The organism is Photobacterium sp. S4TG1, assembly GCF_036040035.1.
In the GTDB taxonomy this organism is placed as follows: Bacteria; Pseudomonadota; Gammaproteobacteria; order Enterobacterales; family Vibrionaceae; genus Photobacterium.
The window spans coordinates 518,502-633,844 of sequence record NZ_JAYXUH010000001.1; the positions used below are offsets into that span (position 1 = coordinate 518,502).

Genomic DNA, 115,343 nt, shown 5'->3' on the forward strand with positions numbered 1-115,343 from the left:
TAAACCGCCGCCAAGAATTGCTATCCGTTGAATCTTATTAGGCTCAGCATCGGCACCTACTTCTTTTTTCATTGCCGTCGTGGCAAAGAAAATATCGCGTAATGCAGCAGACTCAGTAGTCATCACTAAATCAGCAAACACTTTCGCTTCTTGTTCAAGCCCTGCTTCAATCCCTTTTTCTAAGCCGTATTTTACGGTATCTAAAATCGCATCAATCGCGGGATAACACCCGCGGGCCTTTTGCTGCGCTTTTTTAGCCGCTTGATCAAATACCACACTACGGCCAAAGGCATTACCCGCCATTGCCCAATCTTGAAATGAATGGGTACGAATTGGCTTCGAGGTTAAAGCCACTTGTTCTGCGACCTGTAACAAAATAGTCTGTGGCACAACTTGATCAACCAACCCTTTTTTTAACGCTTGCTTTGCTCGTACCTGTTTCCCTGTGAGCATTAATTCTAAACCATTTGCCACACCAATGAGGCGTGGTAAACGTTGGGTTCCACCAGAGCCTGGTAATAAGCCTAATTGCACTTCAGGTAAACCTAAGCGAGTAATATCATCATCAGTACAAATTCGACTATGACAGGCTAATGCAAGCTCAAGTCCACCGCCCAAACATGGCCCATGAATAGCAGCAACAACATGAATGGGTAACTCCTCAAGGGCATTAAAGAGTTGCTGACCTTTATTTGCTAATGCCTCAGCCTCGGCTGGTGTTTCACAATTTGCCAACATGCGAATATCAGCACCCGCTATAAAGTTATTCGCTTTACCTGAATATACAACCAAACCTTTAAGTTCAGTATGAGTGTTTAATTCCGTTAAGACATCATTAACTTGTTCAACAAAGGCTGCTTGTAGGGTGTTCACTTTTTCATTGGCAACATCAATCTTAAGCCAGCCAATGCCATTATCGCCATAAGATAAACTAAATGCTGATTGGGTCATTATTCTGCCTCCAAAATCATTGCTGCACCAAGACCACCAGCAGCACACGCGGTGTTTAATGCAAAACCACCTCCTCGGCGTTGCAATTCATGTAACGTTTGCATGATCATTCTCGCCCCTGTTGCAGCAAAAGGATGACCATAAGCAATCGAACCGCCAAGAACATTGAATTTATCCATGTCTATATCGCCAATAGCGTTATCTCGCCCTAGTTTTTGTTGAGCAAACCGTTTAGAACCAAACATTTTCACATTAGCTAACGTTTGAGCAGCAAACGCTTCATGCATATCAATTAAGGTTAAATCCCCTAGGGTTAATCCTGCTCGTTCAAGGGCTAATGGACTGGCATAAGCGGGTCCCATCAACATATCTTCAGCAACATCGATGGCGGCAAAGGCATAAGACCGAATATACCCAAGTGGAGTTAATCCTAATTCTTTTACACGCCCTTCTCGCATTAATAAGATGGCTGCTGCACCGTCCGTTAATGGGGTTGAATTTGCCGCAGTAACACTGCCATGTAGACGATCAAACGCTGGGGTTAATTTTGCATATGCTGCTAATGTTGAATCTTGACGAATATTATTATCACGATCAATCCAATGCAGGTAAGGTGCTGAGAATGCAGTCATTACTTCAGCATTCAATAACCCATCTTGCCATGCTTTAGCCGCTAACGTATGAGAACGATGTGCAAAAGCATCTTGTTCTTCTCGACTGATCGCATGGCTTTTAGCCATTTGTTCTGCGGTCTGCCCCATACTCAAGCCTGTGGAATATTCAGCAATCGCTGGCGGTACTGGAATCAAATCTTTGACGCCTAAGGCACTGAGTAGTTTCAAGCGTGCTGGCATAGTTTTGGCTTTACTTAATGCTAATAACGTCGCAGCCATTTTTTTACTGACCCCAATAGGTAGCATTGAGGTTGAGTCAGCGCCGCCCGCAATACCGATATCGATCGAGCCGGCCATAATACTTTCCGTTACATTAACGGCAGCCTGAAAACTGGTCGCACAGGCTCGCGTGACACTATAGGCGTCAGTGTGAATATTCATTCCCGTACCCAGTACGATTTCACGCGCAATATTTGGTAATTCAGGGGTTTGCACAACTTGGCCAAACACAACTTGATCAATTAACTGTGGATCAAAGTCAGCCACTTGTAGCATTTCATTAACGGCTAACTTACCCAAATCTAGGGCGGATAAACGATCAAATACGGTTGATTGACGTGCGAATGGTGTCCGTAACCCGCTAACAATAGCAATACGTTCACCCTTACGTGTGGTGATATGTTGAAGACCCGTCATCGCAACTCCTTGTCACAATTATAATTAACCTCAATTGCGAGGTCAGACCACATAATTGTAACCACAAAGCAATCAAAAAAAAACATTTGTTTAAAAATGCTTCCTAAATGACGTTTTTGACGTAAAACACTTCGACTTTAAGATGGGTTGTAGTATAAAAAAGAACAATTACTCTGTGACTAAATACTCATAAAATATAAGTATTATTTTAAAGGGATAATGTCGCGGGGGGCTAAATTTAAGCAAAAAAAAACCACACCCTTAAGTATGGTTTGAATTCACGCAGAAAGCAATCAGCGTAATAAAATAATCAATTAACATAAAGCCAATTGCAAATCAGGAAAACCCCTGATAGGAGAAAGTAAAGTCAGCCTTCAAAAGGAAGTTGTCATCTTGCTCAACAGACGGTATTAACTATTATTAAGTTATTCAACTTAACCATAACCTCAACCATCAGATGACCCGACAACTATAACCTACCACTCAGAACAGAATTTGAACCAGATCAATTTTATTGCTATTTATACGATCTTATACACAAAAAGATAGTGCATCATTCAAAAAAGTTATCAGATGGCATCATTAATTGGTGCAATAACGCTAAACAGGCTCATCAATGATAAAAAAATTTTTTAGTAACAAAAAAGCTTCTGCTACGGTCTGTTTAAATATGGATAAACAAAAACGTTACGAAGCCCTTGTTAGAGCATGGCATCAAGATTTATATCGCTATGCTTATTGGTTATCTCATGATCCCCATATTGCTGAAGATTTAGTGCAAGAAACATGTCTACGCGCATGGAAATCATTAGATAATTTACAAGATGATAATGCTGCTAAAGCGTGGTTGATCACTATTTTACGCCGTGAAAATGCGCGTAGATTTGAACGTAAGCAATTCGACTTAGTCGATATTGATGATCACCATATTGCAGACACTAAACCCAGTGTCGAAATGGATGCTGACCAATATTTATTACATCGACTAATCATGAAGCTAGCCCCCGAATATCGAGAACCATTAATTTTACAAGTGATGGCTGGATTTAATGGCGATGAAATCGCGGGAATCTTAAACCTGAATCGCAATACTGTTATGACGCGACTTTTTCGTGCTCGTAACCAACTAAAAGAACAACTTGAAAAGAAAACGACTCAAAAGGGGAATCATCATGGATGATCTAGAATTTCGTCGCCGTTTACTGGCAGATCCTAATGATAATGACCCAGAACTGATTAAAACTAAAAATCAGTCCACCACTAATCGCCATTTTTCCAATGAATTACAACAATTAGATCAACAACTAAAACAAGCATTGCAAGTTGATATACCCGATAATCTGGCTGATAGGATCTTATTCCATCAATCAAGTCAGATACATCCCCCAAAACAGTCCCACTATAAACGCTATCTATCTTATGGGTTAGCCGCGTCTGTAATGTTTTTTGTCGGAGTTATGGTAGGGCAACAATATGGTTTTTCGCCACAGCATCCTACGCAGCAAGTCTTTACTCCAATATCAATGTCGAGTATCGCTTTACAACACGTTAATGCTGAAGCGCAATTTGTTGAGCATACTGATGAAGCAGTAACGTTACAGCAGGTTAATGCCAAACTTAAACCTTTTGGTACCAGTATGAATCAGCTACCCGGCCATATTTATTATCTCAATTATTGTGGTTTTGAAGGTAACCGTGCCTTGCACATGGTTGTAGGTACCGATAAAGGGAAAATGACGGTGTTTATCGTGCCACAAACAAGTACGCAGATGGCGACAGACAGTGACCATACCAATAAAAGTTTACTATTACCCCTACAAGATGCCAGCTTAATTGTTGTTGGGGACAAAGATCAAAAACTAATGCCAATTGCAGAAAAACTTAAATCTGAACTTTACTGGCAAATCTAACCTGTAACTTGTTCTACAGCAGTCTAAAATCGATATTAGCAATTAAATATCGATTTTAGACCGTAGCTTAATCTGCTTATTTTTAATGACATATAATCAAATGATCCAAAAATAACTCAAATGAACATGATAAAATATGTTTACCAGCCTAAACGACTGGTCAGCTTTGATACTGCTCTCCCCCCCCCTACAATCATCGCCAATCAGTCATACATAGACTGGACTAATAAATATAAAAATCATGATCAGGAATCATAAAAGCATGAACAAGAAGCAGATATTTACACGCTCAGTTATTACTGTAGCCATTGCCTTAGCATCGTCACAAACAATGGCTGCAGGCTTCCAATTGAATGCCCAATCAGCAACGGGTTTAGGTCGAGCATTCTCAGGTGACGGTGTTATTGCTGACAACGCATCAACCATGGCCAAAAACGCCGCTTCAATGGCTCTTTTTGACGCGCCAGCATTATCATTAGGTGTTATTGCAATCGACACTGATGTAAATGTTAAAAATACAACGTTTTTAGGCCAAAATGTTGATGACGCTGCAATTGGTGGTACTAGCTATGCACCGAACATCTACTACATTCAACCTATTAATGATAAATTTTCAGTAGGTGCTTCACTATATTCTAACTTTGGTACTAAAACTGAATTTAAAGACGGCTACGGTAAAGACCAAGCATTAGGTCCTATCTCTCCAGATTTATTTGGTGGCTTAACTGACGTTAAAAGCGTTAATTTAGGTTTAAGTGCTGCTTACCGTATTAACCAACATTTTAGTATTGGTGGTGGTTTAGACATTATTCATGGTAGCGGTAAACTGCAACGTGGTAATGCACAAGCTGCAAATATCGATGCTGATGGTCTTGCTCTAGGCTACAACCTTGGCGCTATTTATGAACTCAATCAAAATAACCGTTTTGGTTTGTCATACCGTTATAGCCCAACGCTAAAAGCGGAAGGTGATATTAGCTATAAAGGCCAAAATCTAAATAATGACAAGTTAATATTACCATTACCCGATATCGCAGAATTTTCAGGCTTTAATAAACTAAACGATAAATTTGCGGTTCATTACAGTATTCAATGGATCCGTTGGAGTGAGTTTGACAAGCTAGAAACATCTGGTGGAACGCTTATCAACCAATACAATTGGCAGGATGCTTGGCACTATTCAATCGGTGGTACTTACTACCTTAACAATGATTGGACACTACGTGCAGGTTACATGCACGACACCAGTGCTCAAGGTGATATTACTTCAATTTCAGTGCCTGATTCAGATCGTAACTGGTTATCAAGCGGCTTTAGTTACCATGTTGATAGCAAGTCAACTATCGACTTTGGTCTAACTTACCTGATTGGTGAAGATGTTGATGTTAAAGAAGCGAATGGCTTATTAAAAGCAACAACTCGTGCTGATGCATGGTTATACGGCCTACAATACAGCCGTTCGTTCTAATTTGAGCGTACAGTAATAATGCATTAATAAAAAAGAAGCCACCATAGCTTCTTTTTTTATATGCTAAATAACATTAAATCTGTCTTTTCCTCACAGTAACAGACCTAATAATACAAAATAACGCCCAAATAACCACCAATATAAAACACTGGATTAGTATGAGTTCTCGTACATGTGTACGCTCAAATATTAATAATCTGGTCTTTCCGCACAAAGCCTACCCGATAAAAAACCACAAAAACCACAGATTGCAGCATAATAGTTTTAATCATGCGGTTTTATAATATAGCTTTTAACGCGATTTATTGCTGCGAGTATCATCTGCGTCATTATTTCCATGAACAATTAATTTATCTAACATGAATAAAAATAAAATTACTTTAGCTCTAGCTATGACTGCTGCTATGGGTATCAGCAATCAAGCTGCTGCTGCTGGTTTTCAATTGGCAGAATATTCTGCAACAGGTCTAGGACGTGCATTTGCTGGTGAAGCAGCAATGGCTGATAATGCCAGCGCCCAGTTCCGTAACCCTGCAATGCTAACGTATTTAAAAGGCATCCAAATTTCTGCAGGTGCTATTTATGTAGATCCCAATATTGATATTGACGGTCGTCATACTCTATTTGGCCAAACAAGCACATCTGATTTTGCTAATGACGCTATCATTCCTAATTTTTATTTTTCTCGCCCATTAACGGATAAAGCAACAATTGGTATTGCGTTTGGTACTCACTTTGGCATGCGCACCGACCTTGGTACCGATTTCAAAGCTGCTATGTTTGGTAACCAAGCAGAAGTTCACACAGTAGAAATCAACCCTAACCTTGGTTACAAAATAAATGATCAATTAAGTGTTGGTGCAGGTGTGCGTTATGTGATGGCAAGTGGTCACTTTGGTGCTGCAAGCCCTATCACGCTACCGGGCATGATCAAAAAAGGTCAGCACCTTAAATACATGGAAGGTGAAGATAATGCATGGGGCTGGCAAGCAGGTACAGCATGGCAAATTAACGCAGATAACCGTATCGGCCTTAGCTACCAATCTGCTGTAAAATTAAACCTTGAAGGCCATGCAAATGGCGCTGCTTTTGATGGTTTGAAAAACGGCCGTTATGCTGGCACATTACCACTTGAGCTTCCAGCTTCAGCAGAGATCGCTAGCTTCCACCAGTTAAACGACCAATGGGCTGTTCATGCAAGTGTTAACTGGACCGATTGGAGCTCTTTTGAAAAACTAGAAGCCGATATTCCACAACTTGGTGGTAATCACCATATTAAAAATGAATACTGGAAAGATAACTATCGTTTCGCAATCGGTACCACTTACCAAGCAACGAATAAGCTAGTTCTACGTTCTGGTGTTGCTTATGATACATCAGCAGTTGATGAAGCAAACCGTACTCAAACTATCCCTGAAACTGACCGTACATGGTTAAGTATTGGTGCTGGTTATGCGTGGTCTGAAAACCTAACTTTAGATGCTGGCTTTACTTACATTTTTGCCAAAGAAGCGAAAATGCTTGAACAAGAAAAAGACATGTCAATATTAGGTAAATTTGAAGGACAAACATCTGGCCATATTTGGTTAGCTGGCGTACAGGCAAGTTACCGTTTCTAAGCCAATATGTATTAACAGTAACAAAAAGACCGCCCATTATGGCGGTCTTTTTTTATATTGATTAAGCAGTAAAATTAATCGTTATCGATTTCATCTAAATAGCTATCATCAAATGTTTCAGCTGCTGGTTGATCGCTGACTTTACCATCATTGGCAGTAAAGTTCTTATATTGAATATACGCATCACGCGTAAAAATATACGGATCCGGTGAGTTATTTAATATCGCTTCTTGATTAACTAACGCAGCGCGATCTTCCATACCTTCAAAGATCCACTTACCTAAGCCTTCCCAGAAGTTTAATAAGCTCAATGGCAGATATAGGTCATCAACAGAATCAGTAAAGCCTCTAAACGTAATTGGGCCATAAACAGGTAACATCAAGTAAGGCCCATTGCCAACACCGTAATAACCAAGGGTATCGCCAAACTCACGATCTTGAACTTTGTTAATATCCGCAGCTGATGCAATATCAATGAAACCGGCTAAACCAAAAACAGTATTAATCCAAAAGCGGTTAAAATGAGTTAGCGCTTCTTTACCATGCAACGTTAGTAAACTGTTTACCATGCCTGCTGGTTCATCAAGATTTGATAAAAAATTAGCAATACCAGTACGTGCAAATGACGGTGTGTAATTCACGTAGGCTAATGAAACAGGACGAGCAACATATGGATCTAAATAATTAAAGTTTAAATCCCACATCGCGCGGTTAAAGCCTTCAAATGGATCATATACTGCATCTGTCGCTGTATTATCACCATCGATATGATCAACAACATTAGTTGATACTGTTTGCTCGGTCGCTTTATCGGGTGATTGAGCACAGCCCACCATGCCGAGACTTAAAAGAATTATCAGTAATAGCTTTTTATTCAAAACATACACCTAATAAAAAACAGGCTGAACATCAATATTCAGCCTGCTTCATTCATTTTAGCAATTAATTACTTAATATTGCTTATTAATGACAAACGCAGTTTCTCCACCCAAGGGGGTCTGGCTACTTTGACCGTACCAATCCCCTTGTTTAGTCATTACGTTACCATCGCTATCAACACGTGCTTTAATGATCATCTCTGATAATGATGATAGCTGTCGTTGTGGAATCATGCTGTCTTTATCCGTTAACGTTATCGTTAATGGGAATGTAGTCGACAACGGTAATTTCACAGCAGCAATCGGCATTGGCGAGCCGTCAGCATCATGAACCGAAATAATAATCGTACCTTGCTTAGGTAACACGACGTTTTTGCCTAGCGCTATAGTAGCAGTAACTTGCTTATCTGTATCGATATTTTGCGTTTCTGTTGGCGCTGTTTTTGCTTCATCAATTGCAGTTGGATCTGGTGCAACTGTTGAGCCATCAGCACCATTAATACGCATTTTTGCACGTTCAATACTACGGGTTAACATTGGTGTACGTGAATCATTAGGCCCAATTAGGGTTTTCATCATCGTCCAATAATCAACAGCTTGTTGGTAATGTTTTTGCTCAAATGCATCAAATGCTAATAGTGATAGTGCTTGAACGTTTGTATGATCAGTCTTGATCACTTGACGTAAAAGTTGGCGCGCAAGCTCACTTTGACCAGGCTTACCACTTAACATTAATGTTTGTGCGTAACCTAAACGAATAGCGGTATCAACTGGGTTAAGATCATACGCACGTTTCATTGCCATTTCAGCCGTTGCACCATCACGATTAGCAATCGCAATACGACCTAACAATAACCATCCCATTGGATCATCACCGTCTTTGTGCAATTTAGTCCGTAACGCTAAAGTAAGATCCGACATATCTTGATCAGACAGTGGTTCATTAGCGGCGTTATCACCCATTAAACGTTGAGTAAGCTCGGGTAAGCGATTCACGGCTTGGTGCCATGCTTCCACTTTAGCACTGCTACCTACAGCACCATAAACACCATAACAAATACCCACAATTAAAATAAGGCCAGGTACAACCATTGCTGGACTAACATGCGTTGCTTGCTGCTTTTCAGTAACAGGCAAGTCATCAAGCAATGTTTGTTGTAAGTCAGACACCATATCTTGCTGACTATCGACTAAACCTTCTTGTGATTCTTCTTCAAGCTCATGAATACGATCTTTAAAGAAAGCTTTATTAAGCTCATCTCGGCTTGCTACATCGTCATATTCTTTACCGAAATACATCGGAATTACAAAGATGGCGATAGCAATTAAAACCAAAACAGCGGTTAAAATCCAAAACAGCGTCATTTATTTACCTTTGTCTGATTATTGGTAGCTTCAGTATCTTGCTGCGCCATTTCAGCCAACAACCCCTGCAAACGTTCCGACTCAACATCATCAAGTGGCTCATCTTTACTTAACTCAGTTTTTTTACGTGAGCGATAAACCAAGATGCTAAAACCAATCACAATAAAACCAATAGGACCGGCCCATAGGATCATTGTTGATGCAGTCACTGCGGGATCGTATGTCACGAAATTACCGTAGCGTGCAATCATATAATCAATGATTTGTTGATTGGTTTTGCCTTCTTTTAACAGCTCAAACGTCTTCATGCGCATATCTTCAGCTAAAGTCGCATTAGAATCGGCAATACTGTTATTTTGGCATTTAGGACAACGTAAAGTCTCTGTTAGCTCTTGAAACTGCTTCTCTTGTGCTGGATTTTTAAAATCGTACACATCAATCGCCGCCAATGCTGGCGCAACCATTGAGAACGTCAATCCCAGAGCAAACATCAAAGCAAAAAAGCGTTTCATTATGCTTTTGCCTCCGTTTGCGTGTTGTTACTTTTTGCCTCTGCTTGTAACTTCTTATAAAGAGGCTCAAGGGTCTTTTTCCAGTTTTCTGGATTAACATCCCCCACATGGCGGTAACGAATAATACCATTCGCATCAATTAAGAAGGTTTCAGGCGCACCATAGACACCAAGATCCATGCCTAACATGCCATTACCATCAAACAAAGAAATCATATAAGGATTACCTAGCTCTTTAAGCCAGTTAATCGCTTTAGGTCGCTGATCTTTGTAGTTTAAACCAATGATCTTTACATCTTGTTTTGCCAATACATTCAAATATTGGTGCTCAGCATAACAAGTAGGACACCACGTCGCCCACACGTTCAATAGCAGCGGTTGACCTTTAAAAATTGTTTGCTGATATTCTTTACCCGGCTCAAATAAATCTTCAAGCTTAAATGCAGGAACAGGTTTACCCACTAATACTGATTCAAGTTTTGTTGGATCATCACCTGCAGCGTTACGGCTTAGTTGGACCATAAACATCACAACTAACGCCAAAAACAATACTAAAGGAATAAATAATAGCTTCTTATTCATTAGTTAGCTTCGCCTCCGATTTTTGATCATTTGCAGCAATATTAGCAGGCTTACGGAAACGGTAACGCTTATCGCTGATTGCAAAAGCACCACCTAGTGCCATTAAGAACGCACCCATCCACATCCAATTAACAAATGGTTTGTAGTAAATACGTACAGCCCATGCGCCGTCATTACCTAAACGCTCACCCATTGCAACGTATAAATCACGGGTAAAACCGCTATCAATCGCCGCTTCAGTCATCATTGAACCAGCAACGGTGTAGTAACGTTTTTCAGCGTGTAATGTTGTAATATCAATACCACGACGACTAATTTCAAAGTCAGCCACATAACCATCATAGTTAGAGCCATCTGCATCACGTAAGCCAGCAAAATGGAAATCATAGCCTTTAACGTTGACTGATTGTCCTGGTGACAAACGTAAATCACGTTCAATACCGTAATTAGATACTAACGTCATACCTATAATAGCAACCGCTAAACCTAGATGACCTAACATCATTGCCCAGTGGCTACGTCCTAGTTTACTCAAACCTTCAAGGAAAGAATGACGGTGAGTTGCACGGCGGTAAATTTCAACAAGGTGAAGAACAATAATCCACACCGCCATCATCACACCAACAACAGCTAATGGCTCAACAACGCTAGCCGTTAAGTAAATAACTAAGAATGAGAATGGAACGGTAAATAGCGCACTCCATAACATTGGTTTAGCAATTGAAGCAAAGTTGTCACGCTTCCAACGAACCAGAGGACCGATACCCATTAAGAATGAGAACGGCACCATTAACCACGTAAATAGAGTATTAAAGAACGGTTCACCAATAGATACAGAACCTAAGCCTAATTGCTTATGAACTAATGGTAATAGTGTACCAATCAGTACCACTAATAATGCGGCAACTAATAGTAAGTTATTAGCTAACAAGAAGTTCTCACGAGAGAACAATGCATAGTTACCACGAGAACGAATTTGGCCGCCACGCAGTGCATAAAGTAGTAGTGAACCACCAATAACCACGACTAAGAAGCCAAGAATAAACATACCGCGTGATGGATCTGACGCAAATGCGTGTACAGAAACCAACACACCTGAACGAACTAAGAATGTGCCTAATAGGCTCAGTGAGAAAGCAGAAATAGCCAGTAATACTGTCCACGCTTTAAATGTGCCACGCTTTTCAGTTACTGATAATGAGTGCATTAGTGCCGTACCCGCAAGCCATGGCATTAATGATGCATTTTCAACTGGATCCCAGAACCACCAGCCGCCCCAGCCAAGTTCGTAGTAAGCCCACCATGAGCCTAGTGCGATACCTAAAGTTAGGAATGACCATGCTGCAATTGTCCACGGACGTGACCAGCGAGCCCAAGCCGTATCTAAACGACCTGTCATTAATGAGGCAATAGCAAATGAGAATGCAACAGAGAAACCAACATAACCCATGTACAACATTGGCGGATGAACAATTAAACCGGGATCTTGAAGCAATGGGTTTAAGTCACGACCTTGTACTGGAAAATCTGGCAATGTACGCAAAAATGGATTTGATGTGACAATGATAAACAGTAAGAAACCCACAGCTACCATACCCATAACGGAAAGTACACGCGCTACAGCCTCTAGAGGCATACCACGGCTAAATCGAGCAACAGCTGCTGCCCAACCCGCTTGGATTAGTACCCATAGCATCAATGAACCTTCATGGCCGCCCCATACTGCGGTTAAACGGTAATACCATGGCAGTAAACTGGTTGAGTTACTGGCAACATACGCTACCGTAAAATCATTGCTATAGAACGACCAGCTTAAAATACCAAACGACAATGCAAGCATGCCGAATACTCCGTAGGACAGTGGACGTGCCATACGCATCATTGCTTGGTTACCAACCGTGGCACCATACAATGGGTAAATGCTGGCCAGCACCGATAGCGCCAGTGCGGCTATAAGTGCGAATTGGCCTAATTCAGGGATCATTGATCACTTACCTTGTAGTTGTTCTTCAGTGTACTGAAGTCGTTTATGGTTTATCTTCATTGCATCTGCCACTTCTGGTGGCATATATTTTTCATCGTGCTTTGCAAGTACTTCACTTGCTTTAACTGTCGTAGGGTTAATTAACACGCCCTGCGCCACAATACCTTGTCCTTCACGGAACAGATCCGGTAAAATACCATCATAAATAACAGTAACTGATGGGCCGATATCAGCCACTTTGAACGTAATTCGTAATGATTTAGGATCACGTTTAACCGACCCTTTTACGACCATGCCGCCAATACGTAATCGCTGCCCAACCTCAGGCTTTGCGCCACCATCGGTCTTACCGTTAATTAATTCTGAAGGCGTATAGAATAGGTTCATGTTTTGGTTAAGCGCGTATAACACCAGTCCAACTGTAGCACCGAGTCCAAGCACTAACGCCAGTACAATCACTAAACGTTTTTGACGTCTTGGGGTCATAGAGTGTTCTCCAATTTTTGGGCTTCTTTAATGCGTTGCTCACGCGCCATTTTATTGTTTATTTCGCGTAACAAGCGTCGTTTAGTTGTTAAGCTCGAAAATAAAATCCATAACATAGATAGAAAAGAAATCGCGTAGGCACTCCAAACGTAGCCCGCATATCCACCCATCGCAAAAAAATCATTTATAGAATCAAAATACATAGCTATCTCACTTCACCAGTTTCTGTACCCAAGGGCGATGACTCTCACGTAGTAGAATTTCATTACGTAACCGCACCAGCGTAACAGCCGCAAAGAAACAACCAAAACCAAGTAACATCACCAACAATGGCCATAACATATCGTTTGACATTGAAGGTTTGCCAAATTTAGAAATCGTTGCACCTTGGTGTAAGGTGTTCCACCATTCAACTGAATAGTGAATAATTGGAATATTAATCACGCCTACAATCGACAAAATACCCGCGGCTTTTGCGGCTGTTTTGTGATCGTCAAATGCGTTATACAATGCAATAACACCAAGATATAAAAACAATAAAATCAGTTCAGAGGTTAAGCGAGCATCCCAAACCCACCAAGCACCCCACATCGGTTTGCCCCAAATAGCTCCGGTAATAAGAGCAATAAAGGTAAACACTGCGCCAATAGGAGCCATTGCAGCAGCAGCCATATCTGACATTCGAATTTGCCACACAAGACCAATGAAAGAAGAAATAGCCATTGTTACATAAATACTCATCGACCAAATTGCAGCGGGTACATGAATATAAATAATTCTAAAGCTATCACCTTGTTGATAATCGGCAGGAACAAATAATAGTCCCCACACAGATCCCACAAGAATAGAAATCAAAGCGATAATAGAAAACCAAGGCAACAACTTACCGCATAGACGATAGGTGTTTTCTGCTTTAGCGTAGGGATGTAGCCACTTCCACATAATGCTCTCAACTTATAATCAATAATAAATACGTCACTGAGAGCAACATCATCGCTCTCGCTTTCTTCACTGCGCTTCCCCTCTTTGAGGCCGCCACATTAAAGAAAAAATTCATTGGTTAATGGACACTGATCCTTAATGCTGCGGCAACAGCAAAAGGAGCTAAGGTCAATGAACCGACTAACATCGCGCCCATAATAGCTAACTGTCCATCATAAGCCATGCCGAGACTTGCTGCCTCAATCGCCGAGGTAGCGAATATAAGCACAGGTATATATAAAGGCAGTATGAGCAGGCTCAATAAAACACCACCTTTTCGTAATCCAACCGTTAACGCCATACCAATGGCGCCCAAAAAGCTCAATGTAGGCGTACCAATCAGCAACGTTAATAATACCGCGATCCAAGTATGTAAATTAAGTGATAATAGAATCGCTAATAACGGACTGATAAGAATCAACGGTAATCCTGTCAGCAACCAATGCGCAACCATTTTAGCAAACGCTGCTACCGATAGTGGCGTTGGCATGAGCAACATTTGCTCTAATGAACCATCTAAAAAATCATCACGGAACAAACGTTCCATCGATAGCAATGCCGCTAACAACGCAGCCACCCAAATAATACCTGGTGCTATACGCGCTAATAAATTAGGCTCAGGACCAATACCTAACGGAAACAACGTAATAACAATAATAAAAAACCACAGCGGGTTAAAAATATCCGCTTGTCGACGATAAGCGATTAACAACTCTCGACGAATAATTTGCATAAGGGTGTTAAGCATTATTGTTATTATCCTAGCTTAATTTTTCTTAAACGGTCACTGTCAACAAACATGTCTTGGTGAGTGGTTAACAACACCATTCCTCCGCGCTCTGCATGGGATAAAAATAGCGCTTCAAGCACTTTTACACCTTGCTTATCTATCGCTGTTAATGGCTCATCAAGTACCCATAATTTATGATTACTTAGCCATAATCGAGCCAATGCAACCCGACGTTGTTGGCCCGCAGAAAGTTGTCCTGCACTAATATCTTCACGGCCAGCTAAACCAACATGTGCCAGCGCCTGCCATAGTGCATCATCACCATTGACTTTAGGTGTTCCTTTGAGATCGGAGCCTTGTTCACAGGTATGCATTGCCTGAAAAAAAGCCAAGTTCTCAAAGGCCGTAAGCTCACGCTTTACGCCTGTTTGGTGACCTAAAAATAATAGTGCTTGGTGATAATCTTCGCGTGCGGTCGCAATATTTTCATTACACCACAACACCTCACCACTATCTGGATAGCCTAAACCTGCGATAATCCTTAATAAGGTTGTCTTACCGGCACCGTTTTGACCTTCAATTTGAACTAATTCACCACTTGAAATAGTGAAGTTTAATTCATCAAATAATACACGTTCATCACGAACACAGCTCAAACTTGCTACTGACAACATAAAATGATGTATCCTAGGTGCCACAAAATAGCCGCATAGTACCACAACGGCTAACAAATTGACTAAACTGCTCAGCTTCTTAATCGTTAACTAACGTAAGTAAATGTGAAATAAATGCAAATAAAAACATTACCCAACATGCCTACGTCTTTAGAAAAACTTTCGACAATTGAAACAGTTAACGAAGTATCTAAGCCTTCACATTTAGAATCGTCATCAATAATTGCTAACAACCACTCAAAATTTATATCTCAAGTGCCGCAATTATTATTATCTATGAATAGCTTGCAACGATTAGTTACAAATTTATTAGTTCCGTTAAACTTAGGTACAGTTAAGTCAACCCAATCAACGCCTCAATTACTACAACAGTTATTTAACCAATTATTATTGCCAAACAACCAAGCAACATTAATCACCTGGTTACGGCACAATACCGGTCATCAAACTTTAGCAACTTTATTACTACAACTGTCGCAGCCATCAAGCCTGCTAAATCAATGGTTAAGCCAACTGAGTCCTGAACAACAACAAGAGTTCAGCGCATTGTTGCGTCTTGCTGGTGAACAACGGGGGCCAGAAAGCCAACGCTCACCGGATAATAACAATATCCATCTGCAGTGGGTGCAAGACAACGGTCAAACGGTATTACTACAAATAAACAATCGTTCACATAAGAAAACAAATGTTGTTAAGAATAACAATAGTCAATGGACCGTCAAATTGAGTTTACCTATTGGTGCAATAGATATTATGAATGTTATTGCTTGCTGGCATCAACAACAGCTAAGTACATGCTTTGAATGCACCAATCAAACGTTATTACATCATATTGAACGAGTAACACCGTATTTAATTTCACGATTACAACAACTAGGTATAAATAGCACCCCTCCACAGTATAAATTAGCGATTACCCAACAACACAACTTGCCAGCTGTCGCATCAGGTCTCTCTATAAAAGTGTAATAACAAAAGGTATGATATGACAAACAAAACAACACCCAATGCTCAACAAGCTATTGCACTGCGTTATGACGGAGAACAAGCTCCTTATATTGCCGCTAAAGGTTACGATAAATTAGCACAACATATTATTGCGCAAGTAAAACAGCAAGGTGGGTTAATTCATCAAGATCCAGTACTCGCACAGTACCTTAATAGCTTTGATCTTAATGATCATATACCGCCAGAGTTGTATTTGATTATTGCTGAATTAATTGCATTTTCATGGTACCTAAACGGCAAAACCCCTCCGGGATGGGAAGGGTTTGAAAATATTGATATTACTGCATAGTTCAATATGTAGAACGAGCATTAACGTCGATAATGTTGCGGCATACTTTTTTGTAAGCTCAGCATCAATTCTGCTTCCGCTTTTGGTAAGTCGCATTCTTTCATTAGTTCGTTAACATCCGCCCCCAGTTCAACCATTTTGCTTGCACGACTGTATAGTCGTCCACCAGAGTCATTCATGGCGATCTCGTTTTGGCGTTCTTCAACCCTTTCCAACTGCTCAATCATATCAACCAATTTATTGCTCATACCAATACTGCCAGTACGTAATTCATTAAATTGTTTGGTTAAGCCTTCATGTTGTAAGCGGCCATTTTTTAATACTTTTTCAATAGCTGAAAATTTCACTTCTAATGCTTTTCGCGCTTGACGTTCACGGTTAATTAATACCGCAGCCGTTATCGCAATCACCACTGAAATCGCAACAGGTAACCATTGCTGAAGTATTATATCCATTACAAATATGCGACCTCATCCCACTCGTCTTCTGACAACAGTTTGTTTAAATCAACCAAAATCAATAATTGATCATCATGGTTGCTCACTCCTTGAATAAATTTGGCACTTTCTTCGGTACCGACACAAGGAGTACTATCAATTTCAGAATTACGCAGATAAACCACTTCTGCTACACTATCGACAAGAATACCAATCACTTGTGTTTCAGCTTCAATGATCACAATTCGAGTGCTATCAGAAATATCACCGAGTTGTAAACCAAAGCGAGCACGAGTATCAATAACGGTAACAACATTGCCACGTAAATTAATAATACCGATCACGTAATCTGGCGCACCAGGGACTGGCGCGATATCTGAGTAACGTAACACTTCTCGCACTTGCATAACATTAATGCCATAAGTTTCGTTTTCTAATTGAAAAGTCACCCATTGCAAGACGTGATCGTTAACGCCATCTTTCTGTATTTCCGTTATATTTACTTGGGACATAGTCTTTCCTCTTTAATGCCTCAACTCGCGCCACTATTAACATCTAAGCCTTTATTCAACATTTGAATTAATGCATCAACATGGATCAGAGCACACATTTTTTGTTTTACCATTCCCGCTAACCACGGCCGCTTACCCGCTTGTTCTCGCCAACGGAGATCAGTTGGCATCAAGGTTTGCGTACCATGTAATTTATCGCAGGCTAATCCCCACTGGCTGTTACCTAACATCACCATATAATGATAATTATCGCGATAATCATCATTCGTTAACTTATCAGCCATTACCCAACGCGCGGTATCAACCACATCAACATGGTATTGTGGTAACGGTGCTAAACCTAAATACCAAGCAGGACGACCGACAATATGGTTCAGTTCTCCAAGTTGGTAAATGGCACCTAACTCAGTTAATGCCACCGCAAACATCATGCCATTAACTTCAAAGAACAGCGCTTGGAATGACTGCTGCTGGCCAAGATGTTGCCATGTAACAACCGTTGGTTCTGGTTCTGGTTCTGGTTCTGGTTCTGGTTCTGCATTCATCACAATCACAGCTTGAGGTTCAACATCAACCTGCGTTGGTATTTGATCTAATAACTGTTGTAGTTGCTTTGTTGATACCGGTTCACAAAAGGCTGTCGGTTGAGTAGCAGACACAGGTTGTGGCTCGGCGTCTAACAACAAATCACCAAAATAATCGTCTAATGCCTGTTCACTGGTTAACGGTTTCTTATTCATCGTAGGCCAACCTTGTTAAATGACTCAGGAGGGTTTTATAAGCAAACACTCCACGACAGTTATGAGCATACAATGATGGTGGCATGTGTTTTATACTGGCATCACGAAACTTAGTATCAATAGGAATAGCAGACATCCACACTTGATCGGGGTAACGTGTTTTTAAGTCTTGTAACGTTTGCAATGATGCACGAGTACGTTTGTCATACATCGTCGGCACGATGGTGACATCAAATCCTGATGGCTTAGAACGCTGCATGATCTGCAAGGTACGCAACATTCTCTCTAAGCCTTTCATGGCTAGAAATTCTGTTTGTACTGGTATCAAAATTCGATCACTAGCAGCCAATGCATTGACCATCATCACCCCTAAAATTGGCGGACAGTCTATTAATACATAATCATAATCAGCCGCTACACTGTGTAAGGCTTTTTTTAAGACTAACCCCATGCCACTACGATTGCCCATTGAACGATCTAAAGTCGCTAATGACATATGGGCAGGAATAATATCTATATTTTTAAATGTGGTACTTAAAATCAACCCTCTGACACCATCACGCGTGATTTCAGGCAGTTGAAATAAATCAAACAAACTAGCGGGCACGTAATCCGCATCGAAATTTAAATATGTCGTCAATGAACCATGTGGATCGGTATCAACAACCAATACGCGTTGATTCTGTTCACTTAATAATCCAGCTAATGCTATGGTAGTGGTCGTTTTCCCTACTCCACCCTTTTGGTTTGCAATACTCCAAACAACCACCGTCAACTCCTCACGACAAACCCAATTCAATTAAAATACATTCAGCAATACGGTCGAGGGGAAGATCATGACTAGAAATGCCAGCTTTAGCAACCGCTTGTGGCATACCATATACTACACAGCTATCTTCATCTTGTGCCCAAACGGTCGAACCATTAGATTTTAACATTCGTGCACCTTCGCGTCCGTCAGCACCCATGCCCGTTAATACTATCGATAGCACTCGATCATTAAACACTTTTGCTGCTGATCCAAACGTCACATCAACACACGGTTTATAATTCATTCGGTCACCACCATCAATAATTCGTAACCGTGCTCCGACATTACGACCATCAACCATCATCTGCTGTCCGCCCGGCGCTAAATAAGCAACACCAGCACGTAGTATATCGCCATCTTGGGCTTCTTTTACTTCTATACGGCACAAGTTATTCAATCTAGCGGCAAAAGCGGCGGTAAATGTCACCGGCATATGTTGAACTAACACAATTGGATGCGGAAAATTAGCCGGTAATTGAGTCAATATTTTTTGTAAAGCAACTGGACCACCGGTAGAAGTACCAATAGCGACTAACTGATATTTTTTCCCTGATGCGCGAAAATGAAATGGCATTGATGACGTCATTAGCGAACTCGCTATTGCTGAACCAGTCAATGCACGTCCAACACTTGAAGTAGCAGTAGTGTTTGGTGTTGCCATCACCTTAGTTGCTGTGGCTGCGGTATGACGCACAGAAGGAATAGATACAGGCTTGGTTGTCGTGGCTACACTACTATTGCGGCGTAAATAAAACCGTTTCCCCGCTAATTCTGCTACACGTTTTTGTAATAAATCGACAGCATCATCACGGTTACGGGCAATATCTTCAAATTTTTTCGGTAAGAAATCTAATGCGCCAGCATCTAAGGCATCTAATGTTGCTTTAGCACCAGCTTGGGTTAAAGAAGAAAACATCAAAATAGGGGTTGGGACTATTTTCATTATTTCACGGACAGCCGTAATACCATCCATCACTGGCATTTCAATGTCCATCGTAATAACGTCAGGCTGCAACGCTTTAACTAACTCGCACGCTTCTTTGCCGTTAGTGGCATTACCTACAACAGTTAATCGAGGGTCTACATTAATAATTTCACTGACACGCCGACGAAAAAAACTTGAATCATCAACAACTAACACCTTTATTGCCATTTGTTTTCATTCCTTTACATAAACAATACCGCAAGCCTAAACACTGGCGGTTTACGGGGTATCATTGTTAATAATTAACGTCTTACATAATGATTTAATAAATTAGGCACATCTAAAATAAGCGCAATATGACCATCACTAGTAATAGTTGCCCCAGCCATTCCGGGAGTGCCTTTTAATAATTTATCTAATGGTTTAATCACGACTTCTTCTTGGCCAATCAAACTATCAACCACAAACCCAACCCGTTGGTGACCCGTTTGTACAATCACAACATGACCAAAACTATTATGCTGATTGTTTGTTGTTGATTTTTTTGACAACCAATCTTGTAAGTAAAATAATGGAATCGCTTTATCACGCACAATAATGGTTAATTGACCGTCAACGGTATGGGTTTTGGTCAAGTCTAAGTGAAAAATTTCATTCACATTTGCTAACGGCAAGGCAAAAGGTTGCTGAGCGACACCAACCATCAATGTTGGTAGAATCGCCAATGTTAACGGTACCTTAATGTCAATACGTGTCCCTTTTCCTAAGGTAGAATCAATCACGATTGAGCCATTAAGTTGGTTGATACTGGTTTTAACCACATCCATACCAACACCGCGCCCTGAAATATCTGAGATTTCTTTTTTGGTTGAAAAACCCGGTGCAAAAATCAGATTATAAGCATCATTATCACTCAAGCGTGAAGCTGCATCGTGATCCATCATGCCACGATCAATCGCGATTTGACGCAATCTATTGGCATCCATACCACTACCATCATCTGCAATAGTTAATCGAATATGATCCCCTTCTTGCGATGCCGATAATAGCACTTTACCAATGGGTGATTTACCCGCTAACTCTCGTTCTGCAGGCATTTCAATACCATGATCCACTGAGTTACGGACTAAGTGTACTAATGGGTCAGCAAGTGCTTCTACCAAGTTTTTATCAAGGTCAGTATCTTCACCCACCATCTCAAGTACTATTTCTTTATTAAGACTACGGGCTAAGTCACGCACCACACGCGGAAAACGACCAAAGACTTTCTTAATTGGCTGCATGCGGGTTTTCATTACCGCCCCTTGAAGATCCGCAGTCACAACATCTAGGGTTGATACCGCTTTTGACATTTCTTCATCGGTGGTATTTAAACCTAAGCTAACCAGTCGATTACGCACTAATACCAACTCACCCACCATATTCATAATGATATCAAGAGTAGAAGTATCAACACGTACCGTCGTATCTGCTGGAGGCTTAGGTTTTTCTTTCGTTACTGGTAATGGTGAACGATTTACAGCTTCACTCGCAATGGCTGATGCAGCTGACACGGGATGTTCAGTTACAGTATGCTCAGTTACTAAAACTTCAATAATCGGTGTACTGTCGACTGCTTTATTCGCGGCAGCGGCATGATCGACTTGAGGAGCACAACCAATACCATGTAATTCATCTAATAAGCTTTCAAACTCATCATCAGTCATTAAATCATCGCTAACAACGGCAAGGTTTTCATTTTCACTAGACGGCATGGGGGGCGTAACTGATGTGGTCGTCGAAATATCAACCGCAGCAAACGAACTGCCAGCACCGGGAGCATTGCCACTACCATGTAATTCATCTAATAAACGTTCAAACTCATCATCGGTAATATCATTACTTTCAACACTTGTAACAGTATTAGCGATAACAGCGGTTGATGACGACGATGGTGAATTACCTACACCATGCAATTCATCTAATAAGCGTTCAAATTCATCTTGAGTGATATCGTCAACAGAATTAGCCGCAATTGCACTTGTTGGTGTAGCAGCCGCAAGAGGTTGATGACTAACCAGCGCGGTTTCAGCCATTGTCTTTTCAACAATATCAACTGTTGCTTCAGCTGCTGCCGGCGGTAAACTATAATGATGCAACTGATCCAACAAAGTTTGATCAGCCTTACTTAACGGTTGATGCTCTTGTACCTGAGCAAACATCACATTAATACAATCTAACGCTTCTAAAATAACATCCATCAATTCTGATGTTACTTTGCGCTTTCCTGTACGTAGCAAATCAAAGACGTTTTCAGCACCATGACAAGCATCAACTAATTCAGTCAAAGATAAAAAACCAGCACCGCCTTTTACCGTATGGAAACCACGGAAGATAGCGTTTAATAATTCACTGTTATCTGGACTACGTTCAAGTTCAACCAATTGCTCAGACAATAATTCAAGGATCTCTCCGGCTTCAATCAGAAAGTCTTGTAGAATATCTTCATCTAAATTAAAACTCATAAATTCCCTCTAAAATCCAAGACTTGAAAGTAAATCATCAACATCATCTTGCGATGAAACCGTATCTTTACGTTGCTGAGGATTAATAATAGGTCCTTCTGCGGTAACACCAAGTGGCAGCGGTTCTACGTTAGAAGATGGCGCTTGCTCTATTCCAAATGCTTGCAGAATATCTAGCATTCGATCTTCAACTTCATGCACTAAAGAGATCACTCGTCGTATGACTTGCCCGGTAAGATCTTGAAAATCTTGAGCCATTAAAATATCAGTTAAATGCTCACGTAATAACGAACTATCTTGATCAACTTGGAGCAGTAACGCATTAATATCATGACAAAGCTGTTTAAAATCCGTTAATGCAATTTGCCCCACCATTAATCGCTGCCATTGTGGATGAAGACTATGCAGTGTTTGTTGTAATTGTTCAGCTATCGGCAGGGTTATTTCGACCGCATCCATAGTACGGTTAGCTGCCGCTTCTGTTTTATCAATTACATAAGATAAACTATCACGCGCATCAGGAATGTCAGTTTTTGCTAAATCATTCCAACGCGGATCAAGCCGAAAACTCACCAATGAATCATGCAATTGCCGAGTCATTTTTCCGACTTCCTCATACATAGGCGCATGATGACGTTCAACTAAAGTTTGCATGAGTGTATTGGCTTGTTGCTGCTGGTTTTGTTCAAGCAACACCACTAACTGCTGTGCTTGCTCCAATGAAATCATGGTTATATTTCCCTATGCCAAAACACAATCATTATTGTAATCGTTCAAAAATCTTCGCTAGTTTTTCTTTTAACGTCACTGCATTAAACGGTTTTACAATATAACCATTCACACCAGCTTGTGCGGCTTCAATGATTTGTTCACGCTTCGCTTCAGCAGTAATCATTAACACAGGTAAATGCTTTAATTGCTCATCCGCACGAATCTGACGTAGTAAATCAATACCTTGCATTCCTGGCATATTCCAATCCGTCACCACGAAATCAAAATCACCACGTTTTAATAACGGTAATGCCGTTAAACCATCATCCGCTTCTACCGTGTTATTAAACCCTAAATCACGCAGTAAATTTTTTACAATTCGACGCATTGTTGAAAAATCATCAACAATAAGAATTTTCATGTTTGTATTCAAAATAGCCTCCACAGCGAAACCTGTGTTGTTCTTAGTTATAAAATAATTGTGGTTTATGTTTTATTGAAATTAGGCGGCCCAAGCTTGTAATTTAGCCCGTAAGCGCTGCATCGCTTGGCTATGAATCTGACAAATACGCGATTCACTTACACCAATAACGGCGCCTATTTCTTTTAAATTCATTTCTTCATCGTAATAGAGCGATAACACCAAAGCTTCACGCTCTGGTAGGGTTTTGATCGCGGCAGCCAAACTATGGCGGAAACTATCATCAACGACATTTTGCAACGGCAGATTTTGATCAATATCATCTTCATTCACCATTGTGTCCTCACCACCAGCAAGATCAGCAATGCCAACAATACGTCCACAATTAACGTCATTTAACGCTTGATGGTATTGCTCTAGCGGCATGTCCAAAAACTGTGAAATTTCAATGTCAGTTGGATCACGTCCAAGGCTATGTTCTAGCTTGGCAATTGCATCACTAATACGCCGACTATGCTTATACACAGATCGCGGTACCCAATCACCACGTCGAATATCATCTAACATCGCACCACGAATACGAATTCCAGCAAAGGTTTCAAAACTCGCACCTTTAGTAGGATCGTAATTTTGCTGCGCTTCCAATAAACCAATCATGCCTGATTGAATTAAATCTTCGACCAAAACACTGGGTGGCAAACGCGCCATTAAGTGATGAGCTATTCGCTTAACCAGCGTCGAATAACGCTCAATAAACGCCTGTGGACTTTGTTGATAACTGCTATAAGCTAAGGTTTTATTCACGAATAGATGCCTCCATGGCTCGTGGTTTATGCACCAACAATCGTTCAACAAAAAATTCCAAATGCCCACCAGGATGATGTGGAAGTGGCCAGGTCATTGCTTTTGATGCTAATGAATTTAATGCTAATGCCGCCGGACTATGCGGAAAAGCTTCAACCACTATCTTTTGGCGCTTAACGGCTTGGCGAACATTATCATCAAGCGGAATACATGCCGCGAGTTCAAGATTGGCATCAAGAAAACGTTCAGTTACTCGAGTTAGCTTAATGAATAAATCCCGCCCTTCACGATAACTACGTACCATGTTAGCCACAATCTTAAAGCGTTGAATATCATACTCACGGCTCAAAATTTTCATTAATGCGTATGCATCTGTGATCGACGTTGGCTCATCACAGACCACAATAATAATGTCTTGAGCTGCACGCGCAAAGCTCAACACCATGTCTGAAATACCCGCCGCAGTATCAACCAAGAAAAAATCAAGATCATACTGTAAGTTGCTGAATGCACGAATCAATCCCGCATGTTGGGTCGGTGTTAATTCGGCCATATTCTGAGTACCAGACGCCGAAGGAATAATTTTTACGCCGTAAGGGCCTTCAATAATAATGTCTTCAAGTTCACATACACCAGCCAATACATGCGACAAATTGCGTCCCGCACGTAAACCAAGCATTACATCGACATTCGCCAATCCAAGATCGGCATCAAGTACCATGACACGCTTACCTTGGCGCGCCATTGAAATTGCCATATTAAGGGTGACATTGGTTTTACCCACGCCCCCTTTTCCACCTGTAATCGTAATGACTTTCGTCGACGTTAATTGGGTCATTCGACGTAAACCACTCGCTTGATCGTACATGATGTTCTCAGTCATAAAAATCGGCCGAAGTAGTATCTGAGCTATCACTAGACCAGAGATGAGATTGCTGTGACAGTTCTAGTTCTAACAACTCATTTGCGCGCGAAACGAGATAATTCCCGGTCGCTACTTTCAAGTCTTCAGGAACCCGTTGACCATCCGCTAAATAGGCAATCGGTAACGCATTTTGAATAGCGACACCGATGATTTCACCCAAACTCAACGATTCATCCAACTTGGTTAATACACAGCCCGATAATGGAATACGACGAAAATGTTCAAGTGTTTCTTGTAGTACTCGTCGTTGGGATGTCGCAGGCATCACTAAATAGCTGCGGATTTTAGCGCCGCTATTTTGCATTAAGGTATCTAATTGTTCTGACAAACGAATATCGCGTTGACCCATACCGGCGGTATCAAGCAGCACTAATCGACGATGACGCAACTGATGAAGTATATCGGCCAGTTCCTGCGCATCTTTAGCAACTCTTACAGGACATCCCATAATTCGGCCATAAGTGGCCAATTGTTCATGGGCGCCAATACGGTAATTATCGGTGGTCACTAACGCTATTTGTTGAGGACCAAACTCCATCGCAGCTCGTGCCGCTAATTTGGCAACCGTGGTTGTTTTTCCAACCCCTGTCGGGCCAAGTAATGCCACCACGCCACCATTTTCTAAAATACAGTCGTCCGTGGTCACTAATTGATCGGCTAATAAATCAAGTAAAGCGGGCCAGGCTTCATTGGTAGGCAAATCTTCCGGTATATAGCACGCTAATTGATCAGCTAATTGATCGGATAATCCCATCTTTTCAAGCCGTTTGATCATCATCGCCCGCATCGGTTCTTGGCGTTCAACTTCTTGCCACATTAACCCTGATAATTGATGTTCTAATAAACGTCGAATAGACACGATATCGGCTCGCATCGCATCTAATTCATCATCTTTTTTGATGTTTTTTGCTTCATAACGACTCGGATCTAAACGAGGTTTACGCGCGGTACTAACATAGTCATTACGCCCAACATTTGTCTCGTGTTCATAATGTTTTGATGATGGACGAACATAATTCCCCACATTGAGATCTTGTGCCGAATCATCATAACGACGAGCCTGTTTCGACTGAGATAACGACCGTTGTCTGTCGGTGCTAGCGTGTTGACGCTGTTGTTCATGACTCTCGCTGTGGTAATAATGCTGTCGAGCTTGATCGCGACTTAACTCATTAGTGCTATTTAGCGCTGATTGTTGCTGATGCTGGGTTTGATGTTTAGATTGGCGTTGTAACAAGGCAGTTAATGAATCCACTGAGGCCATATTATCGCTCCCCTCTGTTGCTGCGGCATAATTTTGCAGTACGCTGGCAAACTGCTTTGAAACAGAAGGCGTTACATTAACTTTATCATCCGCCAGTTTTCGCCTTGCTTGGCCTAAACCTTGTTCTAATTCATCACGTACGGCATGGTTTGTTTTTGCAACTGGTTGGCTTGTTTCTGCATCAACTGCAGCCACTATCTCAACCCCACCCGAGACTTTTTTATTTGACATAATCACCGCATCAGGGCCAAGTTCTTCTTTGACTTCGCTAAGTGCGGTTCTCATATCCTTGGCAAAAAATCGTTTAATTTTCAAACTTAGTTCCCTATCAGCAAGTGCTTAAATTAGTGTTCACTTTCAACATTATTAATGACCTACCGCATTAACAATTCGAATTTGCTTTTCATCGGGCACTTCTTGATAAGAAAGTACTCTCAAGGTCGGAATGGTATTTTTGACAAATTTTGCCAAGGTAGAACGTAAAACACCGGAAGTTAATAACACCGCAGGTTCACCTTTTAATTCTTGCTGTTGTGTTGCTTCTGTTAGTGAACGTTGTAAACGCTCGGCTAATCCAGGCTCAATACCCGATGACTCGCCCCCAGCAGACTGCATCGTTTGATGCAATATCTGTTCCAACTCAGGGACTAAAGTAATGACGGGTAATTCTGCTTCTATTCCATTGATTTCCTGACAAATTAAGCGTTTTAATCCAATACGTGCAGCGGCGGTTAAAATGTCAGGATCTTGACTCTTACTGGAGTACTCAGATAGGGTTTGAACAATGGTTCGAATATCTCGTAGTGGAATCGCTTCATTAAGTAAGTTTTGCATTACCTTCACTACCGCCCCTAATGGCAATTGATCAGGCACGAAACCATCCACTAATTTCGGTGTTGATTGCCCTAACATTTCAAGTAAGTTTTGTACTTCTTCATGGCCCAGTAATTGAGCAGCATGGTTAGTGAGTAATTGACTTAAATGGGTCGCCAGCACAGTGGCAGAATCCACCACGGTGTAACCTAACGCTTGTGCATGTTCACGTTGAGAAACTTGAATCCACACCGCTTCTAAACCAAAAGCAGGATCGAGCGTACGTTCACCATCAATATTGCCAAACACTTGGCCGGGATTTATGGCTAAATCCATGTTGGGATGAATATTAGCTTCGCCACAGGTAACACCCATCAGGCTGATACGGTAGCTATTAGGAGGGAGTTCCAAATTGTCACGAATATGGACAGGAGGCACGAGAAAACCAAAATCTTGAGATAACTTTTTACGCACGCCTTTAACGCGCTCTAACAACTCACCACCTTGGTCTTTATCTACCATTGAAATAAGTCGATAACCCACCTCAAGACCAATGGTATCTACGGGTTGCACATCATCCCATGACAATTCTTTCATTGGCTGCGCTGGCGCCATCGCATGTGTTGGTGGCTCTTTTTCAACTAATGCTGCTATTTTATCTTTCTTATAACGCCAATAAGCTGCACCACCAATAATGGCAGCTAACAGTAAAAACGGCACATGGGGCATGCCTGGAACAATCCCCATTACAAATAAAATAACCCCAGTAATAATCAAGGCTTGAGGGTTATTAAACATCTGAAAATACATCTGCTGGCCCATATCCTCGTCAGTATTTTGACGAGTAACCAACATCGCGGCACCAATAGACAACAACAACGATGGAATCTGTGCGACTAAGCCATCACCAATGGTGAGTAGACTATAAATCTCCATCGCTTCCATAAAGCCTAAGCCGTATTGCGTCATACCAATGATCAAGCCACCAATAATATTGATAAACAAAATCAAAATACCAGCGATTGCATCCCCTTTAACAAACTTAGATGCACCGTCCATCGAACCATAAAAATCCGCTTCTTTGGTCACTTCAAAACGACGCGTTCGTGCTTGCTCTTGATCAATAAGACCCGCATTTAAATCCGCATCAATCGCCATTTGTTTACCGGGTAACGCATCTAGCGTAAAGCGAGCACTAACTTCTGAAATACGCCCAGCACCTTTGGTAACAACCATGAAATTGATGATCATAAGGATAAGGAATACCACCAAACCCACAGCATAGTTACCGCCAATCACTACCGAGCCAAAGGCATCAATGACCTGTCCTGCCGCATCAGAACCTTCATGACCATGCAATAACACCACCCGTGTTGAAGCTACGTTAAGGGCTAAACGTAATAAGGTGGCAATAAGTAATACGGTAGGAAAAGCGGCGAAATCGAGAGGACGACGGGTGTAAACAGTCACTAACAACACCACTAATGACAACGCAATATTAAAGGTAAACGTCATATCCAATAATAATGGTGGCATTGGCAGAATAATCATCGCCAAGGTGGCTAACACCATCACTGGTGCACCAATAGCGGGCATATTCTGTAAACGCGCTAACGGTAAGCGCGAAGCAAAAGGAATTGAAAGCTTCATTCTATTGTCATCAAATCACGATTATTTACATAAAAGTGAGGTTATGACTCTAGATAGAACCATAAACCATCACGAAGATTTATGGTTAAGCAATTATCATGCCGCATAATTATGCCATTATTTTGACAGTAAAATTATACTGTTAGCGGCCATTGTTATTTTATTAATGCTGTAGCTCTGGTGGAATCTCTGTTGCTGCTGCCGATAAAGTAGGCTTTTGTCCTTTACCACGTCGATAAGCTTTTAATTGAAAAACGTAAGCAAGCACTTGCGCAACCGCAACAAACAACCCATCAGGCACTTGTTGTTCTAATTCAGTGGTATAGTAAATCGCACGTGCTAATGGTGCGGCAGGAACAATATCAATATTGTGTTTATTGGCAATTTCACGAATTTTAAGGGCTAAGTGATCCCCCCCTTTGGCAATCACTATTGGCGCGGCATCTAATTGAGGATCATAACGTAATGCCACAGAAAAGTGTTCAGGGTTAGTGATCACAACATCTGCCTGAGGAACATCCGCCATCATACGGCGTTGTGCCATTTCGCGCTGTAGCATACGAATACGACCTTTAACTTCCGGTTTTCCCTCTGAGTCTTTATATTCGTCTTTAATTTCTTGCTTGGTCATTTTTAATTGATCGCTAAAATGCCAAATCTGATAAGGCACATCAATGGCGACCACGATCAACAACGAACAACAGATCAGCAATACAAAATTCAATAGGATATCTAAAGCATGAAAATAATTAGCTGGAAAGGTTTCGATACTGAGCTGAAAAAAATCATTTAAACTTGAATAAATTAAATATCCGGCCACACTGGCAACTAACCCAACCTTGAGTATCGATTTAATTAATTCAACCCAACTTTGGCTGCCAAACATACGTTTTAGGCCACTCATTGGGTTCATTTTTGAAAATTTTGGCATTGCAGCTTCAGAAGAAAAACGGATGCCACCGAGCCCTGCTGCTCCAATTAAGGCGGCAGTAAATAAAAATACTAAAATAATAACCAGTGGTAAAAACACCTGCCATATCGCCGTAGAAATTACCGAAAATAGTAAGTGAACATCAAATGCTTCTTCACGACTGAGAGTAAACATTCGACTCATGACCTTGGCTAATGCGGTTCCTAACCCCTCACCAAACCACATTAAACCCACTGCACCGGAAACCAATACAGCTACGGAGGCTAATTCTCTTGAGCGCGGTACTTGACCTTTTTCTCGCGCCTGCTCGCGTTTTCGCGCGGTGGCGTCTTCGGTACGTTCTTGACCGTCAGCATCCGACATTGTGATTCGTCCATGGTGAATTAAAAAAGTGAATATAAGAAAGATAAGCAGCGCAATAAGCCGTTATAAAACGGAATTTACGGTTAACAATCTAGCCGAACTAAACGACAAACTTGATCGAGCCCTGTTTGCCAAATAGCCTCATATTGCGGCACGATCCCCAGCACAATAAACCAACTGATCGCAAGCCCAAGTAACAACGCAAATGAAAAGCCTAATGAGAAAATATTTAACTGTGGCGCAGCACGGGTCATCACACCAAATGAAAGGTTAACGGTTAATAGTGCAATAACACCAGCCAGCGCCATATCAACCCCAGCTTTAAATATATGTCCAAACCACCCAGCTAATTGGTGATAGTCAGCAGCAACTAACATACTGCTTCCTACGGGTAAGGTAGTAAAACTCAACACCACCACATTAAGCATCGTCAAATGACCGTCAGTGGCTAAGAACAATAATATCGCCAGAAACATATAAAATTGTCCCAATACGGGGGTATTTTGACCATTCGCAGGATCCACCATTGAGGCAAAACCTAAGCTTGATTGCATGCCTAAAATTTGTCCTAACAACACAAAAGTCTGCGTAATAAACTGAGTCACTAACCCCATCGCCACTCCAATAATGATTTGTTGGGTAGTGACAATAAAACCCGCCAGAGAAAGTAACTCAATATCAGTCGGCACTTTAGGTAGCATTGGCATCACAGTAAAAGTGATTGCTAATGCAAGGTATAGTCGAATTTTAGGTGACACAAAACGTGCCCCAAAAAAGGTCATTGCCATCATCATTGAAGAGATACGAGTAAATGGCCAAAAATAATTGGCAATCCACTCTAATAACACGCTGGAGGTATAGTGCATAAACGGTGGTTACTCACGAGATAAACATAGCATCGTGCTGCTATTAGTACAGTAGTTGTGGTATCTGATCGATAATACGAAAGAAGTAATCCATTAACATTCGCGTCATCATATGACCAAAGAACATCAGCGCTAATAACGTCACCACTAAACGTGGTAAAAAACTCAATGTTTGTTCGTTAATCGAGGTTGCCGCTTGAAATACCGCGACCACCAAACCAATTAATAAGCCAGGAATAACAATTGCACACACCATGATCAATACCATGTACAACGCTTCTTGAAAAATGCCGACAAACGCTTCCGGAGTCATCGTCTATTTATCCTTATCTTTCACAGGCTTTATAAGGTGCCAAAACTGGCGGCTAACGTAGACAGAATTAAATTCCAACCATCCACCAATACAAATAACATCAACTTAAACGGTAATGACACAATCATCGGTGATAGCATCATCATACCCATCGCCATTAATACTGACGCCACCACTAAATCAATAATTAAGAACGGTAAAAACAGCATAAATCCAATCTGAAACGCAGTCTTAAGCTCAGAGGTAATAAATGCGGGCACTAATACCGTTATAGGAACCGTTTGTGGGTCCGTCGCAGTAGAGCCTGAAATATTGACAAAGGTTTCCAAATCTTTAACTCGCGTTTGCTTTAACATAAACTGTCGCATCGGTGCTTCAGCTTTAGTCAATGCTTGCTTGGCGCTGATTTGTTCATTGATATAAGGCTGCACTGCATCGGTATTAATTTTATCAATAACAGGTGACATCACAAAGAAAGTCAAAAACATCGCGATACCAATAATCACCTGATTTGATGGTGTTTGTTGTAAACCCATCGCTTGACGCAAAATCGACATTACCACCACAATACGGGTAAATGATGTCATTAAAATCACCACCGCAGGCAAAAAGCCTAATGCGGTCATTAACGCTAAGATTTGCAAGGTGATGGAGTAATCTTCACTACCATCAGGGTTCATGGTGACGGATAACGCAGGAATACCACCATGCCCAGTTCCCGCCATTAAATGTGAAGCACCACTTTCCGCCGTCATTGCCGCTTGAGTAACACTCTCGGTCGCCCAAGCAGGAGTTGTGATGATCCAACTGCCGCTCAACAACAATAATAAGACTATTTTGATATACATTTTGGGGTTATTTTTTATCATTGGTGGTCATCAATCGGCTCAGCTGAGATGCAAAATCGTTGGCTGGCACATCTTCCATGATTAAAGGTTGTTCAAGCTTACTCAGCAACGAGATATTATGCTGCGTGATACCAACTAACAGCTGTTCATCACCCACTTGAATCAGCGCAATTCGCTCTCGTTGCCCAAGTGTTAACTGCTTTACAATCGTGAGTCGTTGATCACTACTGTGCACGCCCACTAAACGCATTTTTTTTAGCATCCACGCCAAAAACAGAATAATAACAATCACCAACACCAATGACGCTAAGGTTGTGGCTAGATTAAGATCGGGGGCTTGCCCTAAAGTCACTGACTGATCCATCGTCAACTCTTAACGTAATTTTTTAATGCGTTCAGTTTGGCTAATCACGTCGGTTAAACGAATACCAAATTTATCATTGACCACCACCACTTCACCGTGAGCAATCAAAGTGCCATTAACCATCACATCCAGTGATTCGCCAGCAATACGATCAAGCTCAACCACGGAGCCTTGGTTAAGTTGCAGCAAGTTACGAATACTGATTTGCGTACGGCCAACTTCCATTGAAATCGTCACCGGAATATCCATGATAGTATCAAGCTTACGGCGCTCATCATCAGAGATCGGGGCGGTATCATCAGTTAACTCTTCTAATGGTGCCGGCTGAACATTATCTTGTTGCTCTGCTAATGCTGCAGCCCAATCATCTGCCATTTGTTGATCATTTTGAGACATTATTATTCCTGTTAATTATGAGTGCGTTTCATCGTTACTGTTCATCTCTAATAATGTAGAGCTTAATAATTCACGATCTAAAAAAGCCAAATCCGTTTTCACCATGTCTGGACGTTTTAATTTATCGGTAATCTTAAGCGCGACATTATCGCCACTACGCCCCATTTTGGCGCGGTAGGTTGGTAAATCTTCAACAAAAATCGTGGCGGATTCTGGCATGATGATCGGAATAACATCGCCAGTTTGTAATTCCATTAAGTCACGTAATGAGATATCAATATCCAATAACTTAGCGCGCAGATTCACAGGTACATCCATGATTTCATCACGTAGTGCATGACTCCAACGAACATCGGTGTCCATCTTGTCACTTTGCACACCCGCATCGAGCAATTCTCGAATAGGTTCAACCATTGAATACGGCATCACCACATGAAAATCACCGCCACCACCATCAATCTCAATATGAAATGAGCTCACCACAATCACTTCTGTCGGACTGACAATATTGGCCATAGTCGGGTTAACTTCTGAGTCAATATATTCAAACTCAACCGACATCACTGGCGACCATGCTTCACGGTAATCTTCAAACACCAATTTCAACAGCATCTGTACAATACGTCGTTCCGTTGGAGTAAATTCACGCCCTTCAATTTTGGCGTGAAAACGACCATCACCACCAAAGAAATTTTCAACCAAAATAAACACTAATCGTGCTTCCATGGTGATCAATGCGGTTCCTTTTAATGGCCTAAAACGCACCATATTTAAACTCGTAGGAACATAAAGCGTATTTTGATACTCACCAAACTTGATCATTTGGACGCCATTGATCGACACTTCGGCGGTTTTACGCAGCATATTAAATAAGCTGATTCGCATATGACGGGCAAAACGCTCATTGATCAATTCAAGGGTCGGCATTCGACCACGAACGATTCGATCTTGCGAAGAAAAATCAAAGGCCGTTATGCCTGAACCTTGATCACCATCATTTGCATCATCATCAGGCTCATCAACACCATGCAATAGTGCATCAATTTCATCTTGGGTTAATAAATCACTCACAGCGCACCTATTGCATCACAAAGCCAGTAAATAACACCCGTTCAACCACAGGCATATTCGTCATCTTATTCATCGTTGCTTGTACAGTCGTCAATGCTTGTTGACGTAACTGTTCACGTCCTTGAGGTTGACGTAATTGCTCAACTGTCGCGACAGCAAATGTTTGTAACAATACACTTTCAACTAATGGCACATGTTTTTTAGCCAACGCTTCATTTTGTTCACCTCGCACCATTAGTTGTACTTTTATTTGCACCACACGATCACGTTCTTTGCCACTCACATTAAAAATAAAAGGTTCAGGTAACACGATATAATAAGCTGACATTTTCAATGGCGGCTGAGTCGATATTGATCCAACTTCTGTCGCTTTAGCTTCCGCTGATGGCGTGGTAAAAAACCAAATTCCACCACCAATCACAACGCTCACAAGTAAAATAACCAAGCCAATAACCATTGTTTTTTTTCTATTTCCAGCCATCAGCATTTACCCTTGCTCGCTATTTATTGCGGTCTTTATTACTACATGACGTTGCTGCATGTTTTCCCTTATTGATAAAACGTTTGCCACAACTATGACCAAAAACGCTAAGCGTAATAATCGACTTGGTCTTTCTTTTCAGTGACAAACATACTGATGGGTAGCTCACCTTGATCGTTTTCTGCTACAAGTGATCTATCCTCGTTCATTGTACGCAAAGCGGATGACTGCCTAGAGTGTGACTGAGAATGCGCTGAACCATTATGGTTATGACCCGTAAATTGGTGGCTATTCTCTTGTTGTACCGAGCTTTGTGTAAGTTGTAATCCTTGCTGTTGTAACATTTCACGTAAGCGCGGCATGGCATGTTCAACAATATCGCGAGCTTGATGATTATTCACCGTAAATTGCACTGAAGCCTGATCTTGATTAATGCTCAATTTAATCTGAAGTTTGCCCAATTCGGGTGGATCTAACCGAATATCGACATATTTTAGATTCTTTGCCATCATCATATTGATCCGTTCATGAACCTCTTCGCCAGCCTTTTCATGAGTAAGAACTAATGGCGATTGCATGGCACTGGTTATTGGTGGCGATTCAGGTTTTAATATTGGTGCTGCTGATACTGTTGTTAATCCCGCTAACGGTTGAACCAATGAGTCAGCTTGAGAATGGTTATTTACTCCTTGTTGAGGTCGATTATCGTCCACCAACAAAGAAGTACCATCAAACACGGCAGGGTTAATTAGCGTGTCAGTGCTAGATGTTGACGCAGATAAAGAGCGATGAGAGGCTGGTAGTGGCGAATTATTGACACTAGCATCAGAAATAAGCTCGACATCACTCTTTGCGCCAGATTTTTGTCCATTATTATTTGCTGTCGCTTTTGCCGTCAGAGCCTCAGCCGTAGCTGGCATAATAAACGCTGCACTTCCATCGGTGGTTTTAGTGGCTGTTTGAGCTGCTACCAATTCATTTTGAGTCAGTACAGTATCTGTTGTTGGCATGACGGCTGATGGCAAGCTTTTGCCGCTCGCATCAACAGTCTCGATGTGTGCTTTATCAACTGAATTAAGCTGCTGGTTAGATTGTGTGAGTTGCTGTAAAAAGACATTGCCTGCAGCCATTAATTCTGTGGCGTCATCAATGACTCTCTCGCCATCATCAGCACTCATTGGTGATTTATCAATTACGTTATCGGCAATGATTGAATCTGGGGTTAATATTTCACTTTCATCATCAATCACGTCAGTTGTAGCAATTATGGCTGTTTCGCTATCAATACTCATCGGTTCAGCACTCATCACTGCTTGATCAGAAAGTAATGTGGATTCGCCATCAACCACCGCTAACGGAGGCATTTCATCAAGCGCTTGCTGGTATTGCTCTAAAAACTGACCGTCATCAAATGGCGTCGTGTCAGGTGTTGAACTGGAAACGGAACTGCCCGTCACCGATTTTGGCGTTTGCGCAGATGACACATTAAATAGATTCATAGTAACTCTTTTAATACGTGTCGCTACAGACGACAAATAAATGAATAACTGTTTGATTAAAGCGTCAAAAAAACGTTTTATTCAAAACTAATGTTCTATCCTAATGCAAAAAGTAAACCAGTTTTTAGTTCTAGCGTTGTTGGCGACGTGCAAATTGTAACGTTACAAATTCATCCATCATTTTTTGTTCTTGTTTATTCAAAAAAAGCTGCCGCTCACGCTGTTTTTTTTCCAATAACCATTCAATACCGCGCTTTTTTTGCTGCATGGCTTGCCAGTGCTGACGGCATTGCTCAATTTGATTAGCAAAATAACCACCTGCCTGTTTTTGTTTTTCTAACGTAGTATCTAACTGGGTTAAGAATTTTTGTAAATGGCTATATTGGCTTGCAGTTAGTCCTTGCTGCCCTCGCTCAGAAAGCTGGCGACAATAATCTAATCGGTACTGTTCGATTTGAGCTAATTGCTGTAAATAATTTTGTTGTTCAAGTTGCGCTTGATTGAGGGCGAGGCTGGCTTGATGTTCTTGCTGCTGTGCTTGCTCGATTAATAATTCAAATGTTCTCAATGGCATACTATAACGACCTTGTCTTCAATTACCCTGTTGTCGAGTCCATTAGCCACCTAACGTAGATCGCAACATATTGACGCACATTTCATACGGCACCGCTTCTTTCATTTCTTGCTGTAAATAACCGTCTAATTTCGGTTTAAAACTAAAAGCTTGATCAATTGTTGCATCAGTTCCCGGTTTATAAGCACCAATAGCAACCAAGTCTTGATTTTTACGGCAAATAGATAAAATTTGGCGCACCGCTTTAGACATCAGCATATGTTCATCACTGACAATGGCTGGCATAACACGGCTAACGGAACGTTCAACATCAATGGCAGGATAATGCCCCGCATCCGCCATTTCACGCGATAACACAATATGACCATCGAGGATCGCACGTGATGCATCGGCAATCGGATCTTGCAGATCATCACCTTCACTTAATACCGTGAAAAAAGCGGTGATCGAACCTTGATTTTCGTTACCATTACCTGCCCGTTCCACCAGCGCAGGTAATTTAGCAAACACCGATGGTGGATAACCTTTGGTTGCCGGTGGTTCACCAACAGATAATGCAATTTCACGTTGCGCCTGAGCAAAACGGGTCAATGAATCCATCAGCAGTAATACATCAAACCCTTGATCGCGAAAATACTCAGCGATCGTAAGTGATGTTTGACAGCCTTTTAAGCGCATTAATGGCGAAGCATCGGCTGGCGCAGCTATCACAACAGCTCGCTCTCGGCCTTCTTTACCTAAAATTTCATCAATAAATTCTTTTACTTCTCGACCACGCTCACCAATAAGTCCCACCACTACAATTTGCGCACTGGTGCCACGAGTCATCATGCCTAACGTGACCGATTTACCAACACCAGAACCGGCAAAGAGGCCAATTCGCTGTCCTTTTCCGACCGTTAATAAGCCATTGATGGCTTTAATACCAACATCTAACGGCTCTTTAATCGGTTTACGTGATAAGGGATTTATTGGTACCGAAGTAAACGCTGCTCGTTGCTCTGTAAAAATAGGCCCTAAACCATCAAGCGGATTACCAATACCATCAATAACACGCCCAAGTAATTCAGGCCCAACCGGAATGCCACTGTTATGCAAAATAGGGGTGACTTTAGCACCTGGCATCACCCCTGATAATTGCTCACTTGGCATTAAAAAAAGCGTTTCTCCGGCAAAACCCACCACTTCAGCGTCTAGTTCACCAGTGAGGGTTTCTACTTTACAAACACTGCCAACAGGGGCGCGGCAGCCTATCGCCTCAAGGGTTAACCCAACGACACGATCTAAACGCCCAGAAGCCACAGGTTTACAGGCAGTATTCGCAGTTTGGTAGCGATTTAGGCGTTGTGCGAGGGTCATAGTACTGGCTCTTGCAAGTGACTATTGAGTTCATTAAAGGTGGTCAGTGAATGCAAAATTCGATCATCAATTAAATAATCAACACTTGAACTACCACACTCCAACTGTAAATCTCCCCGTTGTAAGCTCGGCTCTGCAATCAATGACCATTGACGTTGTTGTAAATCCGCCTCATCAAAACTGGCATGAACCAAGGCAACATCATCTGGATGTAAATGCATTTTGATCGCTCGCTCGGCTATCGGTAATGTGGCCACCACTTCACGCAGAGTATTAAGTAAAACTTGAGGATTGGTTTTCACTTCAACGCGAATCAATGCCTTGGTTAAACCATTAACCAATAACAATAATTGTTGTTCAACTTCGGTGTCGACTTTAGCAATAGGATCGGCAAATTTATCCATCACCGCCGTTAATAATGCCACTTGTTGATCAATTTGAGCTTGAGCTTGTTCTAGCCCTTGCTGTAAGCCTTGTGCCAGCCCTTCAGCATGGCCTGCTGTAACACCTTCAGCATGGCCTTGAGAAAAACCTTCGCTATGCCCAGCTTGACGCCCTTGCTCAACCCCTTCGTCATAAGCAGATTGCTGCATGGCTTCAAGTTCTGCCGCGGTTAATGGTGGCGGCGCTGGCTCAGGTTGGGTTAATTGCTGTTGCTGTAATTGTTGTTGCTCAAGATAATATTGATGATCATAATTAAGCGCATTTTCAGGTTCATGATCACTGTCATGGCTGTAATCAGGGTATGCCCAGCGCTCAAGCTCTTGCGCTTGATGTTCTGACACGCGCATAAAACCACGACGACGTTCATCACTCATGGCAAAACCTTTTCCTTCAACTTACATTGAACCTGCGCGTTACTATTATAAAAATTCATCAGTGCCACCATTGCCAGTTAGCACTAATTCACCCAAATCAGATAAACGACGCGCAATAGATAAAATTTCTTTCTGAGCCGCTTCAACATCAGCCACACGAATAGGCCCCATGGCTTCTAAATCTTCTTGTAGCATTTCACCCGCACGTTTAGACATATTGCGATAGAACTTATCTCGCAACATATCATCCGCTCCTTTAAGGGCTTTTTGTAATAGTTCTTGCGGCACATCTCGCAATAGAATTTGAACGCCACGATCATCAACTTCAATCAGATTATCAAACACAAACATCAAATCTTGAATTTGAGTCGCTGTTTCTTCATCGTTTTCACGAATTTGATCCATCAACAACCCTTCAACATTATTATCGAGATAGTTCATGATTTCTGCTGCTGCTTTTAAGCCACCAATTTTGGCAGCTTGTGCGCCCGCTTGACCCGCAAACTGTTTCTCCATAATGTCATTTAATTCATGCAGTGCCGCAGGTTGAACTTCTTCCAAATTAGCAATACGCATCATCAAATCTAACCGCACGCGTTCAGGAAATTGCGATAAAATTTCAGCGGATTGTTCAGGCTCTAAATAAGACAACACGATAGTTTGAATCTGTGGGTGCTCATTTAAAATAATGCTGGCAACTTGGCGCGGATCCATCCATTTTAAAGAATCAAGTCCACGCGAGCCGCTACCCATTAGAATCTGATCAACCAAGTTATTGGCTTTATCTTCACCTAATGCGGCCACCAATGCATTACGAACAAAATCTTCGCTCCCCATGCCAATACTGGTGTATTTTTGAATTTCTTCTAAAAATGAACGATGCACACTTGAGACTTTATCTTGGTTTAAGTTCTTCATGCTTGCCATCGAGCCACCAACTCGCTGCACCTGTTTTGGGTCAAGGTGACGAATAATACTGGCAGCATCTTGTTCATTAAGACTCAATAATAAAATCGCTGCTTTATCAGTGCCATTAAGACTTTTAATATCAAATTTATTATCAATTGGTGCTACATCATTAGCCATCTTCATTCATCCAGCTTTTCACAACTTGAGCCGCAAGATCCGGTTCATTAGCAACCAACGCTCGCACTGCTTTCAGTAAATCTTCATCTTTATGTAAATTAGGTAGATCTAAACTACTGCTGCTTAATTCAAAACTTTCATTTGGATCTAAATCGCCACCAATTAAGCTAGTACCATCACTGTTGCTATTGTGGGTTAGTATTGGTAATCCATTTTCATCAAGGGGTGTACCATTAGCGGCTTGATTGGGGTATAGCAACTTGTTCATTGCTGGACGCACTAGAACAACAATCACCACAATAATCACCAACGCTGCCGCTAACCATCGAATCCAACTATTGAAATTAGGATTTTCCCAAATGGGTGCATCAGCCAATAACAACTCTTCAGGCAGAGCAAATGGTACTGATAGCACTTCAAGTAAATCACCACGCGCCTCTGAAAAGCCAATTCCCCCCATTAATAAACGGCGAATTTTGACAATCTCAGCTTCTGATACAGGTACGCGAGTGATCTCTCCCGTTTTAGGATCGACAATCGATTTATAATCAATCGCAACCGACACTGTTTGTCGATCAATAACGCCAGTTTGCGCCCGTTTATGGCTTATCGTTGTATCTAACTCATAGTTACGGGTAGATTCACGGTGTATACGACCAGAACCGCTACTTGAACCCGCTTGCATGTCTTTAATATTTTCAGGAATAGAACTACTTGCTGGCGGTTGATTACTCAATGCACCAGGAATACCCGCCACGACTTGACCGCCGTTACTATCTTCACGCGTAAATTCACTTCGAGTAGCCGCCGTGGCAGGATCATAACGCTTACGGGTTTCTTCTAGTGCAGAGAAATCCATCGCAATATCAACTTGTGAGGTGTAATTACCTAGCCCTAACACAGGCATTAAAATAGCATCTATTTTTTCACGTAGGGCTTGTTCTTGTTTACGCTCTAATTCGTATTCTTTACGTTTCGCTGTCGAGGAGGGATCTTCGGTACCGGAACTTAATAAACGCCCATGTTGATCGGTTACAGTCACACGAGTTGGACGTAATCCAGGTACTGCCGTTGCTACCATATCGACTATCGAATCAACCTCTTGCTGCCCCAATGCACCACCCGATGCTAAAGTCAGAAAAACGGTTGCGGTAGCATCTTGATTATGACGAACAAACACACTTTGTTTTGGCATTGCAAGTAACACTTGCGCCTTACGTACTTGACTAATTTGTTCGATAGCACGCGCTAATTGACGCTCACGACTTAATTTTAAGCGCTCATTTTCAAGTCGTTGCGAAACACCAAACCCCATATCTTTTAATAAAATATCATCGCCTTCAGCAGTACGACTGTTTAAACCACTGCGGGTTAAATCTAATTTTATACTGCTGTATTTATCAGCAGGTACTCGAATAGTATTGCCATCAAGTTGGTAATCAATTTTCTTTTGATCAAAGTGATCTAAAATAGGAATCAATTCTTCAGTTTCATAACTACCCAATGGTCGCATTTCTGGTTCTTTTATCCACACCACGACCATGACAATTAGCGCGACACAAATCGCAACCGAGAGCACTAAAATCACCTGCCGTAGCAGATCAAGATTGCCTAAAATACTGTCAGTGCGCGATGCTTTCTTTTCAGCAAGATCGGGATCTTGAGCAGCATCACGTAATATCGGTGAAGTATTATTATTTGCAACCGTAACAGGTTGATTAACAATTTGATCTGACACTATTTATTTCTCACACATATAGCAAATGATGCGCTATCACATCGACGGATAACCACGATATTTATACCGGCATATTCATTAATTCTTTATAGGCTTGCACCATTTTATTACGCACTTGCACCGTCGCTTCAAACGCCACACTGGATTTATTACGAGCAATCATCACATCAGATAACGACACACTGCGATCACCTTGATCAAATCGAGTAGCTAAATCACTTGATTGGCCTTGAAGTGTATTCACCGACTTAATGGCATCGTTGAGTAAATTGCCAAAATCAGCACTGACTTGTTGTCCTGTTGCAGGACGAATACTATTTTGAGCATCTAAACGCATTGCCTGCATTTCAGCCGCTAATCCATTAACTTTCATCGCAAAATCTCACTGTGTTTATCGCTACTAAAAAAGGGTTGTTATATCTATAACTCATCGATTATGCGGGGAGTTCTATACCTGCATCGCGCATTTTGGCTAATTTATAGCGTAATGTACGTGGACTAATACCCAGTTTATCGGCCATATCTTTTCGATTACCTTGGCAAGCAACTAAAGTATCTAAAATAATATTAAATTCTTGGCCGCGTAATTCATGCCCTAAACTTTCCGCAACTGTGGATGATATTGAGTCAATTGTCGTTGTGGTCGACGGTGATATTTCGCAATCAGGCGCGGTAGAAGGTGTGACCAACTGTAGCCAATCCAGTCCTTCAACCAAAATATGTTGCTCAGTTATCATAAGGTTATCGTGAATGATTAACGCGCGTTGAATCACGTTATCAAGTTCACGTACATTTCCGGGCCATGTATATTGTAATAATTTGTTGATCGCACATTGCGCAATCGTTGGAATCGCCATTCCTTGCTGACACGCATGACGTTGTAAAAATAACTCCGCTAACGGCACAATATCGCCTTTACGTTCAGCTAATGCGGGCCACGTCATTGGAAAAACATTTAACCGGTAGTACAAATCTTCACGAAAACGTCCCTTCGCAACATAATTTTTTAAATCACGATTACTGGTCGCAATAATTCGCACATCCAATTTAATGCTTTTACGCCCACCTAAACGTTCAACTTCACGTTCTTGCAATACCCGTAATAATTTAGCTTGCAAGTTAACGTCCATTTCACTGATTTCATCCAGTAAAATCGTACCAGCTTGAGCTTGTTCAAACTTACCTGGGCAGGCTTGTATTGCTCCAGTAAAAGCTCCTTTTTCATAGCCAAATAGCATCGCTTCCAGCATATTTTCAGGAATAGCGGCACAGTTAATCGCAATAAAAGGTCCATCACGACGTAAAGAATGGTCGTGAATATAACGTGACAACACTTCTTTACCCGACCCACTAGGGCCTAATACCATTACGTTAGCATCGGTTTTAGCGACTTTTTCTGCCATTGCCAATAAATGCAAACTTTTAGGATCAGCCACCACAGTATTGGTAAGATTGCGTTTAATCGGAGCATAACGCTCAACCATATTTAACAAAACTTGCGGGGCAAATGGTTTAGCCATGTAATCGAGCGCCCCCTCTTTCATTGCTGCAACAGCATCTTCGATATTGGCGTAAGCGGTCATTAATAACACTGGCATTTTGGGCCATTGCAATTTAATACTGCGCAATAAAGCTAAGCCATCCATGCCTGTCATTTGCACATCAGAAACCACAATATCAACCGATTCAGATTTCAATAGCACTAATGCATGTTCTGCACTTTCCGCTTCTAGCCACTGATAACCCGCTAATGCAAGCGTATCGACTAACGCTTCACGCAAACCTTCGTCATCTTCTACGACTAATACTCGCGTTTGACTCATGCTTCACTCTCCATAGTTAACCCAAACCATTATGCTACTTGAACTGAGGTGACTAACGGTAACTGCAAGGTAAAGGTGGCTCCTTGCCCCAGTTGTGAATCTAATATCAAACTACCGTCATGGGCTGATACCACCATCTGTACCACAGCCAGTCCTAATCCGGTGCCTTGTTTACGGGTAGTAAAAAAAGGTTCTAATACTTTTTGATGATACTCGGCCGCAATTCCAGGGCCGTTATCTGTCACACTGAGTAATAACATTTGATGTTGTTGTTGGCAGCACACGGCAACTCGACAACCTTTGCCTGCCATTTGAATAGCATTGGTGATCAAATTACCCACCGCGCTTGCTAAAGCGCTTTCATTACCCATGATTCGCAATGTTTCATCATCACAATCAATACTAAAGTCAACATCATGACTGAGAACTTGGGCTTCTATGATTGCTTCTAAACTGTTGAGTAAACTTTCAATAGTAAATTCACTCACCACTTTATTGTCGCCACCTTTGGCAAATAACAGCATATCGTTGACGTGTTTTTCTAAATCATATAATCGATCTACCAGCTTGGTTTGAAAGCGGGCTCTAGTGGTTGGGGTTAACCCTGATGCAGCTAAATTAGCAGCATATAACAACGCACTGGCGAGCGGAGTACGCACCTGATGTGCTAATGATGCCACCATCCGTCCTAACGACGACAACCGTTGCATTTCACTTAAACGTGACTGTAATTGTCGTGTTTCAGTTAAATCAGTGATCACAATTAACTGCCCAGCCGCTGACGCTGATATCGCGAGTTTCACCTTACGGCCACTACGCAAAGAAACCTCATGCCCATCATCATCTTGGGGCGCAAAACTACGCTGGATTATCTCTCCCCAACGTTGACCGATTAATGGCTCACCAAGTAACCGTAAAGCCTCTTGATTAGCTTCACTTATCACGCCCTTTTCATCCAATAAAATGACAGCAACAGGCATCACTTGTAATACTTGTTGATAACGCTCAACTTGTTGGTTTAACGCTAATAATGTTATGGATGAGTCACTCATGATTAATCTGCAACAAACGATGATAGTCATAGCATGCAAACAGCATGCCACTATTAATCACTATTTATCAGTAACTTATTGTAAAGTCATACTATTTACTAATGTCATATTTATGACACTAATGACACTTTTATGATGCTGCGTGCTTTTTTTAGCTTATAAGGGCATATTTATTATTAACAACACCTCAATAACTATTGCTAAGAGTGATATTAGATAGGGATTGATTGAACAATTATGTTTAAAACAACATAAAAAAAGTCACCGCCAAATTAATGACGGTGACTTTTTTATATTATTTTTTATATTAAAAGAGAGTCTGGGTAAATTAACTGTCTTTTGATAATCCATATTTACGCATTTTTTCAACCAAGGTTGTACGGCGCATACCTAGCATATCAGCAGCACGAGCAACAACACCAGATTGTGCATCTAATGCTTGGCGAATCATTTCGACTTCGAGTTCAGCCAGCATCTCTTTAAGGTTTAATCCTTCTGGCGGTAAGTCATTACCTAATGGCGTAATGTCAGGTTCTTCAACAGCAAACATATCCGCTAACGCTTGTTGTTCTTGTTCTTCAATAGACATCATGCTGCTTTCAGGCACAAAATCAGGTAACTGGCTATAACGGTATTTTATCGGTAAATGATTAACATCAACCATTTCACCAGGATAAAGAATCGTTAATCGTTCCACCAAATTCGCCAATTCACGAATATTTCCCGGCCAATCATGCAACATTAATGATGCAATCGCACGTGGTGTAAAGTGGATCCGTTTAGCACCTTCTGCTTCCATACGGGTAAGCAGCTCTTGTAATAATAACGGAATATCTTCAATTCGATCACGTAATGCAGGCATATCGATTGGAAATACATTTAAGCGGTAATATAAATCTTCACGGAACAATCTCTCGGCAATCATTTTATCCAGATCACGATGGGTTGCCGCAACAATACGTACATTCGCTTTAATGGTTTGAGTGCCACCAACACGCTCAAAGCTACGCTCTTGTAAGACACGTAATAACTTCACTTGCATCGACATTGGCATATCACCAATCTCGTCTAAAAATAAAGTACCACCTTCAGCCAATTCAAATCGGCCTTTACGGGTTGAAATTGCGCCGGTAAACGCCCCTTTTTCATGACCAAATAATTCACTTTCAAGTAAATCAGCGGGAATAGCACCACAATTAACAGGTACAAACGGACCTTTGCCTCGTTCAGAATGGTAATGCACATTACGCGCAACCACTTCTTTTCCAGTACCAGACTCCCCTAAAATCAACACACTCGCATCACAAGCCGCGACTTGTTCAACTAAACGACGAATATCACTAATGGCTTCACTGCGACCAACCATGCTTCTAAATAGCATGTTTTTACGACCTAAAGATGGTACTTGGTGAGTACGCTTACCTAAATATTCTTGGCAATGACGAAAGGCGTCGGCGAGTTGGTTGTAGTGCAGAGGAAATTTAAGATCACCAATATAATTGGGTAATTCAGCTAATAACTCATGATGATTCGTCAATGCAACCACAGGAATTTGCGGATACACTCTCAACATCTCAATAATGCTAGTAAGTTTTTTAGTATTGGTTATTGTTCCTAACAGGCAAACACCCCATGGCTGTTCCCATAATGACACGGTCAAATCTTGTGATGACAGCGCGTTATGATGCTCACCCATAAAGTTGAGGATGACACCTAAATCATGACGTTGCTGTGGGTCGTCATCAATAACAAGCGTATTTACTAAACCGTGCATAGATGGATATTGCCTTTATAAGAGTACACCCTGACGGTATATTCAATGTAGCGAATAGAACAACAATCAAGAAGAGAGTGACTACATTGTAATTAATGTGCACCATAAGGCAAGATTTGACATATAAAAGCTGTGACACCAATACAAATAACAATGTATTTGATCAGGTTTTATGCCAATTTCAGACTAAAAACACCAAAAAAAATGGTTATCGGTAACACTAACTACGGTTACCGACCCCAAAAAACAGCTAGTTTGTTTCAGTAAGGTGGTGATATTCTGCTGGAATTTGATCCCAAGCTGACTTTATCTCACGTAGCATACCAATCACATCATCAATAGGCTGAGTTATATTTTCAGCATTGGCTCGGGAAATCTCGCTTCCCATGAAATCATAAAGTGCATCAAGGTTTTTAGCGATATCACCACCATCTTCCATTGATAAACAATCACGCAAACTTAGTACAATATCTAATGCTTTGGTTAAACGTTCACATTTAACCGCAATATTACCTTGTTCCATCGCCGCTTTGCCCTGAATAAGGCGTTCTATCGCCCCAGCGTATAACATTTGAATGATACGGTGCGGTGAGGCGCTGGCGAGTTGTGCATTCACTGAAACTTGCTTATATGCCTGAAGAGAACCACGCATGTTGTTATCCTTTGTTTAGTTGCGAGACATTATCAATAAACATTGGGTTTAGAGGCTATTGTCCGTGTTGTTGAATATTGCTGTAGAGCGATAATGATTTTTGGCTTTTTTTCGATCGTACCAATTGCATACCTATACGATCTTTATGCTGTTGTAATAACGCTTTCATAGCCTGAGTACGAGCAACAACGTCATCAAATACTGCCCGTGATAAATCTGCTTGTTTAAGCACAACGTCCACTTGCTGATGACGCAAAGCGACTAAGTTTTCAAGTTGCTGCGGAAAATCATCAGGGTAATCTTCCGCCAGTAATAATTGTTCGATTTGGTGTTCTAATTGGGTTAGTTGCTCTAACATTATAAGTGGCCGCATTAATATCCTTAATCAAACGACATCATCAAACTCATCATACTACTGAGTTGATTATTCATCTTCCCGATGGCTTCATCCATCGCTAAAAACTGTTTATAAGTACGATCTTCATAAGCGACCATACGTTTATTAAGCTCTGTCATATCATCGTCTAATGATTTTTGGCGCTCTTTTAACGTGTCTTCTTTAACAGACAATGAACCATCGGTTTTATCAGTAAAACTGTCTAACAGCTTATCGGCTTTAGCTAGAAAGCCCGTATCTTCTTGAGCAAAAAATTGGCCGATAACCGCAAAATTTTCGCTGATGATGTCATCAAGCTTATCGCTGTCTTCTTCAAGCTCTAACGTGCCATCACGCTGAATCGAAATCCCAAAATCAGACATTTGATACAGCTTGCCATTAATATCAATCGGCTCATTGAGTAAGTTACGCATTTGGGTGCTCACTGAACGCGTTAAGCTATCACCGTTCAATGCCCCTGCACGATTGGGATCATCTGGTTCTTTATCAGCATCAAATCCGGTTAACTTATCAATGGTACCCATTAAGCTGTTATAACTATCAACAAACGATTTCAGTGAATCTTTAGTGCTTTTCTCATCACTTTCAATGGTGATTTTTACCGATTTAACATCGATATCATCGGTTTCAGGATTACTTGAGCCTGAAGTACCAGTGAGCTTTTTAAGATCTAACGTCACCCCTTCAATCACATCTTCAAAGGTATTATTACTGCTGCTAACGGTAGTGAAGTTATCGATCATGATTTTGGCATCTTGCGCTGCCTGCATCTCATCAACTTTACTGTCCACCATGCCGTCTTTATAAGCAAGTGATGCTAATTGCCCCGTCATGGCAGAGGTATCAATCTCAATGGTATTTTTCTCACCAGTTTCTTTGGTTGAAAATACAATTTTTGAACCGCCTTCTTCCCCAGTATTGATTAAGGTTGCGGTAACACCGGGGTTATCTTCAGCATTATTAATCGCATCAACCACTGACGATAAATCATCATTGTCTTCACCGATATTTAAGGTCATCGATTTATCACCGACCTTAATTACCATTTCACCGCTACCAAGAGAGGCTTCAGGATCAGCGCTAAATAGTTCTTTACCCATCAATTTATGTGACTGTGCCATTTGCTGAATGTTAATGTTATACACCCCGCTTTTGGCTTTAGCGGTGGCTTTTATCGATAAATAATCACTGTTATCAGACGTGGCTTTTTGACCATTAAAGGCTTCATCTTTGCCAAACTTTTCTAGCATTGATTGCATTGCGCTGACAGATGATTTGACCTGACCATAAGCACTCAGGGAAACATTAACTTGCTTTTGCTGATTGGTGATTCGATCCGATTTTGGTTTACGTTCAGCGGCAACTAATTGCTGCGTCATGCCTGCAATATCTAGCCCAGATGCCATTCCGGCAGCACTTAACCCCATAGTTATGTCCTCTACACTGTTTTACTGATAGAGCCCAGAGCATGCTTGGCTAAATTTTTGTTTAACTCTAGCAATTCTTGTGCCGGAACTTGGCGAATCACATCACCAGTTTTATTATCAACAATGGTGGCAATCTGCTTGCCTGTTTCCTCATCTTGGTGGAAACGTAAACTGCGGTTACATTGTTGTAATACTTGTTCAATCTGCTTAATGCGTTCTTGCTCTGCAATAGGATCAGGCGTAAATGAATTAAGCGGATTGTCATCAAGAGAGGGATTAACATCATTAACATCCGTTAACGCGTTAATCAGAGGCAATGGCTTGCCGCTAGGTTGTAACTCGCTATAAGTTGGATCAGATTTAGACTGATTGGCAGTATTGACCGTCGCAGAAGTCGTACTATTTAGTGATGTTGGTAGCGCGGTATATTGTCCTGTTGCAGCAGCAGTAGAAGTGATCGCCATAGCCAGTTCCTTGAGCATATTTGTTAGCGATTAAAATACAATAATGCCCTGCTGATAGAATCAACAGGGCAAGACTTTAATAACGGATTAGCCTAGTAGACTAAGTGCCGCTTGTGGAATTTGTTTTGCTTGCGCAAGGATAGAAGTACCCGCTTGTTGCAGGATCTGACCTTTAGTCATGTTGATAGTTTCAGAGGCGAAATCAACATCTTTGATACGGCTGTTTGACGCATTAACGTTTTCGTTGATGTTCGCCAAGTTGCTCATGGTGTGAGTCATACGATTTTGGAAGGCACCGATTTCCGCGCGCTTTGAGTCGACTTGCTCCATTGCTGAATCAAGTACGTCAATCGCGTTTTGAGCACCTTCTTGAGTTGATAGATCTAGGCTTGCTACTGATTCTGTTGTAGTCTCTATACCTATATCCATTGCTCTAGTCATTTCGGTACCATCAAGTAATTTAGTTGAATACTTAATTGATTCAATATCACTATCGAGTTTCATTTCAGAAAAGTTTAATGTAAATGATGTTTCAGTTTCAGCCATTTTACCTTCAGTAGTGACTGTCGATGCTGATGTTTTCTCCGAACCACCAACTAATTCTTGATTAGTACCAGTTCCATTTACACCAGCAAGTGAAATCTTTGTCTCAGTACTTGAACCATTAATATTTGCTGACATTACAACCTCAGAACCGTCAGCAGAACTTAATGAAAATCCAGTATTATCCTCTGCTGTGGCTGTTATGTTTGTATTGCCATCAGCAATCAATGCATCATTTATTGCTGCCATTAATGTATCTTTATCTTTAAGTGCTGCACTATTTAAAGTCACTTCAGTACCTGCGATATCAAGTGAAATAGTTTCTGCTTCTTTTCCCCCAATAGCTTTTGATATAACCTCTGTTGTTGTAACTGCTGCTGCAGTGCCAGAATCCACAGCAATAGAGGCTGCAGCTGCGCCGGATTTTTCATCTAAACTACTTTTAATCGCAACATCTTTACCATCAGCACGAGATATATCAAATGCCTTACCACCAACAGCTGTTGTAAATTCGACATTACTAAAACCAGTCAATTTCTTTGCTAATTCTGTTTCATCAGCAATATCTGCTGCTGTTAATGTAATAGATTTCATGTCAGTGCCATCACCATCAAGACTATCATCAATCTCAAATGTTACTTCACCATCACCAGTAATATTAAGACCACTGACTGCAGCATCAGTCTTAACAGCATCTTGAACACCTAACCCAGTAACAGCTGTTTTTCCAGCAGTTGCTGCGGTAATTTCACGTTCAGTAGCATCAACACCTATATTACTTACACCATCAATGTTATTGAGTTTACTTTTAAGTTCATCAGCCGTCATATCTTTGGTGATAGCAATATCATGATTCGTACCATTAATCCCTAATGAAAATGCACCATCACCGGTTGATGTGCCACCTTGTAATTCAACCGCAGCAGGGCCAGCATTTAGATTTTTATAGTCACGACCAATAGCGTGAGCTGATACATCCATCAAACCTAGGCTTTGCGTTTCATTTGAGTTAGCACCAATTTGGAATGATTTCTCACCAAATGAACCATCAAGTAGGTTCTGACCACCAAAACTGGTGGTATCAGCGATACGGTTCATTTCACTTTGCAGTTCACCCATCTCTTTCTGCATTGCGTCACGGTCTTTGTCTGAGTTTGAACCGTTAGCAGATTGAAGAGCTAGTTCACGCATACGCTCCATGATGGTGGTTGATTCTGACATCGCACCTTCAGCCGTTTGTGCCATTGACACGCCATCGTTAGCGTTACGCATTGCAACGTTTAGACCATTACTTTGGTTGGTCAAACGGTTTGAAATTTGCATACCGGCAGCATCGTCTTTAGCAGAGTTAATACGCAGACCAGATGATAGTTTTTGCATGCTGTCGGCAACGCTGCTGCTTGCACTGTTTAGGTTACGCTGGGCAGTCATTGCTGTTACGTTAGTATTAATTGTAATAGCCATAAAGGTGACACTCCTTGATATGATCTTTCCCAGACGTGGTGCCGGGTTAAAAAGAGATTTAATTAACTTAGTGCTAAAGTTAACGGCACCTTTTGGCGAAGCTTTAGGATTATTTTTAGGTTTTTGTATATGAATTTAACAATTGATAAATAGGGGGAATAGTTAACAAGTAGCAAGTGCCAAACCCCACCCCGTCATTCCCTACAGTGAGGTTACGAACGAGATAGGGAATCTACTCCCCACGCGTTGTAGAGTCATTGGAGTTGTCATGATTAAATTCACTAACGTCTGTTAGGCTCAAGCACGCGTTGAGTAGATCACGGATAGCCTCGTCCCTCGACTTCCGAGATGACGCATAATGGGCTACGTGAGTGCCAAGCCCCATCCCGTCATTCCCTACAGTGAGGTTACGAACGAGATAGGGAATCTACACCCCACGCGTTGTAGAGTCATTAGGGTTGTACTGATTGAATTCACGGGCGTCTGTTAGGCTCAAGTACGCGTTGAGTAGATCACGGATAGCCTCGTCCCTCGACTTCCGAGATGACGCATAATGGCTACGTGAGTGCCAAGCCCCATTATTGCCGACAGTAAGGCTCAAGCACGCGTTGAGTAGATCACGGATAGCCTCGTCCCTCGACTTCCGAGATGACGCATAATGGGCTGCCACGGACTCTTTGTTCTGCTCTTCCTCGAAACTCACCCCTGCTCTTACCTATATTCTGCTCTTCCTCGCCCCTAGCAAACTCGTCCCTGCTCTTACCTCTCTCCCCTAAAACCCTAAATATAATTAAACAATGACAATTGCTTGGTTTGCCCAAACGCTTGTTGCGAGGCTTGCAGCGCCATCATTTGTTGGTTCATATCCATGATTGCTTTGCTGTAATCAAGATCTTCTAAGCCACTTTGGGCTTGATTTAGGGTTAACTCAAAATCAAGATGTTGTTCTAACTGGCGATCAACCTGCTGCATAATGGTGCCGACTTCTGAGCGCTGTTGGTTCATATGCACAAAACCACTATCGAGATCATCAATCACTCGTTGTAAATTCGCTTCCGCCGCAGGCGACGAGGTTGGACGCTCTGCGTTATCAATCGCACTCTGAATCGAATCAAAAATATTGATCGTTTGGGCTGGCTCTAAGCTAATATTATCGCCACTGCTGATATCACCAAATTTTAAATTCAGGGTGGCGCTATCGGCAGCTGCAGGATCTTTATACACAATGCCTTGTTCTGAATCATAAGCTTGATTTGCAGCGACAACTTTACCTCCAACGGTTAAGTTATATTGCATCTCTTTGGTTGCTGTGCCATCTGCCGCTGCGATATCAACTTCATTGAAACTCACTTCAATAGCTTCAGCTGAACTAAAATCACTGGTAGTGGCAGCAAGGAGATGCAGTTTAGAACCATCGGTTAAGCCACCAGCACCATCGCTAAATACAGGTCGAAAATCACCGTAACTATTAGGTATATCAGTAAATAGCTGATCGCCGGGTAAACTGGTTTTTACGTTTACTGATTTATCTATTTGAGCATAACGCGACTGGCTATCACCATGATAATCCATGCTGCCATCAGTGGCTTCCATAAACGGCTTAGTATCCGATTGATTGCCCGCAAACACATAGTTACCGGCTTCATCACGGCTATTGGCTAGTTCAAGTAAGCCATCACGCAAGCTAATTAATTCATCTTTAAATGCAGTGCGGTCATCACTTGCCATCGCACCATTAATCATACCAAGTACTTTTTGCTTGGTTGCGCCAAGGTTATCTTCAACGCCAGCTATCGCGGTTTCCATGGTTTGCAGACGATTATTTGCAAGAGTGATGGCACTATTATATTGATCGATTTGAGTTAACTGCTGGCGGTAGTTTTGAATCGTTACCGATGACACCGGATCATCTCCTGCAGTTTCGACCCGTTTGCCGCTAGATAGTTGGCCGTTAGTTTGATTCAGTTCGCCTTGCTTACGCATTAAGTTGGAGGTCAGATTTTGGTACTGACTGGCGGTTGAGACGCGATTGATCATGACAACTCCTCGTTATACTGCGCGCATTAAGGTATCAAAGGTTTCTTTCGCCACCGACATAATTCGTGATGACGCCATATATGATTGCTGAAACTTCATTAAATTAGCGGCCTCTTCATCAAGGTTAACCCCTGATAAATTCGACACTCGCTCTGAGGCTGAATCAAAATCAAGCTGATTCACTTCAGTTAATTTATCGGCATTTTTTTTAAGCATGCCAATATCTGTGGCTAAACCTTCAAATAAATCAATCACACTTGATTTACCGTCAGCCATGGTCTTTTGATGTTGGACTTGCTGCATCGCTAAGAAATTACCGTTACCACCTTGAGCATTTTGAGTGCCAAGCTCAATCTCAAAGCTATCGTTAGCTTGTGCCCCAGCAGATAAGCTCATAACGGGAGTTGACGAAGTAGCGCCTGTTTTAAAAGCAATGGTGGCGCCATTTTCAGCTGAATATTTTTTATCTGCTAATTCAACATTGGTATTGGTTTTTAAATCGGTAACGGTAACTTGATCGCCCGCGGCATTTAACTGTAATTGATAGCGCCCAGCTGCATTATCAGGCACAACAGTCGCTTTGGTAATAGTTGCTGAGCCAAGATTGGATTCAGCGGCAATCGCGGTTAACTGACGATGACCCGCCAGCCCACGTGGATCTGTCATAGCAAGAGAGATATCCGCCGCACCACGACGTAAAGGTTGAATAATGGTGGTTTCAGTTTCTCCAGCCATTAACGTAGGTGGTTTATTAATAGTGATTTCTAAGCCATCAACCTTCGCTTCAAATTTACCTTTTGCATTGGCTGTTAAGGCCGTTTTATTACCTTGTTGATCAATCAGTGTATGACTGGTTGCATCACTGATTAATTGATAATCACCGATTTTAAGTTGATTAATATCATCAATTTTAACGCTAATATCACTGCTACTACCAAAGGGTTTAAGTGCGCGTTGCGACATCGCATTCGGACTATTAATGTCATTGAACAACGCTTGTCCTTGCTGACCATTAAGATCAACACCTTGTTGTTGAAGATCATTCATTTGCGCCCCAAAGCCAAGCGTCATTTGTCCGAGTTGATCCAAACTCTTATCAATAACATCATCACGCACAGTCAACATTGCACCTAAGCTGCCACCAATGGTGTCACTTTTAATCGGTTTACTATTATTGCCATTAATTAACGCGATTTGTTTATTGGCAATATCCGGATCGCCATCGACTAATTTAAGTTGTGAAGCACTTACACCTGACACCAAGGTATCACCACTACCAATGATAACTGTATTGGCTAAACTGCCTTTATCTGCCAACACGGTCACTTGCGTATATTGGGCTAATTCATTAATCAGAGTACGTTGTTGATCAAACAGATCATTACTGCCATCGCTGCTAGATTGTTGCTGCAAACTGGTATTGACCGCGGCAAGTTCTCGCCCTAACGCATTAACACGATCTAAAGAGACACTCAATTGTTGATTAACATCAGTACGAATATTGGTTAGTGTTTCATGGGAATTATTTAAGTTAACCACCGCTTGATTAGCATGTTCTAGTACCGTTTGACGACTACCCAGATCATTAGGATTATCGGCTAAAGAGCGCACTGAATGATAAAAATCGTTCATACTGTTAACGCTATTAACGGCACTTTTAGAGGTAAAATCATCCAACATTGCTAAATGCTGTTGTTTAACATTAGCTTCTTCTAGTTGAGTGGTGGAAAGCGTCAGTTCGCGAGCAGCAAATTGATCATAAGCACGACTGACATTATCAATATAAGCACCAGTACCATAGTAACTATTACCATTCCATTGTGCATCATCGGCTTTTTGTTCAACAACTTGGCGGCTATATCCTGGCGTGTTGACGTTGGTAATATTATGACTTGCCACATCCAATTGTTTTTGAGATGTGCGTAAGCCACTCACCCCAATTTGCATCAAATCTAACGCCATCGCCTGTTTGCTCCCCACTAAAATTCAAACCATTATCGGCAACAATCGTGCGATAACGCTACAGCCAACAAGCAAGATCTGAACCACTTTTAAATAAATTCTATCTTTAACGTTATTGTTTAAATAAATACTGTTAATTGGTATTTATTTACTTATACTTTTGCCGTTGCTGCCGATATAGATAAAACACCATCAAAAACAATGGCAAAACAGCCTTCAAAATAAAGGATATCGTTAATGAATATTTTACTTTCAGGACTAATTGGTTACGCAATAAAAGAAGTGGTGGTACCATTAATCACTGATAGCGACGATGATAAGCAAGATAAAAAACCAGTGTCTGATAAGGAAGTGGAAGGAGCGTTATTTGAAAGTAACGATCTGATCAAGATGGTATCAAGTCTAATTGATATTGTGGTGTGATATTTTTATTACGGTATTAACGATTCATTCTGCTATTGTTATCCCCTTTGATTACCATTCCTAATCACAATAACCACGTATCACAATAAGCTCTGCACTTTTTTCATGACAGCTAACACCTTATTGCTGTAATTCGGATCAGTGGCATACCCAGCCTGATGAATTTCACGAATAAATTGCTGCGGCTGGTTACTGTGCGTTAATGCTTTTGAATAACGCGGGTTGTGCTGTAAGAAATTAACAAAATCATCAAAGCTATGTTGGTAAGAATCATAAGATCGAAACGCCGCTTGCTCTTGTACGGCAATACCATCATGAAATTCTAATGTCTTAGTGGCAACTTTTTGCCCCTGCCAACGCGGATCAGCTTTAATATTAAATAAATTATTGCTTGAACCCAGAGCATTATTAATCACCTTCTTTCCCCACCCAGTTTCTAATGCTGCTTGTGCTATCAATAATGACGGATCAGTACCTAGCGCACGTGCTGCACGCTGAGCATAAGGCTTCATATAACTCACAAATGCTTCTGCAGAGGCAAAACTTGTCGGTTCAGTTGGTTTTAGTGGTAACTCTGTGGTTATCGTTGGCTTTGTTTTAGCGACAACCGTGGTCATTGTTGTTGAGTGTGACTGCTGCTTATCTGATGGATTCAGCTTACTGGCAGATGACTCTGCTAATGGCAACGCAATCGCATCAGTATTAATTGGACGAATTAAGAACGGCTGCGGCTGTTGTTGTGGATATAAATCGGTTGTTGGTTGATGCTGGCTATTATCTTGCAGCTCGCCTCCTAGCTGTTTAACAATCATATCTGCCAGCCCAAGACTACCAGTGGTACTTAACTGTGATGACATTTGCTCATCATGCATTTGTTGATAAAATTTACCGTTATTACTGCTCATTAAATCAGATTCAAATGCACTATTGGCTTCACGCATCGATTTAAATAACATCTGCGTAAAAATAGATTCAAATTGAACAGCAGCTTCACGTAAAGAGCCTTTTTTATCCTCGCCAATACCTGCCCGTAGGCGATCAAGGCTACTTAAATCATGAATAAAACCGGGCTCTATTTGTTTCATTACGGCTCTCTTAAATATCAGATAATAATTAGCTGGCCTTCAATGGCACCAGCTTGTTTTAATGCTTGTAAAATGGCCATCAAATCTGATGGTGCCGCGCCAACTTGATTGACCGCTCGCACTAATTCATCCAATGTCACTCCGGGTTCAAACTTGAACATGTGTGCATCTGATTCATTAACCGTAATCTGAGAATTAGGCACCACAACCGTATCGCCACCAGCAAAGGCATTAGGTTGGCTCACTTGTGGATTCTCTTTAATTGATACCGTCATACCACCATGGGTAATTGCCGCTGGACGTAATTTGACATGTTGTCCGATAACAATGGTGCCAGTACGTGAATTAACAATGATTTTGGCGGAGCCTTCAGCAGGATCAAATTCTAAATTTTCCACGGTCGATAAGAACGCAACGCGCTGACTAACATCACGTGGAGCACGCACGCGAATCGAAGTCGCATCGACCGCTGACGCCATTTGTGGTCCTAAAAATTGATTAATCGAATCGGACATTCGTTGTGCAGTGGTAAAATCAGACTCATATAAATTAAAAGTTAAATAATCACCACGGCCAAAGGGGTTTGAAACTTCTTGCTCAACCATTGCACCATTCGTGATTCGACCAACAGTAGGCGTATTACCAACAACTTTAGAACCGTCTGCGCCCTCGGCACTAAAACCGCCCACCACTAAACTGCCTTGTGCAATCGCATAGATTTTACCGTCAAGGCCTTTTAGAAACGTTTGTAGCAATGTACCACCACGTAAACTTTTCGCTGAACCAATCGAAGACACGGTAATATCAATGGTCTGCCCTTGTTTAGTAAACGCAGGTAAAGTGGCATTCACCGCAACTGCCGCGACATTTTTGGTTTTAGGTTTAGTACCTACAGGTAATTGAATCCCAAAATTTTGCAACATCGCATTAAAAGTTTGCTCAGTAAAAGGGGTGGTTTCGCCAGTTCCAGGTAAACCCACCACTAAGCCATAACCGACCAATTGGTTACTCCGTACGCCAGCAACTGCTGCAACATCTTTAATGCGTGCTGCCTGTACTGTCGAAGCAAATAAAGTGACAGCCAGTAAACATATTGTCGAAATTTTCAAACAACTCTCCGAGACAAGTTAAACGATAAATCAACCAACCTTATGCAAAGGCGAGATGAATAATGAGATTAAAAAGTTCTATTAAAAAGCAACATTAAAAAAGCGGGATAACCAATTTTGCTGCTGAACATCTTGGCGATCGCCAGTACCTGAATATTGAATTCGCGCATTAGAAATACGGGTTGAAGCAATAGTGTTATCTTGGTCTATATCATCCGGACGAATATTGCCGCTTACACGAATATATTCTTCGCCAGTATTGAGCATTAGCCATTTCTCACCGCGAATGACTAAATTTCCGTTGCTCAACACATCAATAACTTCAACAGAAATAGAGCCTTTAATACTGTTACTTTGATCTGCCGATGTGGATCCTTCAAAGGTATTATTATTTGCCATTGCATAAGACAGGGTGTAATCATGCAGAGTGACAGGTTTACCTCCTAACTCTATCGGTTTCATGTGAAGATCGGTTTTCTTATCAAGATCTGAACTGGCATTTTTCTTCGCGGTGGTTTTTTCTTCAAGCAAAATTGTCACAATATCACCGATACCACGCGGCTTAGTGTCATCATACAAATCTTGCGCTTGATCTTGATTAAATAGCGATCCAGTTGCAGTAGCATAATGTTCGGGCTTAGCTTGAGGTCGAACGGGATTCCACGCTGGATCGTTCATTTGAGCATCATCTCGCGCACGTAAGCGTTCAATCAAACTCTTAGATTCAGGTTGCTTACCTTCAACGGCATCAATATTAGTAGTGGCTTTTTCAATATCACTGCCTACTTTATCTGGCGTTGACATACAACCGCTTAAACCACAAACAAGTGCAATCAGTAGCCAGCGTCCATGTTTATTTGAATGTACTTTCACGGCAGTTTCCTAGCGAATAAACTTATAGTTGCTGATTAACGTAACTCAACATTTGATCAACGGTTGAAATCACTTTTGAGTTCATTTCGTAAACCCGTTGCGCTTCAATCATATTCACTAGCTCTTCAGTCACATTGACATTAGATGTTTCAAGCATTGATTGACGAATAGAGCCAAAACCTTCTAAACCTGGTGTACCTTCTTGAGGATCACCACTGGCCCCTGTAGGTAAAAATAAATTCTGTCCAATCGGCTCTAGTCCTGCGGGATTAATAAAATCAGTGGTGGTTAATTGCCCTAGCACTTCATTTTCTTGTTGATCACGAATACGCGCCGAGACTTCACCATCCGTACCGACCGTGATACCCACCGCATTATCAGGCACCACAATTTCAGGCTGAACTGGGTAACCACTACCACTAGTGACTAAAATACCTTGATCGTTAATCGTAAATTGACCATTACGGGTATAGCCAATATTGCCATCAGGCAGTAAGACTTGGAAAAAACCATCGCCTTCGATCATCATATCCATGGCATTATTGGTGGTTTGCGTATTACCTTGAGTAAACACTTTTTGAGTCGCAACTACTTTTGAACCAGCACCCAACATTAAGCCACTTGGCGATGTCGTATCTTGGGTTGATTTACCGCCGGGCTGATTAATATTTTGATAAAAAAGATCTTCAAAAACCGCGCGACTTTTCTTAAAACCTATGGTTGATGCGTTAGCTAAGTTATTAGAAATAGTTGAAATATTGGTTTGTTGGGCATCTAAACCCGTTTTACTGACCCACAATGCTGGATGCATGATAATCGTCCTTTAGTTATTAGCTGATACGCATCAGAGAAGAAGATGATTTATCCATTTCTTCAGCGGTTTTCATTAACTTCACTTGCATTTCAAAGTGACGCTGTAAATCGATCATATTGGTCATTTCAGCTACCGCATTGACATTACTGCCTTCAAGCATGCCTTTGGCTAAACTGACGCTAGCATCAGCATCTAACGGCTCACGATTACCAATCATCTTAAAGAGACCATCTGTATCTTTAAACAGACTGCGATTTTCAGGTTTGACTAACTTAATACGATCAACCGTTACCATCACATCTGATGGTGCTCCCTTAGGGATTACTGAGACCGTACCATCTTGACTAATCTCAATTTTATTAATCGGTAGAGGAATGAAAATAGGGCTATCGTTGCGTCCAAGAACAAGCTGACCATTGCTATTTTGTAGCATGCCCATTTGATCAACGTTGAGATGGCCTGCACGGGTATACCCTTCCTGGCCACCCGCATCTTGAACCGTCAACCATCCATCACCTTGTACGGCAACATCAAGATCGCGACCAGTATTGATCATCGAACCTTGAGCAAAATCATTACCAGTACGCTCAGCCATAGCAAACACACGGCTCGGCACTCCCTCACCAAAAGCCTGCATACTACGCGCTTGCTGTAAATCAGCACGAAACCCCGTCGTACTAACGTTAGCAAGGTTATTAGCATGGACTCGCATGCCTTGCATATCTTGTTTTGCCCCGCTCATAGCGAGAAACAGCGCCCGATCCATTTTTTTGACACTCCTCTGTGCATTAGCCGATTTAAAGCAAAAATTACGCCAAGATGTGAATAAAGAATAACGAGTGCTAAGAATTGAGAACTAAAGAAATAAAAACGCCACCGATAACGGTGGCGTCGAGCGATTAATAATAATTAACGCATTTAAAATTAACGGATCTGAAGAATATTTTGTTGCAGCTGGTTATTAACATCCAATGCCCGTGAACTGGCTTGAAAGTTACGCTGGGCACTGATCAAATCCACCAGCTCTTGAGTCATATCAATGTTTGATTGCTCTAATGTGCCACTTTTTATAGCGCCAAATGAACCTTGAGATGCATCCCCCCATACTACTTCACCTGACTCTTGGGTAGCATTCCACAGCGAACCACCCAGTTGCGTAAGCCCTTGCTCATTAGCAACTCGTGCCATCGCTACACGGCCTACAACTAAATCTTTACCGTTTGAGTAAGATGCCATGATATTGCCATCAGGATCGATATCGACTTTAGATAAATACCCCGTCGTCGCACCATCAATATCTTGAAATTTACGCACTTCAAATGCAGAAGCATACTGGGTTGGCTCATCATAGTTCATAGTTAACGCTTGAGTTGCATCAGCGCCACCAACATCAATAAGTGCATTAGCAAAAGATTCTAATTGTATTTTTATCGGTGATGATGATGCATAAATAGGGTTACCATCAACATTTGCACTATCAACCAATAACACGCCTTTTTGGGATGCATTAGACACTAAAAAAGAGGCATCTTTTGCAGTTTGGATTGCTGCTCTTTTAGTTTCAGTGGTTGACTTAGGATCATCAAATATAATTTGCATGGCCTTAATTGCAGAATCAGCAGCAGCAACCGTCTTATCTATTTCATCTTTTATCACCACAGAATTAGGATATTTAGCCACATCCAATTGACTTAAACTACTAGAAACCTGATGACTTGCTGTATTTACTTTTAGATGCGCTTGATTCATAAGAGCACTAGAATTTTCATCCACTTTTACAGCAGCAACCGTTTCTGCAGCACTATCAACACTGATTTTTAATGCTGAATCCGTTGCTGTATATAATTGACCATTTGAATCAAACTTCATAACATAACCGATATGCTCTCGATTAATGCCATTCACACTATACGACTTGCCCTTCTCTTCATATCCTTCAGGTAAAGATCCTACTTCAGGATTAATTGGTGACTCTACACCACTATTATTTGTAATTGTTTGAAAAACACCCCATTCATTTTCATGCTTATTGGTACCCGCTGCCGCTTCTGGGTTATATTTTGCCACATAATAAGTTGTCATTTTATATGGCTTACCCAATGAGTCATAAACAGTTGAAGATGTAGAACGGCTAAATGAATCAGGATTTTTAAAATCAAAGGGTTGCGCTTTGGGTGCAGTTTCTTTATTAGGCAAATTCAGTGATATTTTAATTGTTCCTGATTTTGTTGGCTGTCCAAAAACATCATCAATTTTCAATGATTTCGCTTCATAAGAAGCTACAGTGTTTGAATCTTGGTTAACAGGATAGCCGAGTAAAAACTTTCCTTCCGCATTAACTAATTCATTTTCGTTATTTAATTGAAACGCACCATTACGGGTTAAATTACTATTTGACGCTTCATTTTTATTATTTGCCACCGCAAAAAAACCCGCACCAGATACCCGTAAATCTAACGGGTTATTGGTATAAATGCTTGAACCTTCATGGAACTGTTGTGCCACGGTTGAAGTTTGCACACCGCCACCCGTCGTGGTTTTAGCGTTTGAGAAGATGGAATTAGAATACACATCCCCAAACTCTGCTCGTGACTCTTTAAAACCAAAGGTATTGGCGTTAGCAATGTTATTACTGGTGGTATTTAAATCCTTTTGCGCAGCACCCAAGCCACTTAATGCGATATTCATGCTCATCGTAAATTATCCTTGTTGTGTACTAAGTGGTGCCGCAGATTGGGCGCTTTTACCAATTTGTAAAACTTCAGCCAAGTTGACCGGTTTGGTCACTCCTGCCAGATTTAACATTACTTTGCCGTCATTATTGCCCAATAAAACACTGTTAACGTTAGCGTGGGTTAACACTTCAAATTGCTGGCTTTCGCCGCCAACAGTTCCCGAAACCGAAAAATTATACTTACCTTGTGGCATCACATTGCCAGCATCATCTTTGCCATCCCATGTAAACGGGTGTTCCCCTGTAGATTTTGCACCTAGAGTAACGGTTTTTACTAATACGCCTTGCTCATTTTCAACCCGCAGAATAGCGTTATCGACCCCTTGTTGCAGCCGAACCATGCCAGCCATTTCACCATCATGGTTTTTAAGTGCAGTGGCACTTGGAATAAGCACATCTTGCCCAACCAACGATGAAGCTTGTAAGGCTTGGTTTGATGTCATAGCACTATTGAGTGAGCCAAATTGCTCATTCATTTTATTGATACCATCAACGGTAGCAAAAGACGCCATTTGCGCGATCATTTGATCGTTACCCACTGGCTTAAACGGATCTTGCTGTGCTAACTGTTTAGTTAACAAAGATAAAAAATCATCTTGTTTTAATTGATTAGTGCCCGTTGTTGGTTGTTCCTGAGCAATTTTCTTATCTTGCATACCTTTTAACTGGTCAAGATAAGAAAGAGATTGCCCTGCACCGTTAATGGTTGTCATAACACAAATTCCTTAGCTTATTTGCCCATTTGCAAGGTTTTCATCAACATTTGCTTACTAGCATCTGCTACTTGAACATTATTTTGATAAGAGCGTGATGCGGAAATCATATTCGCCATTTCTTCCATCACATTGACATTAGGTTTGTAAATATAACCAGCGCTGTTCGCTAATGGATGCTCTGGATTATATTCCGCACTTAATGGCTCATTACTCTCTACGATCCCTTGTAGTTGTACGGGTACGCTAGCATCGCCTTGATAAGCACTATCAAGCGCTGCTGCAAAAATAGGATAACGTGCTTTATAGGTTTCTTGCGCTGAACTACTGACACTGTTGGCATTGGCTAAGTTACTTGAGGTGGTATTAAGTCGAACTGATTCAGCACTCATGGCAGAACCGGTCACATTGAAGATATTAAATAAACTCATCCATTATTCCCCTTTCAATGCCTTGGTTAGATTCTTAAATTTAGATCCTAAAAAATCGAGAGATGCTTGATATTCAATACTGTTTTGCATAAATAAATTTTGTTCTAATTGCGCATCAACAGTATTGCCATCACCAGTATCAGGCTGAGTTGGTACTCGATAAAGTTGTTCGCCACTGGCGGCAGGAGAGGCAGTAATATGCCGCCCATTAGTACGGCTAAGGCCAACGTTTGCCCCTGCGGTTGCCGATTGCAGGACGCGACTAAAGTCGATATCTTTTGCCTTAAAGCCGGGAGTATTAACATTAGCAAGGTTACTCGCTAACGTTTCTGCTCGTGTTGCACGAGCGCCAACGGTATATTGATGAATACCTAATGCTTTATCAAAAGAAATCGACATGCTTTGCCTCTACGGTGTTATTTACTGTCACAGTGACAACAGCAGTAAAGCAAAGACAATGCCAAGATGGAAAGAGAAAGAGGAAAAAATAGGAATAGCAGGAATAGCAGGAATAGCAGGAATAGCAGGAATAGCAGGAATAGCAGGAATAGCAGGAATAGCATACAAGGTCTGGTTCAGGGGTTCGAATCCTAAAATCCTCGCCCCTAAATTACCTGCTGTTGTTATTATTTCAATTTATAAATAATACCGGGATTACAACGTACCATTTCAAACCGATCGCAGAGTCCGGTTAATGATTCAGAAGCACCCAGAAATAAGTAACCACCAGGGTTTAAACTGGCCGCTAATTGATTCAGCACTTTGACTTTGGTTGCTGGTGAAAAGTAAATTAGCACATTCCGACAAAATATTACGTCAAATTTACCCAGTAGAACGTAGCTGTCTTTTAAATTTTGAGTGCGAAAATTAACCAATTGTTTTACGCGTTGATTAACTTGCATACCACCACTGATATGCGATTCAAAAAATAATCTTCGGCGCTCAACAGATAAACCACGACTTAGCGCAAGATTGTCGTAAACCCCTTCACGACACATATCAAGCATGGTTTGTGAAATATCTGTCGCCGTGATCTGAATACTCGGTAATAGCCCCGGCCGTTTTACTTGTTGCTCTAAAATAGTCATCGCCATTGAATACGGCTCTTGACCTGATGAACTTGCTGCTGACCATATTTTTAATGGCCTTCTATTCGCTGCAAGTTCAGGCAAAATTTTATCGGCTAAAACAGTGAATGGATAACTATCACGAAACCATAGTGTTTCATTTGTTGTCATTGCATCTATCACTGCAACCCGTAATTCTCGATTACGCCCTTTTAGTGCGCCTTGCAATAGATCAGACAAAGACAGTAACCCAAAACGTTTAATAAGAGGACTTAAACGACTTCGCACTAAATATTGCTTACTGTCCCCCAAAACAATGCCACACTGCGTCTCAAGAAAATGACAAAAGTCATAATAATCTTGATCATTAACCGTTAATGTTGTCATCAATTACTCTTTCTTATTTTTGTCGTTTACTGCACGTCGTATATCTTTATGATTAAGAGCCCATGCTAACAGCTGTCACTGTGGTCATGGCATCTTTTACTGCACGCCCTAGCTCATCAGGATTAAATTTAGGAATAAATGCATTAGCACCTACACGCTCAACCATTGCCTGATTAAATACACCACTCAATGATGTGTGTAAAATAACATGCAGATCTTTTAACGCGGGATCGTTACGAATCGCAGCCGTTAATGTATAACCATCCATTTCAGGCATTTCAATATCAGATATCACTAATGCTAATTGCTGATAAATACTGGCCTTTTGAGCCATTGTTTGCAGTGTTCTAAAGGCTTCTTTACCGTCTTTCACACAAATACAATCACAACCGATAGATTCAATTGCTCGTTGTACTTGCTTGCGTGCCACCATTGAATCATCAGCCACGAGCACCGTTTTAACTGTCGGTGTTATTAGACTAATTTCATCAAGTAATTCATTTGATAATCGAGTATCAACGGGTGAGATCTGATCAAGGATCTTTTCTACATCTAGAATTTCTACCAGTTCATCATCAATTTCAGTGACAGCGGTAAGATAATTATTTCGTCCTGCACCTTTAGGGGGCGGTAAAATCGCTTCCCAATTTATATTCACAATTCGCTCAACGGCTGACACTAAAAAGCCCTGCACCGAACGGTTAAATTCAGAAATAATAATAAAACAATTGCTGATATCTTCAACAGGTCGCCCCCCTGTAGCCAAACTCATATCTATCACTGAAATTGTTTGACCTCGAATATAAGCAATACCTTTAACAAACGGATGTAAATTCGGCATTGATGTTAACTTAGGGCACTGTAAAACTTCTTTAACTTTAAAGACATTAATCCCATATCGTTGACGACGATTAAGTCGAAAAGTAAGTAGTTCTAATCGATTTTGTCCAACCAACTGCGTACGTTGATTGACGGAATCTAAAATGCCAGACATGTGAAAGGGTTCCCTGTCTAAAAATATTAACAACACCAATACAAGCAATTTTTCTAATAATTACTTATGATAAGCCGCTTAATGATCGAATAACTAACACCGACAGAGAGCATACCGCCGTGATCACTCATCGATATTTAAACTTTATTGGCATTATTATCGGCAGTTTATTGCTGAACTTTAGTATTAATGTTAGTGCGATGCCGATCTCACAACAAAGTCTGATTCAACAAACGGCAGCAGATATTGTAAAGCGTTCATTAACACCATCTGATTTTGGTAATGTCAATATCACCGCAGCAACATTAGATTCTCGACTACAGTTTTCAACCTGCTCCAGTCCCCTAGTGGCAACTATACCGGGTAAACAAAATTTGTCTGGTAATGTGACCGTCCTCGTTCGCTGTAATAGTGAAAATTGGCAGTTGTATGTACCGGTTAATGTTCAACAAACACTGCCACAAGTCATTGCTACCACGCACCTTGGTCGCGGCGCTTTACTTAGTCACGCTAACGTAAAAATTGCGATGGTAGAAAGTCGTTTTCAACGTGGAGTCAGTTTTAATGATCCTCAGCAACTAATTGGTTCAAAAGTAAAACGAACGATAAAGGTAGGCGACGTTATTCAAGCAAATGATATCTGCTTAGTGTGTCGTAATGACAGTATTTTAATTCGTGCAGGTCAAACAGGGTTAGCTATTGTTACCACAGGAAAAGCATTATCTGATGGGGCTATTGGTGATGAGATTCGCGTGCAAAATAGTAAATCAAAACGGATCATTGACGGAGTCATTACTGCCGTTGGTGAAGTATCGGTAAAATATTAATAACGATATATAATAGGCTGATCCAAATCAAAACAATGAGCCATAATATTTTGGTGTTAGTAAACAAAAAAAGCTAAAGTTTATAGTCTATACGTCGATAATTAACTATAACTCTATTGGCATCGACAGGTACTAAATTATGACAAACATTGATCATCTGCGTGGTGGACAACCACTAAATACACCCCGTGCGGTTAACCATACTAAAACGGCTACCACCAATACGCCCTCAACAACAATGGTAGAACCACAGCATGACGCGGTATCGTTAAGTTCTCAAGGTAAAGCTGTTGGTCAAATTCATCAACAATTAGCAGCAGAAACCAGTTTTGATGCAGCAAAAGTAGCTGAAATTAAACAAGCGATTGCAAATGGTAGCTATACAATTGATGCCGATAAACTCGCCAATAATATGATCAAATTTGAAGATGAACTTAATAGTCTTTAAATGCCAATGTTGTTTAAAACTGATGTTATTAAAAGGCTAATATTATTGCGTATTCACTGTAAGGATCTTGGTTATGAAACACACTATTGAGCAATTGCTTGAGCTTCAACACACGGCTTTGGTCTCTCTTGCTGAATTACTCAATCAAGAGAAAACAGCTATTGCTCATCGACGGGCGTTAGAAATAGAGCAATTTGCCAAAGAAAAACTAGCGCTGATCAATAGTATTCAACAACATGATTATCTCATTGCTCATCATTCACAACGACAACAATTACAAGATGATGCATTACTCCGTCAGCATGTTGAAGAAATTCAACAACTCGTGACACTATGCAAACAGCGTAATGACATCAATGGCGAAGTATTACAACGGACTCAATTAAGTTTTCATAAACTCAATAACCTATTTCAACAAAGCCGAGGTCGCCACCAGATGACCTATAATTGTGACGGTAAGGCGCAAAATGTTCGCTCATTAGGCACTAACCTTAAAGCCTAATAATTAAAACATCACTTGTTGATTATTCGGTACATGAAACACTTCACCATGTTGCTTCATACGTTCCATTAAGCCTAAATTTAATTCCATTTCAGTAACATAGCTATCACCAACAGGATAGCTACGAATAACTTTAGCTCCTCGAATGATACCATCTACAGCGCCATTCGTATTTTCAGGACCTAATTGTTGATTTGATAACGAGGTTGTCGCTGAGATTCGTAATCCATAAATTTGCTCTGACAATTCACGGTACGCATCCACTTTTGATGCACGCATTGCCCGTAAACTTTTTTCTTCTTGAGTACGCCCATTTTGCTCGCTAATCGACGCATAACCCACCGCAAAAACTCTCTCATTACTGTGGGTTAAATCAGGGTTACTACCACTGTTTGAAGCAGAGCACCCCGATATTAAGATTAATAACACCATTATTAGCCATTTAATCATCACTGTTATCCTTAAGGTCGAAGCACAATATTATTAGTAGTAGGCTGTTGTTGTTCCGTACGAATAATGACACCATTACGAATCTGAATTTTATTCATAAAATCCAAATCTCGTCCTATACGCTCTGCGGGTAAAAAGCCCTGCGCCGTCGCAATAACAACATGAGATCGCATTCCAATGATTCTCGCATTTACAAGAACACCACCGCTTTGACGTAACATGGTCCCTGTTAACACATAATCAACCGGTTGTTGCGCTGATAATTCTTGCCAATTACGGCTAATACTGAAATCACCATTACGCGTGACTTTAATCACACCCGTTGATTTGTAGTCAACGACTGTAAATCCTCGTTGCTGCATCTGAAACATAAAGTTTTCACTAACCACATTACCTAACCAATTAGTGACCCCCATATCTTGCAGATCAACAAACGACGTCACAGCCAAAGGCGTACTTGCAGTTAGATATTGATTGGACTCAATAAGTTGATTTGTGAGTCCTTCAACAAAATAATCGACCGTATGACGAGGCGTCGTTGTTAACGAATACCCTGCTGAAGAAAATTGCTCTTTACCGTTATAAACTTGGGGTCCAGCACAAGCTGTTAGTAGCAGCGCACACACCACCAGTATAATTTTGTTCATTGTTGGCCACTCTTGCTACGTGTGATAAGGAATATATCGTTCACGAATACAATTTCTTTAATGAGAAACACCAATTGGGAACACTCTTTGCATTCCTTTGTGGTTATGTCCCGATTAAAGCAAAAAACATACCTAAACTGGCCTTTTATGAATAAAAAATTATTACTCTGTTTGAGTGCGTTATGGCTATTCGTATCACACTCAAGTCACGCCCAATGGGTACAGGTGACAGGTGAAGCGACCATTCTAGAAAGTAAAGCAACGGCACGAGTCAATGCCTTAGAGAATGCAGTCTTTCAAGCAATGACATTTACAGGCGGTGAAATTGCGAGCCTACCAATGCTCAAAACCTACTTGCAAGAAGATCGGCAACAATACCGTTTTAGCGGTAATGAAATTCGACATATTAGCGTACTAGAGCAGAAAGATACTGGCGGCAAAATGTATGTTACGGCCAGAATAGATATTTACCCATCGGCAAAAAGTTGCCACAGGGTGCAATATAAGAAAGGATTATTACTAGGAAGGTTTTCACTCGCGGAACCGCAACAAGCGGCTATGGGAAGTATTTATCAGTTAGGGGATGATTTTTCAAAAGTCTTACAAAAAAGCATTCAACAACGTTCGCAAAGTTTTTTGGTGACGGGCGTTACTCAAGTGCCATTTAGTGCAAATCATGCCGATGCAATGATGATGCTAGCTGAAGACAATGATGCACAATATTTAGTCAGTGGTGAGATCACGGATATTTCCGCAACTGTTGATGATCACTTATTACAACCCAACACCATTAATCGTCAATTTGCACTAACACTTGATATTATGGATGGCAAAACAGGTGAGATAATCTACCAAAATAACTATCGTGATATTGGCTTATGGCCCTTTGCACGCACAAGTTATGTTGATACAAAAACAGCACGCTTTTGGGTATCCCCCTATGGACAAAGTATTCAACGTGTTACTCAAAATATGATGTTAGATATTGAGAGTGCACTTTCCTGCCGTGCTAGCCTCCCTGAAATAATTAATATTCATCAAGGTATCGCTCAAATTAATGTGGGCCGTGTACATGGGGTTCACAATGGCGATCAACTTAAATTATGGCATAGCGCGGGATTCATCGATCAAAAAGGAATTCCACGTAATCGCATGGTTGAAACAGCAATTACACTGACCGTTAATCGTGTCTATGAGAAATCAGCGGAGCTTAGTGTTAATCAGCCACAACTGGCTTCTAGCATTCAACCTGGTGATTTACTGACCAAGCAGTTGAATCAATAACACTATTTTCTTAAACTCTGCTAATTTTCGCGTATACTGTGCGAATGCTTCCTTAGCTCAGATGGATAGAGCGTCCCCCTCCTAAGGGGAAGGCCGCTGGTTCGACTCCAGCAGGGAGCGCCATATTAAAAAAAGCCAACCTATCGGTTGGCTTTTTTACATTCATACTATCCCCACTATTTAATTAATATCACTATAACTGTGATTGATTACTATAAAATAAAATTAAGCTATTAAAAATCAGCAGTAACATCATTATATTAATGTTAACTTGAAGCATAATCTTCTATTATTTGAACGTTGTTTTTTATTGTTTTTTATTTATACTACCTATAATTTATAAATATTTTTTTATACATTTATTGAGAACCTTTTTATGAAATTTAAATTAGCATCATTTATTATATCTGCCACACTTTTAATTCCAGCAACTGCAATGGCTAACACACCGGTTCAACTTTCTTTACCAGGCGTAAACCTACCTGCTGGTAATGTTTCTGGCGCTCGTTTAAACGTACTTTACGGACAAACAAGCCAAGTTGAAGGTGTTAACTTTTCACTATTAGGCTTATCGACTATTGATAACTTTACGGGTCTTAACTTTGGTTTAGCCTTTGGTGTTAACCATACCACCTCGAGCATGACAGGTTTAGAATTCGGTTTAGCTAACTGGAACGAAGGTAGTGCGACAGGTGCTGACTTTGGTTTAGTTAACTATACCGCTAGCAATTTCACAGGTGCTCAATTTGGTACCTTTAACTATGCGGGTTCTCTTAATGGCCTACAGTTTGGTTTTGTTAACGCAACAGATCATATCAATAAGGGTGTACAAATTGGCTTAATTAACTACGATAAGTCAGGCACTTTTGTAAGTAAAAACCTTCCAATTTTCCCAATTATTAATGCGCGTTTTTAAATATAACTAAACGCAAAAAACCTCGTCAGATAACCGACGAGGTTTTGAATTTGGTGGAGCTAAACGGGATCGAACCGATGACCTCTTCGCTGCCAGCGAAGCGCTCTCCCAGCTGAGCTATAGCCCCAATATAATGTTTATAGTATTGATATTTTTAATAAATGTCACGACTATAAAACAAAAAATGTGATCTACTTTGCGCTAGTTATAAAAAAGCGAAAACATCAGCGATGCTTCCGCTTGTCTTTATAAAAACAAATATTTAAGCGTTAGCTTCACGCTCTGCGATATAATCTAATGCCATCTTAATACGTGTAACAACACGCTCTTTACCAATCAATTGCATTACCGCATCAACTGATGGTGATTGGCCTTGACCAGTTACTGCAACACGCAGAGGCATACCTACTTTACCCATGCCTAACTCAAGCTCTTCACAAACTTGTGTTGTTACAGCATGTAGATTTTCAGTTGTCCATTCACCTAATGCTTCAACTTTAGCAAGTGCTAGTGCCAATGCATCTTTAGCAACTGGACGTAAGTGCTTCTTAGCCGCACCCGCTTCAAACTCACTGAAGTCTTGGTAGAAATAGCGTGATTGCTCTGCTAGTTCAATCAAAGTATGACAACGCTCACCCACTAACGTGATAACGTCAGTAATAGCAGGGCCATTTTCAATGGAAATTTGTTTTTGATCTAAATGCCATTGTAGGTATTTAGCAACATATTCAGGTGCTGCTGTTTTAATGTAATGGTTGTTTAGCCATAACAATTTATCAGTATTGAATGCTGATGCTGACTTGCTTACAGACTCAAGCGTAAAGCAATCAATCATCTCTTGTAGTGAGAAGATTTCTTGGTCACCATGCGACCAACCTAAACGAACTAAGTAGTTTAGTAGAGCATGCGGTAGGAAACCGTCATCACGGTATTGCATTACACCAACAGCGCCATGACGCTTAGATAATTTAGCGCCATCATCACCGAGGATCATTGCACAGTGCGCAAACTCAGGCACTGGTGCACCTAATGCTTCATAGATGTTGATTTGACGTGGCGTGTTGTTGATGTGATCTTCACCACGAACAACTTGAGTAATGCCCATATCCCAGTCATCAATAACAACACAGAAATTATATGTTGGGCTACCGTCTGTACGACGAATAATTAAATCATCTAGCTCGCTGTTAGCAATCTCAATATGACCACGGATCTTATCATCAAAGATCACTGTGCCTTCTTTTGGATTACGGAAACGAATACAGAAAGGTGAGTCAGCTGTTGCTGCTGCATTTGCTGCAACAATTTTTGGGTGATTAGCATCATAGCGCGGTTTTACACCGTCAGCCATTTGCTGCTCACGAATTTCATCAAGTAATTCTTTTGGGCAGTAACACTTATATGCTTTGTCTTCTGCAAGTAGTTGATCAACTACTTCGTTATAACGATCAAAACGCTTAGTCTGGTAGTAAGGACCTTCATCCCAATTTAATTCTAACCACTCCATGCCTTCCATGATCGCATCAATCGCTTCTTGCGTTGAACGCTCAAGATCTGTGTCTTCGATACGTAATACGAATTCACCGCCCATGTGTTTAGCAAATAGCCATGAATACAATGCTGTACGCGCACCACCAACGTGCAAAAAGCCTGTTGGGCTTGGTGCAAAGCGAGTTTTAACCGTCATTGAGATTACCTTATGAATGATGGATGGCACAGTAAAAGCTACTGTGCTGAATCTATTGGTAGGTATTTTAGCACTGTAACCAAGATCTACAATCTTTGATCTGTTTCACAAGACAAAATTCAATTTGATAATTATGACGTTATTACTACTGAACACTTCAAATTTTAAAAGTAAGACAGCTAAAAATAAAAAAGCATGATCATGCAACGATGAAGTACTTATTGACGTCATTACGAATGAAAATATGGCTAATACTTTATTCAATATAAAAATTAATTACTTTAACTTGCGAAATTACAATACCTAAACCAGACTGGAAGTGTAAATTTGCTAGCAACCTCTCAAAAAAAGGAACTAAATATGAAAAAACTTTTAGGACTTTGCGCTGGTGCACTTTTGATTATGCCGTTTACTTTGCAAGCAGAAGGTTATTCAAACAGTGGGAGTAGTGCGACAGGGCCAAGTGTTGAATGTCACTTACCTGATGGAACTAAAGATTATATGCCCGTAGTATTCTGTCAGCATAACAATGGCACGTATCACCTTTGATATGATTGAGGTAAAGCGTCAAATTATACTCAAAGACGCTTTATCTCATTAATATAACTTATAAATGTTTTAATCCCCAAGACATGAACTGTTGCTTTTCTTCTGGGCTTAAAGATGTAAAAGCATTTTTCAAAAATACCATTTTCGCTTCTGGCGATGGCTTCACATCTGAAGGCGTGAACACTGCTTTAGTCTGCAACTGCGGTTCAGGTGACACTTGAGTTACAGCAGCAATACCACCTAATTTATTGTAATTAGCAACTTCTCTTTCATAGTCACGGAAGTTCTGTAATCCATTATTATCTAATTGCTTTAATTCAAACGCAACATCCTCACCATTACTGTTTTTTAATTTTATCTGTGGTGATTTATCAAATGATTTAGCTTGATCTAATGTTCTAATATTAGGGTAACTTAGCGTAAGAACTGAATCTTGACTTTCAAATTTAATTAATAGCGGTATTGAGTTAAATTTTTTCTTAGCGGCATCTTCTAAAACAATTTTACCCATCTGGAATAAAATCTGATTTTCACCGTTTGGTAAAATAATATTATTAGTACCTTGAATAAAAGACCAACCTTCCGCTTTCCCATTAACAACAACGGCATTCATTTCTTTCGCTGATTGTAATTTAACATCAGCATAAATATTGCTAGAAAACAGCGATACTAGCGGTAACAAGCAACAAATTATCTTTTTTTTCATACAAAGTACCCTGCTTATATTTAAATAAAAGAACGAGCATTTGCTCGTTCTTTATAAGACTAATAATTAATAATTGATTATTAGAAGTAGTATTCAACACCCACAGAGTATTCCATGAACTCTGGATTTGCATTATCTACACGATTACTTTCGCCGTCACCACGTTCAACGTGACGAACACGAGTGTAAACAACTGCTGATGGATCAATGAAGTACATTACTTGACCAGAAATTACAGAGTCATCAGTATGTGCGATTTTTTGACCGCCATCTTCTAACTTATCATTCGCTGCGTAACCGATTTTGAATTGGTAATCAGATACATTGTACATAACACCAACGGTGTATGAATTTTGGCTTTGATCATCATCACCAGCGACTTGAGCTTCAGCTTCCATCATCTTATATTGAGCAAAGAAGCCAAGACCGTTCTCAAAGTTACCTTGAGCACCCACTAAGTAAGTGTCGTTTTTCCAGTCACTAGTATTATTATGCTCGTAAGCACCTTGTAAAGTAAGGCCACCAAAAGTGTAGTGTGCAGCAGCGCCAGCCCAGTTGCTATCTGATTCAGCAACTTTATCACCACGACCGAATGCTAAGTCAACACTGAAACCGCCCCAAGTAGGAGAGTCCCAACGAACTGTGTCAGATTGACGATCTTGGTATGGTGCACCAGCGATACCGTAACCCCAGTCGTAAACATCACCTAGGCCAGGGTTTGATCCAGGCCAGTCAATGATTTCATAAATTGGTGTTAGCACACGACCAATACGGATTTTACCCCAAGAATCGCCCTCAAAACCAACGAAAGTATCACGAACACCTAGTTTACCATCTGCGCCAGGTGCAGCACTGCTACCACCAACATAACCAGATTCAATCTGCCAAATAAATGTTGGTCCTTTAGCTAAATCTTTACTACCACGGAAACCAATACGTGATTCGTTATTTAATTTCCAGTTGCTATCTTCCTGCCAAAGCTTTTTACCCGCTTCATTGTAATCACGAGTTAAGGCTTGCATCGCAATAACACCGTATACTTCATACGAAAATGATTCTTTTAATTTTTCGATAGATACAGCATCTGCATCTGCAGCAAAAGCAGAGCCAGACATAACTAGTGATGATACTGCTAGTGCAAGTAAAGATTTTTTAATTTCCATGGAATAACTCCTAAAAGATATTAGCTGTTTACTTGCCCCTGAAAGGTTGGCCGCCGAAGGTGGCAAGTAAATCTCCTATATGTCAGCCGAATCAATTCGACCAATGCATATTATTTCGTTTTAAATTGAACTTTTAACTTACTTCGGCATTAAGACTACTTTCGCGGCGCAAAACATCAATAAGAACTTACTTTTTAATATTGAAAATATGATTGAGTGCAAACTTTTGACGCTATCGTGATCAATGTCATATGTTTATATCACCATTCAAAACCAAAAAAATAAAACAATAAAAACAACAAGTTAAATAAAGATAAACCTATTATTGTGAACAGTGTCGTATTTTATAAATACAATGATTAATAATATACAAAACAACACTTTCATTGTTGCTTATATAAAACATTGGTTATGTCCACCATTAAATAAACGCTAAAAATTAAGTCTTTCATCAATAATAATTACTGATTTATACCCAAAAAAAAGCCCCACAAGGTGGGGCCTCAGTCTCAAATATTGTTCTTTTTATGCGTTATTGATTAAATCGACTAGCTGTTGTTCATCCCAAATTTCAATATTTAACTCTTGAGCTTTGGTTAATTTAGAGCCAGCGGCTTCACCTGCAACTAATAAATCAGTCTTTTTAGAAACACTGCCCGTCACTTTCGCCCCTAATGCTTGTAATGCCGCTTTAGCATCACCACGGGTTAATTGTGATAATGATCCTGTTAGCACAACGACTTTACCCTCTAGCGGTAATTCAACACCCGCTTGTGGCTTTTCAATTACAGGCCAATGAATGCCTTGTGCTAATAACTCTTCAATAACAGCAGTGTTATGCGGTTCACGGAAGAAATTGAACAAATGAGCGGCAACCACTTCACCGACATCAGGTACTTTTATTAACTGATCTTTAGACGCCAGACTGATCGCCTCTAATGTTTCAAAATAATTAGCAACATTAGCAGCGGTTGCTTCACCCACTTCACGAATCCCTAATGAATAAATAAACCGTGCGAGGGTTGTTTGCTTAGACGCAGATAAAGCATCAACTAATTTTTGCGCAGATTTAGGCCCCATACGTTCAAGTACCGTTACCTCACCAGCACTAAACTTAAACAAGTCAGCAGGCGTCATCACCATCTCGCGATCAACCAATTGCTCAATGACTTTTTCACCACAGCCATCAACATCTAATGCTTTTCGTGAAACAAAATGCTTTAGTGCTTCTTTACGTTGCGCTTGGCAAAATAAGCCACCAGAACAACGCGCTACAGCCTCCCCTTCAACCCGTTCAACTTTAGATTGGCACACAGGGCATTGTGTTGGAAAGACTATCTCAACAGCATCAGCAGGACGACGAGATTCAACCACAGCGGCTATTTGAGGAATAACATCACCAGCACGACGAATGATCACCGTATCACCAATCATAACGCCTAAACGTGACACTTCATCAGCATTATGCAGTGTCGCATTACTGACCGTAACACCACCAACAAATACCGGTTCTAATTTTGCTACTGGTGTAATTGCACCGGTACGTCCCACTTGAAATTCAACATTATTTAAAATGGTCATTTCTTCTTGGGCTGGAAACTTATAAGCAATCGCCCAACGTGGTGCACGAGCAACAAATCCTAACTGCAACTGCAGATCTAATTGATCAACCTTGATCACGACACCATCAATTTCATACCCTAAGGATTGACGTTTATCACCGATCATTTGATGATATTCAATCACCGCCTCAATGCTATCAACCATGCTAATTTCTGGGCACATGGGTAGACCCCATGCTTTAAGCTGGCATAGACGCTGATATTGAGTGTCTGCTAATTCACGTCCCTCAACGACTCCTACCGCATAAGCATAAAAACTAAGTGGACGCGTTGCTGTAATTTTAGGATCAAGCTGACGTAAACTTCCGGCAGCAGCATTACGTGGGTTAGCGAAAGTTTTAAGGCCTTTTTTAAGCGCATTTGCATTCAGCTCATCAAAGCCTTTCTTTGGCATAAAGACTTCACCGCGCACTTCCAAACGCTGTGGCCAATCATCACCGCGTAAACGTAGTGGGATTGCACCAATCGTACGTACATTATGAGTAATATTTTCACCCGTTGTACCGTCCCCCCGTGTTGCTGCTTGCACAAGAATGCCATTCTCATACAGTAAACTTACCGCTAATCCATCCAACTTAGGTTCACAGCAGTAATGAATACTGCTGTTATCACGTAATCGATCTTGAAGACGTTTTTGAAAGTCACGTAAATCATCATCATTAAACGCATTACCTAATGATAACATTGGAATTTCATGGGTTACTTGAGTGAAACCGTCTAGGGCACTGCCACCAACACGTTGGCTTGGTGAGTCAGGTGTTACCCACTGTGGGTGTTCGGCTTCTATCGCCAATAACTGTTGCATTAGACGATCATATTCAGCATCCGGTATCTCAGGGTTATCTTCAACGTAATAACGATGGCCATGATAATCTAATTGTTGTTTTAAGCTGGCAAGTTGTTGCTGAAGGTCGGTGCTCATTTCAATTCCTACCTGAAGAAAATGTTGATTAATGACTCGGATTACAAAACAGTAAATCATTATGGTTATATCAGTAGATACAATAAAATTCAGGCCCCCGAAGGAGCCTGAATTTTCATCAATAATAATAGTTTATCAATTTAGCATTGATTATATTTTACTGATTTTTCTCGATATGCTGCAATACGATTTGGTGTGATCATCACACGATCTTGATCCATCACATCCGCATTAAGTTGGTCGGCAATTTGCTGCGCTGTTTGCAACATCATATTGAAGTTACTTGACGCTTTACCATGACACGGCAACATTAAGAAAAAACCAATCCCGGGAGTTTCAAAATGTTGATAATTCGTTTCAGGAAATGTGCCAGGATTAAGCAAGTTAGTCACTGAGAAAATAACAGGTTCAGTGCCAGCTAAATCAGCATGACGATGGAAAACTGAATTCTCACCAAAGATTAATCCATTACGCTCTAAACAAGCAAATAATGATGGACCACGTAGCACTTTCCCCTTACGAGCATGTACACAAACAGATAAATAACTTGGTGGTAGAGGTTCAGGCTCAGGTAAAACTTCAGGCTCAACAATAGTTTCAGGCTCTGAAATAACCTCAGGTTCAGGTACTACAGCGGTAACAACTTCCGCTTTGATTTCATCTTCATCTACTGGTGTAAAAATAGGAGTTGGAGCAATCGTTACATCTTCTGTAATTGTTGGCTTAACATCCGTAACTTCAGTTGCAACGCTTGGTTGAGCTGCAACGCTTGGTTGAGGCGCAACGCTTGGTTGAGGCGCAGCGCTTGGCTGAGCTGCAACGCTTGGTTGAGGCGCAACGCTTGGTTGAGGCGCAACGCTTGGCTGAGCTGCAACACTTGGTTGAGGCGCAACACTTGGTTGAGGCGCAACACTTGGTTGAGGCGCAACGCTTGGCTGAGCTGCAACACTTGGTTGAGGCGCAACACTTGGTTGAGGCGCAACACTTGGCTGAGGCGCAACACTTGGCTGAGGCGCAACACTTGGCTGAGGCGCAGCACTTGGCTGAGGCGCAGCACTTGGCTGAGGCGCAACACTTGGCTGAGGCGCAACACTTGGTTGAGGCGCAACACTTGGCTGAGGCGCAACACTTGGCTGAGGCGCAACACTTGGCTGAGGCGCAACACTTGGCTGAGGCGCAACACTTGGCTGAGGCGCAACACTTGGTTGAGCTGGTGAACCAATGTGCATTTGTGGCTCAATACGCTCATTTGAAACGACTTTTGCTGGTGTAATTGTGCTTTGAGGCGCAGTTTCACCTAATAATGGATCATGTTGAGGTCGTTCACCAAAACTAAAACCGGGTTCTTTACGTTTTGACACTGGTTTTGTTGTCGTTGTTATAGTGTCTACTTGGTTTGATTTAGTCTCAGTCACTTCCGGCGCAGTATTCACAACACGGACGTCACTAACACTCTCTTGTGCAATATCTTGACTATCAAGATTTGCTTCATCTATTTTACTTAGTGGTTTCTCACCAAATTTAGCTGGTTTTTCTTTTCTACTTGTCCATAGACCATGAAAAAGAAGCGCTGCGATTGCTAACGCACCAACAATAATAAGAACCAGACGCAATTCCTGCATATGAATACTCTAAATTAACTCGTTGTCCCTTTACGGGGTTAATAATAGAAAAAAATCTACTAGGAAACTTAATATCTAGTTAGAATTTCTCACCGAATGACTTACTGTACCAAAACTCACTTGACAATGAGAACATGAATATCGAGATTCCATCAAGGATAGTGTCAGCTTGACGTTTTTTGTACAAATTTACATCATTTTTGTATTATGACTCATCCTTTTTATTTTGTTGTTAAAGTAGTGACAACAATTTTGTGGTTTGATTCCATCCTACCGCTACCGTTAACATTGATAAAGAAACCTAAACAAATGAACAGTAAAACACTAAAAAATGCTTGTTCAGGAGAAAGAAATGCCACAGCAGCATAATATACAACCAACAACCAGCGGTGCTGGTTATTTTTTTCAAGGCCTAAAACTCGCCTCACAACCAGGAACGCGACGTTTTGTTCTTATTCCTTTATTGATCAATATTGTATTACTTGGTAGTGCTTTTGCCACTTTATTAGATCATCTTAGTGGTTGGATTAACCATTGGCTAAGCTACTTACCAAGTTGGCTTGATTGGCTTTCTTATATTTTATGGCCATTACTGGCGATTGCAGCTCTGGTAACTTTCTCATACTTCTTTAGTACGATTGCAAACTGGATTGCAGCACCATTTAATGGATTATTAGCTGAATATCTTGAGGCCAAACTAACCGGGCAAACCCCTCCCGATGATAATTTAAAAGCATTAATAAAAGATCTCCCTCGCACCATGGGTCGAGAATGGATCAAGCTTAAATATTATCTGCCTAAAGCGATTGGATTACTTATTTTAATGTGGATTCCAGCCATCGGCCAGACAGTCGCACCGGTGTTATGGTTCTTATTTAATGCTTGGATGATGACTATCCAATATGTTGATTATCCATTTGATAACCATAAAGTACCATTCCCTGAGATGCGCGATGCTCTTAAACAAAAAAGAGGTCAAGCATTAAGTTTTGGCGCTGTCGTTATGCTATTAACCATGGTGCCTATCATTAACTTATTTGTAATGCCAATTGCCGTATGTGGTGCAACCGCTATGTGGGTTGATCATTACCGCACACAATTTAAACGCTATTAATCTAAATTTATCGCTAAATAAAGGTCAATCACTATTGTTGCATTGACCTTATTTGCTTTTACTTTCAATAAAAAAATGTCACTTAAGCGACAAAAAACCATCATCATTTACAAGCTAGACACTCAGTACAGTATTCACTGTCACATAATAACAATAAGATATAACCATTAATTACTTTGCAAATATTGAGACAGGTATATGCTTGATCTATTCAACATTGAGTTTAATTTGTCACGAAGGAACGAAGTATGAGCAAAATATACGAAGATAATTCTCTCACTATTGGTAACACTCCGCTGGTACGTCTGAATCGTGTCAGTAATGGTAAGGTGCTCGCAAAAATTGAAGCACGAAATCCTAGCTTTAGTGTTAAATGCCGCATCGGTGCCAATATGGTATGGGAAGCAGAGAAAAATGGCTTATTAAAAGAAGGGGTTGAACTGGTAGAACCCACTAGCGGTAATACTGGTGTTGCACTCGCTTTTGTGGCAGCAGCTCGTGGCTATAAGCTTACCTTAACCATGCCTGAAAGCATGAGCCTTGAGCGTCGAAAATTATTAAAAGCCCTTGGTGCAACATTGATTCTCACTGAAGCAGCAAAAGGCATGAAAGGAGCAATTGATAAAGCAGAAGAAATTGTCAATTCAAATCCAAGTAAATATCTATTGTTACAGCAATTTAATAACCCAGCGAACCCTGCTATTCATGAAAAAACTACTGGCCCTGAAATTTGGGATGCCACCGATGGTGAAGTTGATGTTTTCGTCTCTGGTGTTGGTACTGGGGGCACAATTACAGGCGTAAGCCGTTACATCAAACAACAACAAGGCAAAGCGATTACTGTTGTTGCTGTTGAGCCATCAGAGTCGCCAGTAATGACTCAAACCGTCAATGGCGATACGGTTCAACCAGCCCCTCATAAAATTCAAGGTATCGGTGCGGGCTTTATTCCTGGCAACCTTGATTTAACCTTAATTGATGAAATTGAGCAGGTCAGCTCACAAGATGCTATTGATATGGCGCGCCGCTTAATGGATGAAGAAGGTATTCTGGCTGGAATTTCATCAGGAGCCGCTGTTGTCGCGGCAAATAATATTGCTGCTCGACCTGAATTTGCAAATAAAAATATTGTTGTTATTTTACCCAGCTCAGGCGAGCGCTACTTATCTACAGCACTTTTTGCGGATCTGTTCACAGAAAAAGAAACCCAACAGTGATCACACTTTGTGATGTTATATAGGTATATCCACACTCAAAAAGGCCCTTTGCGGGCTTTTTTGTTGCATTTTATTCTTAGCTTTACTATAAAGCTGATGCGCTTTATTTTTAGCATCAAAATAAAAGGACAATTATTAGTCAATTTTGATTAATACCAAAAAAAGTTTTTCATAAAACTTTGACTTGGATTAAAGCTAAGACGGCATGTTATTAGGTAGTTTATACTACTTACATAATGTGTTGAGACTATAATCACAGCGGTTATAGCTTATAAAGCAAACTATTAATATAACAACTATATCTAAATCGGGGTGAAATATGTATCAGAAGCAAGTTGAAATTACTGCACCAAACGGCCTACACACTCGTCCAGCGGCACAGTTCGTTAAAGACGCAAAATCATTTGAAGCTGACATCACAGTAACTTCAAACGGTAAGAGTGCAAGTGCTAAGAGCTTATTTAAACTTCAAACTCTTGGCCTAGTTAAAGGTGCAGTTATTACTATCGCAGCTGAAGGTGCACAAGCTCAAGAAGCAGTAGATAAGCTAGTAACTCTTACAGAGCTACACGACGGCGCTGAAATCGCAATGTTCCGCGAAATCTAAGCTAAGTTTGTATACAAACGAGTTTCCAGTTTTTAGTTAATTTAAAGGTAAGGCTATGATTTCAGGTATCCTGGCGTCTCCTGGTATTGCTTTCGGTAAAGCATTGCTATTGCAAGAAGAAGAGATTGTTCTAAACAAAACTCCAATCGCTGCAGACCAGATCGATAACGAAATTCAACGTTTCTTCGACGCTCGAAAAAAATCTTCTGAGCAACTTGAAGTTATCAAAGAAAAAGCACGTGTCACCTTTGGTGAAGAGAAAGAAGCCATCTTTGAAGGTCACATCATGTTGCTTGAAGATGAGGAGCTAGAAGAAGAGATCATAGCCCTTATTAAAGATAAGCATTCAGCGGATTACGCGATTTATTCTATCATTGAAGAACAAGCGCAAACCCTTGAATCACTTGATGACGAATACTTAAAAGAACGTGCAAGCGATATCCGTGATATCGGCAGCCGTTTTATTAAAAACGCATTAGGTATTAATGTTATTAATTTAAGTGCTATTAATGAGCAGGTGATTTTGGTTGCTAACGACCTAACACCTTCAGAAACAGCACAAATTAATCTAGAGTTCGTTCTTGGTTTCATTACTGATATTGGTGGTCGTACTTCACACACTTCTATCATGGCACGTTCACTAGAAATCCCTGCAATTGTAGGCACAAATAACATTACATCTTTAGTTAAGAACGGCGATATGTTAGTTCTTGATGCAATCAATAACCAGATTGTTATCAACCCAACTGATGATGAACTAAACAAATTTAAAGCTATCCGTGATGCTAATAAAGCAGAGCAAGAAGAACTAGCTAAGCTAAAAGATCTTCCTGCTATTACACTTGATGGCAAGCAAGTTGAAGTATGCGGTAACATTGGTACAGTTAAAGATTGTGCTGGCGTTAACCGTAATGGCGGTGAAGGCGTTGGTCTATACCGTACTGAATTCTTGTTCATGGACCGTGATTCTTTACCTACAGAAGAAGAACAGTACCAAGCATATAAAGAAGTTGCAGAAGCAATGCATGGCGAGCCAGTGATTATCCGTACTATGGATATCGGTGGTGATAAAGATCTACCTTACTTAGATCTTCCTAAAGAAATGAACCCATTCTTGGGTTGGCGTGCAATTCGTATCAGCCTAGATCGTCGTGAAATACTTCGTGACCAATTCCGTGCTATTCTGCGTGCGTCAGCACACGGTAAAGTACGTATCATGTTCCCGATGATTATTTCGGTTGAAGAAGTACGTACATTAAAAGCAGCTATCGAAGAATTTAAGGTTGAATTAACTGCTGAAGGTTTAGCGTTTGACACTAACATCGAGATCGGTGTTATGGTTGAAACACCAGCAGCCGCAGCGATTGCACACCACTTAGCGAAAGAAGTTTCTTTCTTTAGTATTGGTACCAACGATTTAACCCAGTATACTCTAGCAGTTGACCGTGGTAATGAGCTTATCTCTCATCTCTACAATCCACTATCGCCTGCTGTACTTACTGTGATCAAGCAAGTTATTGATGCTTCTCACGTTGAAGGTAAGTGGACAGGTATGTGTGGTGAACTTGCTGGCGACGAACGTGCAACTCTACTTCTACTAGGTATGGGTCTGGACGAGTTCAGCATGAGTGCTATTTCTATCCCTCGCGTTAAGAAAGTTATCCGTAATGCTAACTTTGCTGACGTTAAAGCAATGGCAGAGTATGCATTAACTCTTCCTACAGCAGCAGAGATTGAAGAGCACGTAGAAAAATTCATCGCAGAAAAGACCATCTGCTAATAAAATATAGCTGCAGATAAAATAACAACGCTTAGGAGCAACGATATGGGCCTGTTTGACAAATTAAAGAAAATGGTTTCTGACGACAGCAGTGAAGCTAGTGTAATTGAAATTATCGCACCACTTTCTGGCGAAATCGTTAACATCGAAGATGTGCCTGATGTAGTATTTGCTGAAAAAATTGTTGGTGATGGTATTGCTATCAAACCAACTGGCAACAAAATGGTTGCACCAGTAAACGGTACTATCGGTAAGATTTTTGAAACTAACCACGCTTTCTCTATTGAGTCTGACGATGGCATCGAACTTTTTGTTCACTTCGGTATTGATACTGTTGAACTTAAAGGCGAAGGTTTTACTCGCATCGCTGAAGAAGGCCAATCTGTTAAAGTTGGCGACACTATCATCGAATTCGATCTTGCACTTCTAGAAGAGAAAGCTAAGTCAACATTGACGCCAGTTGTTATCTCTAACATGGACGAGATCAAAGAGCTAATCAAGCTATCTGGTGCAGTAAACGTTGGTGAAACACCAGTACTACGCATCAAGAAATAAGATAGTTACTATCTTAATAAAAAACGCAGCTTTCTAGCTGCGTTTTTTTTATCTATTATAAACCTATCTTTGCTTATAAAAGCGCACTAGACCACCTCTATGGCACTTTTCCTATTGTTCTTGAATACAGACATCTAAAATCATTGAGCCGCTCATAGGTAATCCTACTCATTAATTGAAGACCTTTAAAAGTATTACATTCCCTATCACCCTCATGGGTATCCATTATTGAAAATAACGTAAGAGATCATTCAGTAAAGTCAGATACTTATTGTAATTAGTATAAAACTACAGCCATTATTGTAGACTATTTATAAGCAGCCATAAAAAAACGCCACTATAAAATAGTCGCGTTTCTTATATATAATCGTAACTCATATTTAATTGATGGCTTATGCGGTCATCACCTCAACTTGTAATTTAACATGCTCACAATTGGGTTCGCCAGATTCAAACAGCATTGGCATATTTAATCCCGTCGATAATGTTTGCGCTAAAATAGTTCGCCACCCACCATCATCTAATCGTTCTTGTACTTGTAATGCAATGCTAACGCTTTCCGCCGAAACATCGAGTAATTGCGCACTGCCGACCACTTCACGATATGAATGATGATTATCTTCACTTAACCCTTCAAAGAAAATGGTTTCTTCGCCAGGTAATAAAGACAATGATGTATTTACCATCTGTCGTAAGCGACAAGCACTGTGTATTTCAAAACTCACATCTAACAACCAATCAGCCATAGCTAATGGGCTCAGTAATGAACTAAGAAATAATTGTCCCTTACCCATTGTTAACTTTTCCATTGCGATTACCTCTCTACAAGCTAATACGCAAACACATCTCTTACTCGTGAACTTCGAACTAGATACAATCCTAGCCAAACAGTTAATAACAAGGTTGATGCACGAACCCAAGAGAATGCACCTTGACTCAACACGAGATGATATATTTGCAAAGCAAAATCGATACTGTATGCAGCTATTAATAATTTTTGTCCATGCTGCCACAGATAATGTACAACTTTATTATTGCTATTACGCTGACCCGATAACCACATTAATAATAAGGCAGGACTTCCAAACACCATGCCTATATAAAGTGTTTCTCGAAGAGGATAAATCAACTCAAGCAGTTGTCCGCCTTGGGTTCGACTCACCCCCGCCATGATAAAAATCACCAATGCTTTCGCATTAAAAATCAGCGCTAGCCATAGCATCTTATTTAATTTTAACTGCCCATGATCATCATAAGCATTGATAGGATAAAGCAAACAACTTCCCTCTTACCTGTTCAACTCAATACGCATCAATTAAGATAACATCAATACACTATGGCTTAATTTCGACTCTAATCGATCACTGCGTATTAAGTACTATCGAAGCGTTATTTTTGTGGAATACCGCACTTTTCATTTATGTATATTGCCGTGCAAGTCACGTTTTTTGATCTAAAACCAACAAAATAAGGTTATTTATCAACCAATACCTATGGCTAATAAAGACTACTAAATTCTTTTTAATCATAAAGTTACAATATGAATATAATATTAACACCGCGTTCATCTAAAACTGGAATTTTCATACAAAAAGCCGTAAATATATAAATTTCAACATATATAACAACAACCATACATACAGCACTACTGCTGCTAAAATAAAGTAATCAGATATAATCACCCTTATAACCATTTATCAATAAGGTCACTAGTGCGTATGACGACCATGAAAAAAAATACAGCGCCTTCTGCAGAAACACAAATAGAAGCATTACGCGTTGCTAAAGCCACGCAAAAAGAAGGCCAAACAAAAGAGCAAACTAAACTTATCGCACAAGGAATTCAAAAAGGGATAGAGCAATATAAAAAGCAACAGAAAGCCAAAGCCAGAGAGCGCGATAAATTAAAGAAGAAAACTCAGCAAGTCAAAAATACTCAACCTAATACAACCACCGATACGCCATTATTAGCACCACACATTATCTATAAGCAACATTGGCTACCGTGGGGGCTTGTCATTGCCTCTTGGATTGGTTTTGGTATTTATCTAATATCTGCCAGTACACTATGATGAGAAAAAATATGAAAATTATTGGTTTCATAACGGCAATTGGTGGGTTAATCAGTGGTTGTGCCGATCCCCAAACAACGCCATGGCAACGTCAAATAGACATGCCTTGCGATAATAAATCTCATTGTGTATCGACACTTGAGCAACGTGAAAAATTTAAGCTTGCGCCTTTTACACTTACAGCCCAAGGTGTTCAACGTTGGTCTGATATTATTGCTGTCGCCCAAACGTTACCAGGGGCAAAGTTGATTGAGCATGATGGTAATTATTTTCATATTGAAGTTACCAGTGCTGTATTTGGGTTTGTCGATGACTTTGAAGTAAAGCAACACGCACAACAACTGCATGTAAGATCTATCTCTCGCAGTGGTTATTCTGATTTTGGCGTCAACCGTAAACGGGCACAACAATTTAGAACCCGATTAATCGAACAACAATTAATTCATGACACATCAACCACCAGCAATTAACAAATAACCACTAATTTACATCCAATAATTCGATATAAAAACAAAAAGCCATGATAACCCAAGTAGTTACTTGAATTATCATGGCTTCATTATTGCGTTGTTAACGCTATTTAATTTACTTTTTTGTCTTTACCTAGCGACAACAGCCACACACTTACAGCAGCAACCGCCACAAAACCAGACAGAATAATCACCGGCATTGCCGCATAACCCAACACATGCCAAATTACCGATTCTAGCGTACTCATTGTTTCTCCTTTGGTTTATTGCCACCCAGCTACATCTTTCATATCTGGTAACTTATGGGCAATCCCCTTATGACAATCAACACAGGTTTTATCGCCGGATGCTAATGCAGTCGAATGTTGTTTGGCACTACGAGGTGCTTGCTCGGAAAAGTCCATATAATTGAACTGATGGCAATTACGGCATTCTTGAGAATCATTATTTTTCATACGCTGCCATTCTCGTTCAGCTAAATGACCACGACGAGCATTAAATTTTTCAGGCGTATCAATCGTTCCCATCATATGGGCGACGATTTCTTTTGAAGCTTGTACCTTACGCACAATTTTATCCGTCCAATTATGCGGCACATGGCAGTCTGAACAAATCGCTCTTACCCCTGAACGGTTGGAAAAGTGTATCGTTTCTTGAATCTCTTTTACGATTGGCGCATGACATCCAGCACAGAATTCTTCTGAGTTGGTTTTTTCCATGACGGTATTAAACCCGCCCCAGAACAATAATCCCCCCATAAATCCCATAAAGAGAACAAGTCCAACAGCAACTTTACTGGGTGTTTTTAGTCGTAACCAAAATGTTTTTAACAACTTCATAGATCAACCTTTTACTATTCAGTCACGATTAACGTAATGCACTTACACGTTTAAAATCATTTTCAACTAATGGCTTAGCATCGGCTTGAGGCACATGACATTGCAGACAAAAATAACGACTAGGTGACACATCAGACAACACTTGACCTTGTTGTGGTGACACATAATGAGTCACACTGATCTTGGTTGCCCCCATCTCTTTGGAATTTTTCCAACTGTGGCATGCAAGACATTTATTGGCGTTAAGTGACACTTCATAGTGACGAATGGTATGTGGGATTAATGGTGGCTGATAAATATAATCACTGTCTATTACCCCTTGATCTTTTGGATAATGTTTCATCATATCAGCAGAACGCGTCGCTTCAATTTCAGCCTGACCACGCAATGATTCCAGACCGCCAATACCACCAGGATTATCTAATTTCGCCGCCGCCGCAATATTTGCCGTTGTGGTTGCGGTTTCAGCTGCAGTCGTGACTTTATTATCATCACTATGTGCAATACCAGTTAGCATCAGTCCTGCAACTAATACTGTAAAAATTAATTTCTTCATGCTGTTCTCCGTTTCGGTACATATTCTAGTTACAGCAAACGACACCCCTCGTTCGCTGAATTAATTGATTAGATCTTGGTGATCTTGATAGGACATTTCTTAAAATCTGTCTGTTTCGACAATGGATCAGTTGCATCCAAGATCAATTTATTAACTAAAATATTGGCATCAAAAAACGGTAAAAATACCAAGCCTACAGGAGGACGGTTACGGCCTCGCGTTTCCACTCTACATCGCACTTCACCACGACGAGAAGATAGCAACACTTCATCACCACGACGAAGATTACGGGCTTTAGCATCTTGAGGATTGATATAACACAATGCATCTGGCACTGCTTTATATAGTTCTGGTACACGACGTGTCATGGTACCTGTGTGCCAATGCTCTAACACACGTCCAGTACATAGCCACATATCATAATCTTGATCAGGCACTTCCGGTGGTGCTTCATAGGGTGCTGAAATGATTAATGCCTTACCATCAGGTTTACCATAAAAGTCCCAACCTGAGCCTTTTTTAGCATAGGGATCAGATCCTTCTTTAAAACGCCATTGGGTTTCTTTGCCATCCACGACAGGCCAACGTAAGCCACGAACTTTATGATAAGTATCATAAGGTGCTAAATCATGCCCATGACCACGGCCAAAACTTGCATACTCTTCAAAGAGCCCTTTTTGAACGTAATAACCTTGTGCTTGAGCATCATCATTCAATGGTTGCGCTTCGGTTAATGGGAACTTATCAACGTGACCGTTAAGAAATAAAATATCGTACATCGTTTTACCGCGATACTGAGGCATCTTATTCAGTAATGCTTCATCCCACACTTCTTCAACCTTAAACCGCTTTGAAAATTCCATGATCTGCCATAAATCAGACTTAGCATCACCAGGCGCTTTAACTTGTTGATACCAAGCTTGAGTACGACGCTCTGCATTACCATAAGCGCCTTCTTTTTCAACCCACATTGCCGTTGGTAGAATCAGATCAGACGCTTGAGCGGTAACTGTTGGATAAGGGTCAGAACACACGATAAAGTTATCTGGATTACGGTAACCCGGTAAACGTTCTTCATTAATATTAGGACCTGCTTGCATGTTGTTATTACACATCACCCAATACGCGTTTAATTTACCGTCATTCAGCATTCGATCTTGCTGCACGGCGTGGTAACCCGGTTTGGGTGGAATCGTACCTTCAGGCAACTTCCAAATATTTTCAGCAATAGCACGGTGCTTAGGATTAGCAACCAGTAAATCAGCAGGTAAACGGTGAGCAAACGTACCGACTTCACGTGCAGTACCACATGCTGAAGGCTGACCGGTTAATGAAAATGGACTATTACCCGGCGTTGAAATTTTACCGGTTAATAAATGCAAGTTATAAACCAAACTTTGCATCCATACACCACGAGTATGTTGGTTCATTCCCATGGTCCATAAAGACATTACTTTGAGTTTAGGATCGGCATAATATTTAGCTAACTCAACCAGTTTTTCAGGTTCAACACCTGACATTTGTGACGCTTTTTCAAGAGTATATTCCGCAACTGACGCTTTATATTCATCAAATGTCATTGGGAATAGTTCACCTGAATTAGGATTTTCAGCCTGCTTTTGTAATGGATTATCATCACGTAAACCGTAGCCAATATCGGTTTGAGCACGTTTGAAATGAGTATGTTTATTAACAAAATCCCAATTCACAGCATCATTTTCAATAATGTAATTAGCAATATAGTTGGCAATAGCTAAATCAGTTTGCGGATGGAAAATCATGCCATTATCGGCTAGCTCAAACGAGCGGTGCTCATAAGTCGATAACACATTTACTTTTACATGGGAATGACTCAAACGACGATCAGTCATTCGTGTCCATAATACAGGGTGCATTTCAGCCATATTTGAACCCCAAAGTACAAACACATCTGCATGCTCTAAATCATCGTAACACCCCATTGGCTCATCAATACCAAAGGTACGAATAAAACCAACAACCGCAGATGCCATACAGTGACGGGCATTGGGATCTATATTGTTTGAACGAAAGCCTGCTTTCATCATTTTAGAAGCCGCATAGCCTTCCATAACAGTCCATTGACCAGAGCCAAACATACCAACACCTGTAGGACCTTGCTTTTTCAATGCTGCTTTCCACTTCTCAGCCATCACATCAAACGCGTGATCCCATGAGACAGGCGTAAACTCACCTTCTTTATGGTACTCACCATCTTTCATGCGTAACAATGGTGTTTGTAAACGATCTTTACCGTACATTATTTTCGATAAGAAATAGCCTTTAATACAATTAAGACCTTTGTTTACAGGCGCTTTTGGATCACCTTGAGTGGCAACGACTCGTCCATTTTGAGTTCCGACTAAAACTGAACAACCTGTACCACAAAAACGACAAGGCGCTTTATCCCATTTAATCTTCGTTTCATCAGAACTAACAATTAAATTCGTCGCTGATGCTGGCAACGAAATACCCGCTACCGCAGCAGCTGATGCTGCAGCATTTGCCTTCACAAATGCTCTTCTTGTCATTTTCATAGCTTACCCTCAGCTTGTGTATCGTAGTGCTCAATATGGTGATAGACCAAAAAAGTAATTAACACATGGTCTAAATTATTAATTTTATCAATTGCATCAGTTACGTAGCCTTGGTTCTCTGTCTCAAGTACTACGATAATTTTACCTTCTTCACTTGTCGCAGGAATTTCTGTGTTCGGTATAGCTAAAATCTGTTGGCTAATCGTTGCTAAATATTGTGGCTTAACGTGAACGATAAGGCTTGAGGTATGCACTTCATTTAATGTCATGTTTACTCTCTATGATTCTTTAAATTTAAGGCGTTATCATTTCAATCGCAGCCACAGGACAACTACTAATACATGCACCACATCCACTGCAATCAACCTGACTAATCTCTGGTTGAGCAACCTTCGCCACTTGTAAAGAAAAGCTGATAGCTTGTGTCTCACATTGATCGCCACAACTTCGGCATTCAACATTATTAAGCGCGATACACGATGAATTAATCGACGCCACTTGCATCCATGGCGATTGGGATTGGAGCTCAAATAAAGGTTCGGGGCACACATTTGCACATTGATAACAAAAACTACATTCACCTTCTCCATGATGAAAATCCACCACAGGAAAGCCACCATCACCTTTTACAATCACCTTTGTTTGGCATGCATCAACACAAGCATTACAACGCAGGCAGTGATCAGTGAAGGTGTTTTCGTTCTTTAACCAAGGCAAGCGTTGCTGCGGAGAGCGGCGCTGACGAGTAAAGAAACCTCGACGGGAACGATTAATCACAGCGCTCTCCTTTTATATATCAACATTAGAGGATGACAAATTATTCCATCTTATTGCCATTCACTTTCTATTCATGTTCTTTTACGTTATTTTTAAATATCGTCATAACTGCGAACATACCCACTAAGGGGTAATTGATGCTATACATTGATCTAGATCAATAAAACATGATGGATAATGTCTACTATTTGCAAATTTATCGTGTAACCAGTCACTAAAAGAATAGCAGACTCAACACAACTCAGATAAATAATACCTAGCGCATTTTTCCATTAATAATTATTCATATTTACCCGTCGGCGGCAATGCATGCAGCAACAAAAAGTTAACTCAGTGACTAGCACAATTGGCCGCTCAATGGTCACTATTCTCTTTTTAGTGGCAACGACGAGCAGCTTAGCGCTATGCATGTTAGTTTCGAGTCTTAACGATGCAGCAGCTATCAATACGGCGGGCTCTTTAAGAATGCAAAGTTATCGCTTGGCATTTGATATAGAAACCCATTCACCACTACTTAATCTTCATACCGCAGAGTTTGAGCAATCCTTAACATCACCAGCGATGCAGGCCTTGCACCATTGGTATGTTCCGCAAGAAATACAACATCACTACTCAGAATTACTTCTGACATGGCAAGCCGTACGCCCACAATTGGAGCAAATGGATAAAGATGGCTATCTAACTCAGGTCGCTCCTTTTGTTGAGCGTATCGATGATTTTGTCTTTGAATTACAGCAATCATCAGAAAACAAGTTGTATCTATTGGCATTAATTAGTGCCATTGGGCTCGTACTTATTTTAATGGTAGTGTTATTTACAATTCATTTTACTCAACGAAAAATAGTACTGCCGCTCAATCAATTAATGGCAGGATGTAAACAAATCAAACAACATCAATTTTCATTAACCATCAATAATAATAGTAATAATGAATTAGGAATTCTGGCGCGTACCTTTACTCAAATGGCTGTCGATTTAAATAATTTTTATTGCGATTTAGAGCAAAGTGTCAATGAAAAAACTCACCGTCTGCGCCATGCCAATGAATCATTAAAAGTGTTATATAACTGCTCACAACAACTCTCGGTTAGCCGCTTAACTCACCATCACTTTCAGCATATGTTAAAAACATTAATCGCAATTGATGGCTTAACCGCAGCCAAGTTAGTTATTGAAGAATCAAACGGCACCACTACTGAAATTACCGTAGGTAAAGAGCAACCAACAACTTGGCACCGCCAACAATTATTAATTGATGGTGAAACAATGGGGCAATTATGGTGGCAATATCAATTACCTTGCCCTGATCTGGCATTGATTGAAAATATCGCTAATATTTTAAGTCGTGGCATTTATTACAACCGCACTCAAAAACAAACCGAGCAGTTATTACTGATGGAAGAACGAGCGACAATTGCTCGTGAACTGCATGACTCATTAGCACAGTCATTGTCGTATCTTAAAATTCAATTAACGCTATTAAAACGACAACTGACTAACACCGATGAACGCCAGCAACAAACAATACAAACCATTGATGAAGAACTATCAAATGCTTATACCCAATTACGTGAGCTATTAAGTACCTTTCGATTAACCATTAAAGAAGCCAATTTCAGTGAAGCATTAACGCAATTGTTAATCCCCTTGCGAGAACAAACATCAGCCCAATTTGAAATTGAAAACCAATTACCGTCAATGGCATTAATTGCACATAATCAGGTCCACTTATTGCAGATAATTCGAGAAGCAGTATTAAATGCAATCAAACATGCCAATGCCAAGCAAATAAAAATTACTTGTCATCAACATCACAGCATTATTTATATTGAAATTACTGATGATGGGGTTGGCTTTGACCCCTCAAACTCAAAGCTTAATCACTACGGTTTAAATATCATGCAAGAGCGTGCTTCTCGCTTAAAAGGAGAGTTAACCCTTCATTCTAAAATCGGTGTTGGTAGTCAAGTTAAATTACAGTTCGCATTATCAGAAGGATAAAAAGATGGCACCTTGGAAAGTAATGATCGTCGATGATCATCCATTAATGCGCAGAGGCATTGGTCAACTATTGAGTTTTGATAACGCTTTTGATGTTATTAGCGAAGCCAGTAATGGCAATGAAGCCATTGCCCTTGCTCATAAGCTTCCCGCCGATCTTATTTTATTGGATCTCAACATGAAAGGTATGTCAGGTTTAGACACTTTAATTACGCTTCGTAATGAAGGTGTCGATGCCTGTATTGTTATCCTTACGGTGTCAGACAATCATGCTGATATCAAAACGCTTATCGAGGCTGGTGCTGATGGCTATTTACTTAAAGATACCGAACCGGATGAATTAGTCGCTTTACTAAAAAGCGCACTAACAGGGGGGAAAGCATATAGCGAGGTTGTAACAACATACTTAAATAGTAATTGTGTTGAAAACACCCTATTTTCAAGCTTAACAGAAAGAGAAAACCAGATATTACAAGAAGTTGCTAAAGGCCATAGCAATAAAGTCATTGCGGACTCACTGTTTATTTCAGAAGCGACAGTAAAAGTACATATGAAAAGTTTATTACGCAAACTGCAAGTCAAATCACGCACCGCCGCAACGGTACTCTATTTGCAAAATATAGGTTATTAAGGCTATAAAAAACCGCAGTGATAAACACACTGCGGTATTTAATCATTCTGATAGTTCTAGCTTACAACGCTAAAGAGGTAATTAAATCCTGTTCACGCGATTCAACCCATTGCAGGTCAAAAGGTCCCCAGTCACTTAATTTATAATAACCATCATTATGACGTCGCCCATCTTGAATAAACGTCAATTCGATACCAAGCCCAGGTAAGGCTTTTAATACATCTTGAATCGTCCGTCGGGGCCAACCCGTTTGTTCAATTAAACGAGGAACATTAGGACGTTCCGTGTGCTCAACAAGTAAAGCCAGATAAAGTCTACGGGCAAAAACCGGATTCAGTTCCATTGGGGCCTCCATAATATACTGTGCCTATTATTGCCCGTTCTCAAACAAGGATGTTGCGTTTGATCAACGAGACATTCGGTTTCATCATTATGGATACAAATAAAAGTGAACTTGATCGCATTATTATAATTATCACCGCTTAAGTAAGTTACCGTAAATACTCCCAATAAAAGCACAACGGTTGCGATAACCTAATAATCTCGCTATAAAAGATAATCTACTTATTATAAAAAAGTCAGTCAAATATGAATACTATCGCTTACGGTATAAAAAACTGCGACACCATCAAAAAAATGAAGCAATGGTTTGCTGCTGAAAATATCGCTTATCAATTTCATGATTATCGCACTGATGGGCTTGATCTTGCGCAACTAGAAATCTTTGAAGCAGCACTTGGTTGGGAAGCAATGGTTAATAAACGAGGCACAACTTTCCGTCAATTAACCGCAGAACAAAAAGCCAACCTTGATCGTGAGACAGCATTACAATTAATGCTAGAGCAACCCGCAATGATTAAGCGTCCGTTATTACAGCATAATAACCATTACTACTTAGGTTTTAAACCTGACCAATATAACGCTATTTTTCTTACTAAATAACAAGGATACAAGGATGTCTGACAGTCCCGTTATTGCACTAGCAAAAGACTTAATGTCTCGCCCTTCAGTCACACCTGAAGATGCTGGCTGCCAACAAGTTATGATCGCGCGCTTACAAGCATTAGGATTTAGTATTGAAACCATGGTGTTTGAAGATACAGTGAATTTGTGGGCTCGTCGTGGCACTCAAGCACCACTGTTTGTATTTGCTGGTCATACCGATGTTGTGCCTTCAGGACCTATCGAGCAATGGCATACACCACCTTTTCAACCCACAATTATTGATGGCTACTTACATGGACGTGGTGCCGCTGATATGAAAGGTTCACTGGCGTGTATGGTTGTTGCGATTGAACGTTTTATCGCACAAAAACCGGATCATAAAGGATCGATTGCACTTCTGATCACTTCTGATGAAGAAGGCCCTTTTATTAATGGTACCACTCGCGTAATTGACACACTTGAAGCGCGCAATGAAAAAATAGATATGTGTATTGTTGGTGAGCCATCAAGTACTGATACTGTTGGTGATATTGTTAAAAATGGTCGTCGTGGTTCTATTACAGGAGATCTGCTCGTTAAAGGTATTCAAGGCCATGTTGCCTACCCACATTTAGCGAATAATCCGATTCATAAAGCCTTGCCCGCGTTAGCTGAATTAGCCGCAACCCATTGGGATAGCGGTAATGACTTCTTTCCGCCAACCAGCTTTCAGATTCCTAATATTGCTGCAGGTACTGGTGCATCAAATGTTATTCCAGGCCAATGTGAAATACAGTTTAATTTTCGCTTCAGCACAGAATTAACTGACGTCGATATTAAACGCCGCGTACATTCAATCCTTGACGCGCATGGCCTAGACTACGATCTAAAGTGGACCTTAAGTGGCCATCCTTTCTTAACTGATAGTGGAACATTAGTTGATGCCGTTGTTGCTGCCATTACTGACATAAACCAGACTTCGCCACAATTACTGACAACGGGTGGAACTTCAGATGGTCGTTTTATTGCTCGTACAGGCGCACAAGTAGTTGAATTAGGACCAGTTAATGCAACTATCCACAAAGTTAATGAATGCGTTAAAGTCACTGACCTTGAAAAGCTGACTGATATGTATCAGCGGATTCTAAATAATATTCTATAGTTACGCGTCCTTCGTCATCATCATTAAGGCTGTTCAGATAACACTATTGAACAGCTAATAATGCGATATTTGATAGATAATTATGCATTGTTATTATCATGAAGCCATCGTCGCTAACCCATATTTTTGATACTCTATAACAATGATTTGAACTCGAGATCAATCACACTCATCAAATACAGTGGATTGATATAGACATTATGGTTGTGAGGTGAATATGGAATGGTTTTTTAATCCTTGGGTTATCTGTGTCATTATTATCGCAGTAATCGCCAGTAATATTGCCGCTTTAAAGTACACCGCTTATATGCGTACCGGACTAAAAAAAAGACAACCACCACAAACACCATTTGACGAGCCTCAGCCATTACAACCCACGAAGACTAATAACACTCACGACAGCAACCACTCGCAGGATAAAAATGACTGATATAAAAACATTAGACAGCCGCGTTGTTTATCAAAATAAATGGATGACAGTACGCGAAGATAAAATCCAGCGTCAAAGTGGTGCCAAAGGCATTTATGGTGTGGTTGAAAAGCCCGATTGTGCCGCTATTTTAGCGATTGATAATGGTCGCATTCAGCTAGTACAACAATTTCGCTATAGTATTCAACAACGGTGTTGGGAAATTCCACAAGGGGCGTGGGAAGCAAACCCTGATGCGGATCATCTTGATCTTGCTAAAGGTGAACTCCAAGAAGAAACAGGATTAATAGCAGATAATATGGTTTACCTTGGTAGCCAATTTATTGCTTATGGTTTTTTAAATCAAACCTGTCACATTTATCTTGCGACCCAACTCCACTCATCACCAGAGCAACACCGAGATGCTGAAGAAGAAGATCTCATCAGCCAATCTTTTTCTATTACTGAATTTGAAGCAATGATCATTAACGGTGAATTAAAAGATAGCGTCACCATTGCCGCATATGGACTTGCGAAGCTTAAACAAGCAATTTAACACCAATAAAAAAGCTGCCATTTTATCGGCAGCTTTTTTGATATGTATTATCTTTGTTACTAATTACGGACGGCTCAGGTAATCAGCAATACCGACCCATTTATAGCTGGTCAATTCTTCTAAGCCCATTGGACCTCGAGCATGCAGTTTTTGTGTAGATACCGCCACTTCAGCACCTAAACCAAATTGTGCACCATCAGTAAAACGAGTAGATGCATTCACATATACCGCAGCGGAACCTGCCGCATTAACAAATCGCTCTGCCGCTTGAATATTATTAGTTAGGATTGAATCTGAATGACTCGCATTATGTTTACGCATATGCGCAATAGCTTCATCAACATCAGCAACAACTTTAACGCCTAACGTATAACTTAACCATTCAGTATCAAAGTCACCCGCTTCAGCTTTACGTAATAAACTTGCTTTACCTTCAAGTAAATTAAACGCAGCATCGTCAGCGACCAGTGTTACTTGGGCTTTATTCATACGTTCCACTAAACGTGGTAAAAAAGTCGCTGCTATCTGTTCATTAACTAATAACGTATCTAATGAGTTACATGCCGAAGGGCGCTGCACCTTCGCATTTTCAACCACATCTAATGATCGAGATAGATCGGCACTATCATCAACATACATATGGCTAATACCAAAGCCGCCAATGATAACGGGAATAGTACTGTTTTCTTTACACATCTTATGTAAACCAGCACCACCACGAGGAATAATCATATCAACATATTGATCAAGCTTAAGTAGCTGCGAGACGTATTCACGATCAGGCTGTTCGATATATTGCACAGACGCGGCAGGTAAACCCGCTTTAGCTAATGCAGATTGAATGACTTTTACCAGTGCCATATTTGAATAGAATGTTTCACGACCGCCACGCAAAATACTGGCATTACCGGTTTTAAGGCACAGTGCTGCAATATCAATGGTTACATTAGGGCGAGCCTCATAAATGACACCAACAACACCTAGCGGCACTCGACGACGGCTTAAACGCATACCATTTTCAAGTACACGACTATCAAGTTCGGCACCAACAGGATCATTTAAGTTAATAACATTACGCACATCATTAGCAATAGCACAAATGCGTTCGTCGTTAAGTAATAAACGATCGATTAACGCATCAGACATACCACTCGCAACAGCGGCATCAATATCTTGTTTATTAGCTGTAAGAATAGCCGCTTGGTGTGCTTCTAATTCATCTGCAATAATCGCTAGCGCAGTATTTTTTATCGAAGTTGCAGTGGTCGCTAATTCAAACGCAGCTTGCTGCGCCGCTTGTCCCATTATTTCAAGATTCACAATAATTCCTTACTTAAATTCAAATTCAATGCTTAATAAGTTATCGGTTGAATTATCACTACAACTAAATAACAACCATATCATCACGGTGAATAGCAGCATGACCGTATTCATAACCTAAAACCTGATGAATATCATGGCTGTGTTTACCTGCAATTTTAGCCATATCATCACTTGAATAACGACTAATACCTCGTGCCAGTAAAACATTTTTGCTATCAAAAATACGGACGACTTCACCGCGCTCAAAAGTGCCTTTTACCAGAGTGATCCCTTTAGCAAGTAAACTACTGCCTTTTTGCTGCACAGCGGTTACAGCACCATCATCAATCACAATATCACCCGCTGGCGGTGGACCAGCAAGGATCCATTGCTTACGGCCTTCAAGTGGTGATTCTAAAGGAAGAAAACGTGTTCCTACCGCTTTACCTGCAGCAAGATCAACAATCACATCAACGCGACGTCCCGCGGCAATAATAACTTCGATACCCGCACGACAAGCCACTTCTGCTGCTTGTAACTTCGTTGCCATACCGCCAGTACCTAATCCACCCACCGTGCCACCCGCTAATTTACGTAGCTTATCATCGATGGTATGTACTTCATGGATTAACTCGGCATCAGGATTACTGCGTGGATCCGCGGTAAATAAACCGGCTTGGTCTGTCATTAATAATAGCTTGTCCGCACCACCTAAAATACCGACAAGTGCAGAAAGGTTATCGTTATCACCTACTTTGATCTCAGTCGTTGCTACGGCATCATTTTCATTAACAACCGGCACAATACCGTTATCTAATAATGCCACCAGCATATCGCGCGCATTTAAATAGCGTTCGCGATCGTTTAAATCAGCGCGCGTTAATAACATTTGACCAATATTGATCCCATAAATGCCAAACAAGGTTTCCCACTCTTGAATTAAGCGACCTTGTCCAACTGCGGCCAGTAATTGTTTACTCGCCATTGTTTTGGGTAGTTCGGGGTAACCTAAATGCTCACGACCAGCCGCGATCGCACCTGAAGTAACAATGATAATTTTATGGCCTTGACTACGTAACATAGCGCATTGACGCACTAACTCAACCATATGGGCACGATCAAGTTTCAGTGTGCCACCTGTTAGCACGCTAGTACCTAGTTTGACGACAATTGTATGTGTTGCGGCAGCGTCTTGCTGTTGAGCATGAGATTTTTTTGAATCAGCCATGAGATCAAATAGATTGAAAGAATAAATGTTCTTTGTTGTATCAATCCCTATCGAAAAGCACAAGAAAAAAACAATGACAAAATCAATATTAATCGGCTTTAGGAGGATGTTTAAGCATAAACATCCCTAATGAATAACACTTGTACCACGCAGCGACAATATTTGTGCATATTGATTGAAATCTCACAACCGCACGATTCAATGTCGCCAGTGGTTATTCTGGCTAACTAAAAAAATAATATGGCTTAGTTAGCCGATAATTCAGTGAGTGGAGTCTGAGTTAATATTGCAGCAGGAGCGAGTGTTAACTCACACTCATCAATGATAAAAGGTGTTAATTTTGAGTAGAAATCCGTCAATGTTTTTAATACTGCTTCTTTATGTTTAGCGGGTAATTTGCCATCAACCCACTCACCTGCGGCATTAAATCGACCAAAATTATAGTCATATTCATAGCCAGTATCAGTTGCAGTCATCACTAACCACCATCCCCAAAATTCACGTAATTCAGGTTCTTTTTCAGCATTGACACAACTCGCTAAACAATCAAAAAAGAACCGTTGGGGTTGTGATTTTTTCTCACGAAGATAAGGGCCTATTGCCGTCAATTTAGACATTAAACGGCCATGTGGTGGAAAGCTTGTTGCTGTTGTCATTATTTTGTCCATCCATAGTCAGCGGTATTGAATACGCAAGTAAGACTTACTACCTTTTATATTATTCACAGCGCATTAAACTATTACGCTCAGCACAATAATAATTGACTACATTATGGATACTTTTTAACAAAATAACAAACTATAGCCGTCAATTTTGCTAACAATATCATGACAATATATTTTATTATAAAAAAACGGAATCACACTAAGGTACGATTCCGTTATTGTTAATGATCATATTATCGCGGTGATAATTATTTCATTTTATCATCCAGCCATTTAACTACTTCAGTCATCACTCGATGATAACCATCATAAATAGGCTTTGCGGGTAAGGTAATTGCTTTACCACCGTAACTTGATAACGCAATCAGTTGATTATCCATTTCAGGACAAATAGGATCATTTTTCAAACCAATACCAAGCATGGGAATATCAACCCGGCGACGGCCGAGTATGCCTTGGTTTTTTAATGACCATGCTGGCAAATGAGATTTAATACTCGCTTCAGCTTGACCATTTTTACCCATACGTGATGCCAACACATCCAAATACATTCGTGGAATCTTATCTAATAGTTTCGGTTGAGTGAGGAAACTATTGATTGTACCGCCAATGCTAACACAGGTTTTTAAGCGTGTAGGCTCCATAAAGCCAAGTCGAATTGCAGCATTACCGCCCATACGTAACCCTAACATCGCGACATTGCGGTTATCAACCCAAGGCACATCACGAATTTGTTGAAGTAGCGCTTGGTGTAAACGACTGGTATCTTCAGTTAAATTCCAACGATCACTGTGACCCACTGATGGCATATCAAGCGTGACCATTGCATATCCTGCAGGGCCTAAATAATCTTGATATAAACGCCACAAGTCACTTTGTAATGTCGCTAAACCACCGCTCACAATAACTGTCGGTAATAACTTATCAGTACGCGGAAGATGAATGAATGCCTCAAAGGTCTTATTTTCATATTTAACATCAATTTTACGCATATCATGTGGGCGAAGTTCAATCGCCTCACGATAACTTTGATTAGCTTGTAACTCTGCTTGATCAGCGAGCTGGTCGCCTTTGATATAAGGATATGCAGCAATGCTATAATGGGTACTGGCTTTAAATAACAACTCTGATGCTGCTAGTTTCTCGCCATTATTAGCCGCTGTACGTGCTAACTGCTGATAATTTGATGCTAACTGAGACCATTCATAGGCCCAATTTCCTGGACGGTAGCCAATAACGGTATCTAATAAATGGTCATTTGTTCGAGGAGCATTTGAACCCGCTATGCGCGCTAAAACCGCTTCTTGCTCAACAGGATCAACACCTTGCCATATCCATTGCGGACGACGTAGGACACGATACCATTCAAGTTGACTTTCACCATCAAGAGCATTGTTTACATCCCCACTACGGACATGTGCAATCTTAACAATATTCGATGTCTCTTTGCTGGTTTGACGTGGAGCAAATAGCTTCTCTGATAAATTTTGTTTTGATGGTTCCGACACGGCATCCTCCAACGTATATATCACTTCTCTTAATAGACCTAGATAATATACCTAAACGGCTGCCAATAACTAAAATCCATAAAAAAAGACGCCAACAACGTGACGTCTTTGATAAAACTTAGTTTTCAAGCACGATCATCACCACAATATAACGTTATTGCTGGTTCTGTAGTGAAAGAAAAGTATTATTTTTTCGCAATAGGATCAACGAAAGTAACCGCCATATCCCAAGGTTGTTCAATCCAAGTATCTTGTGGAATGCTAACAACAAAATCATCAACTAAATGCTGACCTGCCGGCTTAGCACATACAGTCACAAACTTAGCTCGTGGGTACATTTCACGAATTTTTTCAGCAGTACCGCCAGTATCAACCAAGTCATCAACCACGATAAAACCTTCACCATCACCATCTGCTTGCTTGATCACTTTCATATCACGCTGATGATCATGATCGTAGCTTGCGATACATACAGTATCAACATGACGAATACCTAATTCGCGCGCCAAAATAGCAGCAGGCACTAAACCGCCACGACTAACTGCAATAATACCTGTCCACTGCTCTGCTGGTAGCAATTTTTCTGCTAGCTGGCGTGTGTACATTTGCATGTTATCCCAAGTGATGACGAATTTATTACTCATAGTAAAACAACCTCTGAAACAGCGATTTAAAACCGCATAAATTTATGTAAGCGTAAATAACATCACGCTTATAAGAAAATAATCTTTGCAAGAAATAGTGCTGAAATAACCCACACACTGATGTTTACTTCACGTCCCTTGCCACTCAATGCTTTTACAACCGCAAATGTGATAAAACCAAGACCAATACCTTCTGCAATCGAGTAAGTTAGAGGCATTAATAAACACACAACAACCACAGGAGCCGCTTCCGTTAAATCTCGCCATTCAATTGATACCAAACCTGACATCATTAAAATAGCAACATAAAACAGCGCACCCGCCGTTGCATAGGCAGGAACCATTCCAGCCAACGGAGCAAAAAATAAGGCTAACAAGAATAACACGCCAACCGTTACGGCTGTTAGGCCTGTACGCCCACCAACTGCGACACCCGACACACTCTCAACAAAAGATGTGGTATTTGACGTCCCCAGTAGAGCACCAATAGAGGTTGCAGTACTGTCTGCTAATAGCGCTCGATTTAAACGTGGTAATTTACCATCTTCACCTATTAAGTTTGCCTTAGTTGCAACACCGACCAATGTGCCTGCGGTATCAAACAAATCGACAAACAAAAAAGCAAACACAATTGAGATTAAACCCACTTCCATCGCGCCTGAAAAATCAAGCTGCATAAAGGTTGGAGCGATACTTGGTGGCATAGAGATAATGCCGTTGTAATCCACTTCACCAACAATAATGCTGATCGCAGTTACAATTAAAATCGCAATCAATACCGCGGCTTTAAAACCGCGTTGTACTAAAGAAATTGTCAAGAAAAAACCGAGTGCAGCCATAATTGCTGGAAAACTGGTTAAATCGCCAGCCGTCACTAATGTTGCAGGGCTAGCAACGACAATACCTGATGTTTGCAGAGCGATAAACGCTAAAAATAAACCAATACCAGCTGAAATACCGATACGTAATGAATGAGGGATCGCGTTGATGATCCATTCACGCACTCGCATAACACTCAATGCAATAAAGCATAAACCAGATAAGAATACCGCCGCTAAAGCCACTTGCCATGTATGGCCCATACCTAACACAACGGTGTAGGTGAAAAAGGCGTTAAGTCCCATACCGGGTGCTTGAGCAACAGGATAGTTAGCATAAAAACCCATCACAAAACAGCCAATCATTGCCGCTAAACAAGTAGCAACAAACACTGAGCCTTGATCCATTCCTGTGCTGGCTAACATAGTGGGGTTTACAAAAATAATATAAGCCATTGTCAGGAAGGTAGTGACACCCGCCATAATTTCAGTGCGCACAGTTGTGCCATTTTCAGTGAGTTTAAATAACTTTTCTAGCATGCTTCTCGGTTCCTTAGAGATACGCAATAAAGTAACAAACAACGCCAAGAAATAGAAAACGATTGCGCAATCCATTTCGGGGCTGATTATAATCATGCGATCACGCAATTTCCAGATTTTATCGTTGAAAAGCGTAAAACAATAACTCTTTGTATTTACATAACCTAAGAGATGTCTATTTAAAGTATATTTATCAGTACATTAAAAAAATAATACTTATGTCTATTTTTTGAGCATTTAATTTTTAAACCACTAAATAGAGGTTAATTAAAGCCAATAGCCAGAATGAAAATGAGGATATAACATGAAAAGCAGCTAAAAAAACGCCACTTCAAAGGGAAGTGGCGGCAGAATGTTGCAGATAACTGGATAGTGTTATCGAGATATTCTTAATTTAAGGGGATGAACAAACTTGCATTTGTTTCGTTGAAAGCAACAAAACAATAAAAGCTAATTAGTAACGGTACGGCGTTGGGTAATGGAAGTTACTTGTATATACAGTACGGTTATTCCAAAAATGTGTCATTGAAGAAAAAATTTTCATTTAAATCACCTTAGTCATAAGTACACCAACGTCATCGTTGGTGGCTTGCCATCGCGGCTCACTTATTCTCGGTTCCTTGGAGGCGATATCTCGAGTTCGTCCTGAACGTGTCGTGTTAATCATTGTGCCAATTAATCAGGCGTGACTAAACTATAGCCAAAATGAAGTAAATTTACAACGTTTTTTTTAAGTAGATCACACTTTTTGCTTTTTCTGCTTGAGGTATGGCTTTTAGTGTAAATTTATTACATTATTATTTAGTTATATTTCAACATCTCTCTTTTGGGATGTTTTTTGGCACATTTGATCATATAAAATACACATCGCAATAATGATTAAGAGTTGCGTCACCAATGGCGTAATAATCTCAGAAATCCGTGCTATAAGATTTTATTATTTGCCCTATCCCCCCTAAAGGCAGAGTGATATGCTAAAACCAAGGCGATAAAAATACTCGCTACTAATTTTGTCATTTTACGGCTAAAACCCTACAAAATGACACTAGCCCAGTCTCGTATATTAAAAGGAAGGCTACCGTGTCTGAAATTACTCAACTATCACCAAAAGCTGTTTGGCATTTCTTTGATAAGATTTGTTCAATTCCTCACCCTTCTAAATATGAAGAGCAACTAGCGCAATACATTGTGTCGTTCGCACAAGCTGAAGGGTTAGATGTTCGTCGTGATAATACGGGCAATGTTATTATTAAAAAACCAGCAACAGCTGGCATGGAAAACCGTAAAGGCGTAGTACTTCAAGCACACATTGATATGGTGCCTCAAAAAAATGAAGACACTGTTCACGACTTTACTCAAGATCCAATTCTGCCATTTATTGATGGCGAATGGGTAACAGCAACAGGCACGACGCTAGGTGCAGACAATGGCATGGGTATGGCTACTTGCCTTGCTATTCTAGCGGCTAAAGACATCGAACATGGTCCATTAGAAGTATTATTAACCATCGATGAAGAAACAGGCATGACAGGTGCTTTTGGTTTGGAAGCAGGCTGGCTTGAGGGTGATATTCTATTGAATACTGACTCTGAGCAAGAAGGCGAAGTTTACATGGGTTGCGCAGGCGGTGTTGATGTTGCGTTGACCGTTGATATTCAACGCGAAGCTGTTCCGGCTGAACATCAAGCAATTAAATTAGTTGTGAAAGGCCTAAAAGGCGGTCACTCAGGCTGTGATATTCATACTGGTCGTGGTAACGCAAATAAAATAATGGCACGTTTCTTTGTCGCTCATGCTAATGAGCTTGATTTACGTATCAACAATTTCACTGGTGGTAGCTTACGTAATGCTCTACCACGTGAAGCAAGCGTTGTTGCAACATTACCAGCGGCAAATATCGATAAGCTTAATGCATTATTTGCTCATTACCAACAAATCGTTAGTGCTGAATTAGGCCATGTTGAAACTGACATTACCTTATTTACTGAAGCATGTGCACAACCTAGCGATGTTATGGTACTGGCTGATCAAACACGTTTAATGCATACATTAAATGTTTGTCCTAACGGTGTTATTCGCATGAGCGATGATATTGAAGGCGTAGTAGAAACATCATTAAACATGGGTGTAATCACTACAGAAACAAACACAGTAACGATCTTATGTCTGATTCGTTCATTGATCGACTCTGGTCGTAGCTACGTTGAAAGTATGTTGCAATCATTAGCGGCACTTACTGGCGCACAGTGTGTTTCATCTGGCGCATACCCTGGTTGGAAACCTGATGCTGATTCTGAAATCATGCAAGTATTCCGTGATACCTACCAGCAGATGTATGGTAATAAACCTAATATCATGGTGATCCACGCCGGTCTTGAGTGTGGCCTATTTAAAGAACCATACCCTGAGATGGATATGTTATCTTTTGGCCCAACAATCAAATTCCCTCACTCTCCAGATGAGAAAGTGAAAATTGATACAGTACAAATGTTCTGGGATCAAATGCTAGCGATTCTGAAAAATATTCCTGTTAAAAAATAACACGAATAATTGAAGTATGAATTCAAAACGGGCCTCGTGCCCGTTTTTTATTGAGGTGCATTAGTCTTTATTATTATCAAAACTAAATGATAACTGTTGTGCTTTTAAACCTTGTTCTAAGCCCACACTTAACCCAATAAGACGTATTTCTCGTCCTTGTTGACGTGTCAGTGCTTCTGCTAGCAGTGGTATAAATTGCTGTTTATCCAATAACGGGCAACTATGCTCTACTGTTGTTTGCTGAAAATCGGCAAATTTTAATTTTACCCCTTGTTTAGCAATATTCAGTTGTGGACGTACTTTTTTCAATCGTTGTTCAAGCTCTAAATGTAAGTGCTCAATAACCTGCCAACATTCGTCATAACTGGCTATGTTTTTATTAAACGTACGTTCAACTCCGACAGATTTACGCTGACGTTCCACAATCACTTCACGCTCATCAATGCCATGAGCACGCAACCATAATGAGTGTCCAAACTTACCAAACTGCTGTAATAGCTGCTGTTGCGCATAATTTTGTACATCACGCCCAACAAACAACCCCTGTTGATGCAGTTTTTGAATAGTGACTTTCCCTACCCCAGGAATTTTTTCCAATTTAAGCTCAGCAACAAAGTCATCGACTTGTTCAGGGGTTACTACATATTGACCATTGGGCTTATTGAGATCAGATGCCACTTTTGCAATAAATTTAACCGGTGCAATGCCTGCTGATGCTGTTAGCTGTAACTCTTGTTCTATTGCTTGTCGAATATGTTGTGCAATCAAGGTTGCAGAGCCATGCAACATCTCACAATCACTGACATCTAAATAAGCTTCATCTAATGACAATGGTTCTATTTTATCGGTATAGCGGGCAAAGATAGCCCGTATTTGCTGAGAAACTTGGCGATATATTTCCATTCGTCCATGTACTAGCGTTAAATGCGGGCACAATTTCATTGCTTGTGCAGTCGGCATTGCTGAATGCACCCCATATTTACGGGCGAGATAATTACATGTGCTTACAACTCCACGCTGCTCTGAACGCCCACCAATAGCAATTGGAATATCACGTAAAGCCGGGTTATCGCGCATTTCTACAGCCGCATAAAAGCAATCCATATCAACATGGATAATTTTACGTTGGGTAGGCAATGGATTAGTCACAGTAAATACTCATCAATGAACACAGCAAATAACTGTTTTTATATACAGTCATTATACGCCAATTTACTGAATCAGTGCCAATATAGCAATGACCATTTTTAAAAATAGGGCGATGGATAATGTAACAGAAGCTACATCACTGCACTTTGTATCGGCTTGGATTTCACTTAAATTACACCCATAAAAAAACCCAGGCATGACAAATTCGTTGTCGCACCTAGGTTTCAGAGTAAGCAATAACTTACATTATGTGATTAAAACCGATTATATAATCTGATTTTTCTTCCATTCAGCCTGACGTGCAGCACGAGCTTCTCGTTTTTTACGTGCATCACACGGTTCAGGGCAATCACATTCTTTTGCGATACCAATGCCGTCTAAACCGCCACAACTACCACTAACAGACTTACGCTGAAAAATATACCCTACTGCCATTGCAATAATAACCAGTAGAAAAACAGCAAATGTTACTAAATAAATTGCCATGGAAGCCTCTATTATTTTTTATCTACGTATTGCTCAAAAGTCTTTGATTTGTATTCAACAAAGCCATCTTTGGTTTTTACAATCAACATAACAGGAATATTTTCTTGGTTTGCTAGTGCAATTGATTCATCCTCACCCATTACAGAGAAGGTTGTCGCATAAGCATCTGCCGTCATGCATGATGGCGCAATAACAGTTACCGACACTACATGATTATCAATAGGACGGCCAGTTTTAGGGTTAATCAAGTGTGAATAACGTACGCCATTTTCATCAAAGTAATTACGATAATCACCTGATGTTGCAATCGCCATATCACCCGCCTGAAGAATTTCTTGTACCGCACGTTCATTCTCTACTGGTTTTTCAACAGCAATACGCCATAAAACATTGGCTTGATTTTTACCTTGCAAGCGAAGCTCACCACCGACATCAACCATGAAGTTTTTAACGTGTAAATCATCTTTTAGATAATCAGCAACCACATCAACACCATAGCCTTTAGCGATTGATGATAAATCGACATATAACTTAGCTTCATCTTTAATAAGTTTATTATCAGGTAAAACTTTCACATGCTGATAACCCACTTCAGATAAGCGAGTCGTCACTTCTTTATCGGTTGGAATTGATTCAGGGCGTGCTTCAGGACCAAAGCTCCATAAATTAACCACAGGTCCAACAGTCACATCATAAGCACCATTACTAACCTTAGAGATACGTAAGGCTTCAGTGATCACTTTCGCGGTTGCCGCAGAGACAGGAAAAGCTTTATTGGCTGGCGCTTGATTAAATAAACTTAATTCTGAATTTGGACGGTAAGTCGACATTTGATCGTTAACTAACTCTAAACGACGATCGATCTCTTTTTGAATTTCTTTTGCTGTTGGCAAACCATCTTGATTTATTATTTTAATTGAATAATAGGTTCCCATTGTCGAGCCATTAATAGTGATTTGCTGACGCTGATCACTACAGCCGGCAAGCGCTAACAATGCTGTAATCACAAATACAGCCCGAATAAGGAACATTTTCATTCAACTACTCCAATGAAATAAAGGTAATTTTTACTCTAGGGACCATAGTTAGTCATTACTAACTGATAATAACCACAATAAAAATAACATTATTATTCATTAATAATGAAAAAGGCTGGCCTTAATAGGCCAGCCTTCTTTCAAGGCGAAGGGCTAATAATTAGCCACCGAAATCATCCAATAGGATGTTTTCATCTTCAACACCAAGATCTTTCAGCATACTGATAACAGCTGCGTTCATCATTGGTGGACCACACATGTAGTACTCACAATCTTCAGGTGCTTCATGATCACGTAAGTAGTTTTCATAAAGAACGTTGTGAATAAAGCCAGTGTAACCATCCCAGTTATCTTCAGGCTGTGGATCTGATAGCGCACAATGCCATACAAAGTTAGGGTTCTCAGCAGCTAGTGCATCAAAATCCTCTTCATAGAACATTTCACGCTTAGAACGAGCACCGTACCAGTAAGACATCTTACGCTTAGAGTGTAGACGCTTAAGTTGGTCGAAGATATGTGAACGCATTGGCGCCATACCTGCACCACCACCTACGAATACCATTTCATTTTCAGTTTCTTTCGCGAAGAACTCACCAAAAGGACCTGAAATAGTACACTTGTCACCTTCTTTAAGTGACCAGATGAATGATGACATTTGACCAGGAGCAACATCTGGATTATTAGGCGGCGGCGTAGCAATACGCACATTTAGCATAATAATACCGAACTCTTCTGGGTAGTTAGCCATTGAGTAAGCACGGATGATATCTTCATCAACCTTAGACTCGTAGCGGAACAAGTTAAACTTATCCCAGTCGCCACGGTACTCTTCTGGTACATCAAAGTCTGAGTATTTAATGTGGTGAGCCGGTGCTTCAATCTGAATGTAACCACCAGCACGGAAAGGTACTGTTTCGCCATCAGGAATTTGAAGCTTAAGCTCTTTAATGAAGGTTGCTTTGTTATCGTTAGAAATAACAGAACATTCCCACTTCTTCACACCAAAAATTTCTTCAGGAAGCTCGATGTCCATGTCAGATTTAACGTTAACCTGACACGCTAGACGTTCGCCTTCACGTGCTTCACCTTTAGAAATGTGATCAAGCTCTGTTGGTAGAATATCACCACCACCAGATTTAACTTTTACACGACACTGGCCACAAGAGCCACCGCCACCACATGCTGATGATACGAAAATACCGTTAGCAGAAAGTGCATTCAGTAGTTTACCGCCCGCACCTGTAGTGATCGCTTTTTCTGGATCGCCGTTTACTGAGATAGTAATGTCACCTGATGGTACTAGCTTAGATTTAGCGAATAAAATCACTAAAACTAGAGCCAGGATAATCAAGGTAAACATGCCTACGCCAAGAATAATATCCATTGACTATTCCTTCCTTATCCTGATTACAGCTGTACGCCAGAGAAAGACATAAAGCCTAACGCCATAAGACCAACAGTGATAAAGGTAATACCTAAACCACGAAGACCCGCAGGTACATCTGAGTATTTCATCTTCTCACGAATACCCGCAAGCGCAACAATTGCCAACATCCAACCAACACCAGAGCCGAAGCCGTAGACGATTGATTCTGTGAAGTTGTAATCACGTTGCACCATGAAAGATACACCACCGAAGATTGCACAGTTAACTGTGATCAACGGTAAGAAAATACCTAGCGCGTTGTATAGTGGCGGGAAGAAGCGATCAAGAACCATTTCAAGGATCTGAACCAATGCTGCGATCACACCAATGAACGTAATAAAGTTCAAGAAGCTAAGGTCAACACCTGGGAAAATTGCACCATCTTTAAGTACATAGTTGTACACAAGATTGTTTAACGGTACAGATAGTGTCAGTACTACGATTACCGCAACACCTAGACCAAAAGAGGTCTTAACTTTCTTAGACACCGCTAGGAAAGTACACATACCCAAGAAGAAAGATAATGCCATGTTCTCGATAAAGATCGAGCGAATCAATAGGCTAATATAATGTTCCATATTCCTCTTACTCCTTCGCTTCTACTTGTTCTGGACGGAAAGTACGAATAATCCAGATCATGAAACCAATTAGGAAGAACGCAGAAGGAGCCAACAGCATTAGACCGTTCGGGTGATACCAACCGCCATCAGAAGCTAGAGGCAATACCTGCATACCAAATAACTTACCTGAGCCTAAAAGCTCACGGAAGAAAGCCACAGTAATAAGTACAAAACCGTAACCTAAACCATTACCGATACCATCAATGAATGCAGGTACTGGTGCAGATTTCATTGCGTATGCTTCCGCACGGCCCATTACGATACAGTTAGTAATGATCAAACCAACGAATACAGATAGCTGCTTTGATACATCGTAAAGGTATGCACGTAATACTTCGTCAACCACGATTACCAATGATGCGATAATCGCCATTTGCGCAATAATACGCACGCTGTTTGGAATTTGATTACGAACTAATGATACGAAGAAGTTCGAAAATGCAGTTACCAATGTCACTGCAATTGTCATTACAAACGCAGTTTCTAACTTAGTAGTTACCGCTAACGCTGAACAAACACCAAGAATTTGTAATGCAATTGGGTTATTGCTGATAAAAGGTCCAAATAGGATCTTTTTCATTTCTTTAGTATCAGCCATTATTCAGATCTCCTGCACGTAACTTAGCAAGGTAAGGACCAAAGCCCTGTGCACCGAACCAGAAATCGAAGGTATGCTGTACGCCGTTACTTGTTAGCGTTGCACCAGAAAGACCATCAACTTGGTGATCAGTACCTACAGGTGCACCACCCTTAAGGATTTTAATTGCAGGTTTGAAGTTCATATCATACAACTTCTTACCAACAAACTGCTCACGCCATGTTGGGTTTTCAACTTCACCACCGAGTCCAGGAGTTTCCGCCTGATCGTAGTAAGTGATGCCGTCAATAGTATTACCATCGGTTGCAACAGCAACGAATGCATACATCATTGACCATAAACCATTACCGTGAATAGGTAGGATCACTTTAGTTAACGTACCAGCTGCATCTTTAACAAGATAAACAGTCGCCACATTTGCACGACGAATGATCTTTGCTAAATCTTCGTTAGCTGGAAGTTTGATAGATTCTTTATCATTCTTCGCAGCGTCACGTTGATTATATTTAGCTGCATTTTCGCCAGCAACTTCCGCAACATAATTACCCGTATTAATGTTTACAAGCTTAGGCTCGATAAACTGGTTATATGTTTGCTTAATGTTAGTGTCTTTATTTAGCAGACCTGCAACAGCAAGAATGTTGCGTTGTACGTCAAGTACTGCATTTTCTTGCTGTTTTGGACGCAGAACAACTGCTGCTGTAGATACGATGATTGAACACACAAGGCTCAATACAACTACAAAAATCAGCGTTCTTGAGAAGCTATCCTTATTACTTGCCATGACGAGCCAGTCTCCGTTTGATGTTGCCTTGAACAACTAGGTTGTCAAATAGAGGTGCAAATAGGTTAGCAAATAGAATCGCTAGCATCATACCTTCTGGATATGCAGGGTTAACTACACGAACCATTACAGCCATTGCACCGATCAGTGCGCCATACCACCATTTTGCTTTATTGGTAAACGCAGCCGACACTGGATCTGTCGCCATAAACATCATACCAAATGCAAAACCACCTAGAACTAGGTGCCACTGCCAAGGCATGTTGAACATTGGGTTAGTATCAGAACCAATAATGTTAAATAGCGTTGCAGCAACGATCATACCGATCATTGTACCAGCGATGATACGCCATGAAGCAATGCCCATAACAACAATAAACAGGCCACCGATAAGGATAGCAAGTGTTGATACTTCACCAATTGAACCTGGAAGATGACCAACAAATGCGTCCATCCAAGTAATTGATTGACCAGTAATAGTATTAACTACGTCTGCTTGACCACCTTGAGACCACTGACTTAGTGGTGTCGCGCCTGAGAAACCATCTGCCGCATTCCATACTAGGTCACCAGAAATCTGACCTGGGTATGCGAAGAATAGGAAAGCACGACCAGCAAGTGCTGGGTTAAGGAAGTTACGACCGGTACCACCAAAAATTTCTTTTGCGACAACAACACCAAAGGTAATACCTAAAGCTGCTTGCCAAAGTGGTAGTGTTGGCGGAACGATCAATGCAAACAGAATAGAAGTTACAAAGAAACCTTCGTTAACTTCATGCTTACGCACCATACAGAACAACACTTCCCAGAAGCCACCTACCGCAAAAACAACTGCGTAGATAGGTAAGAAGTAAGTTGCACCAAGTAGCATCTTGCTACCCCAACCAGCGGATGCTGATAGCGTGCCGCCTAGCATCTGGGTAAACCAGTAATGCCAGTCAGCAGCAATAACTGCTGTTAGTTTGTCTGCAGTGTACAGGTGGTTAAGACCAGCAATTGCTTGATCACCCACGTTATACATACCCCAGAACATTGCTGGGAATACCGCAAACCATACCATGATCATGATACGTTTTAGGTCGATACTGTCACGAACGTGCGCAGATGAACGCGTCACTTGTCCTGGCGTATACATAAGAGTGGCAAACGCTTCATATAACGCAAACCAACGCTCATGCTTACCACCTGGTTCAAAGTGGTGCTCGATATCTTCGAGGAAATTCTTGAAACCCATGAATTACCCTTCCTTCTCAATTTTGTCCAAACACTCACGCATCATTGGACCAAACTCATATTTACCAGGGCACACGAACGTACATAGTGCTAGATCTTCTTCATCTAGTTCTAAAAGGCCCAATTGTTGTGCACTGTCAATATCACCTGCACAGATATCGCGCAGTAATAATGTTGGTTCAATATCAAGCGGCATTACTTTTTCGTAATTGCCGATTGGCACCATGGCACGTTCACTACCATTTGTCGTTGTTGTCATGTTAAACAACTGACCAGGGAAGAACTGGCTCATGAAGGCACGAGTAACAGAAAACTTGTTCTTACCAGGTACAATCCAGCCTAAGAATTCTTTCTCATAGCCTTCACGTAAAGCAGAAACTTGTAAGTGGTAACGACCAAGGTATCCATGAACACCTTCAGCTTTAACACCGTTAAGTACTGAACCTGATAGAACACGTAGTTGGCCAGGCATCATTTCTGAATCAGTTAAGTCAGAAATAGAAGCACCGATTCGAGTACGTACTAAACGAGGATTAGTCACAACAGGACCAGCTAGCGCGACAACACGATCAGTGAAAATTTCACCAGTGAGGAATAACTTACCGAACGCAATTACGTCTTGGTAGTTAATGTTCCACGCAATATTTTTCGTGTCTGCACCGAACAACATATGAATATGTGTACCGGCTAGACCTGCTGGGTGTGGACCGTTAAATACGTGCTCTTCAACATTCGCTTCAGCTGAACGAGGTAGGCTTGCACCTGATTTACATACGTAAACTTTGCCACTGGTTAAACGTGAAAGCACAGTTAAACCGGCAATGAACGCTTCATTTTGCTCATTGATGATAACTTCAGGGTTAGCCGCTAATGGATTGGTATCCATTGCAGTAACAAAAATCGCTTTCGACTCTGAACCAACAGCCGGTACCTTACTGAACGGGCGCGTACGAAGCGCTGTCCACATACCTGATTCAACTAATTGATCAACCACAACTG

The 115,343-nt window shown here is 40.8% G+C and carries 118 protein-coding genes, 2 tRNA genes and 3 pseudogenes (2 of these 123 cut by a window edge); 29 read left to right on the forward strand and 94 right to left on the reverse strand.

The window, feature by feature from the left end:
• Both fadJ and fadI read right to left on the reverse strand, forming a co-directional pair.
• A protein-coding gene (gene fadJ, locus VXS03_RS02475; RefSeq protein ID WP_327761796.1) for a fatty acid oxidation complex subunit alpha FadJ crosses the window boundary here: on the reverse strand, positions 1-951 show its 5' end (the start). It extends 1,152 nt beyond the left edge of the window; only the first 951 of its 2,103 coding nucleotides appear in the window; its start codon is at positions 949-951; the stop codon falls past the left edge of the window.
• A complete protein-coding gene (gene fadI / locus VXS03_RS02480; RefSeq protein WP_327761797.1) occupies positions 951-2,261 on the reverse strand; it encodes an acetyl-CoA C-acyltransferase FadI in 1,311 nt (436 codons plus the stop codon). The genes fadJ and fadI overlap by 1 nt, the downstream gene beginning before the upstream one ends.
• A 616-nt stretch (positions 2,262-2,877) precedes the next feature.
• On the opposite strand from fadI, the gene VXS03_RS02485 reads away from it, so the two are divergent.
• The 4 genes from VXS03_RS02485 to VXS03_RS02500 all read left to right on the forward strand — a co-directional run bounded on the left by VXS03_RS02485 (position 2,878) and on the right by VXS03_RS02500 (position 7,258).
• Positions 2,878-3,441 (forward strand): sigma-70 family RNA polymerase sigma factor, encoded by a 564-nt coding sequence (locus tag VXS03_RS02485; RefSeq protein WP_080156917.1) that lies wholly within the window; start codon positions 2,878-2,880, stop codon positions 3,439-3,441.
• Positions 3,434-4,171 (forward strand): DUF3379 family protein, encoded by a 738-nt coding sequence (locus VXS03_RS02490; protein WP_327761799.1) that lies wholly within the window; start codon positions 3,434-3,436, stop codon positions 4,169-4,171. The genes VXS03_RS02485 and VXS03_RS02490 overlap by 8 nt, the downstream gene beginning before the upstream one ends.
• A 262-nt stretch (positions 4,172-4,433) precedes the next feature.
• On the forward strand, positions 4,434-5,639 hold the full coding sequence (locus VXS03_RS02495; RefSeq protein ID WP_327761800.1) for an outer membrane protein transport protein: 1,206 nt from the start codon (positions 4,434-4,436) through the stop codon (positions 5,637-5,639).
• Between the two features lie 359 nt (positions 5,640-5,998).
• Positions 5,999-7,258 (forward strand): outer membrane protein transport protein, encoded by a 1,260-nt coding sequence (locus tag VXS03_RS02500; protein WP_327761802.1) that lies wholly within the window; start codon positions 5,999-6,001, stop codon positions 7,256-7,258.
• Between the two features lie 74 nt (positions 7,259-7,332).
• On the opposite strand, the gene VXS03_RS02505 is transcribed toward VXS03_RS02500, so the two are convergent.
• The 10 genes from VXS03_RS02505 to ccmA all read right to left on the reverse strand — a co-directional run bounded on the left by VXS03_RS02505 (position 7,333) and on the right by ccmA (position 15,449).
• On the reverse strand, positions 7,333-8,136 hold the full coding sequence (locus tag VXS03_RS02505; RefSeq protein WP_327761803.1) for an MlaA family lipoprotein: 804 nt from the start codon (positions 8,134-8,136) through the stop codon (positions 7,333-7,335).
• Between the two features lie 72 nt (positions 8,137-8,208).
• Positions 8,209-9,501 carry a c-type cytochrome biogenesis protein CcmI gene (gene ccmI, locus VXS03_RS02510; RefSeq protein WP_327761804.1) on the reverse strand — a complete coding sequence of 431 codons (1,293 nt, stop codon included), beginning with the start codon at positions 9,499-9,501 and terminating at the stop codon, positions 8,209-8,211.
• On the reverse strand, positions 9,498-10,013 hold the full coding sequence (locus VXS03_RS02515) for a cytochrome c-type biogenesis protein (protein WP_327761806.1): 516 nt from the start codon (positions 10,011-10,013) through the stop codon (positions 9,498-9,500). Before VXS03_RS02515 ends, ccmI begins: the two co-directional genes overlap by 4 nt.
• Complete coding sequence (locus tag VXS03_RS02520; protein WP_327761808.1) at positions 10,013-10,594, reverse strand: DsbE family thiol:disulfide interchange protein; 582 nt, start codon at positions 10,592-10,594, stop codon at positions 10,013-10,015. Before VXS03_RS02520 ends, VXS03_RS02515 begins: the two co-directional genes overlap by 1 nt.
• Positions 10,587-12,578 carry a heme lyase CcmF/NrfE family subunit gene (locus VXS03_RS02525; protein ID WP_327761809.1) on the reverse strand — a complete coding sequence of 664 codons (1,992 nt, stop codon included), beginning with the start codon at positions 12,576-12,578 and terminating at the stop codon, positions 10,587-10,589. The genes VXS03_RS02520 and VXS03_RS02525 overlap by 8 nt, the downstream gene beginning before the upstream one ends.
• A 3-nt stretch (positions 12,579-12,581) precedes the next feature.
• Positions 12,582-13,064, reverse strand: a complete 483-nt coding sequence (gene ccmE / locus VXS03_RS02530; RefSeq protein ID WP_327761810.1) for a cytochrome c maturation protein CcmE — start codon at positions 13,062-13,064, stop codon at positions 12,582-12,584.
• The gene (gene ccmD, locus VXS03_RS02535; RefSeq protein ID WP_327761811.1) at positions 13,061-13,267 is read right to left on the reverse strand and encodes a heme exporter protein CcmD; all 207 of its coding nucleotides are present in this window, start codon (positions 13,265-13,267) and stop codon (positions 13,061-13,063) included. The genes ccmE and ccmD overlap by 4 nt, the downstream gene beginning before the upstream one ends.
• A 7-nt stretch (positions 13,268-13,274) precedes the next feature.
• On the reverse strand, positions 13,275-14,006 hold the full coding sequence (locus VXS03_RS02540; RefSeq protein WP_045039253.1) for a heme ABC transporter permease: 732 nt from the start codon (positions 14,004-14,006) through the stop codon (positions 13,275-13,277).
• Between the two features lie 118 nt (positions 14,007-14,124).
• On the reverse strand, positions 14,125-14,793 hold the full coding sequence (gene ccmB / locus VXS03_RS02545) for a heme exporter protein CcmB (RefSeq protein ID WP_080156937.1): 669 nt from the start codon (positions 14,791-14,793) through the stop codon (positions 14,125-14,127).
• 8 nt (positions 14,794-14,801) lie between these two features.
• On the reverse strand, positions 14,802-15,449 hold the full coding sequence (gene ccmA / locus VXS03_RS02550) for a cytochrome c biogenesis heme-transporting ATPase CcmA (protein WP_327761814.1): 648 nt from the start codon (positions 15,447-15,449) through the stop codon (positions 14,802-14,804).
• A 114-nt stretch (positions 15,450-15,563) separates the two neighbouring features.
• Between ccmA and VXS03_RS02555 the strand changes: the two genes are divergently transcribed.
• Both VXS03_RS02555 and VXS03_RS02560 read left to right on the forward strand, forming a co-directional pair.
• The gene (locus tag VXS03_RS02555) at positions 15,564-16,418 is read left to right on the forward strand and encodes a hypothetical protein (RefSeq protein ID WP_327761815.1); all 855 of its coding nucleotides are present in this window, start codon (positions 15,564-15,566) and stop codon (positions 16,416-16,418) included.
• 16 nt (positions 16,419-16,434) lie between these two features.
• Positions 16,435-16,746, forward strand: coding sequence for an EscU/YscU/HrcU family type III secretion system export apparatus switch protein (locus VXS03_RS02560; RefSeq protein WP_327761816.1), 312 nt, complete (start codon positions 16,435-16,437; stop codon positions 16,744-16,746).
• Between the two features lie 20 nt (positions 16,747-16,766).
• Here VXS03_RS02560 and VXS03_RS02565 read toward each other — a convergent pair whose 3' ends face one another.
• The 38 genes and pseudogenes from VXS03_RS02565 to flgK form a co-directional block, all read right to left on the reverse strand.
• Positions 16,767-17,201, reverse strand: a complete 435-nt coding sequence (locus VXS03_RS02565) for a DUF2802 domain-containing protein (RefSeq protein WP_327761817.1) — start codon at positions 17,199-17,201, stop codon at positions 16,767-16,769.
• Positions 17,201-17,695 (reverse strand): chemotaxis protein CheW, encoded by a 495-nt coding sequence (locus tag VXS03_RS02570; RefSeq protein ID WP_327761818.1) that lies wholly within the window; start codon positions 17,693-17,695, stop codon positions 17,201-17,203. Before VXS03_RS02570 ends, VXS03_RS02565 begins: the two co-directional genes overlap by 1 nt.
• 20 nt (positions 17,696-17,715) lie before the next feature.
• The gene (locus VXS03_RS02575) at positions 17,716-18,435 is read right to left on the reverse strand and encodes a chemotaxis protein CheW (RefSeq protein ID WP_327761820.1); all 720 of its coding nucleotides are present in this window, start codon (positions 18,433-18,435) and stop codon (positions 17,716-17,718) included.
• The gene (locus VXS03_RS02580) at positions 18,428-19,204 is read right to left on the reverse strand and encodes a ParA family protein (RefSeq protein WP_327761821.1); all 777 of its coding nucleotides are present in this window, start codon (positions 19,202-19,204) and stop codon (positions 18,428-18,430) included. The genes VXS03_RS02575 and VXS03_RS02580 overlap by 8 nt, the downstream gene beginning before the upstream one ends.
• A gap of 10 nt (positions 19,205-19,214) precedes the next feature.
• Entirely contained in the window at positions 19,215-20,399 is a 1,185-nt protein-coding gene (locus VXS03_RS02585) for a protein-glutamate methylesterase/protein-glutamine glutaminase (protein WP_327761823.1), read from the reverse strand.
• A 74-nt stretch (positions 20,400-20,473) separates the two neighbouring features.
• Positions 20,474-22,675 carry a chemotaxis protein CheA gene (locus tag VXS03_RS02590; protein ID WP_327761825.1) on the reverse strand — a complete coding sequence of 734 codons (2,202 nt, stop codon included), beginning with the start codon at positions 22,673-22,675 and terminating at the stop codon, positions 20,474-20,476.
• Positions 22,676-22,684: 9 nt separating this feature from the next.
• Entirely contained in the window at positions 22,685-23,404 is a 720-nt protein-coding gene (locus VXS03_RS02595) for a protein phosphatase CheZ (RefSeq protein WP_327761827.1), read from the reverse strand.
• Between the two features lie 31 nt (positions 23,405-23,435).
• Positions 23,436-23,807, reverse strand: a complete 372-nt coding sequence (gene cheY, locus VXS03_RS02600) for a chemotaxis response regulator CheY (RefSeq protein ID WP_080156955.1) — start codon at positions 23,805-23,807, stop codon at positions 23,436-23,438.
• Positions 23,808-23,888: 81 nt separating this feature from the next.
• Positions 23,889-24,611 carry an RNA polymerase sigma factor FliA gene (locus VXS03_RS02605; RefSeq protein ID WP_327761828.1) on the reverse strand — a complete coding sequence of 241 codons (723 nt, stop codon included), beginning with the start codon at positions 24,609-24,611 and terminating at the stop codon, positions 23,889-23,891.
• Positions 24,604-25,494 carry a MinD/ParA family protein gene (locus VXS03_RS02610; RefSeq protein ID WP_327761829.1) on the reverse strand — a complete coding sequence of 297 codons (891 nt, stop codon included), beginning with the start codon at positions 25,492-25,494 and terminating at the stop codon, positions 24,604-24,606. The genes VXS03_RS02605 and VXS03_RS02610 overlap by 8 nt, the downstream gene beginning before the upstream one ends.
• Complete coding sequence (flhF, locus tag VXS03_RS02615) at positions 25,487-27,115, reverse strand: flagellar biosynthesis protein FlhF (RefSeq protein ID WP_327761830.1); 1,629 nt, start codon at positions 27,113-27,115, stop codon at positions 25,487-25,489. The genes VXS03_RS02610 and flhF overlap by 8 nt, the downstream gene beginning before the upstream one ends.
• A 51-nt stretch (positions 27,116-27,166) precedes the next feature.
• Positions 27,167-29,263, reverse strand: a complete 2,097-nt coding sequence (flhA, locus tag VXS03_RS02620; RefSeq protein WP_080156962.1) for a flagellar biosynthesis protein FlhA — start codon at positions 29,261-29,263, stop codon at positions 27,167-27,169.
• Positions 29,264-29,426: 163 nt separating this feature from the next.
• The gene (flhB, locus tag VXS03_RS02625) at positions 29,427-30,557 is read right to left on the reverse strand and encodes a flagellar biosynthesis protein FlhB (RefSeq protein WP_327761832.1); all 1,131 of its coding nucleotides are present in this window, start codon (positions 30,555-30,557) and stop codon (positions 29,427-29,429) included.
• Positions 30,558-30,640: 83 nt separating this feature from the next.
• Positions 30,641-31,423 carry a flagellar biosynthetic protein FliR gene (gene fliR / locus VXS03_RS02630; protein WP_327761834.1) on the reverse strand — a complete coding sequence of 261 codons (783 nt, stop codon included), beginning with the start codon at positions 31,421-31,423 and terminating at the stop codon, positions 30,641-30,643.
• Between the two features lie 43 nt (positions 31,424-31,466).
• Positions 31,467-31,736, reverse strand: a complete 270-nt coding sequence (fliQ, locus tag VXS03_RS02635) for a flagellar biosynthesis protein FliQ (protein WP_036795654.1) — start codon at positions 31,734-31,736, stop codon at positions 31,467-31,469.
• Between the two features lie 29 nt (positions 31,737-31,765).
• Positions 31,766-32,605: a flagellar type III secretion system pore protein FliP gene (fliP, locus tag VXS03_RS02640; protein ID WP_442957409.1), complete on the reverse strand. Its 840-nt coding sequence runs from the start codon at positions 32,603-32,605 to the stop codon at positions 31,766-31,768.
• Complete coding sequence (gene fliO / locus VXS03_RS02645; RefSeq protein ID WP_327761836.1) at positions 32,592-32,948, reverse strand: flagellar biosynthetic protein FliO; 357 nt, start codon at positions 32,946-32,948, stop codon at positions 32,592-32,594. The genes fliP and fliO overlap by 14 nt, the downstream gene beginning before the upstream one ends.
• 9 nt (positions 32,949-32,957) lie before the next feature.
• A complete protein-coding gene (fliN, locus tag VXS03_RS02650) occupies positions 32,958-33,344 on the reverse strand; it encodes a flagellar motor switch protein FliN (RefSeq protein WP_327761837.1) in 387 nt (128 codons plus the stop codon).
• A gap of 15 nt (positions 33,345-33,359) precedes the next feature.
• A complete protein-coding gene (fliM, locus tag VXS03_RS02655) occupies positions 33,360-34,415 on the reverse strand; it encodes a flagellar motor switch protein FliM (protein WP_327761838.1) in 1,056 nt (351 codons plus the stop codon).
• Positions 34,416-34,422: 7 nt separating this feature from the next.
• Positions 34,423-34,896: a flagellar basal body-associated protein FliL gene (fliL, locus tag VXS03_RS02660; protein WP_327761839.1), complete on the reverse strand. Its 474-nt coding sequence runs from the start codon at positions 34,894-34,896 to the stop codon at positions 34,423-34,425.
• A gap of 107 nt (positions 34,897-35,003) precedes the next feature.
• Positions 35,004-36,395, reverse strand: a complete 1,392-nt coding sequence (locus VXS03_RS02665; RefSeq protein WP_327761840.1) for a flagellar hook-length control protein FliK — start codon at positions 36,393-36,395, stop codon at positions 35,004-35,006.
• Between the two features lie 130 nt (positions 36,396-36,525).
• The gene (gene fliJ, locus VXS03_RS02670; protein ID WP_087852128.1) at positions 36,526-36,969 is read right to left on the reverse strand and encodes a flagellar export protein FliJ; all 444 of its coding nucleotides are present in this window, start codon (positions 36,967-36,969) and stop codon (positions 36,526-36,528) included.
• A gap of 42 nt (positions 36,970-37,011) precedes the next feature.
• Complete coding sequence (gene fliI / locus VXS03_RS02675; RefSeq protein ID WP_327761842.1) at positions 37,012-38,328, reverse strand: flagellar protein export ATPase FliI; 1,317 nt, start codon at positions 38,326-38,328, stop codon at positions 37,012-37,014.
• Complete coding sequence (gene fliH, locus VXS03_RS02680; RefSeq protein WP_327761843.1) at positions 38,325-39,146, reverse strand: flagellar assembly protein FliH; 822 nt, start codon at positions 39,144-39,146, stop codon at positions 38,325-38,327. The genes fliI and fliH overlap by 4 nt, the downstream gene beginning before the upstream one ends.
• A gap of 45 nt (positions 39,147-39,191) precedes the next feature.
• Entirely contained in the window at positions 39,192-40,232 is a 1,041-nt protein-coding gene (fliG, locus tag VXS03_RS02685) for a flagellar motor switch protein FliG (protein WP_327761844.1), read from the reverse strand.
• Positions 40,225-41,970, reverse strand: coding sequence for a flagellar basal-body MS-ring/collar protein FliF (gene fliF / locus VXS03_RS02690; RefSeq protein WP_442957410.1), 1,746 nt, complete (start codon positions 41,968-41,970; stop codon positions 40,225-40,227). Before fliF ends, fliG begins: the two co-directional genes overlap by 8 nt.
• Positions 41,971-42,031: 61 nt before the next feature.
• A complete protein-coding gene (fliE, locus tag VXS03_RS02695) occupies positions 42,032-42,343 on the reverse strand; it encodes a flagellar hook-basal body complex protein FliE (protein ID WP_327761845.1) in 312 nt (103 codons plus the stop codon).
• Positions 42,344-42,404: 61 nt separating this feature from the next.
• The gene (locus VXS03_RS02700) at positions 42,405-43,793 is read right to left on the reverse strand and encodes a sigma-54-dependent transcriptional regulator (protein WP_327761846.1); all 1,389 of its coding nucleotides are present in this window, start codon (positions 43,791-43,793) and stop codon (positions 42,405-42,407) included.
• Positions 43,794-43,822: 29 nt separating this feature from the next.
• On the reverse strand, positions 43,823-44,845 hold the full coding sequence (locus VXS03_RS02705; RefSeq protein WP_327761847.1) for a sensor histidine kinase: 1,023 nt from the start codon (positions 44,843-44,845) through the stop codon (positions 43,823-43,825).
• Between the two features lie 328 nt (positions 44,846-45,173).
• Positions 45,174-46,619, reverse strand: coding sequence for a sigma-54 dependent transcriptional regulator (locus VXS03_RS02710; RefSeq protein ID WP_327761849.1), 1,446 nt, complete (start codon positions 46,617-46,619; stop codon positions 45,174-45,176).
• Positions 46,620-46,869: 250 nt separating this feature from the next.
• Complete coding sequence (fliS, locus tag VXS03_RS02715) at positions 46,870-47,271, reverse strand: flagellar export chaperone FliS (RefSeq protein ID WP_327761850.1); 402 nt, start codon at positions 47,269-47,271, stop codon at positions 46,870-46,872.
• A 55-nt stretch (positions 47,272-47,326) separates the two neighbouring features.
• Entirely contained in the window at positions 47,327-47,644 is a 318-nt protein-coding gene (locus VXS03_RS02720) for a flagellar biosynthesis protein FliS (protein WP_327761851.1), read from the reverse strand.
• Between the two features lie 8 nt (positions 47,645-47,652).
• Complete coding sequence (fliD, locus tag VXS03_RS02725) at positions 47,653-49,095, reverse strand: flagellar filament capping protein FliD (RefSeq protein ID WP_327761852.1); 1,443 nt, start codon at positions 49,093-49,095, stop codon at positions 47,653-47,655.
• Between the two features lie 11 nt (positions 49,096-49,106).
• Entirely contained in the window at positions 49,107-49,559 is a 453-nt protein-coding gene (locus VXS03_RS02730; RefSeq protein WP_327761853.1) for a flagellar protein FlaG, read from the reverse strand.
• Positions 49,560-49,646: 87 nt separating this feature from the next.
• Positions 49,647-49,913, reverse strand: a pseudogene (locus tag VXS03_RS02735) (flagellin); the annotation flags it as partial.
• Positions 49,914-51,074: 1,161 nt separating this feature from the next.
• Positions 51,075-51,566: pseudogene (locus VXS03_RS02740) on the reverse strand (flagellin N-terminal helical domain-containing protein); the annotation flags it as partial.
• A gap of 780 nt (positions 51,567-52,346) precedes the next feature.
• Positions 52,347-53,603: a flagellar hook-associated protein FlgL gene (gene flgL, locus VXS03_RS02745; protein WP_327761854.1), complete on the reverse strand. Its 1,257-nt coding sequence runs from the start codon at positions 53,601-53,603 to the stop codon at positions 52,347-52,349.
• A 12-nt stretch (positions 53,604-53,615) separates the two neighbouring features.
• Positions 53,616-55,583, reverse strand: a complete 1,968-nt coding sequence (gene flgK / locus VXS03_RS02750) for a flagellar hook-associated protein FlgK (RefSeq protein ID WP_327761855.1) — start codon at positions 55,581-55,583, stop codon at positions 53,616-53,618.
• Between the two features lie 219 nt (positions 55,584-55,802).
• Between flgK and VXS03_RS02755 the strand changes: the two genes are divergently transcribed.
• Positions 55,803-55,988: a flagellar hook protein gene (locus tag VXS03_RS02755; protein WP_327761856.1), complete on the forward strand. Its 186-nt coding sequence runs from the start codon at positions 55,803-55,805 to the stop codon at positions 55,986-55,988.
• Positions 55,989-56,068: 80 nt separating this feature from the next.
• Here VXS03_RS02755 and flgJ read toward each other — a convergent pair whose 3' ends face one another.
• From flgJ to flgB, 10 genes and pseudogenes are all read right to left on the reverse strand, one after another.
• Complete coding sequence (gene flgJ, locus VXS03_RS02760) at positions 56,069-57,073, reverse strand: flagellar assembly peptidoglycan hydrolase FlgJ (RefSeq protein ID WP_327761857.1); 1,005 nt, start codon at positions 57,071-57,073, stop codon at positions 56,069-56,071.
• Between the two features lie 17 nt (positions 57,074-57,090).
• The gene (locus VXS03_RS02765; RefSeq protein ID WP_327761858.1) at positions 57,091-58,182 is read right to left on the reverse strand and encodes a flagellar basal body P-ring protein FlgI; all 1,092 of its coding nucleotides are present in this window, start codon (positions 58,180-58,182) and stop codon (positions 57,091-57,093) included.
• Between the two features lie 81 nt (positions 58,183-58,263).
• Positions 58,264-58,986 carry a flagellar basal body L-ring protein FlgH gene (locus VXS03_RS02770; protein ID WP_327762034.1) on the reverse strand — a complete coding sequence of 241 codons (723 nt, stop codon included), beginning with the start codon at positions 58,984-58,986 and terminating at the stop codon, positions 58,264-58,266.
• 91 nt (positions 58,987-59,077) lie between these two features.
• Complete coding sequence (flgG, locus tag VXS03_RS02775; protein WP_080157004.1) at positions 59,078-59,866, reverse strand: flagellar basal-body rod protein FlgG; 789 nt, start codon at positions 59,864-59,866, stop codon at positions 59,078-59,080.
• 19 nt (positions 59,867-59,885) lie between these two features.
• Complete coding sequence (flgF, locus tag VXS03_RS02780; protein WP_327761859.1) at positions 59,886-60,635, reverse strand: flagellar basal-body rod protein FlgF; 750 nt, start codon at positions 60,633-60,635, stop codon at positions 59,886-59,888.
• A 158-nt stretch (positions 60,636-60,793) separates the two neighbouring features.
• On the reverse strand, positions 60,794-61,618 hold the full coding sequence (locus VXS03_RS20255; RefSeq protein ID WP_442957413.1) for a flagellar hook-basal body complex protein: 825 nt from the start codon (positions 61,616-61,618) through the stop codon (positions 60,794-60,796).
• Positions 61,619-62,563, reverse strand: a pseudogene (locus tag VXS03_RS20260) (flagellar hook-basal body complex protein); the annotation flags it as partial.
• Between the two features lie 6 nt (positions 62,564-62,569).
• Positions 62,570-63,316: a flagellar hook assembly protein FlgD gene (flgD, locus tag VXS03_RS02790; RefSeq protein WP_327761861.1), complete on the reverse strand. Its 747-nt coding sequence runs from the start codon at positions 63,314-63,316 to the stop codon at positions 62,570-62,572.
• Positions 63,317-63,333: 17 nt separating this feature from the next.
• Positions 63,334-63,747 carry a flagellar basal body rod protein FlgC gene (flgC, locus tag VXS03_RS02795; protein ID WP_327761862.1) on the reverse strand — a complete coding sequence of 138 codons (414 nt, stop codon included), beginning with the start codon at positions 63,745-63,747 and terminating at the stop codon, positions 63,334-63,336.
• A gap of 3 nt (positions 63,748-63,750) precedes the next feature.
• On the reverse strand, positions 63,751-64,146 hold the full coding sequence (gene flgB, locus VXS03_RS02800; protein WP_327761863.1) for a flagellar basal body rod protein FlgB: 396 nt from the start codon (positions 64,144-64,146) through the stop codon (positions 63,751-63,753).
• A gap of 58 nt (positions 64,147-64,204) precedes the next feature.
• Here flgB and VXS03_RS02805 point away from each other — a divergent pair, with 58 nt between their 5' ends.
• Positions 64,205-64,393: a hypothetical protein gene (locus VXS03_RS02805; RefSeq protein WP_327761864.1), complete on the forward strand. Its 189-nt coding sequence runs from the start codon at positions 64,205-64,207 to the stop codon at positions 64,391-64,393.
• On the opposite strand, the gene VXS03_RS02810 is transcribed toward VXS03_RS02805, so the two are convergent.
• Both VXS03_RS02810 and VXS03_RS02815 read right to left on the reverse strand, forming a co-directional pair.
• A complete protein-coding gene (locus tag VXS03_RS02810) occupies positions 64,374-65,201 on the reverse strand; it encodes a CheR family methyltransferase (RefSeq protein WP_327761865.1) in 828 nt (275 codons plus the stop codon). The two genes, VXS03_RS02805 and VXS03_RS02810, sit on opposite strands and share 20 nt — an antisense overlap.
• 52 nt (positions 65,202-65,253) lie before the next feature.
• Positions 65,254-66,195, reverse strand: a complete 942-nt coding sequence (locus VXS03_RS02815) for a chemotaxis protein (RefSeq protein WP_327761866.1) — start codon at positions 66,193-66,195, stop codon at positions 65,254-65,256.
• A gap of 122 nt (positions 66,196-66,317) precedes the next feature.
• Between VXS03_RS02815 and flgA the strand changes: the two genes are divergently transcribed.
• The 3 genes from flgA to VXS03_RS02830 all read left to right on the forward strand — a co-directional run bounded on the left by flgA (position 66,318) and on the right by VXS03_RS02830 (position 67,972).
• Positions 66,318-67,022, forward strand: coding sequence for a flagellar basal body P-ring formation chaperone FlgA (gene flgA / locus VXS03_RS02820; protein ID WP_442957414.1), 705 nt, complete (start codon positions 66,318-66,320; stop codon positions 67,020-67,022).
• A gap of 139 nt (positions 67,023-67,161) precedes the next feature.
• Positions 67,162-67,470, forward strand: a complete 309-nt coding sequence (gene flgM / locus VXS03_RS02825) for a flagellar biosynthesis anti-sigma factor FlgM (RefSeq protein WP_327761868.1) — start codon at positions 67,162-67,164, stop codon at positions 67,468-67,470.
• 73 nt (positions 67,471-67,543) lie between these two features.
• Entirely contained in the window at positions 67,544-67,972 is a 429-nt protein-coding gene (locus VXS03_RS02830) for a flagella synthesis protein FlgN (RefSeq protein WP_327761869.1), read from the forward strand.
• Between the two features lie 3 nt (positions 67,973-67,975).
• Here VXS03_RS02830 and VXS03_RS02835 read toward each other — a convergent pair whose 3' ends face one another.
• Together VXS03_RS02835 and VXS03_RS02840 are read right to left on the reverse strand one after the other, a co-directional pair.
• A complete protein-coding gene (locus VXS03_RS02835; protein WP_327761870.1) occupies positions 67,976-68,422 on the reverse strand; it encodes an LPP20 family lipoprotein in 447 nt (148 codons plus the stop codon).
• Positions 68,423-68,433: 11 nt separating this feature from the next.
• A complete protein-coding gene (locus VXS03_RS02840; RefSeq protein WP_327761871.1) occupies positions 68,434-69,069 on the reverse strand; it encodes a FlgO family outer membrane protein in 636 nt (211 codons plus the stop codon).
• 147 nt (positions 69,070-69,216) lie between these two features.
• Between VXS03_RS02840 and VXS03_RS02845 the strand changes: the two genes are divergently transcribed.
• The 3 genes from VXS03_RS02845 to VXS03_RS02855 all read left to right on the forward strand — a co-directional run bounded on the left by VXS03_RS02845 (position 69,217) and on the right by VXS03_RS02855 (position 71,269).
• Complete coding sequence (locus VXS03_RS02845; RefSeq protein ID WP_327761872.1) at positions 69,217-70,353, forward strand: flagellar assembly protein FlgT; 1,137 nt, start codon at positions 69,217-69,219, stop codon at positions 70,351-70,353.
• Positions 70,354-70,399: 46 nt separating this feature from the next.
• Positions 70,400-70,476 (forward strand) — tRNA-Arg (locus VXS03_RS02850).
• A 253-nt stretch (positions 70,477-70,729) separates the two neighbouring features.
• Positions 70,730-71,269, forward strand: a complete 540-nt coding sequence (locus tag VXS03_RS02855) for a hypothetical protein (protein WP_327761873.1) — start codon at positions 70,730-70,732, stop codon at positions 71,267-71,269.
• Between the two features lie 51 nt (positions 71,270-71,320).
• On the opposite strand, the gene VXS03_RS02860 is transcribed toward VXS03_RS02855, so the two are convergent.
• Together VXS03_RS02860 and gltX are read right to left on the reverse strand one after the other, a co-directional pair.
• A tRNA-Ala gene (locus tag VXS03_RS02860) sits at positions 71,321-71,396 on the reverse strand.
• Positions 71,397-71,531: 135 nt separating this feature from the next.
• Positions 71,532-72,956, reverse strand: a complete 1,425-nt coding sequence (gltX, locus tag VXS03_RS02865) for a glutamate--tRNA ligase (protein ID WP_327761874.1) — start codon at positions 72,954-72,956, stop codon at positions 71,532-71,534.
• 360 nt (positions 72,957-73,316) lie between these two features.
• Between gltX and VXS03_RS02870 the strand changes: the two genes are divergently transcribed.
• Complete coding sequence (locus VXS03_RS02870; protein WP_327761875.1) at positions 73,317-73,505, forward strand: hypothetical protein; 189 nt, start codon at positions 73,317-73,319, stop codon at positions 73,503-73,505.
• A 58-nt stretch (positions 73,506-73,563) separates the two neighbouring features.
• Here the strand turns inward: VXS03_RS02870 and VXS03_RS02875 are convergent, their stop codons facing one another.
• From VXS03_RS02875 to zipA, 4 genes are all read right to left on the reverse strand, one after another.
• Positions 73,564-74,211, reverse strand: a complete 648-nt coding sequence (locus tag VXS03_RS02875; protein WP_327761876.1) for a YccT family protein — start codon at positions 74,209-74,211, stop codon at positions 73,564-73,566.
• Positions 74,212-74,291: 80 nt separating this feature from the next.
• The gene (locus tag VXS03_RS02880; protein WP_327761878.1) at positions 74,292-75,374 is read right to left on the reverse strand and encodes a porin; all 1,083 of its coding nucleotides are present in this window, start codon (positions 75,372-75,374) and stop codon (positions 74,292-74,294) included.
• Between the two features lie 525 nt (positions 75,375-75,899).
• Entirely contained in the window at positions 75,900-77,918 is a 2,019-nt protein-coding gene (gene ligA / locus VXS03_RS02885) for an NAD-dependent DNA ligase LigA (RefSeq protein WP_327761880.1), read from the reverse strand.
• A gap of 140 nt (positions 77,919-78,058) precedes the next feature.
• Positions 78,059-79,540 carry a cell division protein ZipA gene (zipA, locus tag VXS03_RS02890; RefSeq protein WP_327761881.1) on the reverse strand — a complete coding sequence of 494 codons (1,482 nt, stop codon included), beginning with the start codon at positions 79,538-79,540 and terminating at the stop codon, positions 78,059-78,061.
• Between the two features lie 352 nt (positions 79,541-79,892).
• Between zipA and cysZ the strand changes: the two genes are divergently transcribed.
• From cysZ to crr, 5 genes are all read left to right on the forward strand, one after another.
• A complete protein-coding gene (gene cysZ, locus VXS03_RS02895; RefSeq protein ID WP_327761882.1) occupies positions 79,893-80,654 on the forward strand; it encodes a sulfate transporter CysZ in 762 nt (253 codons plus the stop codon).
• Between the two features lie 248 nt (positions 80,655-80,902).
• A complete protein-coding gene (gene cysK, locus VXS03_RS02900; RefSeq protein WP_327761884.1) occupies positions 80,903-81,871 on the forward strand; it encodes a cysteine synthase A in 969 nt (322 codons plus the stop codon).
• Between the two features lie 319 nt (positions 81,872-82,190).
• On the forward strand, positions 82,191-82,478 hold the full coding sequence (locus tag VXS03_RS02905) for an HPr family phosphocarrier protein (RefSeq protein WP_045037604.1): 288 nt from the start codon (positions 82,191-82,193) through the stop codon (positions 82,476-82,478).
• A gap of 55 nt (positions 82,479-82,533) precedes the next feature.
• Positions 82,534-84,258: a phosphoenolpyruvate-protein phosphotransferase PtsI gene (gene ptsI / locus VXS03_RS02910; RefSeq protein ID WP_327761886.1), complete on the forward strand. Its 1,725-nt coding sequence runs from the start codon at positions 82,534-82,536 to the stop codon at positions 84,256-84,258.
• A gap of 45 nt (positions 84,259-84,303) precedes the next feature.
• Positions 84,304-84,813 carry a PTS glucose transporter subunit IIA gene (gene crr / locus VXS03_RS02915; protein ID WP_080157069.1) on the forward strand — a complete coding sequence of 170 codons (510 nt, stop codon included), beginning with the start codon at positions 84,304-84,306 and terminating at the stop codon, positions 84,811-84,813.
• 392 nt (positions 84,814-85,205) lie between these two features.
• Here crr and VXS03_RS02920 read toward each other — a convergent pair whose 3' ends face one another.
• Positions 85,206-85,622: a hypothetical protein gene (locus tag VXS03_RS02920; RefSeq protein ID WP_327761888.1), complete on the reverse strand. Its 417-nt coding sequence runs from the start codon at positions 85,620-85,622 to the stop codon at positions 85,206-85,208.
• A 20-nt stretch (positions 85,623-85,642) separates the two neighbouring features.
• Complete coding sequence (locus tag VXS03_RS02925) at positions 85,643-86,089, reverse strand: DUF2919 domain-containing protein (RefSeq protein ID WP_327761889.1); 447 nt, start codon at positions 86,087-86,089, stop codon at positions 85,643-85,645.
• Positions 86,090-86,531: 442 nt separating this feature from the next.
• On the opposite strand from VXS03_RS02925, the gene VXS03_RS02930 reads away from it, so the two are divergent.
• Both VXS03_RS02930 and VXS03_RS02935 read left to right on the forward strand, forming a co-directional pair.
• Positions 86,532-86,885, forward strand: coding sequence for a DUF2956 domain-containing protein (locus VXS03_RS02930; RefSeq protein WP_327761890.1), 354 nt, complete (start codon positions 86,532-86,534; stop codon positions 86,883-86,885).
• 11 nt (positions 86,886-86,896) lie between these two features.
• Positions 86,897-87,355, forward strand: a complete 459-nt coding sequence (locus VXS03_RS02935) for a DUF1499 domain-containing protein (RefSeq protein ID WP_327761891.1) — start codon at positions 86,897-86,899, stop codon at positions 87,353-87,355.
• 110 nt (positions 87,356-87,465) lie between these two features.
• Here VXS03_RS02935 and VXS03_RS02940 read toward each other — a convergent pair whose 3' ends face one another.
• The 6 genes from VXS03_RS02940 to napF form a co-directional block, all read right to left on the reverse strand.
• Positions 87,466-87,603, reverse strand: coding sequence for a TIGR02808 family protein (locus VXS03_RS02940; protein WP_080157073.1), 138 nt, complete (start codon positions 87,601-87,603; stop codon positions 87,466-87,468).
• A gap of 15 nt (positions 87,604-87,618) precedes the next feature.
• A complete protein-coding gene (locus VXS03_RS02945) occupies positions 87,619-88,194 on the reverse strand; it encodes a NapC/NirT family cytochrome c (protein WP_060999543.1) in 576 nt (191 codons plus the stop codon).
• Between the two features lie 28 nt (positions 88,195-88,222).
• The gene (locus VXS03_RS02950; RefSeq protein ID WP_327761892.1) at positions 88,223-88,750 is read right to left on the reverse strand and encodes a nitrate reductase cytochrome c-type subunit; all 528 of its coding nucleotides are present in this window, start codon (positions 88,748-88,750) and stop codon (positions 88,223-88,225) included.
• A 68-nt stretch (positions 88,751-88,818) separates the two neighbouring features.
• Positions 88,819-91,305, reverse strand: coding sequence for a periplasmic nitrate reductase subunit alpha (napA, locus tag VXS03_RS02955; protein WP_327761893.1), 2,487 nt, complete (start codon positions 91,303-91,305; stop codon positions 88,819-88,821).
• Positions 91,302-91,574, reverse strand: a complete 273-nt coding sequence (locus VXS03_RS02960; RefSeq protein ID WP_080157079.1) for a chaperone NapD — start codon at positions 91,572-91,574, stop codon at positions 91,302-91,304. Before VXS03_RS02960 ends, napA begins: the two co-directional genes overlap by 4 nt.
• Before the next feature lie 25 nt (positions 91,575-91,599).
• On the reverse strand, positions 91,600-92,082 hold the full coding sequence (gene napF / locus VXS03_RS02965) for a ferredoxin-type protein NapF (RefSeq protein ID WP_327761894.1): 483 nt from the start codon (positions 92,080-92,082) through the stop codon (positions 91,600-91,602).
• 309 nt (positions 92,083-92,391) lie between these two features.
• Here napF and narQ point away from each other — a divergent pair, with 309 nt between their 5' ends.
• Both narQ and VXS03_RS02975 read left to right on the forward strand, forming a co-directional pair.
• A complete protein-coding gene (gene narQ / locus VXS03_RS02970; protein WP_327761895.1) occupies positions 92,392-94,083 on the forward strand; it encodes a nitrate/nitrite two-component system sensor histidine kinase NarQ in 1,692 nt (563 codons plus the stop codon).
• A 4-nt stretch (positions 94,084-94,087) separates the two neighbouring features.
• Positions 94,088-94,714 (forward strand): response regulator, encoded by a 627-nt coding sequence (locus tag VXS03_RS02975; protein ID WP_327761896.1) that lies wholly within the window; start codon positions 94,088-94,090, stop codon positions 94,712-94,714.
• Between the two features lie 61 nt (positions 94,715-94,775).
• Here the strand turns inward: VXS03_RS02975 and VXS03_RS02980 are convergent, their stop codons facing one another.
• Entirely contained in the window at positions 94,776-95,057 is a 282-nt protein-coding gene (locus tag VXS03_RS02980; protein ID WP_036795756.1) for a winged helix-turn-helix domain-containing protein, read from the reverse strand.
• 245 nt (positions 95,058-95,302) lie between these two features.
• On the opposite strand from VXS03_RS02980, the gene VXS03_RS02985 reads away from it, so the two are divergent.
• The 4 genes from VXS03_RS02985 (at position 95,303) to VXS03_RS03000 (ending at position 97,765) form a co-directional block, all read left to right on the forward strand.
• On the forward strand, positions 95,303-95,656 hold the full coding sequence (locus VXS03_RS02985) for an ArsC family reductase (RefSeq protein WP_327761898.1): 354 nt from the start codon (positions 95,303-95,305) through the stop codon (positions 95,654-95,656).
• Between the two features lie 13 nt (positions 95,657-95,669).
• The gene (gene dapE / locus VXS03_RS02990; protein ID WP_327761899.1) at positions 95,670-96,800 is read left to right on the forward strand and encodes a succinyl-diaminopimelate desuccinylase; all 1,131 of its coding nucleotides are present in this window, start codon (positions 95,670-95,672) and stop codon (positions 96,798-96,800) included.
• A gap of 217 nt (positions 96,801-97,017) precedes the next feature.
• Positions 97,018-97,230 (forward strand): DUF2897 family protein, encoded by a 213-nt coding sequence (locus tag VXS03_RS02995; RefSeq protein WP_327761900.1) that lies wholly within the window; start codon positions 97,018-97,020, stop codon positions 97,228-97,230.
• Complete coding sequence (locus tag VXS03_RS03000; protein WP_327761901.1) at positions 97,223-97,765, forward strand: NUDIX hydrolase; 543 nt, start codon at positions 97,223-97,225, stop codon at positions 97,763-97,765. Before VXS03_RS02995 ends, VXS03_RS03000 begins: the two co-directional genes overlap by 8 nt.
• Before the next feature lie 63 nt (positions 97,766-97,828).
• Here the strand turns inward: VXS03_RS03000 and VXS03_RS03005 are convergent, their stop codons facing one another.
• From VXS03_RS03005 to VXS03_RS03030, 6 genes are all read right to left on the reverse strand, one after another.
• A complete protein-coding gene (locus VXS03_RS03005; protein ID WP_327762035.1) occupies positions 97,829-99,070 on the reverse strand; it encodes a glutamate-5-semialdehyde dehydrogenase in 1,242 nt (413 codons plus the stop codon).
• 79 nt (positions 99,071-99,149) lie between these two features.
• Positions 99,150-100,295, reverse strand: a complete 1,146-nt coding sequence (gene proB / locus VXS03_RS03010) for a glutamate 5-kinase (protein WP_327761902.1) — start codon at positions 100,293-100,295, stop codon at positions 99,150-99,152.
• A gap of 245 nt (positions 100,296-100,540) precedes the next feature.
• A complete protein-coding gene (gene crl / locus VXS03_RS03015; protein ID WP_327761903.1) occupies positions 100,541-100,951 on the reverse strand; it encodes a sigma factor-binding protein Crl in 411 nt (136 codons plus the stop codon).
• A gap of 257 nt (positions 100,952-101,208) precedes the next feature.
• Positions 101,209-102,468: an esterase FrsA gene (gene frsA / locus VXS03_RS03020; protein ID WP_327761904.1), complete on the reverse strand. Its 1,260-nt coding sequence runs from the start codon at positions 102,466-102,468 to the stop codon at positions 101,209-101,211.
• A gap of 185 nt (positions 102,469-102,653) precedes the next feature.
• Positions 102,654-103,112, reverse strand: coding sequence for a xanthine phosphoribosyltransferase (gene gpt, locus VXS03_RS03025; RefSeq protein WP_080157097.1), 459 nt, complete (start codon positions 103,110-103,112; stop codon positions 102,654-102,656).
• A 68-nt stretch (positions 103,113-103,180) separates the two neighbouring features.
• On the reverse strand, positions 103,181-104,470 hold the full coding sequence (locus tag VXS03_RS03030; RefSeq protein WP_327761906.1) for an NCS2 family permease: 1,290 nt from the start codon (positions 104,468-104,470) through the stop codon (positions 103,181-103,183).
• 1,080 nt (positions 104,471-105,550) lie between these two features.
• Here VXS03_RS03030 and VXS03_RS03035 point away from each other — a divergent pair.
• Positions 105,551-107,011 carry an aminoacyl-histidine dipeptidase gene (locus VXS03_RS03035; protein WP_327761907.1) on the forward strand — a complete coding sequence of 487 codons (1,461 nt, stop codon included), beginning with the start codon at positions 105,551-105,553 and terminating at the stop codon, positions 107,009-107,011.
• 60 nt (positions 107,012-107,071) lie between these two features.
• Here VXS03_RS03035 and dinB read toward each other — a convergent pair whose 3' ends face one another.
• The 9 genes from dinB to VXS03_RS03080 form a co-directional block, all read right to left on the reverse strand.
• Complete coding sequence (dinB, locus tag VXS03_RS03040; protein ID WP_327761908.1) at positions 107,072-108,160, reverse strand: DNA polymerase IV; 1,089 nt, start codon at positions 108,158-108,160, stop codon at positions 107,072-107,074.
• Positions 108,161-108,424: 264 nt separating this feature from the next.
• On the reverse strand, positions 108,425-108,646 hold the full coding sequence (gene nqrM / locus VXS03_RS03045; RefSeq protein WP_036795773.1) for a (Na+)-NQR maturation NqrM: 222 nt from the start codon (positions 108,644-108,646) through the stop codon (positions 108,425-108,427).
• An 11-nt stretch (positions 108,647-108,657) separates the two neighbouring features.
• Positions 108,658-109,683, reverse strand: coding sequence for an FAD:protein FMN transferase (locus VXS03_RS03050; protein WP_080157104.1), 1,026 nt, complete (start codon positions 109,681-109,683; stop codon positions 108,658-108,660).
• 160 nt (positions 109,684-109,843) lie between these two features.
• Positions 109,844-111,067: an NADH:ubiquinone reductase (Na(+)-transporting) subunit F gene (gene nqrF / locus VXS03_RS03055; RefSeq protein ID WP_327761909.1), complete on the reverse strand. Its 1,224-nt coding sequence runs from the start codon at positions 111,065-111,067 to the stop codon at positions 109,844-109,846.
• 23 nt (positions 111,068-111,090) lie between these two features.
• A complete protein-coding gene (nqrE, locus tag VXS03_RS03060) occupies positions 111,091-111,687 on the reverse strand; it encodes an NADH:ubiquinone reductase (Na(+)-transporting) subunit E (protein WP_060999503.1) in 597 nt (198 codons plus the stop codon).
• Between the two features lie 7 nt (positions 111,688-111,694).
• Complete coding sequence (locus VXS03_RS03065) at positions 111,695-112,327, reverse strand: NADH:ubiquinone reductase (Na(+)-transporting) subunit D (protein WP_065166531.1); 633 nt, start codon at positions 112,325-112,327, stop codon at positions 111,695-111,697.
• Complete coding sequence (locus VXS03_RS03070; RefSeq protein WP_080157108.1) at positions 112,320-113,111, reverse strand: Na(+)-translocating NADH-quinone reductase subunit C; 792 nt, start codon at positions 113,109-113,111, stop codon at positions 112,320-112,322. Before VXS03_RS03070 ends, VXS03_RS03065 begins: the two co-directional genes overlap by 8 nt.
• Positions 113,101-114,345 (reverse strand): NADH:ubiquinone reductase (Na(+)-transporting) subunit B, encoded by a 1,245-nt coding sequence (locus tag VXS03_RS03075; protein ID WP_327761911.1) that lies wholly within the window; start codon positions 114,343-114,345, stop codon positions 113,101-113,103. Before VXS03_RS03075 ends, VXS03_RS03070 begins: the two co-directional genes overlap by 11 nt.
• 3 nt (positions 114,346-114,348) lie before the next feature.
• Positions 114,349-115,343 carry the 3' portion of a Na(+)-translocating NADH-quinone reductase subunit A gene (locus VXS03_RS03080; RefSeq protein WP_327761912.1) on the reverse strand. The gene runs 346 nt beyond the window's last position, so the window shows 995 of its 1,341 coding nt (coding positions 347-1,341); its start codon lies off the right edge, out of view; it ends in the stop codon at positions 114,349-114,351.

Coding starts and splice junctions, on each gene's coding strand:
- VXS03_RS02710 (WP_327761849.1), bottom strand. CDS start 46,619: ATGCACGGTTTAGTAAATACGCTTGTTATTGATGACGACCCACAGCAA.
- VXS03_RS03070 (WP_080157108.1), bottom strand. CDS start 113,111: ATGGCAAGTAATAAGGATAGCTTCTCAAGAACGCTGATTTTTGTAGTT.
- ccmI (WP_327761804.1), bottom strand. CDS start 9,501: ATGACGCTGTTTTGGATTTTAACCGCTGTTTTGGTTTTAATTGCTATC.
- crr (WP_080157069.1), top strand. CDS start 84,304: ATGGGCCTGTTTGACAAATTAAAGAAAATGGTTTCTGACGACAGCAGT.
- VXS03_RS02610 (WP_327761829.1), bottom strand. CDS start 25,494: ATGACTGAGAACATCATGTACGATCAAGCGAGTGGTTTACGTCGAATG.
- VXS03_RS02700 (WP_327761846.1), bottom strand. CDS start 43,793: ATGAGTCAAACGCGAGTATTAGTCGTAGAAGATGACGAAGGTTTGCGT.
- VXS03_RS02815 (WP_327761866.1), bottom strand. CDS start 66,195: ATGTCTGGCATTTTAGATTCCGTCAATCAACGTACGCAGTTGGTTGGA.
- VXS03_RS02835 (WP_327761870.1), bottom strand. CDS start 68,422: ATGATTAAATGGCTAATAATGGTGTTATTAATCTTAATATCGGGGTGC.
- VXS03_RS02845 (WP_327761872.1), top strand. CDS start 69,217: ATGAATAAAAAATTATTACTCTGTTTGAGTGCGTTATGGCTATTCGTA.
- fliJ (WP_087852128.1), bottom strand. CDS start 36,969: ATGCCATTGAGAACATTTGAATTATTAATCGAGCAAGCACAGCAGCAA.
- VXS03_RS02575 (WP_327761820.1), bottom strand. CDS start 18,435: ATGAATAAGAAACCGTTAACCAGTGAACAGGCATTAGACGATTATTTT.
- VXS03_RS02555 (WP_327761815.1), top strand. CDS start 15,564: ATGCAAATAAAAACATTACCCAACATGCCTACGTCTTTAGAAAAACTT.
- VXS03_RS02730 (WP_327761853.1), bottom strand. CDS start 49,559: ATGGCGATCACTTCTACTGCTGCTGCAACAGGACAATATACCGCGCTA.
- flgB (WP_327761863.1), bottom strand. CDS start 64,146: ATGTCGATTTCTTTTGATAAAGCATTAGGTATTCATCAATATACCGTT.
- VXS03_RS02770 (WP_327762034.1), bottom strand. CDS start 58,986: ATGTCAACGCCAGATAAAGTAGGCAGTGATATTGAAAAAGCCACTACT.
- VXS03_RS02590 (WP_327761825.1), bottom strand. CDS start 22,675: ATGAGTTTTAATTTAGATGAAGATATTCTACAAGACTTTCTGATTGAA.
- VXS03_RS02830 (WP_327761869.1), top strand. CDS start 67,544: ATGAAACACACTATTGAGCAATTGCTTGAGCTTCAACACACGGCTTTG.
- VXS03_RS02485 (WP_080156917.1), top strand. CDS start 2,878: ATGATAAAAAAATTTTTTAGTAACAAAAAAGCTTCTGCTACGGTCTGT.
- VXS03_RS02495 (WP_327761800.1), top strand. CDS start 4,434: ATGAACAAGAAGCAGATATTTACACGCTCAGTTATTACTGTAGCCATT.
- flgF (WP_327761859.1), bottom strand. CDS start 60,635: ATGGATCGGGCGCTGTTTCTCGCTATGAGCGGGGCAAAACAAGATATG.
- cysK (WP_327761884.1), top strand. CDS start 80,903: ATGAGCAAAATATACGAAGATAATTCTCTCACTATTGGTAACACTCCG.
- flgL (WP_327761854.1), bottom strand. CDS start 53,603: ATGATCAATCGCGTCTCAACCGCCAGTCAGTACCAAAATCTGACCTCC.
- ccmB (WP_080156937.1), bottom strand. CDS start 14,793: ATGCTTAACACCCTTATGCAAATTATTCGTCGAGAGTTGTTAATCGCT.
- fliQ (WP_036795654.1), bottom strand. CDS start 31,736: ATGACTCCGGAAGCGTTTGTCGGCATTTTTCAAGAAGCGTTGTACATG.
- cheY (WP_080156955.1), bottom strand. CDS start 23,807: ATGAAAATTCTTATTGTTGATGATTTTTCAACAATGCGTCGAATTGTA.
- flhA (WP_080156962.1), bottom strand. CDS start 29,263: ATGAAGCTTTCAATTCCTTTTGCTTCGCGCTTACCGTTAGCGCGTTTA.
- ptsI (WP_327761886.1), top strand. CDS start 82,534: ATGATTTCAGGTATCCTGGCGTCTCCTGGTATTGCTTTCGGTAAAGCA.
- flgC (WP_327761862.1), bottom strand. CDS start 63,747: ATGAGTTTATTTAATATCTTCAATGTGACCGGTTCTGCCATGAGTGCT.
- VXS03_RS02840 (WP_327761871.1), bottom strand. CDS start 69,069: ATGAACAAAATTATACTGGTGGTGTGTGCGCTGCTACTAACAGCTTGT.
- VXS03_RS02540 (WP_045039253.1), bottom strand. CDS start 14,006: ATGTGGAAGTGGCTACATCCCTACGCTAAAGCAGAAAACACCTATCGT.
- nqrM (WP_036795773.1), bottom strand. CDS start 108,646: ATGGCAATTTATTTAGTAACATTTGCTGTTTTTCTACTGGTTATTATT.
- VXS03_RS02945 (WP_060999543.1), bottom strand. CDS start 88,194: ATGAAGTTGTTAAAAACATTTTGGTTACGACTAAAAACACCCAGTAAA.
- VXS03_RS02810 (WP_327761865.1), bottom strand. CDS start 65,201: ATGACAACATTAACGGTTAATGATCAAGATTATTATGACTTTTGTCAT.
- dapE (WP_327761899.1), top strand. CDS start 95,670: ATGTCTGACAGTCCCGTTATTGCACTAGCAAAAGACTTAATGTCTCGC.
- fliS (WP_327761850.1), bottom strand. CDS start 47,271: ATGCGTGGTTCTCTTCAGGCATATAAGCAAGTTTCAGTGAATGCACAA.
- VXS03_RS02855 (WP_327761873.1), top strand. CDS start 70,730: ATGAAATTTAAATTAGCATCATTTATTATATCTGCCACACTTTTAATT.
- flgM (WP_327761868.1), top strand. CDS start 67,162: ATGACAAACATTGATCATCTGCGTGGTGGACAACCACTAAATACACCC.
- ccmE (WP_327761810.1), bottom strand. CDS start 13,064: ATGACCCCAAGACGTCAAAAACGTTTAGTGATTGTACTGGCGTTAGTG.
- VXS03_RS02720 (WP_327761851.1), bottom strand. CDS start 47,644: ATGCGGCCACTTATAATGTTAGAGCAACTAACCCAATTAGAACACCAA.
- VXS03_RS03000 (WP_327761901.1), top strand. CDS start 97,223: ATGACTGATATAAAAACATTAGACAGCCGCGTTGTTTATCAAAATAAA.
- cysZ (WP_327761882.1), top strand. CDS start 79,893: ATGCCACAGCAGCATAATATACAACCAACAACCAGCGGTGCTGGTTAT.
- zipA (WP_327761881.1), bottom strand. CDS start 79,540: ATGCAGGAATTGCGTCTGGTTCTTATTATTGTTGGTGCGTTAGCAATC.
- VXS03_RS02930 (WP_327761890.1), top strand. CDS start 86,532: ATGACGACCATGAAAAAAAATACAGCGCCTTCTGCAGAAACACAAATA.
- VXS03_RS02500 (WP_327761802.1), top strand. CDS start 5,999: ATGAATAAAAATAAAATTACTTTAGCTCTAGCTATGACTGCTGCTATG.
- VXS03_RS03030 (WP_327761906.1), bottom strand. CDS start 104,470: ATGCTAGAAAAGTTATTTAAACTCACTGAAAATGGCACAACTGTGCGC.
- nqrE (WP_060999503.1), bottom strand. CDS start 111,687: ATGGAACATTATATTAGCCTATTGATTCGCTCGATCTTTATCGAGAAC.
- VXS03_RS02565 (WP_327761817.1), bottom strand. CDS start 17,201: ATGGATATAATACTTCAGCAATGGTTACCTGTTGCGATTTCAGTGGTG.
- fliP (WP_442957409.1), bottom strand. CDS start 32,605: ATGATAAAAAATAACCCCAAAATGTATATCAAAATAGTCTTATTATTG.
- VXS03_RS02570 (WP_327761818.1), bottom strand. CDS start 17,695: ATGTCCCAAGTAAATATAACGGAAATACAGAAAGATGGCGTTAACGAT.
- fliD (WP_327761852.1), bottom strand. CDS start 49,095: ATGGGGTTAAGTGCTGCCGGAATGGCATCTGGGCTAGATATTGCAGGC.
- VXS03_RS02960 (WP_080157079.1), bottom strand. CDS start 91,574: ATGACATTAAATGAAGTGCATACCTCAAGCCTTATCGTTCACGTTAAG.
- flgJ (WP_327761857.1), bottom strand. CDS start 57,073: ATGAAACAAATAGAGCCCGGTTTTATTCATGATTTAAGTAGCCTTGAT.
- VXS03_RS02875 (WP_327761876.1), bottom strand. CDS start 74,211: ATGAAAAAAAAGATAATTTGTTGCTTGTTACCGCTAGTATCGCTGTTT.
- gpt (WP_080157097.1), bottom strand. CDS start 103,112: ATGAGTAATAAATTCGTCATCACTTGGGATAACATGCAAATGTACACA.
- crl (WP_327761903.1), bottom strand. CDS start 100,951: ATGACAACAGCAACAAGCTTTCCACCACATGGCCGTTTAATGTCTAAA.
- fliI (WP_327761842.1), bottom strand. CDS start 38,328: ATGACCCTCGCACAACGCCTAAATCGCTACCAAACTGCGAATACTGCC.
- VXS03_RS02995 (WP_327761900.1), top strand. CDS start 97,018: ATGGAATGGTTTTTTAATCCTTGGGTTATCTGTGTCATTATTATCGCA.
- VXS03_RS02705 (WP_327761847.1), bottom strand. CDS start 44,845: ATGAGTGACTCATCCATAACATTATTAGCGTTAAACCAACAAGTTGAG.
- VXS03_RS02525 (WP_327761809.1), bottom strand. CDS start 12,578: ATGATCCCTGAATTAGGCCAATTCGCACTTATAGCCGCACTGGCGCTA.
- VXS03_RS02985 (WP_327761898.1), top strand. CDS start 95,303: ATGAATACTATCGCTTACGGTATAAAAAACTGCGACACCATCAAAAAA.
- fliL (WP_327761839.1), bottom strand. CDS start 34,896: ATGGCTGGAAATAGAAAAAAAACAATGGTTATTGGCTTGGTTATTTTA.
- napA (WP_327761893.1), bottom strand. CDS start 91,305: ATGAAAATGACAAGAAGAGCATTTGTGAAGGCAAATGCTGCAGCATCA.
- VXS03_RS02975 (WP_327761896.1), top strand. CDS start 94,088: ATGGCACCTTGGAAAGTAATGATCGTCGATGATCATCCATTAATGCGC.
- fliE (WP_327761845.1), bottom strand. CDS start 42,343: ATGAAAGTTAATGGATTAGCGGCTGAAATGCAGGCAATGCGTTTAGAT.
- fliN (WP_327761837.1), bottom strand. CDS start 33,344: ATGTCTCAAAATGATCAACAAATGGCAGATGATTGGGCTGCAGCATTA.
- VXS03_RS02880 (WP_327761878.1), bottom strand. CDS start 75,374: ATGGAAATTAAAAAATCTTTACTTGCACTAGCAGTATCATCACTAGTT.
- VXS03_RS02950 (WP_327761892.1), bottom strand. CDS start 88,750: ATGAAGAAATTAATTTTTACAGTATTAGTTGCAGGACTGATGCTAACT.
- narQ (WP_327761895.1), top strand. CDS start 92,392: ATGCAGCAACAAAAAGTTAACTCAGTGACTAGCACAATTGGCCGCTCA.
- nqrF (WP_327761909.1), bottom strand. CDS start 111,067: ATGGATATTATTCTTGGCGTAGGCATGTTTACCTTGATTATCCTGGCT.
- VXS03_RS02870 (WP_327761875.1), top strand. CDS start 73,317: ATGAAAAAACTTTTAGGACTTTGCGCTGGTGCACTTTTGATTATGCCG.
- VXS03_RS02755 (WP_327761856.1), top strand. CDS start 55,803: ATGAATATTTTACTTTCAGGACTAATTGGTTACGCAATAAAAGAAGTG.
- VXS03_RS02920 (WP_327761888.1), bottom strand. CDS start 85,622: ATGGAAAAGTTAACAATGGGTAAGGGACAATTATTTCTTAGTTCATTA.
- fliG (WP_327761844.1), bottom strand. CDS start 40,232: ATGGCTAATGATGTAGCACCAATTGATAATAAATTTGATATTAAAAGT.
- VXS03_RS03065 (WP_065166531.1), bottom strand. CDS start 112,327: ATGGCTGATACTAAAGAAATGAAAAAGATCCTATTTGGACCTTTTATC.
- VXS03_RS02560 (WP_327761816.1), top strand. CDS start 16,435: ATGACAAACAAAACAACACCCAATGCTCAACAAGCTATTGCACTGCGT.
- ccmA (WP_327761814.1), bottom strand. CDS start 15,449: ATGTTGTCAGTAGCAAGTTTGAGCTGTGTTCGTGATGAACGTGTATTA.
- VXS03_RS03075 (WP_327761911.1), bottom strand. CDS start 114,345: ATGGGTTTCAAGAATTTCCTCGAAGATATCGAGCACCACTTTGAACCA.
- VXS03_RS02520 (WP_327761808.1), bottom strand. CDS start 10,594: ATGAATAAGAAGCTATTATTTATTCCTTTAGTATTGTTTTTGGCGTTA.
- VXS03_RS02805 (WP_327761864.1), top strand. CDS start 64,205: ATGCCAAGATGGAAAGAGAAAGAGGAAAAAATAGGAATAGCAGGAATA.
- fliR (WP_327761834.1), bottom strand. CDS start 31,423: ATGCACTATACCTCCAGCGTGTTATTAGAGTGGATTGCCAATTATTTT.
- fadI (WP_327761797.1), bottom strand. CDS start 2,261: ATGACGGGTCTTCAACATATCACCACACGTAAGGGTGAACGTATTGCT.
- VXS03_RS02905 (WP_045037604.1), top strand. CDS start 82,191: ATGTATCAGAAGCAAGTTGAAATTACTGCACCAAACGGCCTACACACT.
- VXS03_RS02940 (WP_080157073.1), bottom strand. CDS start 87,603: ATGAGTACGCTAGAATCGGTAATTTGGCATGTGTTGGGTTATGCGGCA.
- flgD (WP_327761861.1), bottom strand. CDS start 63,316: ATGACAACCATTAACGGTGCAGGGCAATCTCTTTCTTATCTTGACCAG.
- VXS03_RS02935 (WP_327761891.1), top strand. CDS start 86,897: ATGAAAATTATTGGTTTCATAACGGCAATTGGTGGGTTAATCAGTGGT.
- VXS03_RS02515 (WP_327761806.1), bottom strand. CDS start 10,013: ATGAAACGCTTTTTTGCTTTGATGTTTGCTCTGGGATTGACGTTCTCA.
- VXS03_RS02665 (WP_327761840.1), bottom strand. CDS start 36,395: ATGAATCTATTTAATGTGTCATCTGCGCAAACGCCAAAATCGGTGACG.
- VXS03_RS03050 (WP_080157104.1), bottom strand. CDS start 109,683: ATGAAAATGTTCCTTATTCGGGCTGTATTTGTGATTACAGCATTGTTA.
- proB (WP_327761902.1), bottom strand. CDS start 100,295: ATGGCTGATTCAAAAAAATCTCATGCTCAACAGCAAGACGCTGCCGCA.
- ccmD (WP_327761811.1), bottom strand. CDS start 13,267: ATGTATTTTGATTCTATAAATGATTTTTTTGCGATGGGTGGATATGCG.
- fliH (WP_327761843.1), bottom strand. CDS start 39,146: ATGAGTGATGAACGTCGTCGTGGTTTTATGCGCGTGTCAGAACATCAA.
- ligA (WP_327761880.1), bottom strand. CDS start 77,918: ATGAGCACCGACCTTCAGCAACAACTTGCCAGCTTAAAACAACAATTA.
- VXS03_RS02980 (WP_036795756.1), bottom strand. CDS start 95,057: ATGGAACTGAATCCGGTTTTTGCCCGTAGACTTTATCTGGCTTTACTT.
- VXS03_RS02585 (WP_327761823.1), bottom strand. CDS start 20,399: ATGGCAATAAAGGTGTTAGTTGTTGATGATTCAAGTTTTTTTCGTCGG.
- VXS03_RS03005 (WP_327762035.1), bottom strand. CDS start 99,070: ATGGGACAAGCGGCGCAGCAAGCTGCGTTTGAATTAGCGACCACTGCA.
- VXS03_RS02490 (WP_327761799.1), top strand. CDS start 3,434: ATGGATGATCTAGAATTTCGTCGCCGTTTACTGGCAGATCCTAATGAT.
- gltX (WP_327761874.1), bottom strand. CDS start 72,956: ATGACGGTTAAAACTCGCTTTGCACCAAGCCCAACAGGCTTTTTGCAC.
- fliO (WP_327761836.1), bottom strand. CDS start 32,948: ATGGATCAGTCAGTGACTTTAGGGCAAGCCCCCGATCTTAATCTAGCC.
- flgG (WP_080157004.1), bottom strand. CDS start 59,866: ATGCATCCAGCATTGTGGGTCAGTAAAACGGGTTTAGATGCCCAACAA.
- VXS03_RS20255 (WP_442957413.1), bottom strand. CDS start 61,618: ATGAATCAAGCGCATCTAAAAGTAAATACAGCAAGTCATCAGGTTTCT.
- flhB (WP_327761832.1), bottom strand. CDS start 30,557: ATGTCGGATGCTGACGGTCAAGAACGTACCGAAGACGCCACCGCGCGA.
- VXS03_RS02595 (WP_327761827.1), bottom strand. CDS start 23,404: ATGATTTCATTGGAGCAAGCACAGCAGTTAGTGGTGTTGCTTGAACAA.